This window comes from Acinetobacter sp. 18QD2AZ41W (assembly GCF_009829025.1).
GTDB lineage: Bacteria > Pseudomonadota > Gammaproteobacteria > Pseudomonadales > Moraxellaceae > Acinetobacter > Acinetobacter pseudolwoffii.
Genome location: NZ_WURP01000001.1, coordinates 514,205 through 625,912, shown reverse-complemented (window position 1 = coordinate 625,912; position 111,708 = coordinate 514,205). Strand labels below are relative to the sequence as shown.

The window sequence follows — 111,708 nt, the reverse complement described above, 5'->3', positions numbered from 1 at the left end:
TGGCGTCCCTACGGGGATTCGAACCCCGGTTACCGCCGTGAAAGGGCGATGTCCTAGGCCTCTAGACGATAGGGACGTTGCGAGGTGATGCGTATATTAAGGGCTCAATTGGTTTTTGTCAAAAGGCTTTTATATAAAAAAGCGCTAAAAGTTCAAACATTAAACAGGAGTAATGCATTAATTTTATTGAGGGCTTAAATAAGTCGAATGATTGGGCTTATTTGCTCGTCATTTAGGCGGAAAATGAAACTCCCGCGGCTGGCAGGAGTTTAAAACAGCCAGATTTTAATGATCGGGTGTTTGGTATTCTGTCGAGTTATGCGCAGGAGCAGTCTGCTCGACAGGTGTTTCTACTTTCTCTTCACGGTTCACGATATAAAGATAAAGCAGTGAAGGAGCTAAAATCAGTAAAACCAGTAAGATCTTTTTTAACATGGCACATAGACAAAGTACGAAATTGCATTAATTATAGCCTAAGCAAATTAAAAAGAGCACCGGAGTGCTCTCTATAAAACTTAGAATTTGAAAGTGACATCGGCGATAAACTGGCGGCCGATTTCAGAGTACAGTTTGCTTCCATTCACATATAAATTATTGCGGTTAGTAATATTATTTACCGTTAAGCCAAAAATCGCTGAATAATCTTTTGAAACTTTCCAATCATAGGTGGTGCGCACATCCCATGTAAAACGAGGTTTTACATCTTGTAGCGTATAAGTATCGATTTTAACGCCATCATGCACCACTTTGTCAGCAGAGCTCGCTTCTAGCACTTGCTCATAGGTGTCTTTATAGCTAAAGAAGTTGGAAATTTTTAAAGGAAGAGAATCAAAGCCAATATTCCACATGACACGTGCAGTAATCGGTTGGTTATAGTTTGATGCAGGGCGGTCACCATAAGGCATAATTTTGCCATCAAAGGAAATCAGCTTCTGAAGATCTTCTTCGGTAAAGTTTTCCGTATAATCTGGTGCGCTACGGTACACATCCGAGTAATTGACTGCTAAGCCTAAATCATGTTGAGTGCCTTTAAATTTAAGTGGCTCAATCGTATTAAGTTCTAGCGTTACGGTATCATTTTCGCCATAACCGCTGTTATCAAACTCATAAGAATAAGTAAAATAGTCGTTTGGAATATCAGTTCTATTACGGGTGATTTTATCATCATACTGACGATTTACCCATTTTAAGCTGAGATTGGTGTTTTTAAATTGGCTATTAAACCCAAGGACAAATTCATCTGCAAATGGGGTTTTAAGATCCTTGCGGCGTGTATCATTGGCTGAAACTTTTACTTCTTCAACCCATTCAGAATTTTGATCAGCACGGCTGATGTCAAAATCTAATGAGGTCAGATGTTGACGCAAGTCCGTCATATATGTTGGGGCATTATAGTAGCGGTTCCAACCTGAAGTCAGGGTTAATAATTTATTGGAAAAAGGCTGATAACTAATGCTGCTACGTGGTGCAAAGTTAAGATTATTATTTGATTCATCATAATCAGCACGCACACCTAAACGGGCATTGAGGTTGTTCCAGCGAATATTATCTTCTAGATACAAGGCTGCTTGATGATATTGACCAGCAAAGCTGCCTGCTTTGTATATATTGCCCTTTTTAAAGTATTGACCATCAAAGACCGTAGGGACTTTATTGTTCAGGAATACAGCTGTGGTATTTTCATCGCAGAGGGGATCATTGATTTGACATTGTTGACCTTTAAGATCAAACAAGTTTTGGGTTTTCCCTGATGTTACGCCATAGAAAGTTGAAAAATCTTTGGTACGTTCCCATTGCACATCATCATAATGATAGGCAAAACCGGCGCTGATTTGATGGTCGGTGTCTGCAAATTTAAAGTTATTAAATAGCGCATCTAACCCATAACTCACAGAAGATTGTTTTAAATCAATATCTGCAGAGGTTGCACCTTCCCATACTTTTTCAGTATTTGCCCAGTCTTTGCTCCCTGCTGCATACATCCAGTTCACACCGCGATCAGATGATGATTCACGTGCATTGTCAATTTGCTGGTAATTGAGCTGGTGTATTAATTGTCCCCAATCTTGTTTTTGTTGCATCTCTGCGAAAATCAAAGCTGATTGATTATTGGTGCTGCTGTGAGAGTTACGACGTTTGTCTGCGTAAGTATTGTCTTCCAAATCACCTAAAGCGAAACCGAATTTCATACTGGTGTCTGCATTTGGATCGACATACAAGGTTCCACCGACATTGGTATTACGTTTTTCTTGATCAATTTGTTTTGGTGCAGGTAAGCCACTTTCAACAGGAATTGTTGATTTACGTTGTGAAGCATAGAGATCTAAGCCATAAACCTTTGAAAGTTTAGCAAAAATATTGGCACTAACACCTTGGCGAACATACTCTTTTTGGTTTGACTGGGTTGATGCACCTTCAAAGAGTCCTTTGTCTGCATCAGTTTTTAAGTGGTAGCGGTTCCAGTCACTTTCTGTATAGTCATAAGTGATGCTACCATGGACTTTGCCAATTTCAGATTTAGGCGCACAGGTTTCTGCCTGAACCACACCACCGGTGAAGCCACCGTGTTTTGCACTAATGTTGCTGTCTAATACTTCTAAATTACACAATAAATCGGTGTTGATTGCCACACCTTGTGAACCGCCAGACACTGCACCGTAGTTGGTTGTTCCTGAACCAGCAGGGTCGAGGTTATTGCTGTTGCTGACGCCATTAATCACAAATTTATTATTAAATGATTGTGCACCATGAATCGAAATTTCAGCCGGTTTTAAATCAGCTTGTGAGTTGGCTGCAATATGTTCATTGCTAAACTGCACATTCGGATTCACCTTTAAAAAATCAGTTATATTCTTTGAGCTATTCGGTATTTTTGCTAAATCTTCTTTGCTATAAACCGTTTTCCCAACTTCATTCGCTTGCTGAGCTTTGACAATAATCGTGTTGAACTTAAGCGTTGCCTCATTGGGGGCAGATTCTTGATAACTGGATTCTTCTGCGAAACTAGAGGTTGATAAAGCTGCCAATATAGCAAGTGAAAGTGAAGAGTAGGCAAAACGCATGAGAAGGTTAAATCTTTGAAAGATAATGAAAGCGATTATCATTAACTTGATTGCTACAATCAATAGTAATGAGAATTATTTGCATTAATTGGGCTTTAAATGTGTAAGATTTAAGCAGATTAAGTCGCTGAAAAATAAAAATATGAAAAGAGAGGAAAATAGATGGCGTCCCTACGGGGATTCGAACCCCGGTTACCGCCGTGAAAGGGCGATGTCCTAGGCCTCTAGACGATAGGGACGTTTAGAAGATGGCGGTATCTTATTGATCCGCCACCAGAGTGTCAAGCAGGTGAGGCGCGAGTTTGTTTAAAATATAGCAAAACAGTTCAGCCGTCTTCTGTGTGTCATATAACGCAGAGTGAGCTTCTTTTCCATCAAAATCGATCCCGGCCTGAATACAGGATTTCGCCAGTACGGTTTGACCAAACATCACCGCACTCAAGGTCACCGTGTCAAACACAGAAAAACTATGGAACGGGTTCTGGTTTTTGGTGCCGGTACGGGCAATTGCTGCCTGAACAAAACCTAAATCGAAATGTGCATTGTGACCCACCAAAACCGCATGGGTACAGTTTTGCTGACGGCGCACGTCATTGACCGATTTGAAAATACGCTTTAATGCGGTTTTTTCATCTTCAGCCATGGCAATTCGCATCGGATTTGACGGATCAATGCCGATGAATTCCAGTGACCTACGATCGAGGTTGGCCCCTTCAAAAGGATTGATATGTGCATGGTAAGCTTGACCCGGCACAAACTGGCCATCCTCATTATAAACAATCGGAATGGCCGCAATTTCCAGCAATGCATCAGTCTGTGCATTAAAACCTGCCGTCTCGACATCGACAACTACAGGTAAGAATCCACGAAAACGTTGACCAATGATTGGGAGGGTTTCATTTGTCACACTTTTCTCCATTGAATGGTTTTACCCGCATAGAGCGGAATAATCTGTTCACCATCCAAATAGTCTAAACTTTCAGGGATTACTTGATCTTCTTTAACCAGTGTAATGGTGCTGGTATTACGTGGCAGGCCATAGAAGTCTGCACCAAAGTGGCTGGCAAAACCTTCCAGACGTTCAATTTTACCCACTTGATCAAATGCCTGAGCATACAGCTCAATGGCAGTCGGCGCACTATAACATCCTGCACAGCCACACGCATTTTCTTTTGCATTTTTTGAATGTGGTGCGCTGTCGGTGCCTAGGAAAAATTTAGGATTGCCACTAGTCGCCACTTCCAGCAAGGTTTGCTGATGGGTTTGACGTTTTAATATTGGCAAGCAGTAGAAATGCGGCTTGATGCCACCCACCAGCATGTCATTGCGGTTGAACAATAAATGTTGCGGCGTAATGGTTGCAGCGACATTACGGTCTTGCTCAAGCACAAAGTTTGCTGCTTCGCTGGTAGTAATGTGTTCTAACACCAGTTTCAGCTTAGGGAACTGTCTGAGCAAGGGTGCGAGGACTTCGTCCAGGAAGCGCTTTTCACGGTCAAAAATATCGACATGATTATGTGTCACTTCACCGTGCAGCAATAAAGGTACCTGATGCTCTTCAAGCTGCTCAATTACGCCATACACTTTGCTCATGTCGCTGACACCACTATCAGAATTGGTGGTTGCACCCGCAGGATAGAGCTTGATGGCATTGACATGCGCAGATTCTTTGATCTTTTTAACTTCACTTGCCGGGGTGTTGTCTGTGAAATACAGCACCATACGCGGGTCGAAATTTATCCCTTCAGGTACGTGCGCCATGATGCGTTCACGATAGGCATTGGCCTCTTCAACGGTTTTAACGGGTGGTACCAGATTCGGCATACAGATTGCGCGAGAAAACTGTCTGGCTAAATCGGGAACAGTACGTTGAAGTGCTAAACCATCACGCAGGTGAACGTGCCAATCATCTGGCTGGAGAATCGTAATCGTATTCAAGGCAAATTCAGTCGAACAAATAAAACAAATGATAATCCATCTATAGCAAAAATGGTAATGAGAAAGGGCTACAAAATAAGGGATATCTATAAATTAATTTGAAAAAGTATGTTATTTTAAAATTACTAAAAAAATTACATAAATACTTGCAATGGAATACAAGTACAGTTTAGCGAAATTACAAGATGACAAGGAAAACATAGAAGAATTAATTACACGGCAAAGTCAGCGTGTAGGCCCGGTCTTCCCTCAACATCTGGAACAGGAATTCTGGACAAAAAATCTGGAACGTGCCCGCAAACATGTCGAAAAATATGTTTGGGGTGGGGTATTGGCTTATTTTATTTTTCTGGTGGTGATGATCCCCACAGATTACTGGATTATCAGTAAAGAATATTTCGTGCATGATTTTGTGCTGTCTATGTTCGGGCTACTGAATGGCGGTATGTCATTAATTCTCTTTTATATGTTTTCCTGTTTACCCAAGATCAAGCGCTTTTTTCCGCAAGCTTCAATGCTGCTGGTATTCTGGATGCTGGTGTCGATTTCCTGTATCACGATGTTGGTTAAAACCCCAGCGTTACAACATCAGTCGATGGCAATCGTCACCATTATTTATATTCTGGGTTATATCCTGACCGGTATTAAGCCTGTACAGATGCTGGTCACCGGACTGGTCGCTGCAGCAACGACCATTATTGTATTATCAATCATGGCCATAGACTTTAATCCGCTGGTTTTTGGGCGAATTCTGATTGGGAGTTGCTTACTGGGTTATGTAATTAGTCATATGATTTTCGCGCGTGAGCGTGTGATTTTTTTATACAGTATCCGGGCCAGAATCAGTGAGCAGATCCAGCGTATTCATACCACCGAATTGTTACATTTAAGCCAGTATGATGAACTGACCAAGATTTCCAATCGGAGAACTTTCGATGAAACGCTTGAAGTGTATTTTGAACGGGCCCGTCGTGAAGACACTGCCTTGGCGATCCTGTTTATCGATGTGGACTTTTTTAAAAACTATAATGATTTTTATGGGCATCAGAAAGGCGATGATGTTATTTCAACCATTGCCAGAACCATCAAGAATGCGATCCGTCATATGGACTTTGTGGCGCGTTATGGCGGGGAAGAGTTTGTTGTGTTATTGCCAGAAACAGATGCACATGGTGCTTATGCCGTAGCTTCAAATATTTTCAAGGCGATTGACCGTCTGGAAATTCCCCATGAAAAATCTTTGGTTGCGAGACATATTACCATCAGTTTAGGCATTACCGTCTATCGTGGTGAAACAGATACTGATAAAGATATATTATTGGGAATTGCAGATCAGGCGCTGTATCGTGCCAAGCAGCTTGGGCGCAATCAGATTTATTATCAATCACTTCGTTCCGTCAATTCAGATACCGCCAATGGTTCGATGCTTTAAACATCAAGAACAACTATCCATAAAAAACCGCTCATCAAGAGCGGTTTTTTAACAAAAACAAAACTTAGTTTTTGTCTTTCAGTTGTGGAACAGCAGATGCTGTACCCACTGCAAGCAAACCAGTTTCTGTATAGATGCCAAGTTTTGCGCGGGTATCGGTAATGTCCAGATTACGCATGGTCAACTGACCAATACGATCCATTGGAGAGAACATAGAATCACCTTTCTCCATGGTCAAGCGCTCAGCTTCATAGGTCAGGTTAGGCGACTCAGTGTTCATGATGGTGTAATCATTACCACGACGCAGTTCTAAAGTCACAGTACCGGTCACGGCTTTAGCCACCCAACGCTGTGAAGTTTCACGCAACATCAGCGCTTGAGAATCGAACCAGCGGCCTTGGTATAACAAACGGCCTAAACGTAAACCGTTGATGCGGTATTGTTCGATGGTATCTTCGTTATGAATACCGGTCACAAGACGCTCGTAAGCAATATGAAGCAGCGCCATACCCGGAGCTTCATAAATACCGCGAGATTTTGCTTCGATAATACGGTTTTCGATTTGATCCGACATACCTAGACCATGACGGCCACCGATACGGTTTGCTTCAAGAATGAATTCAACTGGATCTTCGATACGTTGACCGTTGATCGCAACAGGGAAACCTTCTTCAAAAGTAATCGATACTTCTTCAGCTTTAACTTCTACGTCATCTTTCCAGAAGGCAACGCCCATGATTGGATCCACGATTTTGATGCCCGCATTCAGGTATTCAAGATCTTTGGCTTCATGGGTCGCACCCAACATGTTTGAATCTGTTGAGTAGGCTTTTTCTTTTGACATTTTATAGTCAAAACCGTTGTCGATCAGGAACTGCGACATTTCTGCACGGCCGCCAAGCTCATCGATAAAGGTTTGGTCTAGCCAAGGCTTGTAAATTTTAAGCGCAGGGTTGGTCAACAAACCATAACGGTAAAAACGTTCAATGTCGTTACCTTTGTAAGTAGAACCGTCACCCCAAATATTGACGTCATCTTCTTTCATGGCAGTGACAAGCATGGTACCTGTAACAGCACGACCAAGAGGAGTCGTATTAAAGTAAGGAACACCGCCAGTTGAAATGTGGAACGCGCCACATTGAATTGCAGCAATACCTTCTAATGCAAGCTGTAAACGGCAGTCGATTAAGCGTGCTTTTACTGCGCCATAAGCTTCAGCTTTTTTTGGAATCGCATCGTAATCGTCTTCGTCTGGCTGACCCAAGTTCGCTGTGTAAGCATAAGGTTCAGCGCCTTTTTGTTTCATCCACAAAAGAGCAGCAGAAGTATCTAGACCACCAGAGAAGGCAATACCAACTTTTTTACCTACTGGGACATTCTGCAAGATAGTTGCATTATCAGACATTGTTCATCCTAATGATATGAAATAGGCACGCCAGAATTGGTGGCCTGAAAAAATACATATTGTCTCAATTGTATCATTAATTTATTTAGGTTTGCTTTAGAAAAGAAAAACTCGTTTTAAAATCTATATTCAATAGGCTTAAATAATCATAAATTGCACGATTTTGAGCAGAATCCTGCTAAAAAATTAAAAATTCGCTATATTCAGCCGAATAAAGTTAAAAACTCAGATAAAACAGGAATAAATGCATGGCGACTCATATCCCACCCTTACCTAATTTAAATCCTAAAACCAAGAATGAAACGCTGGCACTGTTGCATGGGATTTATGCCGGTCTGATTGGTTTTAGTACACTGGTATTTTTATATCTGGAATATCAGCAAGCCAGTATTTCTACGCTGAGTTTAGGTATGGTGCTGCTGCTTTTAGGCGGCCTGGTATTTTTTAATATACAGGCCAGCATCAAAGTCAAACAGGGCAATGGTTCAGGACGGACTTTATCCAGAATTATGGCCATCCTGATGCTCCTGAGTTTTCCGATTGGTACAGTATTGGGCGTGATTGCATTATGGAAATCTAGCGCGCGACAATGGCAGGATTAATCCGCCAAATAGAAAGTGATCCTCTTCTAAAGATTGATATTTGTGCCTGAAAATGCTGAACTCCGGGTCATAAAAAGCCACTGAAAATCAGTTAAAGTAAGGGAATGACTTGCTCAGCCAAATATAATCAGGGATTTGTTATGACTACGACGCGCTATGCCAACATTTTAAAGCCACTGCATTTGGGTTTTACCACCATTAAGAACCGGGTGGTGATGGGGTCGATGCATACTGGCCTAGAAGATCGTTTTTATAATTATCCCAAACTGGCTGCGTATTTTGGTGAGCGTGCAAAGGGTGGCGCAGGTCTGCTGATTACGGGTGGAATATCGCCCAACCGTCAAGGCTGGTTGTTACCGGCGGGCGGTACCATGAATACTTTGGGGGACATTGCGCCGCATCGTTTGGTGACGCATGCAGTGCATAAGCATGGTGCCAAAATTCTGTTGCAGATTCTGCATGCCGGACGTTATGGCTATCAGCCTTTTGTGGTCTCGGCCAGCCCGATCAAGTCGCCGATTTCTCCCTTTAAACCACGTGAAATGTCAGATAAACAGATTCTGAATACCATTCAGGATTATGTCAGAACGGCCAGTATTGCCAAAAAAGCCGGCTATGATGGCGTAGAAATCATGGGTTCTGAAGGCTATTTGCTGAATCAGTTTTTAAGCCGGCATGTCAATCAGCGTGCTGACCGTTGGGGTGGCCCGATCGAAAACCGGATGCGTTTTGCCGTAGAAATTGTCAAAGCGATTCGTGAGGAAATTGGCGAAAAATTTATTATCTGTTTCCGTTTGTCGCTTCTGGATCTGGTACATGATGGCAATACCATGCAAGATGTGATTACCGTGGCTAAAGCTTTGGAAAAGGCGGGGATTACTTTACTCAATACCGGTATTGGCTGGCATGAAGCACGTATTCCCACCATTGTGACTTCTGTACCGCGTGCAGCTTTTGTCGATTATACCGCTGAAGTGAAAAAGCACGTGGCGGTGCCGGTCATTGCATCGAACCGGATCAATATGCCAGATACTGCTGAAGAAATTCTGGCTTCCGGCCAGGCAGACATGGTGCAGATGGCACGTCCATTCTTGGCAGATGCCTTCTGGGTCAATAAAACCGCGACCAATCGTGTTGATGAAATCAATACCTGTATTGCCTGTAATCAGGCCTGTCTGGATCATACCTTTAAAAACCAGCGCGCAACCTGTCTGGTCAATCCACGTGCCGGCTATGAAACCGAACTGGTCTATGTCAAAACCAAAAAAGCCAAAAGTATTGCAGTGGTCGGTGGTGGTGTTGCAGGGCTGTCTGCGGCCACAGTCGCAGCCAGTCGCGGGCATGATGTGACGCTGTTTGAGGCCAGTCATGAAGTGGGTGGACAGTTTAATCTGGCTAAAGTCATTCCGGGGAAAGAAGAGTTTCACGAAACGATTCGTTATTTTAAAGTCCAATTGGAAAAAACCGGCGTTGATGTGCGATTAAATACCCAAGTGAACCGTGAACAGCTGGAACGTGAAGGTTTTGATGAAGTCATTGTCGCGACTGGTGTCGTGCCGCGAGCGCTTAAGATCGAAGGCAGTCAGGCACCGCAAGTCTTGTCTTATGCAGAAGTACTACGCGGTGCGCCAGTCGGAGATCGTGTTGCAGTCATTGGTGCAGGCGGTATTGGTTTTGATGTGTCCGAGTTCTTGTTAAAGCCGCCGCATCAGGTACAGCCGCAAGCTGTGAATGAATGGAAACGTGAATGGGGTGTAGACCCGAATCCAAATTATGTCAGTGAAGGCGGCATGCAAGGTGCAGAAATTGAAGCACCTATTCGTGAAATTTATTTATTACAACGTAAAAAGACACCGCTTGGCACAGGCCTAGGCAAGACTTCAGGCTGGGTACATCGTGCCCAATTAAAAAAACACGCGGTGCGCATGTTGCGCGGTGTGCAATATAAATCTGTTACCGATGAAGGCTTATGGATTGAGGTGGATGGCCACGCTCAATTATTGCGTGTGGATAGTATTGTGGTGTGTGCAGGACAGGAGTCGGTAAAAGATTTGATGCCACTTGCCGGGGAAAATACCTTGGCACAATATCATATTATTGGTGGGGCTAAACTGGCTGCCGAGCTGGATGCCAAGCGTGCCATTCGTGAAGGAGCCGAATTGGCCGCCAAATTGTAGGGATTTGATGAAACTATATGCAGTTAATCAGATTCACTGTAACTTTCACTTGTCAGTTACATAAAAGCGCCGTATTATTGCGCCCATGGAAGCGTGGCAGAGCGGTTTAATGCACCGGTCTTGAAAACCGACGAGGGTGTGAGTCCTCCGTGAGTTCGAATCTCACCGCTTCCGCCAAATTTTAAAAACCCCAATCGAAAGATTGGGGTTTTTTATTGCTGATGAATTTTACAGAATGATTTAAAATAAACGGATCTTAAAGAGGTTCGATATTTAAAAAGTCGATAATTTATAAACAGATATTCTTCAATCGCATACTTCAATCTTAATCAGAGCCAGAGCAATTCTTTCCACATGCTGATAAGCAGGTTGCTCTAATTCTTCACCAAAAATATCCGGATCAATTTCCTCATAAGACCAGTGAATATTTTGATGCTGCTGCATCAGGTCTTGCAGATACTGTAAAAATCGATTGCCATTTCGTGTGATGGTAGCGCCGGTATATAAAAATAAACGGCCGCCTGAATTTAGCCTTTGCAGGCCTTGTTTTATAATTTTAAAAGCTAATTCATTGCCATCGAGCTCATTACCTCCGTGTCGATATTGCCGTTGCTCAGGATCAATTAAATAAGGTGGATTGGCAAAAATCAGGTCAAACTGACCTTCAAGATTGGAAAATAAATTGCTTTGCACCGGAGAGATTGAAGTAAAACCCGAAAAATCAATATTGAGTTGACTATAGAGCAAGGCTTTGGGGTTTAGATCTGCTACAAAGATTTCCTCATGATCTGGAAAGTATTTGGCGATACTGATGGCAGCAGCAGAGGTGCCACAGCATATTTCAGCAGCCCGTTTGAAAGGGCGAGGTTCGGTGGCTAGATATTGCTTGAGATGATAGACAAAGCGATAAGTATCGGGACCAAAAAAAACAGCATCTTGTTGTGTGGTTGGAAAGGAAGAGTGAATAAAGAGTTCACCTTCCAGTGAGGCGACCCTGACCAGACTGGTGTATTGCTCATCCTGAACCTGTAGAAGTTGCTGTTTTGCCAGCAAGGAAAAAAGAACCGGATCAAGATTGGTTTTGCTAAATTCCAGATTCCAGCCAAATATATCCTGCAGGGTTATTTCCTGATTTTTCTCGTTTCTTTTACGATCCAAAATCCGTTGATGCGACAACGGAGTAATAGCTGTGAACTGATAGTTTTGTTGTTTTAAAAACGCTAGTAAAAAATGCAGAGCATGTTGCTGGTGATTCTGAATTTCTAAAATCTGGTTCATAAGCGTTGCTCTTTGGTTTACGTAAAATCAATACAAAGCTGGATAGACGTTGAATCCCATATAAGACCATGACCAGATCAGCCATTCGCGATGCGTTCATTCAATAGAAATGAATCAGCTTCATCTTCGCCTGAAATGCCAGAATTTTAAGTAAAAAACTGATGTGAATTGGTGTGATTTTTATAGCTGTTTTTAAAAAATTATCTTCTGATAAAGCTTCTGTCTACTTTTATTCTCGATTCATAAAAAATGGCTATTCATCAAAGTGATTAATAGCCATGATGGGTGAGAGCCTTAAAACTTAGTGAGGCACTTCTGGTAAATCAAACCAGATCACTTGCGCATCATCGATGGCTTGAATCGCTGAGTCATCCAGAAAAGCAATTGCACCACCCGCCTCAACTCTATGTTCTGCAATCTGCACAGTGCCAGAAACTACATGAATATAATTGATCTGCTGGGTGGCCTGCACTTGCAAACTTTGACCTTGCTGAATTACCGCAGTTTTGACTTCAGCCTTCTGACGAATATGCATTGGCGCATTGCCATTCGGTCCACAAATCAAATGCCACTGGTTGGGCTGCTCATGCGGATCCAGACGAATTTGCTGATAATTCGGTTTGGCATCCTGTTCATTGGGAATAATCCAGATTTGCAGTAAATGTACCTGCTCATCGCCCTGATTCATTTCACTATGGCGAATACCTGTTCCGGCACTCATGAGCTGCCATTCACCCGCAGCAATGCCGCCATGATTGCCCATGCTGTCCTGATGAGTAATGGTGCCTTTCAGTACGCAGGTCAGGATTTCCATATTGTCATGGGGATGGGTTCCAAAACCCTGATGCCCATCGATTAAATCATCATTAATAACACGTAAGGCACTGATCCCCATATACTTGGGATCATACCAGTTACCAAATGAGAAGCTGTGCTTAGACTCCAGCCAGCCCATTTTTACATGACCACGATTTTCGCTAGGATGTAGAAAAGCCTTCATGATTTCATCTCGATCTTATTTTCAACTTGAGATCATCATACTGTTGTTTTAAGCTCAAAAAAATCTCAAATAGGCGACATATCATTGCATTTTTGCAACGATATATCAGCTTAAAATCAAGTCATAAAAAAGCCCACTGAAAAGCGGGCCATTTTATTCAAAGCATTTTACGGATCATTATTCTAAGAAACGAACAGTTACGCCAGATTTGACTTTACGGCCAAGATCATTGGCATCCCAGTTGGTCAGACGGATACAACCGTGTGAATAGGATTTAGAAATCATGGACGGATTCGGTGTGCCGTGAATACCAAATGATTTTTTGTTGAGACCAATCCAGACATTACCGACCGGGCCGTTTGGACCTGGTGGTAGAGACAGTGGTTTGGTGTTTTTACCTTGAACAAAGTTACTTGGCGAGTAGCTATACCAAGGATTTGGTGCAACGCCGGTGATTTTATAAGTACCCGTTGGTGAAGGCGTACTGGTATTGCCGATACTGGCAGGGAATGAGCCGATCATTTGATTTTTACTGTTAAATAAGTACAGTTGTTTGGCACCTTTATGTGCAACAATCAAGTGAATCCCTTCTGGTAGCTCATTACGAACATTGGTCACCAGAATCTTTTGGCCGACTTTGTTAAAATTAGCACCTGGATTCAACTTCTTCAGGAAGTTTTCATCCATATGGAACTTTTCACTGAGCATTTCAGATGCGCTAGTGTAGTACAAACCTTTCATTTTAGCCTGTAGCGCATAATCTGAAGGAATCGATTTGGCAAATGGTCCTGCCAGATCTTTTTCAGTAATGGTGTACTCTACAAAGGTCGGCTTGGAACCCTGACGTGCCACCAGTTTGTCCCAGGTTTCTTGCGTCAGTACGCCATTTGGCTTGATGCCATTCATTTGCTGGAAAGAGGCAATTGCTTTCAGTGTGTTCTTGCCGCTGGTACCATCAATCGCACCCGGTGAAGCGTGGGCATTGTTGAGCATGACATGTGCACGTGCGTAGACCGGAAATTGACCTGCACCAATGTTTTCATACCACTGGGCATTGTTTAAGCCGTCTAAAGTCCACGAAGCTTTGGTCGCAGCAGAGTTCGTCGGGGCCTTGGTATTTGGCGCTGCACCAATATCAGCAGATTGGTCTTCGGTATCTTGTAGCTCATTCAGTGCTTCAGAGGCCTGATTTAAGTCTTGTTGTTCTTGCGCCGTAATTTTGGCTTCAGCCGGTGCTTGGGCGGCTGAAGCTTCAGTCGCGAGTGGATCAATTGGATCCTGGACTGAAACATCGGTAACAACTTGCGGGTTCAATGGTTGTTCAGCAGTAGACGCAGCAAAAACAGTACCTGCGAAAATGCAACCTAAACTCACAGCGAGCATTGTGCGAACGAACATGTAAATCAACCTTAAAATTATTTCTTTAAAAATGTGAAAAAACACTATAAGTATTACAGAAAAAATGTGGAGATGCAGTAGTTGTTTTGTGTAAAATATCACATTTGGCCGCTTAAGCTGATCGGTTTTTAAAGTCAGCAGAAGTTATTAAAAATACAACCTTTTTGTTATGATATGGCGAATATCAAAGATAGATAGGAAAGTAAATGACGACCTTAAAAAATGATCGTTTTCTGCGCGCCTTGTTGCGTGAACCTGTAGATGCCACTCCGGTATGGATGATGCGTCAGGCGGGCCGTTATTTACCAGAATATCGCGCAACGCGTGCTCAGGCAGGAGATTTCCTTTCTCTTTGCAAAAATACTGAACTGGCCTGTGAAGTGACCTTACAGCCTTTACGCCGTTATGATCTGGACGCCGCGATTTTGTTCTCTGACATTTTGACAGTGCCTGATGCTTTAGGTTTAGGATTGTATTTTGAAGTGGGTGAAGGGCCTAAATTTCATAAAACAGTCCGTACCGAGCAGGATGTCGCAAATCTGCCAGCCTTTAATGCAAAATCGGATCTGGATTATGTGATGAATGCAGTGTCGACCATTCGTTCAGCCTTGGGTGGCCAGGTTCCTCTGATCGGTTTCTCTGGCAGTCCGTGGACCTTGGCGACTTATATGGTAGAAGGCGGTTCAAGCAAAGATTTCCGCTTCACCAAAAATATGATGTATGCACAGCCTGAAGTGCTGCATGCTTTGCTGGAACGTCTAGCCGATGCCGTGATTGATTATCTGAATGCGCAGATTGATGCAGGTGCACAAGCGGTACAGATTTTTGATAGTTGGGGCGGCGCACTGGCACATCGTGAATATATTGAATTCTCGCTCAACTATATGAAGAAGATTGTTGCTGGCTTGCACCGTGAAAAAGATGGCCGCAAGATTCCAGTAATTCTGTTTACCAAAGGTGGCGGTCAGTGGTTGGAACCGATGATCGCTACAGGCGCAGATGCCTTTGGTCTGGACTGGACCACACCACTGGATGTAGCACGTCAAACCGTTGCGGGTCGTGCTGCGCTTCAGGGTAACCTGGATCCTGCGACTTTATATGGTTCATCGGAAACTATTATTAAGGCGACCAAAGCCATGCTGGATGATGCTTATGCCAATGGTGAAAAAACCGGTTATGTAGCAAACCTCGGCCACGGCATTACCCAGTGGGTCGATCCAGCCAATCCAAAAGCCTTTATTGATACCGTACATGAGTATAGTGCTAAATATCTTTAGGATTTAAACCTTGATCGATCTATTCAAATCAGGGTTTGAATTTACCTATAAGGCAGCTTCGGCTGCCTTATTCGGGATTCTGCTCCTGCTGGCGTTTGCACTCACTGCTGCCATGGGCAGTGATCTGTTTTACGGTTTTTACCGTTATGACTATCTGTTATTTTTTGCCCTGCTCATTCAGGTGCTGCTGCTTTATACCAAACTGGAATCCTGGGCCGAAGCCAAAGTGATTGCGCTGTTTCATCTCATGGCCATGGTGATGGAAATCTTTCTGACCCATCCTGCGATTGCCTCCTGGTATTATCCACAACCGGCAATCTTTAAAATTATGACCGTGCCTTTATTTGCCGGTTTTATGTATTCTGCGGTCGGCAGTTTTTTTGCGCGTTCCTTGCGTTTATATCAGGTCTCATTTGAAAAGTTGCCAGGCTTTCGCCATATGTTGCTGCTGGCGGTGTTGTCTTATATCAACTTTATGAGCAAGTTTTTTATTCCTGACTATCGCATGCTTTTATTTGTCTGGAGCGTGCTGATGTTCTGGAAAACTAAAATTCGTTTTCAGTTGAATCAGCACGCTTTTCAGTTGCCAATGTTACCGATCTTGCTGCTGCTGGCCTTTATCATCTGGATTGCCGAGAACATCAGTACCTTTTATCAGATCTGGCTCTATCCAAGTCAGATTGAACAATGGCATATGGTGGGCTGGGGCAAACTCGGGTCCTGGTATTTGTTGTTATTGCTGAGTCTGGTCTTGGTACTGAAGATTTTAGGGCAGCGCAATTTACATGGCGACTGGACGCTGAAAGAGTAATGAAATTATTCAGGTTATGTTTATGTAAAGCATGCATTTTTTCGATTGCGCCAAACCTGACTTATCGCTACTCTGCTGAGTGTGTAAGTCAAATTACATAATGAGAGTAATAACAAAGATTGCATGAGAATAACTGGAGAATAAGTATGTTGAAAAAAATTATGCTGGCGGCAGTATTAGCGACTGGTTCAAGTATGGCGATGGCTGACCGAGATGTCGGCTGTGGTATCGGAAGTCAGGTGTGGGCCGGTCAGACTGGTATTATTCCTAAACTTTTAGCAGGTACCACCAACGTTCTTTTCACGAATCAATGGCTCGGGATCACGTTTGGTACTTTGGGTTGTAGCCAGGGTGGAACAGTCACCGCTCAAGTGGTGACTTTTACCAATGAAAATGCTGAAGCACTGGCGCGTGATATGGCAGTGGGCGAAGGTGAAAGCCTGAATGTTCTGGCCGAACTTCTGAATATCAAATCTGAAGACAAAGGCCATTTCTTTAACATTTCCAAGCAGAATTTTTCTGAAATCTATTCCGAACAAAACCAGAATACCCTTCAAGTTCTGAGTTCATTACAAACAGTAATGGCCAAAGATGAAGTATTGAAATCTTACATCTGATCCGCACTTTGAAAACCCTGCTGCTCTGGCAGGGTTTTTCTTATGACTCAAAGAAATTGACGAGAATAAGTTAACTGAATGAAATATGCGTTCTTCATGTTGGGTCTGGCCTTCAGTCCCTTAAGTTTTGCAAACGAAATTAATCCAGATATCCAGCATTATCTCGATCAGGCCAAAAGCAAACGTCTGGATCAGAGCACCACCTGGCAGCGTCTGATGTATGCCAATTCTAAAGGCCACAGCGAGGTCGATTATTCAGGCTATTTTCTGGCAGAGCAGGGAAAGACTGATCTCAAAAAAGAAATACAGCATAATATTCAGGCCTTATTTGGCAGTGCGGAACCGAATCAGTCCATCCGTTGCAAGTTTCCGGCCCGAAGCAGCTGGTTAATGCAGCAGCTGGATATTTCCGAACAGCAATTGCCTGAAGTGAGTTGTCCGGATTTTGATCAATGGATTGCTGAGGTCAAGCCCTATCAGGCCACGCTGATTTATGCCACAGATTTTATGGGTAATCCCAGTTCGATGTTCGGGCATACCTTGTTGCGTCTAGATCCCAAAGATCAACAGCAGCTCAACCTGATTTCCTATGCCGTCAACTATGCCGCAACCGTCGATAGCAATGACAATTGGTCATTTGCCTGGAAAGGGCTGACCGGACAATATCCGGGTGAATATTCCCTGATGCCATATTATCGCAAGGTCAAAGAATATGGCGACTTTGAAAGCCGGGATTTATGGGAATATGAATTAAATTTAACGCCGCAAGAGACCCGGTTTCTGGTGCAGCATCTTTGGGAAATGCAAAAGGTGAGTTTCCCTTATTATTTTATCAATGATAATTGTGCTTATCGCCTGCTGGGGCTATTCGATCTGGTGCGTCCTGAGTTAAATTTACAAAAACAGTTTAATTCGACTGCCATTCCGATCGAAACCTTGAAAGTGGTAGAACAGCAGGGCTTGATCAAACAGAAAGTTTATCGTCCCGCCCTAGAAACGCAATTGCTGGCTCAGTCCAGACAGCATGGCAAAGCTTTGGCAAAAAAGGCTCATCAGCTGGCTTATGCAGAAACAGGTACCATGCCTTCAATGTTGCAAACTTATCCGGTAGAGGATCAGGCCAAAGTGCTGGAAATGGCCTATGATCATCTATATCTGGATTTTCTCAGACAGAAAGTAGATGAGTCCTTTGCCCAGCCACGTTTTCGCAAGTTATTGGGCTTAAGAAGTCAGCTGGCTATCGAGAAACAGCGTCAAGCACCTGAGCGTCCGAAAACAGATCCAGTACAAAGTCATCATGCACGAAATATCAGTTTTGAGGCCGGACAGGTTCAGGGTGAATCCTTTGTTCAGCTTGGGCATCGTCAGGCCTATCATGATTTAATCGATCCACAGGGTGGTTTGCGTACCGGCACACAACTGCTGTTTCTGGATGGGGCATTACAATATCGTAATAGTGAACTCAAACTGGAACATCTGGATTTACTGGCCGTCAATTCCTATAACCCGATTAATCCATTTAATACGCCCTTATCTTGGGGTTTTAATCTGGGCTGGACACAGGAAGCCTTAGACCGTCATGGCCAGTTTAGCGAAGAGCAACAGCATGGCGTCGTCGGTTTTAAGACCCAAGCGGGCTATAGTTGGGCAAATGCGAGCCGCGAACATTTGTGCTATGCACAAATGCAAACTCACGTTCAGGCGGGCAAGGCGCTCGATCAGGGTTGGCGCGTAGGAGCAGGGCCAACTTTGGGCTGCCAGAATATCTGGACTGATCCGATCAACAGTCTGGTGCAAGTGGAACTGCCTTATTGGGAAGATTCGCATCGCTGGCATCTGAAGCTAAATACCCAATTGCAATATGCCTTTACTGCACAGAATGCGGTTCGATTGTCTTGGGAATATCAGCAACAACAGGCGAAAGACTGGGATCAATGGAGTTTGGGCCTGATCCGTTATTTTTAAACGGCTTATATATTTTAAGGGCTAGTTTACGAAACTTTTCCTGTGAATCATCGATCAGTATAATTGGAATAATCTTGTCGATATTTTAGTTAATGCACCCGAATTTTGTTATATTTGTCACATAATGTTAGTGCAAATTGCAGTGTTTTGGGGAATGGGGCGTATGAATAATGAATGCATGGCAATGCTGGCCGAACAATGGAAGCAGATCTGTCAGAATTATTCAGCAGATGATCTATTGCATGCATTTCATTTTGTTCAGGAACATTCGGTTATTCTGGTCGAAGAATTCTATAAGAATATGCTCTTAGAAAAAGAATCGGCCCAGTTCCTGACCGACCAGATGGTTCAGCAGCGTTTGCGTAATACCCTGATTCAATGGCTGTCAGAAAGTTTTAGCGTACCGATCAACAAGAGTTATGTGCAAGCCGTACAAAAGCAGGCGATGGTTGGACATGTACATGCCCGGGTCGGTATACCTTCTTGGTTAATCATACGTGGTGTTCGCGAAATTGAACGCAAGGTTTTTGAACTGTTGCAAGCATCTTCTCAAAACAGCATGTTGACCGCCTGCAGTTATATTGTGCAAATCATGGGCTTTGCCACAGAAATCATGTGCCGTTCTTATGAAGCCAAAACAGCTATGAATCAGGAAATCAAACACAGTTACCGTGTTTTTTCAGCCATGCAGGATGTAGCGGTACAAAAAGACAAACAGCGCAGCTCATTGCTGGACTGGGAAAATGAACTGATGTTTAAGGTCTTTTCGAGCCCTGACAATTTAAAGCATCCGATGTTGTCCAAATCCGAGTTCGGTTTATGGTTTATCCATAAAGCCTCTTATGCTTTTACCGGTTCGGACCAGGTCGATTTAATCATTGAGCGGATTTATCAGATTGATGCAATTAATCAGACCATCATGGATTGTACGGATAAAAATAATGTCTTGGGGCTGATTCAACAAATCCGTGACTTAAACCGTGAAATTCAACTGCTGGTCGATCAGTTATTTCAGGTTGCGGAATATATTGAATCAGGCAATGATTCATTGACCCAGTTGTTAAATCGCCGTTATTTAAATACGGTGATTTCCCGTGAAATCACTTTTTCCCGTAAAAATCATACACCTTTGTCTTTACTTGCGATGGATGCCGATTTCTTTAAAAGTATCAATGATAAATTTGGACATGCCGCAGGTGATCTGGCACTTAAATTTATTGCCGAAGCGCTGCAAAAATACAGTCAGGGCAGTGATTATGCCTTCCGGGTCGGTGGGGAAGAATTCTTATTGTTGCTGGTCGACACAGATAAACAACGTGCCTTAAGTATTGCCGAAAGTATTCGTAAATATGTTGAAAATGGCATGATTAAAACCGCGCAAGGACAACAGTTTAAAATCACGATCAGTATTGGATGTACGCTCTATGACGGGCATCCGGATTATCAGCGATTTTTAGATGCTGCGGATGCCGCACTGTATATGGCGAAAAATACCGGTCGTAACCGGGTCTATATGGCACAGCCACCCTCAAATCCAGTGGGGCAGCAATGATCCAGCTAGCTTAAAAGTTTTATTCCTCTGCCGTATGTTGCTGGATAAATTCCTGAAATTTTCGCTTTTGCTGAATATAGTCTGGATGGTTTTTCGCATCATTCCATTTTTGTTTAAAAATGTTGGCGGCCGCTGCTTTGACCGGATCTTCGTGGCTGCGTGGCAATTCTGAACGGCCATGTGCGCCGCTTAAGCCTTTCTTATCTTCCGGAACCGGCCCATCATATTTTTTACCACCTTTATGGTTGGCGTAACGGCGGGCACGGGTATAACCCATCTGTAAAAACTTGCGTGCCATGTCCGCACCGATAAAATCATCTTGTTTTAAATAAGCTAGGAATAGCTGATAAATTTTGTCACTGCTGGCTTGGGCTTTTTCTTCATCCGCAAAGCGCCAGTGCGGCAGAATTTCAGATTTATAAGGCTCCACCAATAATACGCCTTGTTCTCCTCGGCCAATTCGGTACAACTCGGGCCGTTTGCGAAAATTAATCTTTTCGAAGTCCAGAGAATAATCAAAACTATTCGACACCACCCGTGACTGACGTTTTGGCGGCGGATTTTTGGCTGCTGGACTCATATCTTTGCCTTATATTTAGAAGGGTCGGTATCACTCAATAAAGAACACACTAAAAAATATAAAATAATTCTACTGATCTACTCACCCGAGATCAGGATCAAGAAAAGCCCCAGTCATGAGGCTTGGATTTTACTTTGACTTTTTCGAACTGGTCTTCGATGTTTTGGCTTTGTCAGACTTGCTCTTGGACGAAGTGCTTGACTGCTTTTTGGCCGGTGCTGATTTTTTTGAAGAAGATTTTTTCGTCTTGCTGTCTTCATCTTTGCTCTTATTGCTGCTTTTCGCTTTAGCCGGTTTTTTCGCTGAAGATGTTTTCAGGTCTTTGGCTTTATCGCTGCCTTTAGAACTCGCACTTTTCTTCGCCTTTACTTTTTCATCTTTACTGGCATTCTCTTTTTTAGAAGATGCTGCTTTAGATTTAGCACTTTCAGCTTTTTTGCTGACTTTGCGATCGCTGTCCTTGTCACTGCTTTTGTTCGACTTCTTCAGTTTTTCATCTTGCGTCTTTTTAGCAGTTTTTGCAGATTTCTTGCTGTCTTTGTCCTGATTGTTTTTGCTATTCGCCATGGTCATTTTCCTTGTCATTAAAAATCAAGCAGAAAGATATAAAGCTGTTTGCTGTATATCAACGTCAATTTACTTTAAGCGAGGACTAACTGGATTAAAACTTTATCATGTATCTAAATGTAGGCTTGTTGCAAAGATAAGCAGCAATTGTTTAGCTGCAAGTATAACGAATGCAAATTTGGTCAACAGCAGCTGTGATATCGATATTCTCTGACCAGAGCAGTTTATAAGAAATTAAAAAAACCCCGAATGATCGAGGCTTTAAATAACTGGCTTTTAAGGCTTAGTAGCTTTCTGGCACTGCACTTAAAAACTCACGGCGGGTTTCTTTATCAGTTTTAAAATCACCAATAAAAGAGACTGTACGTGTGGTCGATTCCTGTTTGCCCACACCACGCATCATCATGCACATATGTGCAGAATCAATCATCACGGCGACACCACGTGCTTTGGTGATTTCCGCCACTGCTTCTGCAATTTGCTGGGTCAAGTTTTCCTGGATTTGCAAACGACGCGCAAACATTTCAGTAATACGGGCAAATTTGGACAGGCCCAAGACATGACCTTCTGGTAAATAGGCGATATGGACACGGCCATAAAATGGTAATAAATGATGTTCACATAAGGAATAGAATTCGATGTTTTTGACCAGCACCATTTCACGGTTGTCGGAAGGAAAGACCGCTTTGTTGGTAACTTCTTCAAGTGTCTGACTATAACCCGAGGTTAAATATGAAAATGCTTTGGCAGCACGCACAGGCGTATCTTTGAGACCAGGGCGATTGAGATCTTCGCCAACGGCAGTAAGAATGTTTGCGTAGGATTGCTGCATAGTCATATGACGTATTCACTTAAACTGAGAATGAACAAGGACGGCATTGTAGCAGAAAACTTTTACAATGCCTTGTTTTGAGGCGAAAACCGGTTACTGTTTAAACTTTGGATTCTTTTCTGCACGTTTTAGCAGAACCAGAACTGCACCAGTACCGCCTTGTTTTTCAGGCGCACTGACAAAAGCCAAAACATCGCGATGCTGACGCAGCCAACCATTCACATAGGTTTTTAAAATCGCTTCCGGGCCTTTACCGTGTACGATCTTAATCACGTTCTGGTTTTCATCTTTGGCGATCTGGATAATTTGTAGCACCGCCTGACGCGCTTCTTCCACGGTACAGCCATGCAGATCCACAGCTTCAAACCAGCGTAAATTGCCGGCTTTTAAGTCTTCAAACACTTTATGCTGCAAGGTGGCAATGCGATAGCTCAAGTTGGCCTGACTCCCGACAGGATTGAGCATGGCCTGCGTGTCCGATAATGCCATGGCATCTGTTTCCATCGGGCCAGTCGCCGCTGCACGCTTTGCCAGAACTTGTGCATCCGGTTTTTTCTTGCGTGGTTTGTCCAATTGAACGGTATTTCCCGATTCAATTTTTTGCACGCCCTGCATTTGCTTGCGGAATAATTCCAGTTCTTCTAAAGCTTCTTGCTCGACAGTCTTTTCAACGGGTGCAGCAACAACCGCAGGGGTATGTGGCTGTGTAATTTGCTTCTTAAAAGATTTCAGCAGGTTGTACTGATCTTTAGATAATGAAGAATCGTGTTTACTCATAATGTAAAAACAAGGGAGATGCGGAATTTAACAGAATTATAGTCTGAAAATAGATAAAGGAGAAATGAATTGCTTGCATGGCATGTCTCGGTATTTGTGAATTCACATGATGCTATTTCTTTTCTTATCAATCCTGAAAATAAAAAAGCCCAATCCTGAGATTGGGCTTGGTCTAAGTATTAAACTAGTCAATAGTTAAACCGATTCAGGCTCACCAAACAGGTTACGGAATGCATGATCAGGTCGAGGCTGTTTCATAAAACTTTCACCGACCAGAAAGGCATGAATATCATGCTGTTGCATCATCGCCACATCGGCAGGAGTAGCAATACCACTTTCAGTGACTAACAGGCGAGAGGGATCGAGTAAGTTCTTTAAACGAATCGAGGTATCTAAATCGACATCGAAGGTTTTTAAATTACGGTTATTCACACCCAGCAAGCAGCGATCTGAAAGTTTCAGCGCACGTTCCAGTTCAGCTTCATCATGTACTTCAACTAAAACATCTAAATTATGCTCAAAAGCAGTCTTCGACATTTCTTCCAGTTGCTGATCTGACAGACATGCCACAATCAGTAAAATACAATCTGCATCTAAGGCACGTGCTTCAATGACTCCATAAGGATCGATCAGGAAATCTTTGCGCAGCGCCGGCAGGTCACAATGCGAACGGGCAATCTGAATATTTTCATCTGCACCCTGAAAAAAGTCCACATCGGTCAGGACAGATAAACATGCGGCACCCGCATCTTGATACTGTGCTGCAATTTCCGCAGGATTAAAATTCTCACGAATAATCCCCTTAGATGGCGAGGCTTTCTTGATTTCAGCAATTACACCCGGACGTTTTGACATTAAAGACTGGGCAAAACCACGCACAGCTGATGCACCTTGAGCAAGCTCTTCCAGATCTTTATAGCTTTTCTGCTTTAAACGTAGAGCAAATTCTTCCGTTTTACGGTCAACAATCTTGCCTAAAATTGTATTTGCGATATCCACCATGATCAAAATTCCTGACCGAATTAAGCTTCGTATTGTTTAATGGTTTTGGTAAATTCAGACAGCACACTCATTTTCTCCAGAGCCTGGCCGCCATAAATAATGTCATGTGCCAATGCAACACCATGTTTATAGCTGCTGGTCAAACCGGAAACATAAATACCTGCACCGGCATTCAGGGCAATCATATTGGCCGCTTTATCACCGATCTCTGATTTTTTCTTGCCCAATGCATCCTTGATTAATGCCAGACTCTGTGCAGAATCTTCTACAATTAAACCAGTCAAGGTTTGAGATTCGATATTAACCAATTCAGGGGTAATTTCCCATTCAGTCACTTCGCCATTTTTTAGCTCAGCCACATACGTTGCAGATGCAAGACTGATCTCATCCAGCCCGTCGCGAGAATGCACCACCATCACATGTTCAGCACCGAGCTGTTTCATCACTTCTGCAATCGGACGGCACAGTTCATTGGAAAACACGCCAATGACTAAGCGATTGACGCCGGCTGGATTGGTCAGCGGGCCAAGTAAATTGAAAATGCTGCGAATCCCCAATTCTTTACGCGGGCCGATTGCATATTTCATGGCTGTATGATGATTCGGTGCGAACAGAAACCCGACCCCCACATCACGGATACAACGCTCGGTTTGCTGCATATTCAGGTCAAGATTAATCCCAGCCTGTTCCAGTAAATCTGACGAGCCTGATTTGGTTGAAACGCCACGGTTGCCATGTTTAGCAATGGTTGCGCCTGCTGCTGCAATCACAAATGCAGACGCGGTAGAGACGTTAAACAGGTTTTGACCATCACCGCCTGTACCGACAATATCGACTAAATAGGGAATATCGCTGACATCAATTTTGGTAGCCAGTTCACGCATGACCCGTGCGGCTGCGGTAATTTCATCAATGCTTTCACCTTTAAGGCGTAAACCCATCAGCAGGGCACCAATCTGGGCATCAGTGGTTTCACCTGACATGATGGCACGCATCACGTCTTGCATTTGATCCTGAGTCAGGTGAATGTTTTTGGTAATATTGTTTAAAGCTTGTTGAATATTCATAAGATGTTCTTAGGCATAAATTTCGAGAAAGTTTTTAAAGATTTGATGGCCATGCTGGCTCAGGATCGATTCAGGATGGAACTGCACGCCTTCGACCGGCAATGTCTTATGTTTTACCCCCATAATTTCTTCCATAGAGCCATCGGCTTCATTGGTCCAGCAGGTCACTTCCAGACATTCAGGCAAGGTGGCTTGATCAATCACCAGGGAATGATAGCGCGTTGCAGGAAATGGCGACGGAAGATTGCTGAAAATCCCGGTATCGCTGTGGTACATATCCGACAGACGGCCGTGCATGACACGTTTGGCACGTATGATGTCACCGCCAAATGCCTGACCAATACTCTGATGGCCGAGACAAACGCCCAATAACGGAATTTTTCCAGCAAAATGCTGAATCGCAGGAATCGAAATGCCTGCTTCACTCGGCGAGCATGGGCCGGGGCCAATCACTAAATACTTGGGTTGCCATCGCTCTATATCTTCCAATGTCACGGCATCATTACGGACTACTTTTACTTCTTGATTCAATTCGCCAAAATATTGAACGATGTTGTAAGTAAAGGAGTCATAGTTGTCGACCATTAAAAGCATGAGCTTAACCTATTGAAATTAATGCACTTAACTGTGCTAAAGTTGTCCAGATCGTACTTTATTTGCGCTTATTGCAAGCACGGGTGTGACACGACTAAATCATTGATTTCATTGTGTGGAAATAAAGCACTATTCATCATAGCAAAAAATAGCCGTATTCGGCGCAACAATTTTGCTCAATTTATTTGCTTTAAAAGCATCTGTATCAACTGAAATAAAATTTTAATCATGATTTAAAGTAATAGACTTACTTAAAGAAACTTTAGGCTGTGTATTTTTTAGGGAAAAATTGATAAGTTAAAAATAATCAGCAATATTGATCTAAAGTTTGTTGAAAAAAGCATCACTTGAATAATAGAAATTTATATAGACTATGGTGTAGAAAGTATATTTAAAGAAAATGCCTCAAAATATTCACTGAGCAACTGCATGTTGCAGATCTCTGTTTGTCTCAGACCATAAGAAAACAGTCAATTTTTTAGCAACATATGGGTGTTTTTTAAACAAATACACGAAAAAGTAGCAAATTTTATATAAAAAACTATGTTTTTAATACACTTCTATAGGTGATTGCACTATTTAGGTGCGCTAAAAAATAAAGCAGAAATAAAATAAATGAAGAATGCCTGAATATAGTGCATTTAGTTTCTCAACTAGTATAATAGTCGCAAAGTATTTTTGTCACTTCATGATTTCTTATATAGATTTCAAGATTTTATCTATACTTTGAATAGTTGGTACGGTAATTGCTTAATGACTACCAACTACTAACACGCACGTAACGAGTGCAACAAAAATTCATCGGAGCAAAATGAGCATGGCGAACAAAGTCCTTCAACTCATCCAAGAAAGTGGCGCGAAATGGGTCGATTTCCGTTTTACGGATACTAAAGGTAAAGAGCAACATGTGACTTACCCAGCAGATACAATCGACGAAGATACTTTTGAAGACGGTAAAATGTTCGACGGTTCTTCAATTGCTGGTTGGAAGGGCATCGAAGCATCTGACATGATTTTACGCCCAGATGCAGAAACCGGTTTCATCGACCCGTTCTTTGCCGAGCCTACAGTTGTTGTGACTTGTGATGTGATTGAGCCTTCTACAGGTCAGGGTTATGACCGTGACCCACGTTCGATTGCTCGCCGTGCTGAAGAATACCTAAAATCGACAGGTATTGGTGATACAGCATTCTTTGGCCCAGAACCAGAATTCTTCGTATTTGACGAAGTAAAATGGGAAATCGATATGTCTGGCGCGCGCCATACATTGATCGCTGAAGAAGCGGCCTGGTCAACCAACAATGACTACGAAGGTGGTAACTCTGGTCACCGTCCACGCGTAAAAGGTGGTTACTTCCCGGTTCCTCCAGTTGATTCTTCACATGATATGCGTGCAGATATGTGTGCCAAAATTGAAGACATCATGGGCCCAGGTCGTGTAGAAGTACATCACCATGAAGTTGCATCTTGCCAGTTGGAAATTGGTGTAAGCTTCAACACCATGGTTCGTAAAGCGGACGAAGTTCAACAGTTTAAATATGCGGTTTGGAACGTTGCGCATCAATATGCGAAAACAGCAACCTTTATGCCTAAACCAATGGTTGGCGATAACGGTTCTGGTATGCACGTTCACATGTCGATCTCTAAAGATGGCAAGAACTTGTTTGCTGGTGATGAATATGCAGGCCTTTCAGAAATGGCATTGTACTTCATTGGCGGTATTATCAAACATGCGCGTTCATTGAATGCATTAACCAACCCTTCTACAAACTCGTACAAGCGTCTGGTTCCGCATTTCGAAGCACCGATTATGCTGGCTTACTCAGCGCGTAACCGTTCTGCATCTATCCGTATTCCTTACGTGTCAAGCCCGAAAGGCAAGCGTATTGAAGCTCGCTTCCCAGATCCAATGATGAACCCGTACCTCGGTTTCGCGGCATTGTTGATGGCAGGTATCGACGGTATCCAAAACAAGATTCATCCAGGTGAAGCGGCTGACAAAAACCTGTACGATCTTCCTCCTGAAGAAGAAGCGAAAATCCCGACTGTGGCGCATAGTCTGGATATGGCGCTTGAAGCACTTGAAGCAGATCATGATTACCTGCTGAAAGGTGGCGTGTTCACGAAAGACATGCTTGATGCCTATATCGAACTTAAAACTGAAGAAGTGCGTCGTTTAAACACGACCACTCACCCAGTTGAATTCGAGATGTACTACAGCCTGTAATTCTTTCAAGAATTTCACTGTAAAAAACCCGCGCATGTCGCGGGTTTTTTCTATACTGGGTTAATATAAAGCAAAGAATGTTGAATTAGATTGTTATGACTAAACCACGTAAAAAACATACCGGATTTTTTCCTTGGAATGATCCTAAAGACCATGCGCAAGGTTTTAAGTTAAATTTTTCTGAAGTTACGTATTTGGAAGTAGGGCGTACCATTGAAGGTTATAAACAAGCACAGTTTGTTGAACTGAAAAATCCTGAACTGGCACTTACATTTGACTATCCAAAAGAGTTTTATTTAAGCGCTGAAGGCTTAATTTTAATTAAAACACCCCAAGGCAAATTTGAAGTGATTGCTAAAGCAGATAACTGTTAAACATGACGTATTTTTCTAAAAATCAGCATGCCTTGATGCCCACTATGTCTGCTGAGCTAAAACCATGGCTGTATGCATCAGGTTCTCTGACACAGCAATTGACCGGCTTGGCGCAGGGACAATTTCATGTTGAGCCTATTCAAGAGCATTTTCAGCGTTTAAGCTTCGCCAATGCCAAATGGATGCACATGTCACATCAGCATACTTCCTGGGTGCGGGAAAGCTATCTCTATGGTTCAGAACAGTCGCCCTGGGTGAAAGCAAAGAGTATTTTTCCAATTTTAAGCCTGCAAAAAAAAGCCCGAATCTTTCAGCATATTGGGACTAAGCCAATTGGCTGGTTCCTGTTTCAACGGACGAATCCACTCTGCCAGCGTCGGGTCATTCTTTTAGAAGAGGGTTGGACGCGTCAGAGCTGCTATACTTGGCACGGCTGTAAATTTATCGTACAAGAAACATTTTTACCGGCATTTGAACACTTTATACAAAATTCAAGGGCTTGACTTTATATGGCAACTGCACAAGCAATAACCTGGCGTGAGCGTCTTGGCGCCTATTATTATCTTTGTCGTTTTGATAAACCGATTGGTACTGAACTGGTCTTTTGGCCAACCTTGTGGGCGTTATGGATCGCGGCTCAGGGGATGCCACGCATTGAAATTTTAATTCCCATGATTTTGGGTGTGATTTTTATGCGGGCGGCGGGTTGTGCCATCAATGATTTTGCTGACCGTAAAGTCGATGCGCATGTGGAGCGTACTAAAAACCGACCACTAGCGACCGGAGTCATCAGCGCCAAAGAAGCGGTGATGGTATTTCTGGTTTTGGTGGCTGCCAGCGCCTGTCTGCTATTTTTCTTGCCGATCGAAACTTTTTACTGGTCATTTGGGGCTTTGCTGTTAGCGTTTATTTATCCTTTTATGAAACGTTATACCCATTTGCCTCAGGTATTTTTGGGTGCAGCATTTTCCTGGGCCATACCCATGGCCTATACCGCTGTTGGGCAAACACCTGATCTGACTTGCTGGTTATTGTATTTTGGTAATCTGGCCTGGACTGTGGCCTACGATACTCAATATGCGATTGCAGACCGTGAATATGATTTAAAGATAGGGGTGAAGTCGACTGCAATCTTGTTTGGCCAGCATGATATTTCAATTATTAGCACCCTGCAGGCGAGCAGTATTTTATTGATAGGTGCTGCACTTTGGCTGGAAAATTTATTGATTCCATTTGGCTTGTTAGCACTTTTGCTGGTTGCTGCTGATTTTATTTACCAATGGTTTAAAACTCGCGATAAAAATCCACAGCTATGTTTTTGGGCATTCCGTCATAACCGTTGGATTGGCCTCATTATTTTTGTGGGAATATTGTTTGCTCTAAGATAATTACCGTATGTCGGATAACAACAAAAGCATCCTATAAAGGATGCTTTTTTTATGATTAATTTTGAGTGATCTCGATTAAGAGATAGGGAATAACAATAAAAGGATAGAAATATGCAGAACAGTTATAAGAAATTGATGTTAGGTGTGCTGTGTTCCTCGGTACTATTTTTATCTGCGTGTAACGATGATGATAATGATTTCTTTGTCCCGCAGCCTCAGGTTTTTCTCGGTGAACAAACGTATACCCAAGATGTTATGTCTCAAGCATCAAGTATCCGGGTTATGCGCTATAACATGCCAAATGTACAGAATAGGACTGCAGAAGCTACTGCCTTGGTAATTTATCCGCGAACACAACAACCACGAGATGGTTGGCGTGTTGTTGTCTGGGAGCACGGTACAGTAGGGAGCGGTGATAGTTGTGCGCCAAGTCGAAATACTTTTAACCCACGCTTTAAAGCCATGGCTGAGAGTCTGCTTGCCAAAGGCTATGTGATTGTTGCTCCTGATTATGAAGGATTGGGTACACAGGGCATTCATCCTTATTTACATTTAGAGAGTGCGGCACAATCTGCAATTTATGCAGTGAAAGGATTTAAGCAACAGCAAGGGAATAGATTTAATGGAGCTTGGGTTTCTGTGGGTCAATCACAAGGGGGGCATGCTTCGCTTGCAACGGCAGAATTTGCAGGAAATGATCCAAACTATAAGGCAGCGGTTGCTGCGGCACCAGCCTCCAGCCTAGGTTATATTATTGGTACAGTTGCCCCACAAGCTTTAAATCGATTAGTTTTGGGCGAGGGTGCTGGTGTTGTTCCGGCAGGAACTGCCAAAGCTGTGTATTCAGAATTACTTGCTTATGCAGCATATGTGGCAGTTGGAATTAAAGCTTATGAGCCAAATTTTGTATATCAGAATATTTTTGAATCCAGTGCAAAACTGGTTGCTGAGCGTGCAGAAGGAACCACTGGTGAAAATGGCTTGTGTCTAGGCGATTTAATGACAGAGTTTAGTGCAGATATCGATCAATGGTTGCGGCAGAATCCTGGAAGAACAGTAGCCGAATATCCGGGGTTGATAGATGCTTTTGATCAAAACAGATCTGTGAAAGAATTTTTGGTGGAGAACCAACCCGCGACTAAAAAAATCAGTGTACCAGTCATGATTATTCAGGGTAAGGAAGATATGGCAGTACCTTATGATGTTACAGATGTTTTGCAAAAGAATTTGGCAGCTTTGGGTACAGACGTGACTTTCCTAGGGGTTGAGGGCGCAGGACATACTCAAGCAATTGTAGAAAAGAATGCTGAACTGGTTGCATTTATTGAAGAGCATATGCCAGCTAAGTAAAGAATAGAGTTATTAAGATCTACAAAGGAGCTTCGGCTCCTTTTTTACAGTAAAACTTTTCAAAGACTTGAGCTATGACTTTATTTTGTTATATTGAGCAGTGCAATTAAGTGAAGAAATTAAAGTAGGTTTGTTATGTCTGAGCAGCCGCAGCCCCGCAGTGTTAAAAAGCTGGTAATTTTAGGTGCGCTGGTATTATGTATACCGATATTTTTGGTGAGTATGGCTTTTCTTGCGGTAAATAGTGATGCTAAAAATCAGGAAAAATATAAACAGCAGCAGGCAGAAATGATTGCGCGCATCGAAGCGCGAGAAGCTGCGGAAAAGCTCAAAGCAGAGCAAGATACAAATTCAACCCAAGCTGCATCCGAAAGCGCAGTAACCTTACCTTAAATTATCTCAAATCTCTTTGCAGTTGTCTGATGCTTGGAATCTGAGTGTATCGAATCACGGTATAGCCTGCTGCAATCAGCATAGCATCCCGTGCAGCATCTTCCTGCTCTTTGCCAATGTGGCTGGGATCATCCAGTTCAATAATGGCCAGTACATTATAGTCACGATCAAGCACCACAAAATCTGTAACTTTACGATTGAACTGATTACGCATGTTCATCTGGTCATGCGTAATCAAGGCGCTAAAGGCAACCTGAGCCAGAATATGATGATGAGGAAAGGCTTCTTTTAGGCGTGTAAACATCCTGCTTTCAAAAGCAGTAATCACACGCTTCGGATAGAATTTTTTTTGACGGGTGAACAGATGTGGGAAGAGCAGGCAAACTAACGCAAAAGTTGCCAGGCAGCCAATCACAAAAAATATAAACTGACTCAAATTAAACACAGATCACAAATAGGGACGAATAAAAAAACCCACTTCGCAATGAGTGGGTTTTTTCAGAATCTTGGCTCTCCCACCTGGGCTCGAACCAGGGACCTGCGGATTAACAGTCCGTCGCTCTACCGACTGAGCTATGGGAGAATAGATTGGCTCTCCAACCTGGGCTCGAACCAGGGACCTGCGGATTAACAGTCCGTCGCTCTACCGACTGAGCTATTGGAGAATCTGACAGCGATTATAGAGAGATTTGAAAAGGGGTCAAGGCACTTTTAGAAAAAAGCCGAAGAAATTGAATCAAGTGTTTTAAAAATAGTCGAAAAGGCTTGGAGTTCAAACTGTTATGTTTATGTAAACAGTCGGAGCAGTCAGATTGTTATCAGCCTTAATTTTTGTAAGTGATCTGGATCAGAGAATATAAGGTAGCTGATTGTACATACAGATATCACTACCGATCTCAATTTAAAAAAAGCAGATATAAAAAAACCCACTTCGCAATGAGTGGGTTTTTTAGAATCTTGGCTCTTCCACCTGGGTTCGAACCAGGGACCTGCGGATTAACAGTCCGTCGCTCTACCGACTGAGCTATGGAAGAATAGATGGCTCTCCAACCTGGGCTCGAACCAGGGACCTGCGGATTAACAGTCCGTCGCTCTACCGACTGAGCTATTGGAGAATCTGATCGGCATTTTAGGCAGGAAACCCAAGGTCGTCAATCAATTAATGTAAAGAAATGAATTGTTTGCTTTATAAATATTCATTTGGGGCTTAAAAATAAAAAAATCACCCGAAATGGGTGATTTTTTAGCAAAGAAATAAAGAATTATTTCTCAACACCTGCAGGCTGACCTGCATATTTCGCATTTGCATAATCCCAGTTTACTAGGCTTTCCAGGAAAGTAGAGATGTATTTAGGACGTGCATTACGGAAATCGATGTAATAAGCGTGTTCCCAAACGTCAATCGTTAACACAGCAATTTTACCGTGTGCCATTGGTGTGTCAGCATTAGACGTTTTAAGGATAGAAAGGTTGCCGTTTACTTCGTCAGCAACTAACCAAGCCCAACCTGAACCGAACTGAGTGGTTGCAGCAGCAGCAAATTCTTCAGCAAATTTTTCGTAAGAACCGAAAGCTTCATCAATTTTTGCAGCCAAAGTACCCGTTGCTTTACCGCCACCGTTTTTAGCCATACAGTTCCAGTAGAATGTGTGGTTCCAAACTTGAGCCGCGTTATTGAAGATACCTGCTTTAGACGCATCACCAGCAGTTGCTGTAATGATTTCTTCTAGAGTTTTGCCTTCAAGCTCAGTACCAGCGATCAGGTTGTTCAGGTTAACCACATAAGTATTGTGGTGTTTGTCGTGATGGTATTCTAAAGTTTCTTTGCTGATGTGTGGAGCAAGATCTTCGTAGCCATAAGGTAATGCTGGTAAAGTAATGGTTGTCATGTTCTCAATTCCTTGCATTTAGCTGGGTTTTAACAATAAGTGGCTTTATTGTAATAGATAATCGGACCAAATGGGCATTGCGTATAAATAACAATACACAATAAATCCTGAAAATATATAAATAAAGCTCGTGGAAAATGCTGTCAGCGAGCATTAAATCGGATTGTTTAATTCGTAATAAGCATACTCAATATTAAACTGTTCTGAAATCGCTTTGGCCAGGCGCTGTACACCATATTTTTCAGTGGCATGATGGCCACAGGCATAATAGTGCACATTCAGTTCCTGAGCTTCATAGAAGGTGCGTTCGCTCACTTCACCAGAAATATAAGCATCACACTCTTGTAGCGCTGCTTTATGAATATAATCCTGCGCACCACCGGTACAGAAACCGACTTTATGGATTTGAGTTTTGTCCGCAGGAAGATGAATTGCATCAAAGCCAAGTTTTTCTGAAATATGGTTTTTAAAATATTCAGGACGCATCGGTTGTTTTAAATAGCCAATATTGCCAATCGGGTGTTTTTCACTCGGATCGAGCTGTTCGATATTTTCCAGTTCCAGTAAATCCGCAATGGCAGCATTATTTCCCAAAGTCGGATGACTGTCTAAAGGCAGGTGATAGCCAACCAGTGAGATATCATGTTGGATCAAGGTTTTAATTCGTTTACCACGCATCCCGGTAATTGGATAAGCTTCACCTTTCCAGAAATAGCCATGATGAACCAGCAATAAATCGGCGCCTTGCTCAATTGCCGCTTCGATCGCACTTTGCGAAGCACTCACGGCACACAGGATTTTATTGACCTCAGATTTACCTTCAATCTGCAAGCCATTCGGTGCATAGTCCTTAAATTCACGTGCTGCCAAAGTCTGTTCACACCACTGAATAATATCGTTTAAATTCGCCATAAAATTCCTGTTCGTTTAAAAATTTGCCAATATTTATCTTTATATTTAATTGTAACTAAAGCTGCACAAAACTCTGTGGAATTTTTTGTGTTTAGTTATGTATTTCGCATTACAATAGAACACAAATTACTTAGTCATCAACGAATTAAAATATTTTAGAGGATAGTAACGTGCGTCGCACCTTTACATGGTTACCCTGGGTGTTACTGATTTTGGTCATTATCGGTTTTTTGGGGTGGCAACAACTACAAAAACCAAAAGCACCAGTTGCGCCGGACGGCGTCAAAATGCCTGCTGAAAAAGTAGAGCCGTTGATTGATACGTCGCGCTCAGGAGGCGTGGTCTCCTATAGTGCTGCGGTGAGAGTAGCAGCGCCGGCTGTAGTCAATATCTTTACCACTCAAAAAGTCAAACAGCAGGCTCATCCTTTGCTGACCGATCCGGTCTTTCGTGAGTTTTTTGGCGATCAGTTGCCTGACCAGTATGGACAAAGTCCGAATGAAAACAGTTTAGGTTCCGGGGTGATTGTACGTCCGGATGGTTATATCCTGACCAATAATCACGTAATTGCGCAGGCTGATCAGATTGTCGTGGCGTTGCAGGATGGGCGACGTGCTGAAGCTACGGTGGTCGGAACTGATCCGGATACCGATCTGGCCGTGATCAAGATTGAACTGACACAACTGCCAGTGCTGCCATTTAAACTCAGTGGCAATGAAGTCGGTGATGTGGTGCTGGCGATTGGTAATCCTTTTGGTGTGGGACAAACGGTCACGCAGGGGATTATCTCGGCAACCGGCCGTTCAGACCTGGGGATTAATACCTATGAAGACTTTGTGCAGACTGATGCTGCGATTAACCCGGGTAACTCGGGCGGTGCACTGATTGATGTCGCCGGTAATTTAATTGGTGTGAATACTGCAATCTTCTCGCAGTCTGGTGGCTCGTTGGGGATTGGTTTTGCGATTCCGGCCAGAATCTGTCAGCAGGTGATGAATGCCATTCTGGAAGATGGCCGTGTCGTTCGTGGCTGGTTAGGCATCAGTTTATTACCTGCAGAACGTGATGATGTCCTGCAACCCAAAGAAAAAGGCGTGACGGTCGCAGAAGTACTGGCAGATGGACCGGCAGCGAAAGCGGGCATCCAGCGTGGCGACAAAATTATGAAAGTGAATGAGGAAGAGATTAGTTCGGCTTCGCATTTGATTAATTTTGTTGCCCTGCAAAAGCCGAATAGTACCATTCAGATTGAAGTAGAGCGTGCTGGAAAAACCATGATGCTGGATGTAGTAGTGACTGAGCGTAAAGCACAAAACAGTTCTTCTCAATATATTCCACTGCCCGGTCAGTAAGTTTTTATTTAAAAAAATCCCTCTGCAGAGGGATTTTTTTGCTTGTTATTTTTTAGTTACCTGATACAAAAATGAAATACGGCTTTTGGTTTAAATCATTTAACTTGATGAAATTACATCAAAAGAGAAAATAAAAAATGACTTTTATGACGGCGGATCAGGCCAAGGTTTTATCAGATGTGGCCAATTTAAATATTGAGGTCTATAAGCCGCGTCTAGCCAAGTTAATTGAAGAAAATGCGAAACAGGGCAATACCGCAGTCATTACTGTATTTCCCAAACATTTGCCTTTGGAAGATATTCGGGCTTTATCAGCCGAGTTGACTGAACTGGGCTATAACGTACGTTTTGAAGTGCTGGAGTTTTATTATAGCTTTAATGTGTACTGGCTCTAGTGTGAATCTTCATTGAACTAAGGCTTATTTTGAGCCACTATTTTATTGGATCGGTCTGATTTGATCTTATGAGTGATCGGGCTGTATGTGATCAAAGATGCGAGTTTTTATAAGTAGGTGCTCAACTCTAAAAAATCCATCAGTTTTATTTTAGAATCATTATTGTAATGTACCGAGAATCTACAATTTCTCGGTACATATTCATTTGACGGATAGGCTGAGATCAGGGTAAGCAACTAAAATCAGCTGAGCTTTATTTAGCCTAAGTAACTTATGAATCATCTGCAAAATTAAATTTTGAGCTCATTTCTAAAACGGCTCAATTTCATCTGCAACCAAATTATTCCTGATTCACCTGATATTCCTGGATCACTTCAAGTGCCGCCCGAAATGCTTCCTGAGTTGCTGGTGCACCGCAATATGGCAGGCTATGGAGTAACACTTCCTGAATTTCCTCAACCGTCGCACCGTTGTTAAGAGCGCCCCGAACATGGCCTTTTAGTTCAGTGGGGCTTTTTTGAGCCGTAAGGAAAGCAATGGTAATTAAAGAACGATATTTACGTGGCAATACACCTTCACGTTGCCAGGTTGAACCCCAGGCATGTTCATTAATCCAGTCTTGTAGAGGCTGGGTAAAAGGCACGGTATTTTCCTGTGCACGTTTGACAAAGCTTTCGCCCATGACATCAGTACGCACTTTCAGGCCATTTTCATAATCTTGTTGTGACATGGTTTACCCTCAATTTTCTTATAGCTCTAGCTTAGTGCTTTTTATGCGAAATACCATCGTGCCATAGTCGTAAAAAAGTGGCTAAAAAGCCACTTGGAAAGGTTCTAAAGTGAAATATTCAACTACGATCCCACTTTGGAATTTATGACACCTTTGGTCAAAGTTTGATTTAAGGCGAAGTTGAGTGTAAAGGATCGGTTTGAACAGAAGTATCGGTTCCTGTCGCATCTGCTTTACGAATATGGGGGTTCTCCAACTCCAATACTTCCTGTAAATGCAGATCAAAGACATCTGTGAGCATGCTGTCATAACGACGTGCATTATAGTGAAGCAGTTTTTCTGCTTCTCCATCATTAATAAAGCCATGTTGCTGTGCATCTGTCACATGCTCGGCAAAGCTTAAACCTTTAAACTGACCTTTGTTTTCAGCTTTTTTAAAGCGATCCCAAAGCTGTTCAATATCCAGTAGCAAAGCGAAAGTCGATTCCATGCGTCCAGTGACATCAGTTTTATGGGTATTATAATAGACATGCTTTTTCAATACCTGACGGAATGCGTTATCTTCCATCATGCTATTTGCAACCTGCTGTTTAAGCTGGTCTGAGGGTTTGTGTACGGGACGGCCAAATGGGAAACATAACAGTTTGATCATGCCTGCTGCTGCACCGGCCGGGAAGTTAGCAAACAGATCATAAAATGCTTCCTGCGCTGTATAGAGTGACTTTTCTATTGCAAGCTGTGCATGCAAACGTTCAGCTTCAGTCTTTTTGCTATGCTCAAAATACTTCAGAATAGAGGAGGCAATAAACAGGTGAGCATGAATATCGGCGAGACGTCCGGACAGCATTTCTTTGCGTTTGATATCGCCTGCCAGTAAACCCAGACACATGTCTGCAGTTAAGGCAAAGTTGGCGCTCAGCCGGTTAATGACCTTGTAATAAGGTCGGGTAAACTCAACCGCACTTTGAGGTGCTGTACTTGAACCACCCGTAAATGCGTAGGCAAAGGAACGGGCGGTACGGTTAAAGGTATATCCCAGATGTTTAAACAATAAATGATCAAAAGGCTTGAGTGCGGCTGCCGGGTCTTCAGCCTGTAAGAGTTGTAATTCTTCATAGAGATAAGGATGGCAACGCATTGAACCCTGACCGAAAATCATCAGGGAACGACTGAGAATATTTGCACCTTCAACGGTAATGGAGACTGGAATCGCCTGATAATAAGGTGCCAGAAAATTACGTGGCCCCATCTGAATGGCGCGGCCACCGACCACATCCATCCCGTGATTTACCACCTTACGCATTCCCTCCGTGGCATAGTATTTGGCAATCGCTGTCATTACAGCAGGCTTGCCGCCCTGATTAAGGCCACAAGTCACCAGATAACGGAAAGCTTCCAGCATATAGGTATCACTGGCAATTTCACTATTGGCTTCCTGAACACCTTCAAACTTGCCGACTGAAATTTTAAATTGTTGACGGATTCGGGAAAAAGCCCCGACATTTAAATAAGTCATTTCTGCCGCAGAAGTAGACAGTGCCGGTAGGGAAATGCCACGACCCACAGCCAGACATTCCATCAGCATGCGCCAGCCCTTACCGGCATTTTTTACGCCACCAATAATCCAGTCCAGAGGAATAAATACATCTTTACCTTCAACTGTACCATTCATGAATGGTGGGCCGGGATTATGACGAGGACCTACTTGGACCCCTTCGTGACTGGCAGGCAGCAGGGCACAGGTAATACCATATTCAGTCTGTTCGCCCAAAAGATGATCCGGGTCATACATTTTAAAGGCCAGACCTACCACTGTTGCAATGGGTGCCAGCGTAATCCAGCGTTTGGAAAAATTCATTCGCAAGCCTAGGACTTCCTGACCTTCAAACTGGCCGTAGCAGACCACGCCAGTATCGGGAATAGCGCCTGCATCAGAGCCCGCTTCCGGACTGGTCAGGCCGAAACAGGGAATTTCTTCACCTCGCGCCAGGCCCGGCAGGTAACGGTTTTTCTGTTCCTCAGTACCATAATGCAGCAATAGTTCACCCGGGCCGAGAGAGTTCGGTACCATGCAACTCACGGCCGTGGTGAGGGAGCGAGAGGAAATCTTGCTCATCACCCGGCTTTGAGCAAAAGAACTAAATGCGCGACCACCATATTCTTTGGGAATAATCAGGCCCAAAAAACCATGCTCCTTAATATATTGCCAGACATGATCAGGCAGCGCTTTCTGCTCGTGAATTTCCCATTCATCCAGCATGCTGCACAAGGTTTCAACTTCATTGTCCAGAAAAGCCTGTTCTTCTAGCGAGAGTTTTGGATAAGGATAGCTATTAAAGGTTTCCCAGTTCGGCGCACCCATAAACAGTTCTTTTTCCCACCAGCTGGTTCCGGAGTCCAGTGCTTCACGCTCTGTCGGACTGATGCTCGGCATGGCATTGGCCAGTGCTTTATAGGCCGGTCTGGAAATAAACGACATGCGCAGAGGGTCGATTATCACCACGAGGCTGATCAGGATGAGTGGGATACCAAGAATCAGTGACCACGGACTAAGAAAGGCACAGACCACTGACACGACCATCAGCACGATTGCACCTGCACTACGCGAGAGCTGAAAATAGAAAACTGCCCATAAACTCAGTAATAGCAGTAGCACAGCGAAAATAAATGACATTGTTATATTTCTCCAGATTTATACAAGGCTGCCTGTGCCGGGATCTCATAGAATTTTTGTCACAGTTCATTCATTTTTTTGTCGCTTGAGGATCGGACAGGTTCAGCATTGCACGTGTGAGAATGATCGTTTTCAAGTCTTGCAACGATATTTTTAAATCTTTCATCTATTTCTGAGATTGTTTGAAAAATGCTCAGTCTTCAAGTGAGAACGCGCAAAGAAATGTGAAGATAAGTAATGACTTAATCTTATCTAAAATAAAAAATGGGGTTTAATGCTGAGTAGAATTTTAATTATGGATGTTAAAAAGCCCTCTACTTGAGAGGGCTTTTATTTTATTTATTTAAACAGGACTAAGCTTCAATGGCCTGAACAGCAATTTTCTTGGCAGGGTCAGTTTTACGACGCACTGCTGGAACCGGTTCGCCGTAGTATTGACGATCGGCAAAGTAGCTTGAACGAACCATGGGTGCTGCCCAGATATTGCGGAAGCCCAGTTTTTGGCCATGTTCGGTATAACGTTCGAATTCTTCAGGGGTCACAAAGCGATCAATCGCTGCATGTTCTTTAGAAGGCTGTAGATACTGACCAATCGTCACATAGTCCACGCCGTGTGCATGCAAATCGTCAAGTAAGGCAAGCACTTCTTCTTCAGTCTCACCAATACCGACCATCAGGCCACATTTGGTTGGAATATCCGGGCAATATTCTTTAAACATTTTTAACAGGTTTAAAGAGTGCTGATAATCAGAACCTGGACGCATCGCCTTATATAAACGCGGTACTGTTTCAATATTATGATTAAACACATCGGGTGGACATTCGGTCATGATGCGCAGTGCAATATCCATACGGCCACGGAAGTCCGGTACCAGAATTTCAAGCAAAGTTTTTGGACTTAAAGCACGTGCTTCTTTAATACAATCGACAAAATGCTGCGCACCACCATCGAGTAAGTCATCACGGTCTACAGAGGTAATCACGGCATATTTCAACCCAAGATTAGCAATGGTTTCGGCCATGTGGCGCGGTTCATCTGCATCCAATGCATTTGGTCGACCATGTGCTACATCGCAAAATGGACAGCGACGGGTACAGATATCACCCATAATCATAAAGGTTGCGGTACCGCCACCAAAACATTCAGGCAGGTTTGGACAGGCTGCTTCTTCACAGACAGTATGTAGTTTTTGCTCGCGAAGCGTTGTTTTAATCCGTTGTACTTCTTCCGGCGCTGCCATCTTTACGCGAATCCAGTCCGGCTTACGTGGTGTTTCAACCGTAGGGATCACTTTTACAGGAATACGAGCGACTTTCTCTGCGCCACGAAGTTTGACACCCTGTTCAGGTTTACGGTTTTCAGACATATTCAACTTTTCCACTGTTTTTGAAGGGGGAGATGATCAAAGATAGCGCGTTTATTATAACGAACTTAGCTATAAATAGGGCAAAAAGGGGTATTCATTTAAAAAATGTTCTCATCAACCAATATATGTGAGTTAAATACACAAAATCAACAGGATTTACGTCATAATAAGCAGGTAGATTAAAGTGAATTTTTTAATTTTGAGGAGCGTTGAATGCCACGTAAAAAAGAGGTCGTTAGTGGGACTTTCGTTAAATATGATGCGGTAGTTCTAGGTTCGGGCCCTGCGGGCGAAGGCGCGGCAATGAAACTTGCCAAATCTGGTAAGCGTGTTGCAATCGTTGAGATGCGTGAACAGCTAGGTGGTAACTGTACCCATGTAGGTACTATTCCAAGTAAAGCATTGCGTCAAACGGTATCCAGTATTATCCGTTATCAACGTGATCCACTGTTTCAGAAAGTTGGGGACTGGAAACAGTTCACCATGAAGCAAGTATTGCGTCATGCGCATAAAGTGATTCAACAACAAGTAGATACACATTCACGGTTCTATGACCGTAATAAGATCGATATCTATCATGGTCGAGCCTATGTTCAGGATCAAAATACTATTTTTGTATTTAGTCCAGACGGCATTAAAGAAACCTTGATGTTTAAGCAACTGGTCATTGCCAGCGGTTCACGTCCGTATCGCCCAGAAATTCTTGATTTTAATCATCCACGTGTATTTGATTCAGATAAAATTCTGGATCTGGACTTTTCTATCCAGAAAATCATCATTTATGGCGCAGGTGTAATTGGCTGTGAATATGCATCGATTTTCATTGGTCTTGGGCATAAAGTTGATTTAATCAATACCCAGCACAAACTGTTAAGCTATCTGGATGATGAAATTTCCGATGCGCTGTCTTATCACTTGCGTGAGCAAGGTGTGCTGATTCGTCACAATGAACAGATCGACTTTTTAGAAACATTTGATGATCATGTGGTGATGCACACGCAAAGCGGCAAAAAAATTAAAGCCGATGCAATTTTGTGGTGTAACGGCCGTTCAGGCAATACCGATGGTTTAGGGCTGGAAAATGTTGGCCTGAAACCAAACAGCCGTGGTCAGTTGACGGTAAATGATCAATACCAGACTGAAGTTGAAAATATCTATGCTGCCGGTGATGTAATCGGTTGGCCGTCGCTTGCATCTGCTGCTTATGACCAAGGTCGTTGCGCGGGTGCCAATATGAGCGGTGAGCCAGACGTTGCCCCCGTTACTGATATTCCAACCGGAATTTATACCATTCCCGAGATTTCTTCGATTGGTAAAACTGAACAGCAGTTGACTGAAGAAAAAATTCCGTATGAAGTCGGTCAGGCCTCGTTCCGTCATTTGGCGCGTGCGCAAATTACCGGTGACACTATGGGCGAATTAAAGATTTTGTTCCATCGTGAAACGCTGGAAGTTTTGGGTGTACATTGCTTCGGTAATAATGCATCTGAAATTATCCACATTGGTCAGGCGGTGATGAACAGTCCAAACAACACGATCAAGTATTTTGTAGAAACTACGTTTAACTATCCGACCATGGCGGAAGCCTACCGTGTAGCGACACTCAATGGTATGAATCGTTTATTCTAAGCGAGATGTTTGCCTTGGATTTAAAAAACCCGTAAGTGAAGGCTTGCGGGTTTTTTATTGGAATTGATTAGATCAGTCAAGTTGATGAAATTGAATTTTTAAGCCGCCATTTTTCGGCATTCTTCAGCACAGCGACGACAGGCTTCGGCACATTGCTGACAATGTTCATGTTGGTGCTGACCACATTCTTCTGCGCAATAATCACAAGCCTTGGCACATAGCTCGCAGATTTCCTGCATAAAAGGCGATTGCTTCTGCTCCATACGGGCGCAGAGCTGGCAGATATCGGCACAATCCAGACAACGCTGGATGCATTCACGCATCATTTCTACATGTTCTTCTTTTAAGCAGGAAGCTGCACAAGCGGTACAGGTGAGGGAGCAGCTCATACAGGTTTGAACACAATCTGACAAATGATGGGTATTCATCTTTTTCTCCTTAAGGCGATAAACATATTTATGACTGAATACGCTAAGCAGAAAAAGGAAAACACACTAGGTTAATTAGGTGAGAAAAAGTAAAGAATAACTTGGTTATGTAAAGGATATACGAAAGAATCTTATATTGATTAAGCTTGAAAATAAAATTCACTCGAGCAGAACTGGCAATATTCCAAAAATAAAACACCGTTGAGGTGGTTAGTTCCTCAATGGGGAAAGTGTATACCTCGCTGATCTAATTATTCTGGAAGGCTGGATCGTCCTTTTTTTATTATGATGTTTCTCATTAATACAGGCGACTACCGGCAAGACTGATCCGTTTGAGTAAATGGTGCTGATCGGCTGGAAAAGGACGACTGGAATGTAAAGTCTCGGAATTTTCTTGTTCATGAGCATCTAAGAAAATTGCCGATTGAAACAAAATTAAAAAAGTAATGATCGAAAGTTTATAAATAACCTTGTATTTTTACTATTCTATTGATTATGAATCATTTAAGGTATTGTGCTGTGAATTGTGTTTATTTAGCTGAGTAAATTTCAGCAGTTTAATGCGCACAAAAGGCCTGATTAAAGTATTCAAACAGCTGCGGTGTCTGGATCCATAATGCCACCGACAGAGCAAATAAAAGCAAGAGCGCCACAGCAATCGAGATTTTGAGTATGAGCATAGAATCAGTCATGCACAATTTGCTCCTCATTGACCCAGAAATGTACCAATACGCCAAAAATGCTTAAGGCAATCGACAGCATCCAGACAGCATTATAATTACCACTCAAGTCATGATTGACTCCACCAAGATAACCACCGAAAAACGAGCCGACCTGATGGGTAAAAAACACGATACCGCTGAGCATGGTCAGGTATTTCACCCCGAACATATTCGCCACAATGCCGTTGGTGAGCGGAACGGTCGATAGCCAGAGTAATCCCATAATGACACCAAAGGCATAGACTGTCCATGTGCTCAGTGGCAGCATGAGAAAGGCAGTAATTGCGATCCCGCGTAAGCCATAGAGACCCATCAACAAATGCGGTTTGGAATATTTACCCCCGAGCCAGCCTGCAGTATAGGTGCCGACCACATTAAATAGACCCACCAATGCCAGAAAAATAGTCCCTGTGGTGGCATTAAAACCGTGATCAATCAGATAACCCGGCAGGTGAATGCCAATAAATACCACCTGGAAACCGCAGACAAAAAAGCCCATAGACAGAAACCAGAAGGGTTTATGATTTTTCACTACCAGCAGAATCTGTTTAAAACTGAGGGACACTTTATTGGGTGTAGATGCTGCATTTGGATGAATATACATTGGTGCTTTCAGCATCCAGGCCAGTGGTACAATCAGGGCAATCAAAATCGCACTGACCACCAATGCTCCTGACCAACCGACATTCTGTAACAGCAACAGGGTCGAAGGCAGCATGATAAACTGGCCAAAAGATCCGGCCGCACTGGCAATACCCATCGCCAGACTGCGTTTTTCTGGTGGTGCAGCACGTCCTACAGCAGACAGTAAAACCGGGAAAGATGTTGCAGACAGGGCCAGACCTAAAATCAGGCCCACACTCAGATTTAACAGCAGTCCAGTAGAACTGATCGCCATGAGTAGCAAGCCCACGGCATAGAGTGCCCCACCTACGGCAACGACAATCTTGCTGCCATATTTATCTGCGAAGGCTCCAGTAATGGGTTGTACTGCTCCCCAGATCAGGTTTTGCATGGCAATCGCCAAGCTAAAAACATTATGTCCCCAACCAAATTCATCACTCATCGGCACCAGATAAAGACCAAATGCATGACGTACGCCCAATGACAATGCCAGAATGATAGCGGAGCCAATCAGCATAAAAATAAGCGCTTTGGAAAATGGAGTATCGGACATAGGGCAGGCAGGCAGATAAAGTCAGCGCTTATAGTATTCGATTCAGGTAAAGGAGGCGATAAAATAAAAATTGATCGAAAGATAAATTTTTTTTATCAATATTTTAAGCCTAAAAAAACGGCCGAAGCCGTTTTTCTGAAACCTGATATTGAACTTAGAAACGCATGCCAATACCGGCATAGGCCAGAATCGGATTAATCTCAATATCTGCCTTGGAACGAATCAGTTCACCTAAATTTGCATCTGTCACCGTAATTGTCGTGTCATTTTTTAGATGTGCATAAGATACTGAACCGACTGCAAACCAAGTGTCATTAAAGTCATAGCTAAAGCCGACCGTGGCCACGGGCGCAAATGCATCAGAGGCTTCAAGCTTTACTTTTGGATCGGCTTCACTTAGCTTACCTTCAAGGGAAGCACCAGCATTGCCTTGTTTAATATTGGCAATCATATGTCCAGCAGCAATCAGGTCCTGCTCGGTACGTGAGTTAATTTCCAGTTCATTGAAATAGGCATACATCACACCTAAGCCGACATAAGGCCGGAATTTATTCACTCCGGTTTTACCAAAGTGATACTGGAATTCAACGGCAGGTGTCCAGGCACGGGCCGAGGCAGCAGGGCCATAGGCTTCCAAGTCTGTAATCAGAAGATCATTGGCCAATTCAAGGTTGCCTAAGGCACCCCCCAGGGGGGTTGCGATGGCCGAAAATGGGGCATAGATTTTACCACTGCCTTGTAAATCCACTTTGGGTGGAATACCAGCTTTCACTTCAAAGGAAATATGATCAGTAAAATAGTAATTGGTCATGATGCCTAAAGTCGTGACATCATCGGCTTCCAGACCAGTCCCTGGATTATTCCATTGTTCTAAACCTTGAATGGTGGCTTGCCCACTGAGGGGAGCCGAGATTTCGGGTAGGTTTAAAGCTAAATCGAGTAAAGGCGGGATTTTATAACCTTCACGAATATTGTCGCGTACAGTACTTGACTTGACTGCCCCGACATCACTTACTTCACCATTTTTGACCGCAGTATTGACTGCAAAAGCTTGGGCCTTACCTTGTGGCATCACATGTAGTGCACCCACAGACACAGAAAAGCGTTTAAAGCCATCTCCATCCTGTAGGCTAAAATAAGGCGAATCTGCGTGGGCGACCATAGGTAAAGTGACAAGGCCTGCCATACATGCCAGCATTGTTTTCATTGATTTGGAACTCCATGTCCAGTGTATTTATTCGTTTTTCTAGTTCACTAATTATGTGAACTTCATTAAAAAATTCAGTTATAGAACAATAGATCAAAGGTTAACCATCGGTTAAGATTGGTAGCTTTTGTGTGTTTTTTGTATTCAAGGTTTGAGCTGTTAACAAAGAAACATCTGTAAAATAAGTCTTTTAAAATGTAGACAGTTAGTTTAAGTAGAGAAAAATCTGGTTTTTATCTCAGCAAAATTTTGATTTTTTAAGTCCTCAATATAGGTTTTTGTTCCTGAATGAGGCCGATTTTTGCAGCAAGTCGTTTAGGAATGAATTGATTTTTTGCTTTCCGTGCTTGAGCTCCAAATAGCACTAACAGAATTTATCCAAGATCCTGCTACCCAGTTGCTTGAGTTTTTTTGTACAATAGGCGCATATATTATTGAGTGAATCATATGAGCACCCAAACACCTCCCAAAAAAAAGCCTCTGGTTAATTTACCTTTCCCGATCAAACAAGCGGAGCAAAATGCTGCGGAAGAAGTTCTGGAAGATTTAAGACCAAGACCGCAGCGTTATGCTGACCGTACCTGGATGCCGCCACGCGGTACGCGTCGTTCAATGGGTAAACGTTAATTGGTCGAACTCAAAAAGCTATGATGAGTCATGGCTTTTTTTGTGTAAATTTTTAGATATTCAGCAATTAATATTTCATCTATTTCCTTATTTCTCGAGCAGATAAAACCCTGGCCAGATTTTTCTCATTTCTCATTTCTCATTTCTCATTTCTCATTTCTCATTTCTCATTTGCATGATCTTGATCGAATACATGCAGCATCTCAAAAAGCTCATCGCTAAGCAGAATAAAATAATTAGTTGATCTATTGACCTTGCACATCTTATACCCATAAAAAAAGCCAATTCAGAAATTGGCTTTTAGAGAGATAAGTTATTAGCGAATGCTTTTACGTGCTTTATTTTCCGGTTTTGGTGGGGCAATTTCTCGCTGTTCTTGCCAGACATCAATAAAGTCTTTTTCATTAATATTATACAGCTCAAGTAGCGCTAAAATTACACCCCCAAACAGCATGGCACCTTCCGAATGACTCTGAAAATCGACCAGTTTGGTATTTAGATTATGCAGGATATCTTCAATTTCGAAGACCCGTTCCCGCCCATTGCTGTCGGTCGGATAGATCTGGGTATTTAAAATAATCCTCGCCAGACTTTTTTCATTTTCGGTCAATGGCAATTCTTCAATCAGCTCATCAGTCGCAGGATTTAAAATGACTGAATCGCGAAAAATCGTATGTAAGAAGTTTGCGCTTAATTTGGGTAGAGGCTTTTCCACAAAAGGGCGAAAAGATTGCGGGAAAATGACATTGCGTGAAATACCTTTAAACATCGGTGCAATTTCTTCGACTTTATAACCTGCGATCCCGCATCCTAAAGACGTAATAAAATATTTATTTTTAGAATGGTTTTTGGTGTAAATCTTGAAGTCATCAATATAGTGCTGGATTTGTGACAGCGGCATTTGTTGCAAATGCTCGTTCATGGTAGGAATCGCATAGCTTTGACCCGACCAGCCACGACCGACGCCCATGACTGCACCAAAATGCTCAAGCGCTGTTCTTGCTGCACCTGCGCCATGCTGCCCCGCCAGATTGCTGCCAAAAACAAACACGGTATTTTCCGGAAGGGATTTAACAATACTTTCATCGTGATAGTGGTAAGTCATAATTGTCTATTCGAGGCCATCCTGATCTTCATGTTGCCTTTGATCGGGGTTGGGGTCAAGTAAAAAGCAGGGATGGCCTGAATGTTGAAAGACTGACTAAATATGAGAATTCTCAACATATTTCTCGACTGTCATCATCTGTTGGATTTCGGTATTTTGGCTATGGAATCTGCTCCGGCAAGTCTGAAATCTGCTAAAATTCCTGATCCGCATTCGAGTTGAGACATGTAGCTGTGACTGATAAGCAACCCTTTGAATTAGTAACCAGTTATCAACCCGCAGGTGATCAGCCACAGGCCATTGAAAAGCTGGTCAAGGGTATTGAACAGGGCTTTCATGATCAGCTTTTACTGGGCGTTACCGGGTCGGGTAAGACTTATACCATGGCCAATGTAATTGCACAGACCCAGCGTCCGACCATTGTCATGGCACATAACAAAACGCTGGCTGCACAGCTTTATGGCGAATTTAAAGCATTTTTCCCGAATAACGCCGTCGAGTATTTTGTCAGTTATTATGATTATTATCAGCCGGAAGCTTATGTGCCATCTTCAGATACTTTTATCGAGAAAGATGCCGCAATTAATGACCATATTGACCAGATGCGTCTTTCCGCGACCCGATCATTATTAGAACGTCGTGATGCAATTATTGTCGCATCAGTTTCTGCAATTTATGGTTTGGGTGATCCGAATGCTTACATGAGCATGTTGCTGCATGTGGTGGAAGGCGATCGCATTGGTCGTGATGACATTATTCGCCGTCTGGTCGAAATGCAGTATTCGCGCAATGAACTGGAATTCCTGCGCGGTACTTATCGTATTCGTGGCGAAATTATCGATATTTTCCCGGCAGAATCGGATCAGGATGCCATCCGGATTGAACTGTTTGATGATGAGGTCGACTCCATCCGCTGGTTTGATCCACTGACCGGAAAAATGGTGCGCAAAGTCCCGCGGGTGACGATTTATCCCAAAAGTCACTATGTCACGCCAAAAGACAATTTATCCCGCGCGATTGAAACCATTCGGGAAGAACTCAAAGAACGACTGGTGTTCTTTCGTGAAAATGACAAATTGCTGGAAGCGCAGCGGATTGAACAGCGTACCCGTTATGATCTGGAAATGATGCAGCAGTTGGGCTATACCAATGGCATCGAAAACTACTCGCGTCATTTGTCTGGACGTCCTTCAGGCGAGGCGCCGCCAACCTTGTTCGATTATATTCCCGATGATGCCTTGCTGATTATTGATGAATCGCATGTGACTGTGCCACAAATTGGTGCCATGTATAAAGGCGACCGTTCGCGCAAAGAAAATCTGGTGAATTACGGCTTCCGTTTGCCAAGCGCGCTAGATAACCGCCCGATGAAATTTGAAGAATGGGAACGCATTGTCCCGACCACCGTTTATGTCAGCGCAACGCCAGCACGTTATGAACTGGAAAAATCGCAGCAGATTGTCGAGCAGGTGGTACGTCCGACCGGTCTGATCGATCCTGAAATTGAAATTCGTCCGGTACTGACGCAAGTCGATGATGTACTTTCAGAAATTAATCTGCGCAAAGATATCAATGAGCGGGTACTGGTCACCACCTTGACCAAGCGCATGGCAGAAGACCTGACCTCTTATTTAAAAGAGTACGGGATTAAGGTCGCTTATTTACACTCGGATATCGACACCGTTGAGCGCGTCAAGATTATTCATGAGCTGCGTACTGGCGTACACGATGTGCTGGTCGGGATTAACCTGCTGCGTGAAGGTCTGGATATGCCGGAAGTGTCACTGGTTGCGATTCTGGATGCCGATAAAGAAGGTTTCCTGCGTTCTGAGCGTTCTCTCATTCAGACTATCGGGCGTGCTGCGCGTAACCTGAAAGGGAGGGCGATTTTGTATGCAGATCGAATAACTGACTCAATGCAAAAAGCCATTGATGAGACAGATCGACGTCGTGCCAAGCAGATTCAGTTTAATGAAGAGCATGGTATTACTCCGCGTAGCGCAGTCCGTCAGGTAATCAAGGAAATCGATACCGGTGAAATATTGGATGATGATTCAATTGAATTGAAAGCTTCTGATCAGGCGCGCGCGATCAGTGCAGATGAACGACATATCATGGCAGACCCGAAAATGTTTGCGAAGCATATTAACAAGCTTGAAAAGGAAATGCTGAAAGCCTCTAAAGAGTTACAGTTTGAGCAGGCTGCACGTCTGCGTGATGAAATTTTGCGCTTAAAAGCCCAGATGTTTGATTGATTTTTTTTACATGAAGTTTTATTTCGATGACCTAAAGTCAATCATAAACCAAACATAATGTAACAAATCAAGTGCTTGGATAAGGCTATTGTAAGAACAGAAAATTTTTAAATAAATATTTTGTGAACATATAATAGGTATTTTTATGACAACTCAAAATTCTTCAGGTAATGGATTGAAGCTGGTAAAAATTGCTGTGGGTAGTGCGGTTCTTCTTGGTTTGGGCGCGGCGACGATGGCCTATGCGCAAAATGAGCCATTAGCCACTGTTGAAAAAGTAGAACTGGACCGTTATTTGGGGACTTGGTATGAAGTGGCGCGCAAGCCTTTGTCTTTTCAAAATAAATGCGATCGTGATGTCACTGCAACCTATACCTTAAATGAAAATGGCAATATTGTGGTCGATAACCGCTGTATGAAAAAAGATGGTCAGCCCACCCAATCCTTGGGTGAGGCATTTGTGCAAGATCCACCGCAAAATACCAAATTAAAAGTCAGTTTCCTGCCCGAATTTATTCGCTGGATTCCGGTCGGGCGTGGCGATTATTGGGTCTTAAAACTGGATGAGAATTATCAAACCGTTCTGGTCGGTGAGCCTAAACGTAAATACATGTGGATACTGTCACGTAATCCGCAATTAGATAAAAATGTTGTAAACGAATATTTGCAATATGCACAGTCTGTGGGTTATGACCTGAGTGATGTGATTCATACCAAACAAACGCAAAGATAGAAATATCTTCTTAATCGAAACCATGCTTAGGCATGGTTTTTTATTTTTATGAGCAAAAATATATTTCAAAGTAGGGTAGTGATTTCACTTTAAATAGATGAAGCATCAAGCTTTCTAGTGTACTAATCGTTATAATGCCGGCGAATGAAAGTAGAGTTTGACTATGTATAAAGGCATTGCGTTATCTGTATTGGCCTCGGTGGTTTTCGGGGTGCTCTATGTATTTACGCCTTTCTTACAGCCTTTAGATAGTGAACAGACCTTTGCCTGGCGCATGCTGGCCACGATTCCGTTTTTAACTGCCTTTATGTGGTGGTCGGGTGATCTGCAACATATCAGCAGTATCTTTAAGCGGGTTTTGCTGCAACCTGCCTTGTTGATCTGGCTGCTGATCAGCTCCCTGTTATGTACCACACAATTATGGCTGTTCTTGTGGGGCCCTATCAATGGTCGTGGCCTAGAAGTCTCACTCGGCTATTTTTTGTTGCCTCTGGTGATGGTGCTGGTCGGCTGTATGCTCTATAAAGAGAAATTATCATCATTCCAGATGGTCGCTGTCGCTTTGGCGGTATTGGGTGTGGGGCATGAGATCTGGCGAATTGGTTCAATTGCATGGGAAACGGTCTATGTGGCTTTGGCCTATCCTTTGTATTTCTTCATGCGGCGTAAATTTGCTACGGATCATCTGGGGGGCTTCTGGTGGGATCTATGTCTGATTTTGCCCGCTGCATTTTATCTGGGTTTTATTTATAGCGACTCGATGCAGCTCATGTTAAATCATTCTCATTTGATCTGGGCAGTATTGGTACTGGGTTTTTTGAGCGCACTGGGACTCGGTAGCTATATTCTCGCCAGCCGATATTTACCCTTTGTTATTTTTGGGTTGTTGAGTTATCTGGAACCTGTGCTGTTGGCCTTTGCCTCGATGGCTTTGGGGGAGCGTGTGGAAGCTGGCGAGTGGCTGACTTATATTCCAATTTGGCTCGCCGTATTGGTGCTGGTGATTGAAGGGATTCTGCATCTATTTAAGCAGCGTAAACAGCAATTAGCGCTTAAGAAAAATCTGGCAAACTATCAGGATCGACTAGACTCTTAAAATTAAAAAGAGATCGAATGAATAAACAACATTTAACAAATTTCTGCTCCGTACGGGAAAACGCATGCTTTTAAAATTTTTGAATGCAAAATCATTTAGCTAATTGCAACTATTTCCCAGATTTATAGTGAATATACGTTAAAAACCACTCGTCTCGGTGAGCTTTTGATTCAAAGTTGCCTCCAATTCCATTACAATTATGGGGTTTTGAAATTTATGCCTAGATTTACAATTAATTAGAGGACGTATCTGTGAGCAAAGACACTATCGTTGCCCTACATGCAGAGCACCAAGGTCGCTGGAAAAACCGTGAAGAACTTGCGGAACGCATGATTGCCCTTGTTGGTCAGTTATATCGTGAAAAAAATATTGTAGCTACAGTTTATGGTCGCTCTTTAATTAACCGTTCTGTGATTCAGATCTTGAAAGCACACCGCCGTACTCGCGTACTCGATGTTGAACTTTCGGTTGTAAATACATTCCCAATTCTTGAAGCGTTGGCGAAAGTTGAGAACATCGGTTCTGCTGAAGTTGATCTAGGTAAACTTGCTGTTGAATTTAAAGAAAAAGGCGGCGACATCGATGCATTTGTTGCAGACGTTGTTAAATCTCTAGAAGGCAATGCTGCTGCTGTAGAACATAAAGACGTAGTTCTTTATGGCTTCGGTCGTATCGGTCGTATCCTGGCACGTTTGATGATTGGTCAATCAGGTCTGGGTCGCGGTCTTAGCCTGAAAGCGATCGTGGTTCGTAAATCATCTGATGGTGATTTGGAAAAACGTGCATCTCTACTGCGTCGTGACTCTATTCATGGCCCATTTGCAGGCACGATTTCTGTAGATGAAGAAAACGAAGCAATTATTGCAAACGGTAACTTCATTAAAGTGATCTATGCGTCTAATCCTTCTGAAGTGGATTACACAGCATATGGTATTAACAATGCACTTGTGATCGACAACACTGGTAAATGGCGTGATGCTGAAGGTCTTGCTCAACACCTGAAATGCCCGGGCGCTGCTCGTGTTATTTTGACTGCACCTGGTAAAGGTGACATGAAGAATGTGGTTTACGGTGTGAACCAGGCGGACATCCTTGCTGAAGATAGCATCATCTCTGCTGCAAGCTGTACGACTAACGCAATTACTCCAACACTGAAAGTATTGCATGATAAATACACCGTGTTAAATGGTCATGTTGAAACAGTTCACTCGTTCACAAACGACCAGAACTTGATCGATAACTACCATAAAGCGGACCGTCGTGGCCGTGCTGCAACATTGAACATGGTTATTACTGAAACTGGCGCAGCGAAAGCAGTTGCTAAAGCGCTGCCAGCACTTCAAGGTAAATTGACAGGTAATTCTGTACGTGTTCCTACGCCAAATGTATCACTTGCAATTCTTAACCTGACTTTAGGTCAAGACGTTGATCGTGATGAAGTAAACGAATATATTCGTCAGATTTCAATCGGTTCGATCCTTCAAGGTCAAATCGGTTATACCAACTCGACTGAAGTGGTCTCTTCTGACTTTATTGGTTCACGCACTGCAGGTGTATTTGACGCGCAAGCAACAATCACTTCAGGCAACCGTTTAACTGCTTATGTTTGGTACGATAACGAAGTGGGTTATAGCTGCCAGGTATTACGTATTGCTGAACAAATGGGCGGCGTAAGCTATCCTAAAGTTCCTGCAGAAACAAATGCATAATTTGTTGATGTAGTTTAAAAAAGAGTCTCTATGGAGGCTCTTTTTTTATACTTATTTTTTATTGAAGTCGGGTGGATTCGATTCAATCACGAAATGTAAATCAGCTTGCTGACGAAATATTAATCTGTTAGCTTACAAAGAGTAAGTATATTAAAATCAGTAAGTAATAAAATCCCGAGATAGATTTATGACAAATTATGCAATTAGTCCGTTACTAGGGCAGGTTTTATCAACTGAATGTCCATCACGTGAAATATTGGAACATCTTGCCAATAAATGGTCGGTCTTGGTGTTGCGTTGCCTGAGTGAAGGTGTGCATCGTTTTAGTGAACTGAAACAACGGATTGAAGGGGTGAGTGAAAAGATGCTCTCCCAGACTTTAAAAGTGCTGGAACAAGATGGTTTTGTGCTCAGAACGGTTTATCCGGTTGTGCCACCAAAAGTGGAATATCAGTTGACCATTACCGGTTCACAAGCTGCAGATAAAGTGATGCAAATGATTCACTGGATTGAACATGGTTTACCAGAAATTTTAGAAAATAAACAACGTGTTGCCAAATAGAAGCTAAATTGCTTTTGGGGTAGCAAGAGATGAAAAAGTCAGAAAATCTGTTGGCTACTTTACTGGCAGTGTATGCAATCATTTTAGTTTTATGCATTGCGATTTATGCAATCTTCAAACTTTTAGATGTTGATATTGCTTTAGCGACCAATCTCTTGCTTTGGTCAGCAACGATCTTTGCACCGCTTGCAATATTAATGACCTATACCAGTTGGCGAGAGCAGAAAGGGATAGAAGTAATTGCTAATTATTGTAAAGGACTAGTTATTCAACTTGTTGAGCTTGAGCATCTTAGTAATCAAATATGTAATTATTTAATTTATAAACCTGATCGAAATGAAAGTATAAAAATATTGAATAAAAAATTTATATCTATATTTAATGAGCAAGAAGATGCTTTTAAATTTTTAGGTAAAGCAATATCTGATGGAGAATTAAAAGACCAAATTAGGAGATTTCAAAATCAATGTTTGCTTAACTATGTAAGATATAACGCACTGGTTGGTAGTGAAAATTTGGAACATATCGCGAATATTACACCTCAATTAGGTAGTATTCATCGAGAACAAAATTCTAATCTTAGAACAGAGTTAATGAAGTATGTACTTTACCAAAAGGAATAAACCGATCGATTTATTCCTTTGTGAATCAAGCATTTTGCATTTTCTTAAAATCCAAGCGATCAATCAGTAAAATTCCAATCGAGAAAATAAAGCCAAGGATCACGCAACCGATCCATTCAAACTGCTCCCAGGCATAGACTGCACCAAGCGAACCTAAAGCGGCACCACTAAAGTAAATCGTCATATAGACTGCATTAATACGTGAACGCGATTTAAGATCAATCCGATAAACCAGATTCTGATTCAAAACATGGAAGGCTGTCAGACCAAAGTAGGCCATCAGCACACCAATCGCATAGATTACAATATTGTGCTGGGCAAAATATAAGGGCAGTGTAGAGCCGAACATCAGGACAATGCATAGCTTGGCGACCAGATTTTCTCTACCTTGTCCTACGGTTTTGCCTGACCAGCTTGATGAATAAATCCCGATCACGCCCAGTAAGCCAAATAACCCAATTTCGAAATCGGTGAAATAATAAGGTGCATTGCCTAATACAAAAGTCATCGAGGTAAAGATCATCGATAAAATTCCAAAACCCAAGGCACCCGCACAGGCACGCCGGATTAAATGTGGATTCTGACCTGCAAGGCTAAACAAAGAGCGGTAAATGTCACCAATAGTTAAGCCTGCCTGAGCTTGAGTATCGGGTAGTTTTTTCCACATGAGTGCTGCAAAGAGCAAGGTGATCACACCGCTGGATAAATACACACCTTCCCAAGACCAGTAAGTGGAAACAAAGCCGGCAAAGGTACGTGATAGAATAATTCCCATCACCAACCCACTCATCAGCTTACCCACTGTAGCAGCGCTGGATTCAGGTGGGCTAATGGTCGATGCAAAAGGAATTAAGACCTGCGCCGAGATTGCGCCAAAGGTGGCACACAAGGTAAACAGATACAGCATTGATAAAGTTGTACTGAATGAAAGCAATATCTGCGAAATGGCTGCAAAGACCATCAAGCTAACGATCAGTTTGCGTTTATTCAGAAAGTCTCCCAAAGGAACCAAAAGCATTAAGCCGAGGACATAACCAATCTGTGCAATCACCACGGCAAAACCGGCCTGACTGGTACTAATGCCCAGACTTTTCTCGATTGAATAGATCAGAGGCTGGTTAAAATAGGCAGAGCCTGCACATAAGCCACATGCCATTGCCATCAATAATACAAATTGTGATGACAATGGACTGACAGATTTCCTTTCTGAATTGCTCATAGGCCCGACTCTTTTAACATTGCCTACACTATAGGCAGTTGCACGACAAAGCAGAAATAATTAAAAACAATCAAGTGATCATTAAAAAGTATATTAAAACAAAAGCATAGAGCTTAGTTTTGAAACTTATCAAAAATTAATGGCTGTTCAATAACATGACAGGATTAAATAAGCGATCTTCATGGAATAGCATATAAATATAGTCGAGAAATTCTTTAAAATATGGCAGAATATGGGGTTTTAAAGTTTTTAGAGGATTGGCAATATGCGCTTTGTTGATGAAGCAGTCATTACCGTAGAGGCTGGCGACGGTGGCAATGGCGTAGCCAGTTTTCGCCGTGAAAAATTCGTGCCATTTGGTGGTCCAGATGGTGGTGATGGTGGTCGTGGTGGCAGTATTTATATACAGGCTGACGACAACACCAGTACGCTAGTTGATTATCGTTATACACGTAAATTCCGTGCAGAACGAGCAAAAAATGGCCGTGGGGCGAACTGTGCTGGTCGTGGCGGTGAAGACACCGTATTAAAAGTTCCAGTTGGAACAACAATTGTAGACGTCGAGTCTGGCGACATTATTGGTGACTTGATCGAAGATGGTCAACGCGTGAAAGTGGCAGCAGGCGGTGACGGTGGTTTAGGAAATACGCACTTTAAATCATCGACCAACCGTTCACCACGTAAGTGTACGCATGGTCAAAAAGGCGAATTCCGTGAAATCCGTCTGGAGCTTAAAGTTCTGGCAGATGTGGGCTTGCTGGGTATGCCAAATGCGGGGAAATCAACCTTCATTCGTGCAGTATCGGCGGCAAAACCAAAAGTGGCAGATTATCCATTTACCACCATGGTGCCAAACCTGGGTGTGGTCGATGCCGATAGTCACCGTTCATTCGTGATGGCCGATATTCCGGGTCTGATTGAAGGCGCATCTGAAGGTGCAGGTCTGGGGATTCGCTTCCTGAAGCATCTGGCACGTACCCGTATCTTGTTACACATCGTTGATGTACAACCGATTGATGGCTCAGATCCGGCACATAATGCTAAAGCAATTATGAAAGAGTTAGAAAATTTCTCCCCAACACTTTCAAAACTGCCGATCGTATTGGTGCTGAATAAAGTCGACCAATTGGCTGAAGAAACACGTGAAGAATGGTGTACTCATATTCTTGAAGAATTGCAGTGGGAAGGCCCGGTTTTTGAAACTTCTGGCTTAACCGCTGAAGGTACCAAAGACGTGGTTTACTACCTGATGGATCAGATCGAAGAGCAGCGTGAACGCGAAGCTGAAGATCAAGAATATGCAGCAGAAATGAAAGCATTCCGTGATCAGCTTGAAGCTGAAACACGTGAACAAACCATCGCTGCAAAAGAAGCGTATCGTGAGATGCGTCGTCAGCAACGTCTTGCCGGTATTCTGGGCGACGATGAAGATGATGAAGATGGCGATGATGATAGTGATGTGGAAGTGTACTACGTACGCTAATCTCTGAGAGAAGAGTCTGAGGACAAGATGATAGAAGTGGTAGATGGGCAGCGTCAGCTCAAGGGTTGTAAACGAATCGTTGTTAAAATCGGATCATCTTTACTCACAGCAAACGGACAAGGTTTAGATTTAGATGCCATCTCGCACTGGGCGGGACAAATCGCAGATCTACACAATGCAGGACACGAGATTATTCTGGTGTCTTCCGGTGCTGTGGCTGAAGGTATGGTGCGAATGAAACTTGAGAATCGACCCACCGATCTACCCAGTCTTCAGGCTTGTGCTGCCATCGGTCAGATGGGCCTGATTCATACCTGGTCAAGCGTACTTGAGAAACACCAGATTCGAACGGCGCAGGTACTATTGACTCATGATGATCTGGCAGACCGTCGCCGCTATCTCAATTCATGTGATGCTTTGCAGAACCTGATTGACTGGCGCGTGATTCCAGTGATTAATGAAAATGATACCGTTTCTACCGATGAAATCCGCTTTGGTGATAACGACACGCTGGCTGCCATGGTGGCAGGTCAGGTGCATGCAGATCTTCTGATTATCTTAACCGATCAGGAAGGTATGTTTGACTCAGATCCACGCTCGAATCCAGATGCCAAACTGTTCCATACGGTACGTGCGATGGATGAGAGCCTGTTTGATATGGCCGGTGGTGGTGGTAAATTTGGTCGCGGCGGCATGCTGACCAAAGTTCGTGCTGCACGACTGGCGGCAAAGTCCGGTTGTCCGACCTTAATTGCAAGCGGTGATAGTGATGCTGTGCTATCTCGTCTGATGTCTGGTGAATTGTTAGGAACCTTGTTTGTGACTGACAAAGATCGGATGACCGCGCATCAGCAATGGTTGGCAGCACACCTGCAAACGGCAGGTCGTTTGGTGATTGATGATGGTGCGGTAAAGGCCATTAAAGACAATCATCGTAGCTTGTTGCCTGTCGGCGTCAAAGCGGTTGAAGGACATTTTGAGCGCGGTGATGTGGTGGAATGTGTGGATACACAAGGTCACCGAATTGCAGTCGGTCGTGTTAACTTTAGTTCGCGTTCGGCAGATATTGTACGTGGTCTGGCTTCTGATAAAGTGCATCAGGTTTTAGGTGAAGCGCGTTCACTCGAGATGATTCACCGCAATCATATGGCGATCTACTAAGTCATTCAGATTTAAATTTCAATCATAAAAAATCCCGCTTTCGAGCGGGATTTTTTATGACATCTTAATGCGATTTATTTAATCCAGCCCATCCGGATTAATGGCGCAAACAGTGACTGATGAATAGTTAAAATAAACTGCATGAGTTTATCCTGATATTTCCACCACAATGGTAATCCAGCTAAATTCACTGTTATTGCAATCAGGAATGCACCCAGCATATCCATCGGAAAATGCACACCGACATAAACACGTGACCAAGCTACTAGCCAAGCTGTCCAGATTAGAATTCTTCCCAAATCACGTTGTGATGAAAAATAACAAGATAGGGCAATCCCACTAAAAATACTCATATGATTGCTGGGAAAAGAACCTGTAGGTGCATGTTCGATCAGGGTGCGACCAATATCTATTACAAACGGACGTGGGGTATTCAGGATCGCGGACAATACCTCGCTGATCGACAAGGTAATTGCTGTAAAAATAAATGCCTTGATAATGCCAGTTTTTACTTCATAACTGCCACGGAACCAGGCAATAGCAAAAATCAGCAGAAAGAGATAAACCAGATCATGCGCAATCAGGGAGGCATATTGGATCATCCAGATCGAGGCGTGTTCAGGTACATTTAGGATATGAAACAGGTAAAGATTCAGTTGGTCAAGAGACATGAGCAGAGAGGATTGGTACAAATGTCCGTTACTCTAAACCGGTCAAACCTCAATTCCTACCTGAGTTTGTATGAATTTGTAGCCTTGATTATTAAAGAATATTCAAATGATAGAAAACCACCCAAAAGGGTGGTTCTTAAAAATCCGAATAATATGATGAAATCTTATTTAAACTGAATCGCACCATTGGCACTCACCGTCATTTGCGATTCACCCGCAGCAACTTCCTGCTCTGGAACAGCCATATCCGCCGATGCAGCTTTCATCATGGCCATACGCGGTACAGGTTGTGGTGAATAGTTATTGGTATTCAGATTTAAGTTTACCAGTTGATAACTCGGTTTGTTCCAGGCTTGAGTCAGTGCCTGTGCGCGTTGCTGGAAGTTTTTAGAGGCTTCAATCATCAGCTCATTTTCGACTTTTTTGCGCTTTTCGTCTGAAACTTTGAAGTTAATCGACTGGGTCTGGAAGTGCTGTTGTAATTCAGCAATCAGTTGAGACGCTGCTTTAAAATCTTTCGATTCCAGACGAATCTGGGCACGTCCACGCCATTCTTTCAATTTGCGGTTATCATTGTCATAAATAGGGTAAGTGCTTTGTGCGCCCGTCTCGATTTTCACAGTTGGATATTTGCGCGCTGTGGCAATGGCCTGATTCATTAGCTGGTTAATTTGTGTAGCCAATTCAGCTGGCTGTTTGTTGGATTTTTCAATATAAAGCACGGCATGCATTTCATCATTCGAGATTTCACGACTGGCCTCTGCTGAAAGATTCACAACATTGTAATTCAGCGATTCGGCCGGAGCTGCAAATGCGCCTGTGGCCAAGGTAGATGCAAGGATAAAACTGGTAAGTGCTAAGAGACGCATGAAATTGTCCTGTTTTTCTTAAAATTGGCCATCTAAGCCGTTGTTAAAATATTAAATCTCAATTGTGATCTTTTTACGAAATATTTGTGGTAAGAGTGTTAAATTTTCTTTCATTTTACACTCTTACTTGATTTATGTTTATCGTTAATAATTAAGTGCTTAATGGTGGATTTTAAGCTTTTTTGCCTGAATGTTAGCTGTGCTACAAAAAAGCATAAAAGAACCCGCTTTTCTTTCTGCTGTCACACTGTAAGATGATCATTCAGGTTATAGGTTGGTGTGATGTTTTTTTTCGATAAAGATTAGGACAAAATGCGACTGAAAGTTGTTTATTTTCCTGAAAAATTCGGTATCATCCGCCTCCTAGTTATTTAAATACAAACTGCTAGCTAGAACCTCTTTATAAAGCGCCGAGTCAAAGGACCAAACGTCACCAGACTTATTTCTTTCACCCATATCAGAGATGGTAATTCGATATGAGCGTTACTTCTGTAAACCCTGCCACCAATTCCACAAACGAATACTACTTGACTCGCCAAAGTCAGATGGAATCGAATGTGCGTAGTTATCCACGTAAATTACCGTTAGCGATAGCGAAAGCACAAGGTTGCTGGGTTACCGATGTTGAAGGTACTGAGTACCTTGATTGTTTAGCTGGGGCAGGGACGTTGGCATTGGGCCATAATCATCCTGCAGTCATTCAAAGTATCCAGGATACAATTGCAAGCGGCTTGCCATTGCATACTCTGGATTTAACTACGCCTTTAAAAGATGCTTTTACTGAAGCACTTCTTTCTTATCTTCCAGGTGGTCAAGAAGAATACTGCTTGCAGTTCTGTGGCCCATCCGGTGCAGATGCAACAGAAGCCGCGATTAAACTTGCGAAAACCTTTACCGGTCGTAGCTCGGTGATCAGCTTCTCTGGTGGCTATCATGGTATGACGCATGGTGCATTGGCCATGACCGGTAACCTGTCTGCGAAAAACGCAGTTAACGGTTTGATGCCAGGCGTTCAATTCATGCCGTATCCGCATGAATACCGTTGCCCATTGGGTCTTGGTGGTGAAGCGGGTGTTGATGCTTTAACGTATTTCTTTGAAAACTTCATTGAAGATGTAGAAAGCGGTGTGACTAAACCGGCAGCTGTAATTCTTGAAGCGATTCAAGGAGAAGGCGGTGTGGTAACTGCACCTGTGAAATGGTTGAAGAAAATCCGTGAAGTGACTGAAAAGCACAACATCGTGTTGATTCTTGATGAAGTTCAAGCGGGCTTTGCACGTTCAGGCAAAATGTTTGCCTTTGAACATGCGGGCATCGAACCTGATGTGGTGGTGATGTCTAAAGCTGTTGGTGGTAGCTTGCCGCTCGCAGTCCTCGGTATTAAACGTAAGTTTGATGCTTGGCAGCCAGCAGGTCATACCGGTACGTTCCGTGGTAACCAGTTGGCAATGGGTACAGGTCTTGCAACGATCAATACCATTAAAGAACAAAACCTGGCGCAAAATGCCCAAGAACGCGGTGATTTCCTGCAAGCTGAGATTAAAAAATTAGCTGTCGAATTCCCATGTATTGGTAACGTGCGCGGTCGCGGTTTGATGATTGGTGTTGAAATTGTGGACGAGCGCCAAAAGGCAGATCACATGGGTTCTTTACCTGCTGATGGTCAATTGGCAGCAGCGATCCAGACGGCGTGTTTCAACAATAAATTATTGCTTGAGAAAGGTGGTCGTAACGGTACAGTGATTCGTTTACTTTGCCCATTGATCATCACGCATGACGAATGTGTTGAAGTGATTGCTCGCTTTAAGAAAGCAGTTGCTGAAGCTCTTGTTGCAGTTCGAGGCGCATAATTCATGGTAGATTTTGCAGAACATCGTAAAGCTTTACTTTGTAATGATGCTGCATCCATCGCTGACTACCAGTCAGCCATGGATCAAGCGACCAAAGCGGTTGCAGCATGGTTGCAAAATGACAAAATGTACACGGGTGGCAGCATTAACGAGCTGCGCAGCGCGATTACGTTTAATCCTTCTAAACAGGGGTTGGGTGTAGAGAAATCTTTAGAGCGTATGGTTGAGTTATTCCTCAACAAGAGCTTAAAAGTACATCATCCGCATTCACTTGCGCATTTGCATTGTCCAACCATGGTGACCAGCCAGATTGCGGAAGTACTGATTAATGCAACCAACCAGTCAATGGACTCATGGGATCAAAGCCCGGCCGGTTCACTGATGGAAGTTCAGTTAATCGATTGGTTACGTCAAAAAGTAGGCTATGGCGCAGGCCAGGCAGGCGTATTCACCTCTGGTGGTACACAGTCTAACCTGATGGGCGTACTGCTGGCACGTGATGCTTGCATCGCGAAAAACTGGAAAGACGAAAACGGTAAGCCGTGGTCGGTTCAGCGTGATGGTATTCCTGCGGATGCGATGCGTAATGTCAAAGTCATCTGTTCTGAAAATGCACATTTCTCTGTGCAAAAGAACATGGCGATGATGGGCATGGGTTTCCAGTCTGTAGTGACTGTTCCTGTGGACGAAAATGCGCGCATGGACATGGACGCACTTGAGAAAACCATGGCGCACCTTCAAAACGAAGGCAAAATCGTGGCATGTGTGGTGGCAACTGCAGGTACAACCGATGCAGGTGCAATCGATCCACTGAAGAAAGTCCGTGAAATCACCAACCAATATGGCGCGTGGATGCACATCGATGCAGCTTGGGGTGGTGCTTTAATTCTGTCTAACGATCATCGCGATATGTTAGATGGTATCGAGCTGTCTGATTCGATTACGCTCGATTTCCATAAGCATTATTTCCAGACCATTTCGTGTGGCGCGTTCTTGCTGAAAGACGAAGCAAACTACCGTTTCATGCATTATGAAGCGGAGTACCTAAACTCTGCCTATGATGAAGAACATGGTGTGCCGAACCTGGTATCGAAGTCACTGCAAACCACGCGTCGTTTTGATGCGTTGAAATTGTGGATGACGGTGGAAGCATTAGGCGAAGAGCTTTATGGTTCAATGATCGATCACGGTGTTGGTTTGACGCGTGATGTGGCAGATTATATTAAAGTGACTGACGGTCTGGAGCTTCTGCTTGAGCCGCAATTTGCCTCTGTGCTGTTCCGTGTGGTTCCAGCGGGCTATCCGGTTGAACTGTTAGATACACTAAACCAGAACGTGGCAGATGAGCTGTTTGCACGTGGTGAAGCGAATATTGGTGTGACGAAAGTCGGTCAGGTTCAGTCTCTGAAAATGACCACTTTAAGCCCGGTTGCAACGCTGGATAACGTGAAGAACTTGCTGGCACTGGTGCTTGCAGAAGCGGATCGTATCAAAGATTCAATCGCTGATGGTACTTATACGCCACCTATTGCATAAGTGATGGTGGTGTGAAAAAAAGGAGATCGAAATGATCTCCTTTTTTTATTTTTGAGTCATAGAATGATCAATTCTATAGGTAGATTCATCAGAAAAATACCGAATATCTGTACTTATTTTAAGCTGTTATAAAATCGTCATCTAATTATGTAAGGCTAGGGAGCAAGATTTTTCTTCAATTGGGTTTTATAAAAATTGTTACATGTTAATGATCAGATTTTTTCTTCAGTTGAATGATAAAAAGAATTTAATAGTTGAAATTTATAAGTATTTTATGGATAGAAAGTGTACAAATTAAAAATCATTAAATCGTAATAAAGCTGTAACTTATTTGTCATATTCTAAAATCAAAATGCATGTATCGAAATAAGTACAAAACTGAATAAAAAGTGGCGTACTCCAAATTGTATAAATGAGAGAGATACTAGAATGCGCTTTACAAATATAGCTTTAGCATTAGCAGTAACCGGGGCAGCTGCTGTAACGACTGCACACGCAGCTCGTGACACCATTCAAATTGCAGGTTCTTCAACTGTACTTCCATATGCCAGTATCGTGGCGGAAGAATTCGGTAATACCTTCCCACAATTCAAAACACCAGTGGTCGGTTCTGGCGGTTCGTCAGGTGGTTTAAAGCAGTTCTGTAATGGCGTGGGTGATAACACCATTGATATCGCGAACTCTTCGCGTCAAATCAAATCTACCGAGCTGGCTGAATGTAAAAAGAACGGCGTTAACCAAGTATTAGAAATCAAAATCGGTTATGACGGTATCGTATTTGCTTCAAATGCTAACAAGGCTGCTTATAAGTTGCGTCCACAGCATGTCTTCGCTGCACTTGCTGCACAACTTCCATCAAATGGCAAAATGGTCGCCAATCCGTATACACGCTGGAACCAAATTGACAAAGCACTTCCGAATGAGCCGATCACGCTGGTGATTCCTGCTTCGAATCATGGTACGCGCGAAGTGTTCCAGGAGAAAATGGTGGATGCAGGTTGTGAATCGTATGCTGCAATTAAGTCTCTAGACAAAGATGCCAAGAAAAAAGCATGTACCACATTCCGTAAAGATGGCCGTGTAGTTGAAATTGCAGGCGACTATACCGAGACACTGGCACGTTTGAAAACTTCTCCAAGTGCAGTCGGTGTGTTTGGCCTGGGCTTTTATGACCAGAACCGTGACCGCTTACGTGTTGCAACTGTGAACAATGTAGCACCTTCTGAAAAAACGATTTTGAATGGTGCTTATCCGGTATCACGTCCATTGTTCTTCTACGTGAAAGGCGAACACTTGAAATCGATCAAAGGCTTACCACAGTTCACTGAATACTTCCTGAACAAGAAGGTATCAGGTAAGGGCTCTAAGCTGGAAAAAGCAGGTCTGATTTCAATGTCTGATAAAGAACGCGCAGCAGTCCTTGCAAATTTCAAGGCTGGTAAAGCGGTCATTGTAAAATAATCGATGATTTTGAAATCGCTGGTGGTAGGGTCAACCTACCATCGGCTTTTTGCGATAAACAAGTTTTTTCAAACCATGAAAATTGAGAAAACAGTGGAGAATACATGAATCTGCTACTTATAGGTGTGTTATTGGCCATTATGGCCATAGCCTATCAAATCGGATTAAGTAAAAGCCGTAACTTAGCAGGTAAGGGAAGCAATTCTGCAAACTTACACTCGCGTCCCGGATATTATGGTGCACTGGTGGCACTGTGGTGTGGTATCCCTGCGTTTTTAATTTTGATTGTTTGGAATATGGTTGAGCCAAGTTTTCTGGAGCAAGTGGTACTCAACCATTTGCCGCAGGATATTTCGGCCAATCTGGATCCGGCGAGTCTGGGCGTTGTTGTTGATCGTGTTCAGGCACTTGCCTCAGGTTTCGGTGTCAGTGATACACCTGCAGCCTATGAACTGGCCGCAGCAGAACAGTTAGCTAAATTTTCGACCATTGGGACTTTTGCCAAATTGGCAGTGGTGATTTCGGCTGCACTGGCAGGTCTGGTCTGGGCCAAAAAACGTATTAGCCAGGAATTCCGCGCACGTAACCAAGTCGAGAAAATGATGAATATCGGCTTGGCATTGTGTTCGGGCGTGGCAATTCTGACCACGCTCGGGATTGTCATGTCGATGTTTGGTGAGGCGATGCGCTTCTTCAGCTTCGTCAGTCCACTGGATTTCTTCTTTGGTACCGAATGGAACCCGGGGTTTAGCACTTCTGGCAGTGCCGAGGGCAGTTACGGTTTATTGCCACTGCTGTGGGGTACGCTCATGGTCAGTGCGATCGCACTTTTGGTCGCGGTACCGGTCGGTCTGATGATTGCGATCTATCTGGCAGAATATGCATCACCGCGCTTCCGCTCTTGGGCAAAACCGACCATTGAAGTGTTGGCGGGTATTCCTACGATTGTTTATGGTGTCTTTGCCTTGATGATCATCGGTCCATTTCTTAAAGCCATGGGTGCCATGGTCGGACTCGAAATTAATGCCACCAGTGCGCTGACCGCGGGTCTGGTGATGGGCATCATGATTATTCCATTCGTATCTTCTCTATCCGATGACATTATTACCCAGGTGCCACGTGCCTTACGTGATGGTTCTCTGGGGCTAGGTGCAACCAAATCTGAAACGATCCGTCAGGTGGTTTTACCTGCAGCTTTGCCGGGTATTATTGGTGCTTTCCTGTTGGCAGCATCCCGTGCGATTGGTGAAACCATGATCGTGGTACTTGCAGCGGGGAACAGTCCGCAGCTGCATGCCAATCCACTTGAAGCCGTATCTACGGTCACCATTACCATCGTCAATCAATTAACAGGTGATACCGACTTTGCCAGTCCGCAAGCACTGGTGGCCTTTGCCCTGGGACTGACCTTATTTGTGATTACCCTAGGTTTGAACATTGTTGCACTGATCATCGTGCGTAAATATCGTGAGCAATACGACTAATGAGTACTTCAAATACAACGCCTGTGGATCAGCGTGTTGATCCATCCGTCGCTGCCGAGCTGCGTGAAAAGCGTAAGAAGACCATTCAAAGCTCTTTGGGGCGACGTCATCGTAAAGAAAAAACATTCCGTCTATTTGGTTTCTCTGCGGTATTGGCCGGTCTGTTCTTTGTGGTATTGCTCTTCGGCAGTATTTTATCCAAAGGTTTGCCTGCCTTCTGGCAAAGCAGCATGAGTTTGCCGATTCATTTCGATCCGGCCATTGTAGAGATTGGTCCAAAACCCAAGCCAGCTGCGGGAGAGTCTCCGGCGCAGTTTGAAGAGCGTATGATTGCCTGGCAAATGGATGTCGGCATGGTGGACTGGGATGCACTGATCATCAACGGCATGATCGCCAGAGACAGCAAGCTGGAAAGTCAGCGTGATGAACTGGGTTATTTATATACCAGTTCTGAGGCTTATCGCTTACGTGACATGGTCATGAATGATCCAAGTCTGGTCGGTCAAAGCACAGAGGTTAAAATTCTGGCAGATGCCAATGTCGATGTCTGGCTGGCGGGTAATATTGATCGTTCGTTACCAGCAGAACAGCAACAACTCAGTCCTGAAGTACGCCAGGTGGCGGACGAGATGAAAGCCTCAGGTGTAATCGAAAACAGTTTCAATACTAATATTTTTACCAGCCCTGACTCGCGTAGTTCACCGGCAACATCAGGTCTGGCAGGCGCTTTCATGGGCTCACTGTTCATGATGATGATCGTGATCTTTATCTCGATTCCAATTGGGGTGGCATCTGCGATCTATCTGGAAGAGTTTGCGCCGAAAAACTGGATTACCGATATTGTCGAAGTCAACATCAACAACCTGGCAGCAGTGCCATCGATTGTGTTTGGTTTGCTGGGTGCCGCGATCTTTATTGGCTGGATGCATTTACCGCTATCGGCCCCTCTGGTCGGTGGTCTGGTGCTGAGTCTGATGACTTTGCCAACTGTCATCATCACCACACGTGCATCGCTTAAAGCGGTTCCACCTTCGATTCGTCAGGCAGCGTTGGGCTTGGGTGCTTCACGACTGCAAACGGTTTTTCATCATGTCTTGCCATTGGCTTTGCCGGGTATTTTAACTGGTGCCATTATCGGGGTCGCGCAGGCATTAGGTGAAACCGCACCATTGTTATTAATCGGGATGAGTGCTTTTGTTGCCAGCGTTCCAGCCACACCATTTGATCAGTCTACAGCGTTACCTGTGCAGATTTTCTTATGGCAGGGCAATGAGTTACGTAACTTCTTTGAAGGGCGTACCGCAGCAGCAATTATTGTACTTCTGGCCATGATGATCAGCTTGAACAGTCTGGCCATCTGGTTACGTAAAAAGTTTGAAGTCCGTTGGTAATAGGGGCAGAATCATGAACACAACTGTTATTCAAAACTCCTTAAAAAAGGATCAATCCGTGAATCCACAACAGACACAATTCACTAATGATGAGGCTACACCAAAGCCAGCAACATCGTTTGTCTCCCAATTCGATACGCAAAGTAGCAGCAAAAAAGATGAAAAGTCGACAAATGTGAAACTGAGTACATCTGATGTGCATGTGTACTATGGTGAAGCGGAAGCGATTAAAGGCATTGACCTGAACATTTATGAAAATGAAGTGATTGCTTTTATTGGGCCATCAGGCTGTGGTAAGTCAACCTTTCTGCGTACCCTAAACCGCATGAATGACACCATTGACAGTTGTCGTGTGACCGGTAAAGTCATGCTGGACAATCAGGATATTTATGATCCAAACCTGGATGTGGTCTTGCTACGTGCTCAAGTCGGTATGGTATTCCAGAAGCCCAACCCGTTTCCAAAGTCTATTTTTGACAACGTTTCTTACGGCCCGAAATTACATGGTCTTGCACGTGATAAATACGATCTTGAAGAAATTGTCGAAGGCAGTTTGCGTAAAGCCGGTTTGTGGGAAGAAGTAAAAGACCGTTTGAATCAGCCGGGAACAGGTTTGTCAGGTGGTCAGCAGCAACGTTTATGTATCGCGCGTACCATCGCAGTTTCGCCTGAAGTGATTCTGATGGATGAACCATGTTCTGCGCTGGATCCAATTGCAACAGCAAAAGTAGAAGAGCTGATTTCTGAGCTTTCAACTCAATATACCATTGCGATTGTAACCCACTCCATGCAACAGGCAGCGCGTGTATCTGACCGTACTGCGTATTTCCATCTGGGTGATTTAATTGAGGTGAATGCGACCGAAAAAGTCTTTACCCAACCAGACCATCAATTGACTGAAGCTTATATTACAGGGCGTTTTGGTTAATACGATTTTAAAAATAAATCTCTTAAAACAGAATCTTAGGATTCTGTTTTTTTTTGTTATGTTCTATAAGTTTTTTAAAATTTATAATGACAATGCAACAGACCCCTGAATTTAAAGAAAAAGCTAAACTGACGCAAATCGCGATGAAAGATATGTTCCATGTGCTTTTTGGAACGGCTTATATGCATCAATATTTTGATTTAGTGATGGTACTGTTCAGTATCATATTAGCCTTGATTGTCCCTTATGAAGGCTTGTTCATTACTTCACAAAGTCAGGGAATGACCAACTATCATCGTTGGCTCTATGACGTGTTTGTGATCGTGAATACTTTCTTGGGCTTTGTGATTTTTTATATGTTAAAGCGTCAAAAATATAATATTGAGTTTAGAAAGCAATGGCGTGTTTATATTACAGCACATGCTCAATTTAAATTTCATCGTTATCTAAAAGCACAAGAGAAGGGCAAGAAACCATTAATGCATACGCGTTTTGGTGAATACTTCTTTGTGCTTATTACGATCATTTTTTTTATTGCGGTATATTCATTGATGACCCCTTCGGGGACAAGTCATCGAGGTTTTATTATATTAACCTGGTGGCCAATGAATGCTTCGATTATAGCTGTAATCTATACACTTTTATTTATTTTGTATTTTCGTTTGTTCGCGATCCATGAAATTATGAATCAATATAAATTATTGATCCGTCGTGGACATGCTTGGCAACAAGATCAATAAATGCTGTTGAAAAAATCAGAATTGACCTAATCTAAGGATATAAGCCGAATTAAATAGAGAATAGATTTTTTATGTTATTTCATAGTCCGAAACTGCCCGCTGAAATCCGTGTCAGTCATTTAAATGCGCGTATCAATGAACAACGAAAAAAAATAGCGCAAACGACTGGCTCTAAACTGGAGCTTTTGCAGTTGTCACAACAGCTGTCAAAAGAAGCACGTGCACGCAAGAAAACCAATCAAAAAATCTATGTCTTGGACTTTAAAGGCGATATGGCCGCTTCTGCGGTCGAAAGTTTACGTGAAGAAATTACCCTGATTTTATCCACGGCTAAAGCGGGCCGTGACCGTGTTGTGGTGCGTTTAGAAAGCCCGGGTGGTATGGTGCATGGCTATGGTCTGGCCGCTGCTCAACTGGTACGTTTACGTGATGCCGGTTTTCACTTGACCATCTGTGTCGATAAAGTAGCGGCCAGTGGCGGTTATATGATGGCGTGTATCGCAAATGAAGTTGTGTCTGCACCATTTGCGATTGTCGGTTCGATTGGGGTGGTGGCTCAAGTGCCTAACTTTAACCGTCTGCTGAAAGACAATAAAATCGACTTTGAACTCTATACCGCAGGTCAGTACAAACGTACCGTGACCATGTTTGGTGAAAACACCGAAGAAGGGAAGGCCAAGTTTGAAGAAGAGTTACAGCAAACGCATGCCTTGTTCAAACATTTTGTAGAAAAATACCGTCCGCAGCTGAATGTGGAAAAAGTGGCAACCGGTGAGCATTGGTATGGTCGTGATGCACTGGATTTAAATCTGGTAGATAAACTGCAAACTTCAGATGAATATTTACTGCACTTGCTGACGCAACATGATGTTTATTCGATCCAGACCCGCAAGAAACCAACCTTGGGTGAAAAGCTGGGTTTACAGGCAGCGCAAATTGCGGATTCATTGATTCCAACCGTAATGAATAAGGTCATGGAAAGCTTAAGCAAAGCCAATGCAAATCTGGTACAGATGCGCGATCCTAAACTCTAATTCAGTTAAAATTGAATATATATTAAAGCTCACTGCGGTGAGCTTTTTTATGCCTTAGGTTATTGTTAGTATGCTATAAAAGATCTAATTCAATGCGGCTTTTACAGGCATGCTCACCCTTATTCTTGTTTTAGGTTTTCTGACTATCGCGATCTGTCCGATAGCATGTGCATTGTACGCTGAAGCCAAGTTACAAAATGAAGATCAAAAAAAACTTTTATTTTGGCTGGGTTTTATCCCAGGGACATGTCTCTTTATTCTATATGCTGTGTTAAAGCCAGATGACCCGCCTGTTATTCCATCGAAGGCATGTGGTGTGGTGCAGTCTTATCAGGTGCATAAAACTCGAGGTGGTAAGGAGTTTGAAGGTGTGATTATTCGCTTTGATGGTGCTCAATATAGTCGCCATTTACTCTTCGATCAGCATCTAGAGAAAATGCCGAAAGCTCAAAAGGTCTGCTTTGAATATTTAGATAAGTTCAAATATCCACATTTGTCAGAATCTAAGTTTGTTCAATGGATTGAACCGACTGAAATGCAAAACATCCCTACAGCTAATCGGATAAAATAAAGCATATTTTATTGTTAGAGCAGAAACATGGCTATAGCTGAAGCATATCTTGCAACACAAAACTGTTATTTTAATTACGAGTTTGAAGAATTGAACTTGGATGATTTCCCAGAAGAATTTTCTATTTCTCTACGTGGAATGATGTATAGACATGAAATTCAATATCCTGATGCAAGCTATTTTATTTATTACAGCGAAATGTTGACGGGTAATGAATTGCAAAAAATGAAAGATGACTGGATGCAATATTGCCCACTTTCATAAGTGAAAAATATGAATGTAATGAAATAGTTGATCACAAACCTTAATTCAATAAGATTTTGATTTTAAAAGCTCATTTCGGTGGGCTTTTTTGTAAGAGCATGAGACTACCCGTAAATATCGCACCTAATGTGGCAAGCAAGATGTCTTTATGCGCATCCCAGCTATCACCTTGCTGTCCATTATAGTTCTCCGCTTCTTCGGGAGATAAGCCAATCGCGATCAACCATTCCAGCCATTCATAGAGCATGCTACTGGCCACCACAAACTGAATCACCAGCAGGAAAATGACCACAGGTTTTTGCTGCGGCAACCAGACGTGAAACAGGCGATAGAAAATGGGGTAAAGGAGTAATCCGTAGGCCAGATGAACAAAACGGTCAAACATATTGCGTGACCAATGCATGACTTCATTCAGATGAAAGCCAAAAATCTGCTCAATCCACTGGTTATAAGGCACATAGGAATACAGATAGTGTGCAGCAATCACATGAACAAACAGGAAAAGGATATATAAATTAAAACTTAAAAAATTCAGCCCAATTTTATACAGACAGACCAGCAGCATGCTGATCATGAAAACCGTGCCGGCCTGATGCAAGAGATACGCTTCCAGTTCTAAAGGACGAATACTGGCAAGCAGAATCGCCAGAATTAAAATACCCATGCTCGCATAATGCTTGGCGGAAAGTCGCTGCTCAATCATGTCGTTATGATGAAATATCGTTTTTAGAATAAAACACATTATAAATAAAAAGGCGAAGCCTGAGCTTCGCCTTTTGGTCTTATTTTAAATTAGATTTTAGCAATCAGCTCAGCCACTTGTTTGGCCTGTTCAGCAGCATTACCTGTATAAGAAGCAGGTGTCATTTCAGCTAGACGCGCACGATCAGCAGCAGGAACCGCTTCTAACTCGTTACCGTTTACGAAATCAACCATCATGTCGCGAGTCATGGCCTGACCACGAGTCAGAGCTTTTAATTTTTCGTATGGTTTTTCAACGTTGTAACGACGCATTACAGTTTGAATCGGTTCAGCCAACACTTCTTGCGCATTGTCTAAGTCTTCGTTAATGCGCGCAGCATTGAGTTCAAGTTTGCCGATCCCTTTAGCACATGCTTCGAAAGCAATTAAGCTTTGTGCAAAACCAACACCCATGTTACGCAGCACAGTAGAGTCAGTCAGGTCACGCTGCCAGCGAGAAATTGGCAGTTTTTCCCCAAGGTGTGCAAGTACAGCATTGGCAAGACCCAAGTTACCTTCAGAGTTTTCGAAGTCAATCGGGTTTACTTTATGCGGCATGGTTGAAGAACCGACTTCGCCATCTTTTAGCTTTTGCTTGAAGAAACCAAGCGAGATATAACCCCAAACATCACGGTTAAAATCGATCAGAATAGTGTTGAAACGACGCAGGGCATCAAACAGTTCAGCCATGTAGTCATGTGGCTCGATTTGCGTGGTGTACGGGTTGAAATCTAGACCCAAAGATTCTACAAATGCTTGTGAATGTGCCGGCCAGTTGATGTCTGGGTAAGCAGAATAGTGCGCATTGTAGTTACCTACTGCACCATTGATTTTGCCTAGAAGTTCAACATTTTTGAACTGTTTGATTTGACGTGCAAGGCGGTAAGCCACGTTCGCCATTTCTTTACCCAACGTCGTTGGGCTTGCAGTTTGACCATGCGTACGAGACAACATTGGCTGGTCAGCATGCTTTTCAGAAAGTGCAACAACTGAATCAATGATTTGCTGCATAGATGCAACCAGTACATCACGACCGCTTTTCAGCATCAAGGCATGTGACAGGTTGTTAATATCTTCAGAAGTACATGCAAAGTGAATGAATTCACCGGCATTTTTCAATTCATCGATATTGGCAATTTTTTCTTTCAGGAAATATTCAACCGCTTTAACGTCGTGGTTGGTGGTGCGTTCGATCTCTTTGATGCGATTGGCATCATCTTCAGAGAAATTGCTTACAATCGCATCAAGCGCTGCATTAGTTTCGCCTGAAAACGCCGGAACTTCAGTAATTTCCGGGTGGTTCGCAAGCGCCTGTAACCAACGCACTTCAACAGTCACACGAGCATGGATTAAACCAAACTCAGAAAGAAAGGGACGTAGAGCATCACATTTGCTCGCGTAACGTCCATCTAGTGGAGAAAGTGCAGTTAAAGCGTTCATATCGATTCCTTAGATTTTGGAATTAAACGTAAAACGAAACACGTGCAGTATCAGTTAAACCACCTGAAACTGTAAACGCGCCAGATTCTGAATATCTTTTAGCAACTTGCGTTTGCCAAATACCATGCCCCAGGAGCTGCCACCAAGCTGACGCCACAGGTGCGCCATTTGCAAACCGGTAAAGAGGGAAGCACGGATGCGGTTGGTATGTCCGGCATCTTTAAAGGCTTCGGCATTGCCACGAACCATGATGCGCGGATTGATTGATCCCGCAGTATCGACATAGGTTTGAGCCAGATTGGCAATGATGCTGGGGTGCAGGTAATTGTTATCGAAAAAGGAAAGCTGTCTGAGAATTTTCTGTTGAGACTGTTCAATAATTTCAACAAATTGGGGATTGCTATAGACCTTCTTTTCTAATTGAAGAAGTGCCATGGCATAGCTCATTGGAAGTTTTGTACTGGAAAGTTTTGGAATTCTGGATTTTGGTGAAGTATTGAAGGGTTGAATAATGCTGCTTTCTAATGTTTTTAAGCCTAAGGAAATATCGGCCAGTTGATTAAAAAAGTCTAGGGTCTGGGCATTTTCGTTATTGCCGGGACGAATATTGAGACTGGCTTTAATCAACTGTTCAAAATAAAAGTTACCGTTTTCACCAATACTTTGCTGACCACTCAATGCGGTCATATGGGTCAGCTGGGTGGCCTGAAACACACCCGCTAACGCCAAAGCGCGATTTTGACGAGTATTCAACGTTGTGGCTGGTTGAAATGGTAACTCCGTCATGCCGAATTCATCCTTTTATAAAATCAGGTTTAGGTGCATTGGTATGATGAATCACACCACCGCCTAAACAAACTTCACCTGAATAAAACACCACACTTTGACCTGGGGTCACTGCACGTTGTGGTTCATCAAACTCCACACGTACACCATTGGGTGATTCTGAATCTTGGTACACCGTACATGCTTGATCAGTCTGACGGTAACGGGTTTTGGCCGTGCAACGGAAACCTGTTTCAGGAATATCCTGCTCGCCGGCCACCCAGTCAATCGCTTCACTCCAAAGCATGGTGCTTTGCATCAGTGGGTGCTCATGGCCTTGACCCACCACCAGACGATTGCCTTCGATATCTTTATGTAATACGAACCAGGCACCTTCCGCGACGCCTTTCATTCCGCCAATACCGATGCCGCCGCGTTGACCGAGCGTATAGTACATTAAGCCGTGATGATCACCAACCTCTTTACCGTCTTCCAGCACGATTTTTCCGGGTTGTGCCGGTAAATATTGCTTCAAGAAGTCATTAAATCGGCGCTCACCAATAAAGCAGATCCCGGTCGAGTCTTTTTTCTTCGCCGTAGCAAGATCTAATTCTTCAGCGATTTTGCGGACTTGCGGCTTTTCAATTTCACCGACAGGGAATAATGTCTTGTTAATTTCACGACCATGTACGGCATGCAGGAAATAGGTTTGATCCTTATTCTGATCAACACCACGTAAGAGTGGTGCGTATTCTTCACCGCGTGAATTGGTCATGGTTGCACCGCGACGACAGTAATGACCTGTGGCAATAAAGTCTGCACCCAAGTTCACCGCATGATCTAGAAAAGCGCGGAATTTAATTTCTTTATTACATAAAATGTCTGGGTTTGGGGTACGGCCAGCCGCATATTCTGCTAAAAAATGTTCGAATACACGATCCCAATATTCCATGGCAAAGTTTGCGGTATGCAGTTTAATCCCGATTTTGTCACAAACGGCCTGAGCATCGGCAAGATCATCCATAGCGGTACAGTATTCTGTGCCGTCATCTTCTTCCCAGTTCTTCATGAAAAGACCTTCAACCTGATAACCCTGTTGAAGTAAAAGCGCAGCAGAAACAGATGAATCTACACCACCCGACATTCCGACGATGACACGTTGTTGCATAGGATTAGGCATCCAAATTTGAAATTAAGGGAGAGTTTTGGTGCTCGTAAATGAGCGATAAAGGGTATTTTTGACCTGACAGGGCATCTTGCACGGCTTTAATCACCAGGGGACTACGCGCACGCGCCGATTCTTTCAGTTCGTCCAATGTCATCCAGACTGCACCGACAATATCCGTATCTAAAGCGGCATTTGGGTCGTAGTCAGTGGATTTGGCTAAAAAGCAGAAACGAAAATAAGTACGATCCGGAAACATGGGCGGGGTATAGGTATACATCCCTAAAAGATGGGTCACTTCAACCGTATGTCCGGTCTCTTCCATGGTTTCACGAATTGCGGCTTCGATAATGGTTTCACCGCATTCCACATGACCTGCTGGCTGATTAAATACTGGGTGTGTCACAGCTTCTGTATGTTCTTCGACAAACAGGAATTTTCCGTCTTTTTCGATGACGGTTGCGACAGTGACGTGAGCAGTCCAAGCGGTCATAGAACAGCACCATGGATAAAGATGCACTATTGTATAAAATTTTGGGGTGTGTGGCTATGATGATCAGTTTTTTCTTTAAGGTGTTATCTCCTTTACATGTGAGAAATGGGAAATAAACCAAATATAATCAGTATCCCGCTCAATCAGATTATGAGTCATACATTTAATTAATCTGATTTTCTGCAGTCATTTTCAATCAATGTATCACGATAAGATTCATTCAAGTCGTGTTGCCAATGCTTAACATAAGCATCAACCCAGATGTAGCTCTCATTTTTGTCAATTTTAGTGGGTAAATATTGCTTATATTTTTGCAGAAAAACACCCATCCAACAGATTTGATTGATTTGAGCAATGTTTAAGTCTTCATCAAAACGATAAGACTTACCAATCGTTTGCTCATAGCCTCGAATCACAGCGATTTTTTCCAGTGTCGAAAATAGTAACTGTTGCGTTAATGGAGATAATTCAGATGAGGAGGCAATTTGGTACACTTTGGCATCGGACAACAATGTACCTACTATTCCTCGATTGGCATTTTTTAGTGCTTCACTATTTATGTCGGTTTGAGAGGCGAGTGAACAACTTGCCAAAAATATGAAACATAATGAACTAAGGGTTATTAATTTTTTTATACATGACATTGACTGGATCACCTAAGTATAGGCCTTGAGATTTTAATATTTGAATCATATTTGGATTAAAATCCTGTTTAAAAACATCAATAAACATATTTTTATTAATTAGACTTCCTTCATAAATCATTTTTCAACCAATTTAATTGTTTATCTTTCACCCAATCTAAATTGTATATGCCAGCAAGTAAATTAAACCGCAGGTTTAATCTTTTACGACGATTTCTATATACACAAGATAAAATCTTAAAACATTTCATCCTTCCAAATACATGCTCTACTTGAATTCGTCTACGACCAATCTCTCTATTTAACTTTTTTAATTCAGAATCTAGTTTTTCAGTTTTCTTTGCTTTAGATGGCATGAGGCATCCAAAACCCAATTTCTTTATCCCTAAATAACCCTTATCAACGATAAAAAAGGGCTTAAATTTTAATTTCCTCATGCTTTTTTTAAATATTTTAAAATCATGCATGCTTCCATGACTTCCACATACACTCAGTATTTCACCTGTTGTATAGTGCATAGATAACTGAAATTTAAAGGTATGTCACTTTTTTTTACCGCTATACCATTTCTTCTGTTTTTTTTGGACGTTGAACTAATATTTCAGTGGCATCAATCACAACAACTTCCCAATCCACTTCATCTCGATTAGGAAGTTGTTTTGGCAAGTTGAATTTTCCAGAACGGATTAAGGTATCTTCAATAACACGTGTGATACGAATTGCACTCGTTTCAGATACACCGTAACTCATACCAAGATGGAAAAATGTTCGATATTCTCTCCAATATTCTATACATAAGAGCAAACGATCTTCTAACGGTAATTTATGCGGTCGTCCTTTACCAATATGACGAGGTAACTGCTTATTTAGCTCGGCCAACATCAGGTTAAATGTAGCCCAACTAACACCGGTAAGCCTACGAAACTTAACGTCTGATAATTTTTGAATATCTTTGAATTTCATCCAAGGATTATCCATTGAATTAAATAATTTTGCTGATTAATTTAAGATCAAATAAATTGTACATTTTTTGATTTATGACGGAAGTCTATTGTAATCGGCCCTTTGTTATTTTGGATTAAAAACATATCTCTTGTAGCATCAACAATATTAATTTTATCAATCTGATTTTGTAGTTTCTTAGCTTTAATTAGAGCAGACTTTAATTGATCTTGGGTGTTTAAATAAGGAATATCTTTTACTTCATCAATGGTAAAAGTCGTAAGAAACCGAGCCTTAAACACAGCTTTTTGAAATTCAGCTACAATTTTAGGAGCTTCGCGCATCACATTTTTCATTAGATAGTTATGAAACTTTATATACATTTGAGTATGAAATGCAGGATCTGATAAATACCCTTCAGGCAAATTATTAGTATCCCATTCCATCCCAAACCTGATAGCTGTAAGTAACTCTATCTTATTTGTGATACTCGACCATTGATCTAAGCTCATCAAAAAGTTGTAAGGACGAGCAATATAGTAATTTCGTACTTTAATAACACTGTTGCATAATGGTTCTGAAAATTCACAGACTTTTTTTTCCTCTGGAAAGGCTTCCCAAATATTAGAATTTCCAGAAATGATGCGACTATAGGCAGAGGCTAATTTTGTGGTTTCCATCATTATTCCCATTTATTCATGGGTTGGGAAAAGTCAAAAACATGTAGATCGACTTGTTCGGATTTAATTCCTGTATGCAAGATTTTAGTAAAACCATCATGATCTGTAAAGCCGCTCTTTTCTTTCCCATCATTTGTTGTTAATAGATAAAAATATCCATTTACAGGTATATTGAATTTTTTATTTATGAGCTGGAACTTTAGTCCATGTTCTTCTACAGGAATAGGATTCTCTACGAAATTTTGGGTACTTGAATATAGGTTTCTTTTTTGTTGCAGAAAGGCATGTACAGTATGCTGAGGAGCTCCAACCACATGAACTTGCTTTGGCATTAAGATTGCCCCACAGCTAAAGTGATCACCTACATAAGCCACTGCTTTCCCATCCATAATGACATGATCATGGCTTTTAATTAGTGTTGACCACATATTACATTTGGGACAAGCAAAACCATCACCAACTCTTAAGAAGGAGATCCCCATTTGGGTAATCTTGGACTGGCTTGCCATAACTATTCCACCGTGTGAAGTCGTGGAACCTTGAATGCCGAAAGGACGTGTCATAATTTAAATTCTTATTGGTATATTGTTAACATGAATAAAGATACTTTTAATAACAACGATATATTCAAAATATGAGAAATTAACTCGCTTTTATAGAAGAATTATTCATACTTTTATATTGGGTTTTTGTTGTAAGTATATATTTTTATTAAAATTGCTATAATGATAATTTATTATGTTTTAAGCATATCAGAAGCATGATGAACTTGGAATCATCATGCTGAAAATTTTGCTTTAGAGGATCTGCTTTAAATAATTTTTTTACTTGTAATTCCCCGACACCTTCACATAATTCTGCGCTGAATACGGTAAAAATGCTTTTTCTTTATCTGTCAGCGGACGCACTTTTTTCACAGGGCTGCCCACATACAAATAACCGCTTTCCAAAACCTTATTCGGTGGAACAAGCGAACCTGCACCAATCATGACATCATCTTCAACAATCACATCATCCAGAATAATCGTACCAATACCGACCAAAACACGATTGCCAATGGTACAACCATGTAGTTTGACATGATGACCAATGGTGACATCTTCACCAATAATTAAAGGCGAACCTTCAGGCTTATCGGCTTTCTTATGGCTGACATGCAACATCGAGTGATCTTGTACATTTGAGTTTTTACCAATCCGAATATGATTCACATCACCCCGAATTACAGCAAAAGGCCATACCGAAACATTTTCAGCCAAGATCACATCGCCGACCACAATTCCCATCGGATCGACATAACAGGAAGCATCAATCTGTGGGGTCGTATCTAAATAAGAACGAATATTTTGGCTCATAACGATCTGTCCGATAAATGATGAAGGATCATGTGCATAGTATAAAATAAAAAGCACCCATCTGAATGAGTGCTTTGGTCTTAGTCCAAGACTGAAATGGTCTGTTTAGACTTAGAACAAGTTGCTAAAGAACTGTTTGATATGGTCGAGCATACGCGCGAAGAAACCCGCTTCTTCCACTGCATTCAAAGCCACAAGAGGTTTTTCTGAAATGACTTTACCATCCAGAGTTGCAACATATTTACCGACAACTTGCCCCGGTTGTAATGGTGCAGTCAGTTTCGGTTGAACCACCAGCTGGGTTTTAATCGCATTGGCCTGACCTTTCGGCATGGTCACGTTAAAGTTTTCAGCAAGTCCGATTTGAACTTCATCTTCCTTACCGAACCAGACTTTGGCTTTAGCAAGTACCTGTTTAGCTGGTTGAACATTTTTGGTTTCGAAGTTTGCATAACCCCAAGCCAGCAATTCACGTGTCTGCGTTGCACGTTCCTGCATGGTGGGTGCACCAAAAATAACTGAAATCAAGCGAGTAGGGCCGCGTTTAGACGAGGTGGTCAAGCAGTACCCTGCTTCATTGGTATGACCAGTTTTTAAGCCATCTACACTTGGGTCGGTATACAGCAGGGCATTACGGTTACCTTGCTTGATGCCATTAAAGGTAAATTCTTTTTCAGCATAAATCGGATAATACTTGGAACTGTCTTTAATGATGTGCTGTGCCAGCGTTGCCATATCTTTGGCAGTCGAATAATGACCTTCAGCAGGCATACCGGTTGAATTGATAAAGCTGGTATTGGTCATACCAATACGTTTGGCTTCCTGATTCATCATATGTGCAAAGGTACCCTCGTTCCCTGCAATATGTTCAGCCATAGCCTTAGATGCATCATTACCCGATTGAATAATAATTCCGCGCAGCATTTCAAGTGCAGTGGCCGTACCGTTTAAAGGCACATACATACATGATTCCGCGCTACTACCGCGACACCATGCTGACTCATTCATGCGAACCTGTTCATCTTCAGTGAGTTCACCGCTCAATAGTTTTTGTTCGATGATGTAGCTGGTCATCATCTTGGTCATTGAAGCAGGGGCTAATTTTTCATTTTCATTTTTTGAAGCGAGAAGTTGCCCTGTCTCATAGTCCATTAGCACGTAGGATTTATTATTCAATTCTGGTGGTGCAGATAGGACAGTTGCTGCAAAGCTAAAACTAGGAACTAATAATAATGCAGCAAGGGCAGTTTTTTGGGTCATTTCTAGTGGGTTCCTATATCTTGATGTAAGCACGAAGAGCCTAGCATTTTAGGATAAAGCTAGGCGGACTTCTATGGGAAACCCGGTCTTATTTCAAAAGTATTGTAAGTAATCGGCAGAAAAGCAGGTTAATTGTTATAGGTGGTTAATTCATTACAAATCACCTGATTTTTTTTCTTGCCAGCTTTCTTGGCATCAGATTGTGCTTCAGCCAGAATACTGCGGAAATCGTTCTGTTGAACCATCTGGTTTAAGCTTGCAACCGGATTGCGCTGACCTGGCATATATTCAGTCACCAGCTTGGTATAGCCCTGATTGAACTGTGACTTGTCCTTAACCATGCTCGGGCAGATTTCTGAAAGAACATAAATCGCAGCCAGTTCCTGCTTGGTCACTTGCTGGGTTGGCGTGACATTGATATTTTCATTGGCTGCAAATGCAGATGTTCCTAAAAGAGTCACGGCAGAAGCTACACAAAGTGTCATGGCTTGAAGTAATGGATATTTCATTAAAAAACTCAAAAAATAGATTTAGAACAATAATTTGCCTAGCTTAAACTTATTTTTGAAATTGAAAAGTGGGAAAATGTAGCGAAGCTGTAGAATTATGAAGAAATCTGTAAGAGAAAATAAGACGATGTTTACACCGTCTTATTTGAAGATTTATCTAGCTTAGCCCTGGTAATCCAGAATCTCTTCGCATACGGTTTTTTGTTCGTCAGTACTGGTTTGTTTTGCACCCTGACGCGCTTCTTCCAGTAAAGATTTATATTCGCTATCTGCCTGTAGTTTTTGATAGCTCATGCCTTTATCTGAGTAGTCTGCAAGATAAGACTGGATGAGAGTCTGAATAATGCTGTCTAATTTTGCATTTTGGCCAATCATAGCCGGGCAAACCTCAGCCATGACTTGTGCCGATGCGATGTCTTCTTTCACAATGGTATTGTTTTCGTCAACAGTCAGCTCGCTCGCCATAACTGAAGGAGAAACAGATACTGCCAGGCTTAAAGCGAAAGCACTAAATAAAGAGAATTTTTTAATCATCTTGAGCCACATATTTTAAAGATGGATGTCGAGCAGTAAATATATATAATTCCAGCACTAATACAATTAAATGTCCTAACCAGTCATTTTTTAGCGCGACGAGATTTTTCAGTGAATATTTTAGTTTCAAATGATGATGGTGTGTTTGCACCGGGTATTCAAGCATTGGCACAGGCTCTAAAACCTTTGGAGAGGATTGTTATTGTAGCGCCAGAAAGTGAGCGCAGTGGTTACTCCAGTGCTTTGACTCTGGACCGACCTTTACGCCCGATTCAGATTTCTCCCGATGTCTGGGCTGTCAATGGTACTCCGGCAGATTGTGTTTATCTGGCTATGAACGGCCTGTTTGACTTTGAATTTGATCTGGTGGTCAGCGGTATTAATAGTGGTGCCAATCTGGGGGATGATGTCTTGTATTCCGGTACAGTCGGGGCAGCCTTTGAAGGTCGCTTAAGTAAACATCCTGCTATTGCGGTGTCATTGAGTGGGCCGAATGTACGCAGCTATCAACACCCTCAGGATTATCAGCTGGCTGCCAACTGGGTACATGATTTTATTGCACGCGGTTTGCCGGTTCTTCCTGAGCGTCATATTTTTAATATCAATATTCCGGATATGGCTGAATTACAGGGTGAAAAAGTGACTTATCAAGGCCGCCGCCGTCAGTCGAAGCCCATCACCAGTCATGTTGACCCACGTGGTCGTCAGGTGTACTGGATTGGACTGTCTGGAGAAGCAGTAGCAGAACCCAAGCAAGGGTTGAGCGAGATTGACTCGGACTTCTTTGCTGTGGCCAATGGCTATGTCAGCATTACTCCGATTCAGATGGATGCCACCAACTATGAGGTTTTGCGGAATCTTCAAACACAATTGGCAGAAAATGCGTTCTCAGTGTTATAACTTTGTGAAAAACTCGCGATTGCAAGTATATTGCAGTAAAACTTTGCTAATCTTAACGGGATTTTGCAACCGTATAGATCTTAGAGAGGAAGATAATGTTCTTGGTGTTACCGAAATGTGTTGTTGCTTCGCCTGCAGCCCTGATTAAAACCCTAGTTTTATCAACCGTTGTTATTTCTACAGGAGTAATCACCGGTTGTGCCACCAAACCTCAAGTAAATAATGCGACGCGTTATGCGACAGCTCCTGATTTCTATACGGTACGTTCAGGAGATACATTGAGTGGGATCGCAGCACGTTATGGACTGAACTATATCAGTGTTGCCGAGATGAATGATATTGCTGCACCTTACCGGATTTATGTGGGACAGTCGATCCGCCTGAAAAATAATACCGTACGTCGCAGTACCAGCACGCAGGCAGTGACTCAGGCAGCCCCTATCCAGCGTCAAACGATTGCAGTACCAACACCGGCACCAGTTACACCAGCGACCACCGTGCAGACTACACCGCGTGTGAGCACGCCGGCGCCAATGACACCCGTCTCTACTGCCGCGGGTTTAGGTTGGGTAAAACCGTCTAATGGCCCAGTTTTGCAGCAGTATAATCTGGCATCTAATATCAAGGGCACACGCTATAGCGGCAATGTCGGTGATCCGGTGTTTGCAGCAGCAGACGGGCAGGTGGTTTATGCCGCAGATGGCCTGAAAGAATATGGCAATCTGGTGTTGGTGAAGCATATTAATGGCTATATTACGGCTTATGCCCATAACAGCAAACTGGATGTAAAAAGCGGACAGAATGTAAAAGCGGGGCAAAAAATTGCAGAAATGGGTTCAACTGGTACAACGCGAACCATGCTTGAATTTCAGGTGCGCTTAGACGGCAAACCGATTAATCCAACTACAGTTTTACCAAACAATTAAATAAATAATGCAAAACGTGAATTTCGCCGTATAATACAATAAGTTGCTTTTATCAAATGATGAGGCATCTCATAAGTTTAGAGGGAAATTTATGTTAGATCAACTTCGAGCAATGGGTGTTTTTGCTTGTGTTGTAGAAAAAAACTCGTTTAGCGGTGCTGCCCGTGAATTAGGGATTACGACCAGCGCCGTGAGTCAACAAATTCGCTCATTAGAACATGATATGGAAGTGGTACTTTTAAATCGTTCAACGAGAAAGTTAAGTTTGACGGAAGCGGGACAAGCTTTTTTCTACAGTTGCCAGGAAATGCTATCTGCTGCAGAGCGCGGTAAAGTCCGAATCAATGAATTACGCGATGATCTTGTGGGTGAACTGCGCATTGTCGCTTTGCCAGAATTGTGCGCGAATCATGTGATTCCTGCACTTTCTCACTGGATGTCCGCACATCGTGGCCTGGCAGTACATCTGGAAACCAATAATCATGAGGTTGATTTGTTCGATGGGCGTATCGATATCGCCTTAAGATTTGAACAGAAAAATGATGAGCACAATCTTCAGGTGGTGCCATTGATGCAGATTGAGCAAATTCTGGTGGCGACACCGAGTTATATTAATCAGAGCACCATTATTTCACGTCCTGATGATCTTAAAAATCATGATGTGCTGCCTTTGACCCATATCAAAAATCATCAGTATTTCCAGTTTCAAAATGTCAATACTGCAGAAAAAGCCGATTTTGAATTGAAATCCCGTTTCAGTACCAATAATGGTCTGGTGGCAAAATCGATGTGCTTGCAGGGCAATGGGATTGCCAAGATTTTATATCTCGATGCGAAAAAAGACTTACTGAATGGCACTTTGGTTGAAGTTTTGCCTGAATGGCGACTTCCACCGATTACACTATATGCAGTCATGCCGAAACGTGAGCAACAACCGACAAAAATTCTTCGTTGCCTAGATACATTGAAACAATATTTTGACCAGATTTCTGGTGGGCGTATTTTACAAGCCGCATCATAAGATACAGAATATAAAAAAGCCGCTTTCAAGCGGCTTTTTTGTTTTTAAGCGCAGGGTTTAGGCCAAAAAAGCGTTGATCATTTTCACTAAACGCTCAATCAGCTGATCAGCCTGTTCCTGAGTAATGTTCAGGGTAGGCAACAGGCGAACCACATTACCGGCAGTCACATTGATGATGGTTTTGTATTCATCACGTGCAATTGCGACCAGCTCAGTACATTCTTTCGGTAATTCAATTCCGATCATCAGACCGAAACCACGCACGCTCACATTTTGATCGGCCAGTTTGTTGCGTAGCTGATCCACGATATAAGCGCCTTTTTCCGCAGCATTGGCGACGATATTTTCTTTTTGCATAATATCGAGAATGGTGTAGACCACACGTGAACCCAAAGCTGTACCACTATAAGTCGAACCATGATTACCGGCAGTTAATACACCTACACCACGACCTTGAGTCATGACGGCGCCAATCGGGAAACCATTACCCAAGCCTTTGGCTGTGGTCAGTACATCAGGAATAATGCTGGTGTGCTGATAAGCAAAATATTTGCCCGTACGGCCATTCCCGGTTTGCACTTCGTCTAGCATCATCAACCAGTTGTGCTGGTTACAGATTTGACGAATTTCTTCGAGATAGCTGAAACCTTGAGGTGCGGTATTTACACCACCTTCACCCTGAATGGGCTCAACTAAAATGGCTACAATATCCGGATGATGAAGCGCTGCCTCTTCAATCGCTTCGAGATCACCAAAAGGTACACGAATAAAACCTTCGACCAGCGGGCCAAAGCCTTCCTGAACTTTTTTATTGCCTGTTGCAGAAAGGGTGGCCATGGTACGGCCATGGAAAGAACGATCCGCCACAATAATTTTGGGTGAAGCAATGCCTTGCATATGACCGAATTTACGTGCAATTTTGATTGCACCTTCATTTGATTCTGCGCCACTGTTGGAGAAGAATACTTCTTCCATACCCGCGACTTCGGCCAGTTTTTGTGCTGCCGCAGTTTGCCAAGGCACTTCAAACAGGTTGCTGGTATGAATCAAGGTCGCAGCCTGATCAGCAATTGCTTCGGCAATGACTGGATGCGCATGACCCAGACCACATACTGCAATTCCGGTTAATGCATCTAAATACTCTGTACCATCTTCGGTATAAAGATATGCACCTCGTCCTCGGACAAAGCTGATCGGTTGACGGCCAAATACAGGCATCAAGTGAGAAGGTTGATCAGTTTGTACCGGTGCGAGGGTAATATTATTCATGACTAACTCTTAACTGTTAGGTGGAAAGAAAAACTTATATAAGCAAAAACCCGCTCAGATTTAAAGGGTAATTGTAAATAAAATTGGAATTATTGCTTTAGACATACTGTTTTGTCTGGATTTGGGTATAATGCCAGACAGATGAGTTGAGGATTTATCAATGACTGAACAAGCACGCGATACCGAAGCGTTAATTCGTGACCAAATTGCTAAACATGCAGTACTTCTTTATATGAAAGGCACACCGCAATTTCCACAATGTGGTTTTTCTGCACGTGCAGTAGAAGCACTCAGTCAGATTGGTCGTCCGTTTGCTTATGTAAACATTCTGGAAAATCAGGACATTCGTGCGATGTTACCACAAATCGCCAACTGGCCGACATTTCCACAGCTTTGGATCAATGGTGAATTGATCGGTGGGAGCGATATCATGCTCGACATGTTCCAAAAAGGCGAATTAAAGCCTTTGGTTGAACAGTACAGCCCGGCGGCTGATGCTTAATTAAATTAAGATTTAAATCAAGCCAGATGTTAAAAAAGCGCTTCATTGAGAAGCGCTTTTTTATTGCTATTTTAAAGATAGAGCAACGACCGGATTAATCTTCTGTTGCTGCATTTGGCTTTTGGGCTATTGCATGACCTGCTTCAAGTTCAATTTGTGGCTCAACAATTTGCTTCTTGTCTTTTTTCTTCTTCTTTTTTTTCTTTTTCTTCGGTAATTCGACCAGCTCACCACCATCTTCAATCGCTTGCCAGTAATCCAGCTGTGCCATCACCGCGGCATAGATTGAATTTTTGCTATAGCGACCTTTTTTATCCAAGGTGCCGACCGGACGCGCCATCAGGATTTCCAGCGCCTGATCAATGGTATCAATCGCATGAATATGGAACTGACCTTCTTCGACAGCAATGGTGACATCTTTACGCAGCATCAGATGCTGCATATTCTGACGTGGAATAATCACGCCCTGTTTGCCGGTCAGACCTTGCAGCTTGCAGGCATCAAAGAAACCTTCAATTTTGGCATTGACACCGCCCACTGGCTGTACTTGTCCCAACTGGTTCATGGAGCCGGTAATGGCCCAGGATTGATCAATCGGTAACTGGCTAATCGCAGAGAGCAGGGCAGACAGTTCCGCGACTGTGGCACTGTCACCATCGACCTGACCATAGCTTTGTTCAAAGGCCAGCGCCGCAGAGAAGTGCAGGGTCTGTTCACGACCAAAATGTGCTTTCAGGAAAGACGACATCAATAACACGCCTTTGGCATGCAAGGAGCCACCGAGTTCCACACTGCGCTCAATGTCGAGAATGTCACCACCTCCTTGATACACCGAAGCAGTCAGACGTGAAGGAAGGCCAAATTCGACATCAGCATAATGAATTACTGACAAAGCATTAATCTGTCCCAAACGATGGCCACGGGTTTCGATCAGCTGTGTACCACGGGTCAGATCCTGCCAGTACAACTCACGTAAATAGCCTAAGCGATATTTACGATGATCGAGTGCAGTATTGATATGCTTTTCCGAGACCATCTTGTCACCGGCCTGAAAGGCATGATGATGCGCTTCACGAATCAGGTCACCCAAGGTCAGGGCATGTAATGATAGTGAGCTTTGGTCTTCGGCCTGACGGCTGGAATCTGTGAGCAGTGCAGCCAAAGCAGAACGGTCAAAAGGCAATAATTTATCCGATTGCACATAGTCGGCAATCAGCTGCATATAGGCCTGCTCGTTGTCGTCATTACGTTGTAATGTATCGGTAAAATCAGCACGGATTTTAAAGATGCTGCCTAGCTCCGGTTCAAGCTCTAGAATTTCATAATAAATTTCAGGCTCGGCCAGCAAGATCACTTTAATGTTCAATGGAATCGATGCCGGTTCAATTGAAATACTGCCGGTTAGCGTGATCATATGCTCAAGTGAAGACAGTTTTAAATGTCCGGATTTAAGCGCACGCTTCAAGCCTTGCCATGCATAAGGCTGTTCCAGCAATTGTTCCGCTTCCAGCATCAGAAAGCCGCCATTGGCTTTATGCAACGTTCCGGGACGAATCAGGGTGAAGTCCGTGGTGATCGTGCCATTTTGGGTTAGCTGTTCCACATGACCGAGTAAATTGTAATGTGTTGGAAAATCTTCAAAGATGACTGGCGCACCGCTATTCGGCTTGTGGGTAATAATCACGTTGGCCTGATAACGTGCCGGTACGCGGCTGAATAGTGCCGGGGTGAAATCATCCTCTTCCTGTTCCAGCACGATTTCGACATTATTGATAATATCTTCGGCATAATATTTTAGATAATGTTCCAAGCCTTGCACATGTTTGAACTTGGAGAGAATCTGTTCTACACGTGGCACCACCACCTGTTTGGCAATATCACGATTCAGAATCTGAACACGGTCGCGTGCATCATCTTCCAGATCACCCAGATGCAAACCCAGACGCTCCAGTTTTTTGTCCATATAGCGCATATTGGTTGCCAATTCGGCCCGATCCTGATTGCTCAGCGCATTCAGATCTTCCTGAGTCATTTCCTGTAATTTGTCATCAATCAGATGTACGGGAACAAAGCAGTGTTCATCGTGTCGCGAGATCAGTTTCAGATCGAGTTCTGCACCTTCTTTGGTGAGTTCGATCAGCGCCTGTTGCTGTTCATCGCCAGTTTCCTGGCGAATCATTTCAATGCGGTTGTGATAGGTTTCCGCGGTAAAACGGCGTTCAAGCTGTTTCAGAATGGTTTGCCAGCTTTGGTTTAACATGGCCTGAAATTTTGGACCCTGACCGGCAGGCAGCTCCAAAGCTATTGGTTGGCGCTGGTTTTGAAAGTTGTTGACATAAACCCAATCATTGGGTGTTTCCATGGTTTTGGCATGCTGTTGCAGCAGGCGCTTCACCATGGTGCGCTTGCCCAGGCCAGCCGTACCCACGGCAAAAATATTATAGCCTGAATAAGGTAAGGCAATCCCGGCCTCTACCGAAGCCCGTGCGCGGTCTTGCCCCAAGAAATTATTCAGGGGCTTGATCCGTTTGGTCGACGCCGGAATTTTTTCTAGGTTTGGAATGTGCGTCAGTTGGGTGGATTTTAAGCGGGTATGCTCAAGGGTGTTGTGAATTTCGCTTTGTTCAAATGCCGAGATAAGTAAATCTGAGCGGATATTTTCTGGTGTTGTCGTATTGTTGCTGGCGATAGAAGAATTAATTTGATCGAGTCTCTGGGTCACTGTTGAAATCCAAAACGAAATATTACGTTGATAAACGTTAAGGTATACAGATTTGCTTGGAAAATTCAAGCGAACATGTGGCTTTTGCCAGAAAATAAAAAACCGGAAATGTGATAAATATATAAATCTTGTTGAAAGATGCGCTATTACAGGATTGAATAGCAGCAATTGGTTTTTCCGCGGAAAATAATAAAGCAATGACAACACAAACGACGGGTTGGAAATCCGCATTTACAGCATTTTTAGATCGACGTGCCTTGATCATGCTGTTCTTGGGATTTTCGGCCGGTGTCCCGATTCTTCTGATTTTTTCCAGTCTGTCTTTATGGTTAGGTGAGGCCGGAATCAGCAAAAGTGCAGTCACTTTTTTTAGCTGGGCAGCATTGGGCTACTCGTTTAAATTCGTCTGGGCGCCGCTCATTGATGAACTGCCAGTGCCTTTTCTGACCAAGGCTCTGGGACGCCGTCGAGCCTGGTTGCTGATTGCACAGATTCTGATTGTCTGCGCCATTTCCATTATGGCTTTTTCTGATCCGGCTTTGGGCGTAACTCATTTACAGCAAATGGCGCTGGGTGCAGTCCTGCTTGGCTTTTCTGCTGCAACGCAGGATATTGTGATTGATGCCTACCGGATTGAACTGGCGGAAACCCAGATGCAGACCGTCTTGGCCGCGACCTATAATGCCGGTTACCGGATCGGAATGATCGTGGCGGGTGCTGGCGCCTTGTTTCTGGCCGCTTATTTGGGCACAGCCAAAGGCAACTATATCTACGATGCCTGGAAATGGACCTATCTGGCCATGGCCGCGGTAATGCTGGTCGGAATTGTCACCACGCTTTGCATTCGGGAACCGCAGGTTGACCGTGTGCCTAAACATTATCTGCGCAGTGATTATTTCCGTTTAGTCGCAGTGTTTTTTGTCGCAGTGATCAGCTTTGTACTGAGCTATATCTATTCAGGTAATCTGGTCGCCAGTATTACCGGACAGTTCACCATTCAAGATACTTTTGCCTTGTTCTGCTTTGAAGCCTTACGCTTTATTGGTTCTGGTGCGATTGCCTTTGCCATTGGTGCAAGCTTGGTTAAAATGGGTGCAGTCAACAAGCAGATGGCCTATGAAACCTGGGTTAATCCGGTTGCAGACTTCTTTAGGCGCTATGGCTTAAAACTGGCATTGGTGCTGTTGTTATTGATCGGTTTTTATCGGGTTTCCGATATCATCGCCGGGGTCATTTCCAACGTCTTCTATCAGGACCTGAATTTCAGTAAAGAGCAGATTGCCGAAGCGGTCAAAGTCTATGGGGTGATTTTCTCTTTAATTGGTGGTTTTCTCGGTGGTTTACTGGCCCAGAAAATGAACATCATGAAACTGATGTTTGTCGGTGCCGTGCTGGCCTGTTCCACCAACCTGATTTTTATTGGACTGGTCAAATCTGGTGAAAAACTGGCAGCTGTCGAAGTTAGGGTCGCTAATCAGGTTTATCAGGCCGATACCGATGAAGTCGGTTACTGGAAGCTGAATGTACCCAGTGATGTTTTAGCGCAGAGTAAGCAACTGCAAGTGACAGCCAGCTATCTAAATTCAGATCATGCTACTCAGCCTGTACAGGTCAGCATGCCGTATTTGACTGCACAACAGGGCAGCACCCAGTTACAGATTCTGCCGATCACCAGTGACAATACCCTCAATGTCGCTGAACAGGACAAGACCATTGTGGTACGTGGTCAATATGTCGGTGCAGCGCTGCAACCGATTCAAAAGATTGTTTTACAAATCAATGATCAGAATCTTGAGGCAAAATTAGAAAGTGAAGGCGTATTTACTGCCGCGATTCCTGCGCAGCAACTGATTCAGTCACCCGCACATATTGTCAGTGCAGTCTTGATGCAAGATGGCCAGGCGCTTCAGCAAACCACACATGTTTATCAGGTCAATGATCAGCTCATCCCTGGCCAGAATCTGGATGTTGATATTCAGCCTTTGGCGGTGATAGATGGTAGTAGTTCCGACATGATCGAAGTCAGTGGCAAGGTGATTAAACCTTATAGCGACAAGTGGCTTTATTTTGCCATTATTGTCGATAATCTGGCTGCCGGACTTGCGGGTGCTGCGTTTATTGCATTCTTGTCGAGCCTGACCAGTGTGTCATTTACCGCGGTTCAATATGCGATTTTTAGCTCACTCATGACCCTGACTCCCAAGATTTTAGGCGGATATTCGGGTACTATAGTGACCAATATTGGTTATCCGAAATTCTTCCTGATGACCACGTTAATTGGGATTCCGATCCTGATTCTGGTGGTTTGGGTCGCAAAACTGCTCGGTGAACACCAACAACAATCTGTACAGAAGGATGATTAATATGCGCATGCTGCATACCATGTTACGTGTAGGCAATTTAGAACAATCGCTCAAGTTCTATACTGAAGTACTTGGCATGACTTTGCTTCGTAAACGTGATTACGAAGAGGGCCGTTTTACCCTGGCTTTTGTCGGTTATGGCGATGAAGAAAATCACACCGTACTTGAATTGACGCATAACTGGGATACAGACAGCTATGAGCTGGGCAATGCCTATGGTCATATCGCGATTGCAGTCGATGATGCTTATAAGGCATGTGAAGAGATCAAGGCACGTGGTGGTAATGTCGTGCGTGAAGCTGGTCCAATGAAAGGCGGTGTGACTGTCATTGCATTTGTAGAAGACCCAGATGGCTATAAAATCGAGCTGATCCAGCAAGATCAGGATGCACGTAATAACTAAGTGGGATGTAGCGTGATAGATGAAATGTATTCACGTATAGATGAAAATATTACATCAACCTGAGTGCATAGCATGGGCCCGGCATCTGTTAAGATAGCCGGGCATTTTTTTATCGAACAATAAAACTTTAAGGGAAGAACAGCAGATGCTTAAATTGTTGGCATTGGACCGCTTTACGATATTGCTATTTGTCATGGTGCTGTTGGCCAGTGTAGTGCCTGTCTCCGGACAGGCCGCTGAAGTTTTTGGCTGGATCACGACAGGCGCGATTGCCATTCTATTTTTCCTGCACGGTGCCAAGCTGTCCCGCGAAGCGGTGGTGGAGGGGATCATGCACTGGAAATTACATACTTTGGTCTTTGCACTGACTTTTGCCTTGTTTCCTATTCTAGGTTTGCTGGCCAAGCCGATTTTATTGCCAATGCTCGGGCAGGAGCTGTACTGGGGCTTCCTGTTTATGTGCTTCCTGCCATCTACCGTTCAGTCTTCGATTGCTTTTACTTCCGTCGCACATGGGAATGTGGCCGGTGCTGTCTGTAGTGCATCTTTTTCCAATATTATCGGCATGTTTATCACCCCGGTATTGGTCGCATTTTTCATTTTAGGTCAATCTGAGCACGGGTTTGACCCAACCGCTTCGATTATCCAGATTACGCTGTTGTTATTGGTACCTTTTATCTTGGGGCAAATTTTACGTCCCTGGATTTATCCAAAAATGATGAAAATGCCAAAAATCGTCAAGGTCTTCGATCAAGGCTCAATTTTACTGGTGGTCTATGGTGCTTTTAGTAGCGCCGTAGTAGCGGGACTTTGGAATGAAGTCAGTCTCAGTACATTATTGCTGTTATTGCTAGCCTGTTCGGTGCTTTTGACCCTGGTGATGCTGTTGTCGCTGTATATCCCACGCTGGCTGGGTTTTAGTCGCGCTGACCAGAAGACGGTATTTTTCTGCGGTTCTAAAAAAACCCTGGCCAGTGGCGTGCCGATGGCACAAATTCTATTCATTGGCCAGCCACTGGGCATGATTGTTTTGCCAATCATGATTTTTCATCAGATTCAATTGATGGTTTGCGGGATTATTGCCAATGTGTGGGCCAAAGAGGCTGAGTCAGAAGCAGAAGAATAATTCGCATATTGAATTTGTTTCACGTATAATAGTGCCCACTTGTTGTGCTTAGCTCTGACGGTATCCGTCTCGGTGGGCCAAAAGAATGGTCTGTTGTGGTGTTGATCTGCATGAACTTTGTTCCTGCTTCCTCATTTGAGAGTGATCAATAGCGATGACAGCTAAACCTTCTTGAATCTAATGGAGTAATCGACCATGCGCGCCGATATTCACCCAAAATATGAAACTTTAGTTGCGACTTGTTCATGTGGTAACGTAATCGAAACTCGTTCAGCTGCTGGTAAAGAAACACTTTACCTAGACGTATGTTCAGCTTGCCACCCATTCTACACTGGTAAGCAAAAGAACGTTGACACTGGCGGTCGTATCGACAAGTTCAAACAACGTTTTGCTGGTATGTCACGTTCTGTTAAACGTTAATACCCAAAATAAAAGAAACGGGTCTCAAGCCCGTTTTTTTGTGCCTGCCATTTGGAAAGTAACCGCATGGCAGGCATATAACTATTTAATGCTCTTGTACATCAATCAGGTGATCGAGTTTTTTCTGGAAATAATCCCCTTGAATAAAGCGGGCATCAACATTCCAGGCATTGGCGAACAGGGTCATATCATTTAATTCGCGGACCAGAATATTCAGCGGTTTGATATCATTATAGCTGGTGATTTTTTCCTGCAGCTGCTCGACTTCAGTCTCGTTATTCAGCATCTGGGTCAAGCTGGAATGCAAGCTGACACCATCTATTTCCAGCTCACGCAGCAAATTCGGACTATACATCGATTGACCAAAATCACGCAGCGCAATCAGCGCGCCATGTTCATGCAGAACACGTAGATATTTCTGTGCATCCTGTTGATTCAGCAGAATATCTTCTTCTGAGAATTGCAGGATCAGCGGATGTCGGACTTTGCTACGAATAATCGTAATCAGCTTGGAAATAAATTCCGGGAAGCTACGGTCTTTAAACAGTACCGCACGGTTCAAATTCACGATTAAGGTCGCATCCGGATACTGGGTAATAAAATTGTGCAACTGTTTACTGGCTTCAACCAGAATCCAGCGATCCAGTTTAATTGACAGCTCATCATCTTCATGCAGTTCAAGCAGTGTAGAAATATCCTGCCATTTATTCTCATAAATGAAGCCGCTGGTCACTTCATAAGTATAAAGACGGGTATCTTCTTTATCATACAACTGCTGATATTTTAAATGGATTTCACCACGATCCAGACATTCACTCAAAGCTTTCAGGATATGAGGTGTCGCCGCAGGAATAGAGCTGACTGCTGGACTGATCGCCGTAGCTGTTGGGCTTTCGATTGGTGTCTCGGCCACACTAAAATCGATCTGCGGCATTTCTAGAGATGGCTGGTTGCTCAGTGAAGCAGGAATATCTAGTACAAATTCAGGTGCTACTTCTGCTTGAGGTAAAGACGTAGAGAAGGCTCGTGCAATCAGTTCATTGCAGTGCGCTTCATCATTTAAACCCTGTTCCAGAACCACATAACCCATGCGTAAATTGAGCGGGAACGAATTTTGTCCCACTGTCACTAATTGTGGCTTGCTGAGTGCATTTAATCCGATCAGTTTGGATTCAAGAATTGCTTTGGAATCTGCCTGGAACAGACCGACAAGGACGTCATATTCCAGCTTGAATAATGGAACATGGGTTTGTTCTTTGAGGAATTCTTTAACAGCTTTGAAATATCCACTAAACGTCGTCCACTCAGACTGTAGAACTTCTGGTTCATAGGAACTTAAAGAGAAAGTTACCATGGCATTTACAGGTGCGGACTGTTTGGTTATTTCACGTTTAAGGAGCTGGAAAGTACTCGGTTTTCCGGCTGGCTTCTCGGTATTGCCTGCTTGAGCCTGAGTATCAATAGTAATTTGTAGTGCATCTTCTTCAGCGCTGGATGGCAAGAATTCCAGTTTTAATGGCTTAGATGCGGCGACACGCGGATTAAGAGAGTGGATTTCAACCCGGCCTAAATCCACCTGGCCTTGAGAAATCTTTTTGAAACGTGTTTTAAAGTCGTTTAGATCAGAAGGTTGTAATAGATCTAGCAGCGGCAGGCCAATAATCTCGTCTTCACTTTGTAAGCCAAACAGTTTCAGATAGTCTGCATTGGCCTGAATATGAATCCCTTCTTGAATGGTTGCGATGGCACGATTACTATCTTCGACTAAGGATTGTGTCTGACTTTGTGCTGCTTCCAGTTCATTGAGCAAATGTTGCTGGGTCTGCGATACACGGCTAAATGACAATGCCCGAACCAGTCCCACATAAAAGCGTTCCAGGTAGTCAAAATTGAGAATGTCATAAATTCCTTTATGAATATACTGGGCATAGTGTTCAGCCTGATAGTCATCCGGTTTAAGCAAAATCATCGGCAGATGAGACTGCTGGGAAAGACGCACCAGACTTAAGGCCTGTTCATATTTCAGATCATAAGCACGGCCAAAGATAATCAGATCCCAGTTAAAATTTAACTGTTTTTCAAAAGATTGCAAATCATCAAGCAGGACAGCATCAACCTGATAGTCATTGCTGGTCAGAAGATCACGGATTTGGTTATATCTAATTTGATTATCATCAATAATCAGTAAACGTGTTTCGGTACGTTTTAACTTTTTAGACAATAATGGATTTCTCACTTCAATGCTTCCCATAAATCATGATTTCTGCTTTCATTCATGTGCTGACCGATAAAGTTTTCTATCATTTCTTCTTCTTGATCATTCAATAATTCATAATCAAAACGGATAAAACTCTGCGTAATCAGTTGTGCTTTGGTCAGATAGATTTTTAATTCTTTCTGACCGAGGCGTAAATGAATGGTTTGTTTTTCCCTAAACATCTGTGAACCAGAGACAATCACACTGGTCGTGACCTGATCCAGTTGCGTCATTTTTACCAGCAGTGCAGGCTGATAATTGACATGATGGCGTTCGGTACGGCTATAAGCCGCGCAAGGGAATAATTCCTGAGCCAGAACTTCCAGACCAATTTCCAGACTCTTGTCGGTCGATTGCTTGATCCAGCGAATCACACCACCACGCCACTGACGCTGTGATTTTTCCTGAACCAGAATAAATTCACCGGTTTTCAGATTGGCAGGGGTAATACCAGTCCATTTAATCCGGTAACCATTGACACTAATATCCAGAACTTCAGCGCTATGAATCTGTTTGGTTTCGCGATCGAGGGCCTTGATGCTGCTAAAACCACTTGGAATGGCATTTTCCATTGAGCTGACAAAACTGCTTTCACTCTGGAAATTATAATTGGCCTCAAGTTCCAGGGTCTCGTTAAAGTTTTTACCTTTGGATAGATAAAAATGTGCCACCGTCAAGCCAAAGCAGATATTGATCTGGGCTGAATATTCATAACGTTCATGACGGCGTTCGATATTATTCGAGAGCAGATTATAGATATGAAAATGTAGTGCAGGGGTCAGGAACAGTTTTTCATTACGCGACAGATACTGGGCATTTTTGCTTTGAGTATGGGTCAAATGTTCCATCAGATTCTGGGTGGAAATATAGAAGCTTGGCTGAAAATGTTCACCCTGATGCGAATTAAAGATCGGGGGGTGATCTTTGCTGGCATCCACCACATAGCGGGACAGTGTGGTTTCTTTCGGTAGAATCTGCACCAGTTTGGCCCAGTCAAAACTGCATAGGTACAGCCCCTGAATTTCTGCAGGGCGAATCTGATGGGTATTAAAAATATCCAGTAAAATCAGTTGAGCATAAGCATGTGCAATATTCTGGATCTCGTGCTGGGTGCCTAAAACCTGATTGATATTGCTTTGGTAGAAATTATTTTCGATTGCACATTCAAGCAGTTGATGTGCAGCCAACCATTGCCCCATATCCGGTGTGCTGTATAACATATGCTGTTGATATAACAGCAGGCTGAGCTGTTGCAAAGCATAATAAATCGACACCATACGCGCGGTTTGAATGCTTTTCTTTTTACCCAGAGAAAACAGGGAAAATTTTTGATGGGTCAGTTGATGATTACAGCGTTTGACGATATCAATATAAATTTTGGCAAAATGGCTACGCAGCAGCATGGCCAGTTCAATGATTTGATCGTTACGATCCGAAGTAATCAGCCCCTGATTGACAAAATGCTTTTCCAGACTGGTCAGAACATTTTCAAGGGTCGGATGCAAGACCTGAATCAGGTCAAAGCGCAGGGTTTCTGTGCATTTCAGCTCAGAAATTTCTAATAAGGCATTAAACAGGGATTTGGATGAATTTCCCAGTTGCAAAATTGAAATACCGGAAACCCACTCTTGCAAAGCTTTGGCAGTCGTCGGGCAAAAGCTCAGCTGATCCCGTGTGAGTTCCGTCGGTGTCTGAAAAATGTCGGACGTATGCTTGCTCATCTTTATTATTTAACTCAAAAATGTTGAAACCCCAAAAAGCGGTGTCTTATTGTTCTCGCCCGCTATTTCTCGAACCAGTTTAGGAACCAAATACCCCGGAAGGTTCGCTAAAACTTCAGTATAAATCTCATAAATGTCATCAGGTGGTAAATCAAAATGATGTGCACCTTTTACTTTATCAAGTACATGTAAATAATACGGCATCACCCCGGCATCAAACAAGCGATAGCTTAAATCTGTCAAAACCTGAGCAGAATCATTCACACCTTTTAATAAAACTGTCTGATTCAGCACAGTAATCTGTTGTTGAACCAACTGGTTCAAACGCTTGCAGGTGAAGTCATCCAGCTCCGATGCATGGTTGGAGTGTACCACCAGAATAATACGTAGCCTACTGTTTTTTAACATGCTAAGTAGCTCTTCGTCCACCCGGTTAGGGATCACAATGGGAACTCGTGAATGTATTCTTAAAAATTTGAGCTGTGGTAGAGATTCTAGCCGCTCGATCCAGAGTTGCAATTTCCGGTTGGATAAGGTCAGTGGATCACCACCGCTCAGAATCACTTCATTAATATCAGGCTGGCTTTCCAGATATTGCTTGATATTGATCCAGTCTTCATTTTTAGGCAGGTTGTCCTGATAAGGAAAATGCCGGCGGAAACAGTAACGACAATGCACGGCACAGGCACCGGTCAGCGTCAGCAAGAAACGTGATTTATATTTATGTAATACGCCGGGCTGCTGATTGGCCTGCTCTTCGCCCAAGGGATCGGTAACAAATCCCGGATGATCTTCCAGCTCCAGATGATGCGGCAGGACTTGTAACAGTAGCGGGTCTAAAGGATTGCCTGACTGTATTTTGCCGACAAAAGCACGTGGCACGCGTAATTTGAACTGTTCACTGGCCAAAATGGCACCTGAGAGCAGCTGCGCCGGTGCGAGTTGCAGCAGTTCAAGCAGTTCGTGCGGATCAGTAATCAGGTCGCTAAGCTGTGATTGCCAGTTTTGTTCTTGATATAAATAATTCGTCATGCTGGAAGATTAACAGTAGAAGTGGGAGGGCAAGGCCAGAGGGTTGCAGTTTAACAGTTTGTCGAGAACCAGAATAATCTGCTGTGCGATAAAATTTGTCGTCATGACTATATGTCAAAAATGATGACAGCCGGATGGCATTTTAGCGTCCAGCAAGACATGAATAAACAAAGGATTTTCATGCCTGATGCTAACTTAGGCAGTGTGAAGGGCTGAAAGCGGAATTTTTCATTGCGGCGAGCGCCATTGCTCATTTAGAATACGTAACATTAAATGAATGTGCATGTGGCAACTTAATGTTCGTGTCAGACTTGCTAAATGACATTGCAACAGCCCTTAGCATCGATAGATTAAAGTTAGTAAGTTTGGAGTGCGCCAGTCATGGCCTATTATTCTACGAATGATTTCAAATCAGGCCTTAAGGTTATGCTTGATGGTAACCCATGTTCAATCATGGAAAACGAATACGTAAAACCAGGTAAAGGCCAAGCCTTCAACCGCGTAAAATTACGTAACCTTAAATCAGGTAAAGTTCTGGAAAAAACATTCAAATCAGGCGAGAACCTAGAAGCGGCTGATATCGTTGAAGTAGAAATGGAATACTTGTACAACGATGGCGAAATGTGGAACTTTATGGATCCTGTATCGTTTGAACAGATCGCAGCTGATAAAACAGCGATGAGCGATGCTGCAAAATGGTTAAAAGACGATTCAAATGAAAAATGTACCATTATGCTGTTCAATGGCGTGCCGTTAAACGTGACTCCACCGAACTTCGTGGTACTTAAAATCGTTGAAACTGATCCAGGCGTTCGTGGTGATACTTCTGGCGGTGGCGGTAAGCCGGCGAAACTTGAAACAGGTGCTGTGGTACGTGTTCCATTATTCGTACAGCAAGAAGAAAGCGTTCGTGTAGATACCCGTACTGGTGATTATTTAGAACGTGCATAATGGTTTTAAAATAGACTATTATCGAGAGGGATGATCTAGATCATCCCTTTTTTTATGCCAAAGTCTTAGAGGAAAGTGAAAAGAACAGGCGTAAAGTCGCAAGGGAAAACAGCAGTACTTCGAACAACAACAACCGCGCTGATTTGTATGCATCACAATATGAGGGATTGAATGGAAACTTTACAAAAGAAGTCCACGCTGACTTCGAAAATAATTTGGCTTTTGGTAGCCATAGTGGGTGCAGTCTCCTTTGGAGTGCTGGCCCTGAGTCGGGGTGAGCATGTCAATGCAGTCTGGCTGGTACTGGCAGCTGCCTGTGTCTATAGCATTGCTTACCGTTTCTATAGCCTGTTTATTGCCACCAAAGTATTTGAGCTGAATGAACGCCGTTTAACCCCTGCGCATCGTCTGGCCGATGGTCTGGACTATGTGCCAACCAATAAAAGTGTTTTGTTTGGCCATCACTTTGCTGCAATTGCCGGTGCAGGCCCGCTGGTCGGTCCGATCCTGGCCGCGCAAATGGGTTATTTGCCCGGAACCATCTGGCTCTTGGTCGGTGTAGTACTGGCCGGTGCGGTACAGGATTTTCTGGTGCTGTTTATTTCGACCCGTCGTGACGGTCGTTCACTCGGTGAAATGGCCAAGCAGGAACTCGGCACCTTTGCCGGTATTATCGTCATGCTGGGTGCTTTAGGCGTGATGATCATCATCCTGGCGGTGTTGGCACTGGTGGTCGTCAAAGCCTTGACCAATAGTCCGTGGGGCGTGTTCAGTATTGCTGCCACGATTCCGATTGCGATCTTTATGGGCGTGTATATGCGTTTTATCCGTCCGGGTAAAATTGCAGAAGTGTCGATTATTGGTTTTGTATTGATGATGCTCGGGATCATCTACGGTGAAAACATCGCGCAACATCCGTACTGGGGGCCGTTCTTCACACTATCGGGAACTGAGCTGACCTGGGCATTGATTATCTATGGATTTATTGCATCAGTATTGCCGGTGTGGCTGTTGCTTGCGCCACGTGATTATCTATCCACTTTCTTGAAAATTGGTGTAATTGCCGGTCTGGCGATTGGTATTCTGTTTGCCATGCCTGAAATGAAACTGCCAGCGGTGACCAAGTTTATTGATGGTACTGGCCCAGTATTTGCAGGCTCCATGTTCCCATTCCTGTTCATTACCATTGCCTGTGGTGCGATTTCCGGTTTCCATGCCCTGGTCTCTTCGGGAACGACACCGAAACTGGTCAATAACGAACGCGATATCCGTGTGATCGGTTATGGCGGTATGTTGATGGAATCTTTTGTGGCGATCATGGCTTTGATCTGTGCCGCAGTTCTGGATCCGGGAATTTATTTTGCGATTAACTCGCCAGCCGCCTTACTCGGGACTACCGCAGAAAGTGCGGCAGAAGCAGTGCGTACCCTTGGTTTTGTGGTAACCCCTGAAGCCTTGACTTTATTGGCTCAAGAAGTCGGTGAAAACTCGATTCTGTCACGTACAGGTGGTGCACCGACTTTTGCGATTGGTATGGCGCATATCATCACGGAAATTTTTAATAGCCGTGAAATGATGGCGTTCTGGTATCACTTTGCGATTCTGTTTGAAGCTCTATTCATTCTGACAGCGGTAGATGCCGGTACGCGTGCCTGTCGCTTTATGGTGCAGGATACAGTCGGCATCGTGATTCCTGCGGTGAAAAACTCGCATAATTTCTTTGGTAACTTGCTGGGTACTGCGGTTGCAGTCGCAGGTTGGGGCTTCTTCGTCTATCAGGGCGTGGTCGATCCACTCGGCGGCATTAACAGCTTATGGCCGCTATTTGGTATTGGTAACCAGATTCTGGCTGCGATGGCGCTCATTCTCGGTACAGTCATTCTGTTCAAAATGAAAAAACAGAAATATGTCTGGGTCACCATTATCCCGACCGTTTTCCTGTTCATTACTTCCATGACTGCCGGCTGGCAGAAGATTTTCCACGAAAATCCGAAGATTGGTTTCCTGGCACAAGCTGATCGTTTCAATACGGCCATTGCCAATAATGAAATCCTGGCGCCGGCTAAAAGTATTGCAGAAATGCAGACTGTGGCCATGTCGAATCAGATTAATGCCGCACTTTGTGCCTTTTTTATGATCGTTGCTTTTGTGATGCTGTTCGCCGCGATTCGCGTGATTCGTCGTGCTTTAGCAGATCCGAATCCTTCTGTGCATGAAGCGGAAGCCATCTATCGCGATCCTGAAGACATTCAGCCAGCGAAAGGTCATTAAGGAGAGTCTTATGAATCTGAAATTTGCCAAAAGCGGAAAAACCATGATTTATAAAATCATCAAAATGACCGTGATGTCACAAAAGGATTTGATTCTGAATCCGAAAAACTGGTCACGTATTGCGACCTTGTGGCAACGCTTGCAGCAAAGTTTCCGCCTGATGGTTGGGGTGCCAGATTACCAGACCTATGTGGAGCATATGCGCAAGCATCATCCAGACCTGGAAGCGATGGACCCGAAAACATTTTATCGTCACTGTGTGGATTCGCGTTATCCATCGGCAGGCGGCGGGATGAAAAAGTGTCCGTGTTAATCATTGAGTAAAACAAGCGCCTTTCGGGGCGCTTTTTTATGCCTAAATATCGGTCTTAAAAATGGCCGAGCGAATGACCTCTCATTTCATTCACTCAGTTGTTTCAGAATATTCTTGATTCAAATCCAGGATAAAAATAAATCTGCATACCTTTTAAGTATGGTGTTTTAACTATCATAAATAAAATGTATACGAGGTATTAATACTCGCACTCGAAGAAAAAATGATTTCTTCTTGAACCGGTTTTTTTGCCTGTTTTCTATGTTGCCATTTTCTCCGTACTTGATAAAACCCACCTATTTTTATTTGAATTTTCGCCATTTTGTCGCGGGTATTCTCATTCAGTTACACAGATAGAGAATTGATCTTTTGGGGAAATTAAAATTTCAGTGTATGTTAATCCTAGACCGTGTTTTATTAGGAAAATTAGTGTGATCTGGGGCATGAAACAAAAGGAAAATAACGATACTGCACATCTCAATACTGTGCTTGAACAAAAGATTGCAAGTTATGCGCCCAAGATCCAGCATTTTTTTGAAGAGGTCAATGCCATCGTACTGGACAAGCAGGCCCAGACCAAGTTGGCGCTGTGCTGTCTGATTGCAGGTGGTCATGTTCTATTTGAGGATTTACCGGGTCTGGGGAAAACCACATTGGCGAGTAGTCTGGCACATCTGGCAGGGTTGAAGTTCCAGCGGATTCAATTTACCAACGATATGCTGGCCAGCGATGTCATCGGTATTAATATGTTTAACCAGAAAGAACATCAGTTCGAGTTTAAACAAGGCCCGATTTTCACCCAGATTTTACTGGCAGATGAAATTAACCGTTGTAGCCCCAAAACCCAGAGTGCCTTACTTGAAGCCATGGAAGAGGGTTATGCCACCATTGATGGCGTACGCTATGCCTTGCCAAAACCATTCTGGGTGATTGCCACACAGAACCCGCTGTTTCAAAGCGGCACTTATGCCTTGCCGGAATCGCAGCTGGATCGTTTTCTGATGCGTTTGTCTTTGGGTTATCCATCGCGTCATGCCGAGAAGCTGTTATTACAGCAGGAATCCCGTTTTGCCCTGATTGCCAGTCTGGCGCATATTTTTACTGAAGATGAAATTCTGGATCTGCAAAGTCTGGCGCATCAGGTCTTTATGAGTGAAGCGATTCAGGAATATCTGCTCGATCTGGCGGAAGAAACCCGCAAGAACCGTCATGGCCTGTCCACCCGTGGTTTATTGGCACTCAAGCGTGCAGCACAAGCGCATGCGCTGATTCAGCAACGTGCCTTTGTCACAGCGGATGACGTACAGGCCGTATTTGTGGCGGTGACTTCACATCGTCTGGGTTTGAGTGAAGCTGAAACTTTGAATGTCATGCAACAGGTTGCGGTCAGCTAAAGGAGTCCTCTCTTGGATAAAACCTGGCAAAAATGGCTGGCCAAACGCTTTCAATTTTCACAGCAGAAACAGCTCTCGCAGAAAGACGTCTTGGTATTTATTTATCAGCAGGGCTATCTGTATCTGGTGTTGATCTTGATCACCTTTGTGGCAGGGGTGAATTATGCCAACAATCTGATTTTAGGTTTCTGCTTTTTAATCAGTGCTGTGCTGTGTATCAGTTTTTATCTGACGTTTAAGCAGCTGCATGGCTTGAAGATTGAATTAATCGCGGATGAAGTGGGGCAGGTCGGACACAGTCTGAATCTGCAAATGTATTTTCAGCAGCAGCAAGTTCGACCACATTATTTGTATATTAAAGCTGGAAATCAGCTACACAAAGTTTATCTGAATGCACAGAAGCAGCAGTTTATCCTGCCATTTTATGCAGAGCAACGCGGTAAATTTGATTATCCCGTCATTCAAATATATTCGGTTTATCCTTTTGGATTGGTTCGGGCCTGGACTTATCTTTATCATCAGCATACTGCCTGGGTTGCGCCCAAAGCAGAAGTTTTTAGCGCAGAAAATAGATACCATCTGAACCGCTTTGAACCAGATATGGATGAATTTCGCGAACTGCGAAATTACCAGACTGGCGATTCCTTGCAGTCGGTATCCTGGAAGCAGTTTGCCCGAGGACAGGGCTTATATGTCAAGGTTTTTGAGCAGTATCAGGATGAACACAGTATCGAGATTCATTATGAACATATGCCGACGCAATCACATGAAGAAAAACTTGAATTTATGATGGGACTGATCGAGCAATGCGAGCAACAACAATGTGCTTATGCACTGCATTTGCCCCAAGCCGAATTGCCACAGGGTGCAGGTGAAGCGCAACTGCGTAAAGCCAAACAGTTATTGGCACAGGCCTAAGGCAGATAAAGCAATGATCAATGCAAAAATCCATACTTCGATTGTACTGACCTTGAGCCTGATTCTCATCGCCCAAATGGCATTTATTCCGGTTTTACTCAGCATTATTTTCGCCATCAGTATTCTGTGTATCTGGATTTATCTGAAACGTCAGCAGCCATTTCCTAAAATTGGCACCTTCTTGCTCACAGTTTTGGCACTGGGCAGTATTTATTTAAGTTATCAGAGCTTTATTGGTGTTGAAGCTGGAGTGGCAGTTTTATCGACATTTTTATTTGCCAAATCACTGGAAAGTAAAAACAGGCGTGACTTAATTATTTTGTTTAATTTTGCCCTATTTGTCGCTGCCAGTTCATTTTTATACAGTCAGTCATTTGGCATGGCGATCGTGATTGTGCTGTGTTTAATCAGCTGTCTGATTGGCCTGTACCGGATTCAGACCAGCGAGTTTGAGCAGGAGCCGACCACCCAGCGTGCCGCCTTACAACAGGATGCCAAGCATGTAGCGAAGTTTATCCTGTACGCCATTCCATTTTTTATCCTGCTGTTTATTTTCTTCCCGCGTTTGCCACCACTTTGGCATATTCCCATCCCAGAAAATAAAGGTGTGACCGGTATTAGCGACAGCATGTCGCCCGGTGATATTGCTGAATTATCGCAGTCTAGTGCATTGGCTTTCCGGATTATCGGTGATGTCAGTAAACTCCCACCGCGTTCAGAGCTGTATTGGCGCGCCTTGGTACTGGATGAATATGATGGTCAACGCTGGACCAGCAGTTTCGTCAATCAGCAACCTTTAATGCGACAGCCCATGGATAGCTCGCCAGTGCCGGTTGGATGGAACTATCAATATCTGGCTGCGGATCCTTCGGTGTTCTGGATCATGGGGCTGGAAAAATCAATACCTGTGGAGCGCCGTTATTATAACCGTCAGGACTGGAGTATTGTGCCGCGACGACTCACGCAACGTGTTGAACCGATTCCGCTGCAGTGGATTGGGACACAATATGATCCTCAGGCTGTAGGTCAATATCTTGCGCGAATCAATACCCAGGTACAGCGCAGATTGGATCCTCAAGCGCAGCAGCTGGCACAACGCCTATATATGCAAAGTGCTGAAGATCCACGCCGTTATGTGCAGAACGTTCTGAACTGGTATCAGCAGAATAACTTTGTTTATACCCTGAAACCGGGCCAGTTGGGACAAAACCGGATTGATGAATTTCTATTTAACTCCCGGCAAGGGTTTTGTGAGCATTATGCATCGAGTTTCGTCATGCTGATGCGTTATGTCGGGATTCCTGCACGTGTGGTGACTGGTTATCAGGGTGGGGAACTGGCACCGGATCGTAAGAGTTGGGAAGTCCGGCAACTGGATGCTCATGCCTGGACAGAAGTCTGGTTAGATCAGAAATGGCAGCGCTTTGATCCGACCGCCATGATTGCGCCGCAACGTATAGATGGCGGAATGCAAAACCTGCTGTCTCAAGATGAAAGAGTCTGGTCAAATAATTCGACCTGGACATCGCAGAATAATCAGTGGATGACCAAGATGCGGGTCTGGAGCGATTATGCCAGCTACCAGTGGCAAAGCAAGGTGGTGGGTTATAATGCAGAATCGCAACAGAACTGGCTATCAAAATTAGGTCTGAGTTCGGTTTATTCGAGTATTGTGGTTTTGCTCGGCAGTATTGCATTACTGATTCTAGCTTATATATTAAGAATTTATCTAAAAGCCCGACAGGCTCAATCCCCATTTGATCGTGCTATCCAACAGTTGAATCAATCTTTAGCTGACGATCTCAAAAAACAGCCTGCTGAAACTTTTCATCACTGGATGCAGCGTTTATCCCAACAGGTTAAGGTCGAAAATCAGTCTGCATTTATAGAGGCAATCCGGATTTTTGAAAAGTATCTTTATTCAGGAGCAGAACTTACTGATCAAGAATTGAAAAAATTCAAGGATTTGCTTAAAACTTGTGCTGACAGTTTGAAAATCAAATGAAAAGACTTGTCTTCAGTCAGAAAAATTTATAATATGCCATACATTCTAGGTGTATAGCTCAGTTGGTTAGAGCGCTACGTTGACATCGTAGAGGTCTCCAGTTCGAGTCTGGATATACCTACCAAAATTATGAATTAGTATAAAGTAATATGACTGTATACTAAAAAAAAGCCTCAAAATTCAATGTTTTGAGGCTTTTTTATTGCGTTTAATAAAGATATATAACGCTATATACCGCTGGTATTTTTGTATCACAGTACGTATCATTAAAATAAATCGAACTCGTGATACAAAATTATATGAAAAGAAGTGAAATAAAAAAGATACCTTTATCGGATACCGCATTGGCTAATCTAGAACCTGAGAGTGTTGATTACAGGATTAGAGATAGTGGCAAGTTATATTTTTTTGTGAAGAAAGATGGAAGTAAGTCTTGGCAATATCGCTCTAAAAATGAATTGGGAAAGGACGGTTATCAGGGGTTAGGTAGCTACCCAAACGTAAGTGGACAATATGCTAGAAAAAAAGCTAGTGAATTAGCACTTAAAGAATCAAATGGTGAGATTGTTAGATTTAGCAAACATTATAAAAAACATATTGATAGTAAAAAAAACTTAACATTTGAAGTCATTATCAATGATTGGCTTGAAACTAAAAAAAATACTTGGGATGAAGAAACGTTTTATAAAGCTAAAAAATCAATCCAAAAACATGTGATAAAGGAATTTGGTTATAGAGAATGTATATCAATTAAAAAGAAAGAATGGTTTGATTTCTTTCAAAGATTAAGAACAGTTAATAAAATTAATAATCAAGTTGATAAACTAATCTCATATTGTACAAATGCCTATGATTTAGCAAATATCAAAGGACTAATTGAGGAGAATCCACTAGTAAGAATGTCTAGGCATATTACTCGGTTTACACAGGGGAATATGAGTCATGTTGAATTACATGAATTGCCTGAGTTAATAAATAAAGTAAGAAATTATCCAAGTAGGAGAATGGTTATCGGAATTGAATTAGCTATTTTACTCTCTCCAAGACCTTCTGAATTACGTTGTGCCACTTGGGAGCAGTTCGATTTTAAAAAGAAATTATGGAATAGACCAGCTGAGGTTATGAAAGGGGGTATAGCACATACAATCCCTTTACCTAAACAAGCAATTACACTTTTGAAAGAGTTAGAGACATATAAAACTGAATCACCATATCTATTTCCTAGTCGTACGACTTATCAAAAGCCTATATCAGATGGGACGTTTAATGCCGTGCTAAACCGATGTGGTTACAAAGGAAAGCAAACTATGCATGGATTTAGGCATATAGCGAGTACGGCGCTAAATAACCAATTCAGCGATAAAGAACAAGTGATTGAGGTATGTTTAGCACATAAGAAAAAAGGTGTTAAAGCTGTATATGACAAAAGTAATCATCTAGAGGAAAGAAAGTTAATCATGCAATGGTGGGCAGATCACATAGAGCATATATCAAAATGAAATTACTATCATATTATAAAGATAAGGACTCGAATGAATTTGGATTAAGGGTCTTAAGTCTTGAATATAGCGTTGAATTTGAAGATCAGATGAATGAGTTTGAACCACAAGTGTTAGTTGCAGAACTAGAATCTGAAAATTTACGAGTTATTAAATTAGCAGAAAAAAATTGGTATGGATTTGGATTGTACCAACCAAAGGATGAAATTATAGGTGATCTGGAAAAGTTAAAAGATATACCAAAGGTTATTTTTCTAAGTACAAATAGTGACTTAAAATCCAAGTGGAAAGAGAATGGATGTTTAGTTTGTACTGATGAAGAATATTATAAAGAATGTAGAAATATGCTATTTAACTCATTACTATGAATTTGATTTTTTGGTAATAAAGTGTTATAATAAGATATATTATATGTTAAGACCACATTTGTATAAAAAATATAATTTATAAATTAAAAATATAATTTATAAATTAAAAATAATATTTAAATTTTTTTCATCTAACTATTTTGATGAATTTATTTTTTTCATAAGTCTAAAAGATCATTTTATTTTCTATTTTTTGAAAAAATTTTTTTTTAAAATTTTTATGTATTTTATTTTACCTTTTTTATTTCTTTTATATAAATGTTTTCTTAGATATTTTTTTATTAAAAATTTAAAAAAGGGGAAATTATGTTAGAGAAAAATTTTGAAATTGATATGCTTGAGGTGAATTTATATGTAGATCATGATGCAGAAAAACTTTCAAATGGAACTTATATTTATTCAAAAAATTATTTAAAAAATTTGAATGAATTAAAAAATATTTCAGATAATGATGTTGTGCTTAAAAATAAGCCAAAATGGTTAAGCTCTGAAGATGGAAAAAATATTAAAATCACATCATTAAGTAGTAGTTGTATTAATGTAAGTGGTAATATTTATAAGTGGTTGAAAAATGAGAATATTCTTGGTGAAACAGACTTAATTAAATTGGTTTATGAGTTTGTACAAGTTTTACAAACTATGAATTTAGTTCATCCTACATCAGCACAAATTCAGAGAATTATTGAAGGTGATTATAGAGTTTATAAAGCTGATGTTAAAAGGGATTTGATATTTGAAAACAAGGATCGTTCATTAAGATATTTAGACCACATTCAACGTATTGGTTATTTTCCCAATAAGGCTAAAGAGAAGTATCCAAATGGCGTATATTTCGGTAAAAAAAGTAAAACAAGATGGTCGATTTGCTACTATCATAAATCTACTGAATTAAAAGCCAAATTACAAAGGTTTAACACAGAACCAAAGCTCTTTGAATTAGCAGAAAGAATGATCAGAGCAGAGGCTAGTGTTTATAATGATCAACTTAAAGAATGGAAGTTATCATATGGATATCAATGGAGAAACAAATCGTATGTAAATAATTTGTTTAAGGAAAAATTTTCAAGACTACGCTTACCTGATCAAGATAAAAGAGACAAAGTTCTTGATATTATAGATAAAAATGACAGAAAATTTTATACATTATTAAAAGAGGGGTGTATAGAAGATTATTATAGTAGATCAACAATACATAATAAAAGAATGAAATTTTATACAGAGTATGGTGTAGATATTGATTTAATTAAGAAGTATAAAAATGTATAAAAAAATCAATAATAAAAACAAATTTGAAAATAAAAATAATTCGACACATGCAGTAATAAAGGAAATGCATTTTATGAAAAATTTAGATATTGGGGGGAATAATAAGAATGAAAAAATTAAGATTAACAAAAAAAGAAGTATGCCATATTTTGTCTATAAAGAGTGATAAACTAGATAAGTTGATTAAAACTGATATTTTATTTCCTAAGCCATATAAAGAGGGAAATCAAAGGCAGTCACCAGTATATTTTGACGCTGTTGCAATAGAAACATGGTGGAATCAAAAAATAAATTTTAATTAGATATGACATTCAAAGCGATACTTTATGTATCGCTTTTTTTTATCTATTTTTTAACACTCTATAGACTGTTGCAATTCCACACCCAACAGCTTTAGCAATTTCTTCTTTTGTTAATCCTTTAATATTTAGTTCTTTTATTCTTTGGTGTTTAGTTAAGTCTGCTTTTTTGCCTGTTGGGATATATCCACTTCTTTCTAAACCTTGTTTGATACGTTCTCTACGTTTGTCATTGTCTAGTCGTGCCATAGTAGCAAGAAGATCAATCAACATGTTATTAATCAAATTTAAAATAGAGCTAGTTATGCTTTGATCTTCATCAAATTTCATATGTGTTGTGGGTAAATCAGCCACAACTAATCTTAAACCTTTTTCTTTAATACGATTTTTCAGAATTTCAAAATCATTTTGTGATAAGCGTGACAAACGATCTACACTTTCAACAAGCAAGGTGTCTCCGTTCTCAGATTCTTCTAATAGTTTGTTTAGGATAGGGCGATTTAGTTTTGTACCTGATTCATTCTCTATGTATTCCACATGTTCATGATCATTGTAATTTTTTGAGAACAATTTTAAGTCATCTAATGCACGCTCGGCATCCTGATCTTTAGTACTAGCTCTTACATAAATTCGAATAGTCATTATCGTATACCTATATACTTTTAAGTCTTATGATAAATCTATCTTTTAGTTATTACCAGAGCTTAAATGAGAGAAAATTCAGGATGATAAGAAATTATTTTGTAGGTATAGTCTAATAAGAGAACATTATAAATTTTACTTATCACTATTAAGGCAGTAAAAAATGGAATTAGAAGATAAATTAAAACTTAATCCAGGGGAAAAGCTTGTACTAGTAGACCATAAGATGAAAGGCTCCTTACAAGAAATGGATATTAATAAATACAATATCTTAAATCAGAAAGAAGCTATAGTCGGCTATGTTGATCACACAGATCATACTGCTCCTAAAGGATTCAAGAGAACGCAGACTGCTAAGCATTATGATGCAGATAAAAAGCTAATAATGAATATTACTTGGTAACCTACTTCAATCTAGAATTTATATCTTTGATAATATTATATTTTCTCATTTTAAGAATGACATACTATCTCAGATATTTTTCCACCTATTGAGTTGGGAACTATATCTTCCATCTTAACAAAGGGATGGGATGCACTTTTGGCGTCTCGGATACCATTTTTAAGGTTGTAATAAACGGTGGCTGATTTAGTTCCCATAGTATTATTTTCACAATGAATTAAGACTAAATTCATCCTATAGTCACCAACTTTTAATTTATCTTTTTCTACATCTTCTACAACCAAATATCTAATCCAAACTTGATGAGTTGCTGAATTCAAATTATCACTAAATTTTCTAATACTATTTTTATCTACAGAAATTTCAGTGCCTTTAATTGTGTCTATATGTTCCCATAAAGATGCAGAAAAAACCTGAGAAGAAATTAAAGCTAGAAAAGTGGATACTAGTGTTTTGTTTAAGATCATTTTCTCCCCCTAATAATAAAATCTATTCATTTTTAAAAAATATAAGTTTGCAAAATTAGACATTCACTTTAGTTTATATCATAAATCCAATAGTTTAAATGATAGATATGCCTCGGTTCGAATGATTTGTATGTGGAGGTAATAAGTGTCATGGCGTACGTAGATAGTCGCAAGGCTAAACCGCCACAGGGGAACTTCACATA

At 42.6% G+C, this 111,708-nt stretch carries 105 protein-coding genes, 8 tRNA genes and 1 pseudogene; 57 read left to right on the top strand and 57 right to left on the bottom strand.

Annotation, left to right across the window (positions count from 1 at the left end; translation table 11 throughout):
- The 6 genes from GVV58_RS02950 to pyrC form a co-directional block, all read right to left on the bottom strand.
- Window positions 1-76: transfer RNA gene (locus tag GVV58_RS02950), tRNA-Glu, on the bottom strand.
- A 209-nt stretch (window positions 77-285) separates the two neighbouring features.
- Window positions 286-435 carry a hypothetical protein gene (locus GVV58_RS15420; RefSeq protein ID WP_167381251.1) on the bottom strand — a complete coding sequence of 50 codons (150 nt, stop codon included), beginning with the start codon at window positions 433-435 and terminating at the stop codon, window positions 286-288.
- A gap of 80 nt (window positions 436-515) precedes the next feature.
- Window positions 516-3,062 carry a TonB-dependent receptor plug domain-containing protein gene (locus GVV58_RS02945; RefSeq protein WP_159515962.1) on the bottom strand — a complete coding sequence of 849 codons (2,547 nt, stop codon included), beginning with the start codon at window positions 3,060-3,062 and terminating at the stop codon, window positions 516-518.
- Window positions 3,063-3,225: 163 nt separating this feature from the next.
- Window positions 3,226-3,301: transfer RNA gene (locus tag GVV58_RS02940), tRNA-Glu, on the bottom strand.
- Window positions 3,302-3,321: 20 nt separating this feature from the next.
- Complete coding sequence (rnt, locus tag GVV58_RS02935; protein ID WP_034608604.1) at window positions 3,322-3,981, bottom strand: ribonuclease T; 660 nt, start codon at window positions 3,979-3,981, stop codon at window positions 3,322-3,324.
- Window positions 3,966-5,000 (bottom strand): dihydroorotase, encoded by a 1,035-nt coding sequence (gene pyrC, locus GVV58_RS02930; RefSeq protein WP_034608601.1) that lies wholly within the window; start codon window positions 4,998-5,000, stop codon window positions 3,966-3,968. Before pyrC ends, rnt begins: the two co-directional genes overlap by 16 nt.
- Window positions 5,001-5,151: 151 nt before the next feature.
- Here pyrC and GVV58_RS02925 point away from each other — a divergent pair, with 151 nt between their 5' ends.
- Entirely contained in the window at window positions 5,152-6,432 is a 1,281-nt protein-coding gene (locus tag GVV58_RS02925) for a diguanylate cyclase (RefSeq protein WP_159515961.1), read from the top strand.
- A gap of 64 nt (window positions 6,433-6,496) precedes the next feature.
- On the opposite strand, the gene argG is transcribed toward GVV58_RS02925, so the two are convergent.
- Window positions 6,497-7,837 (bottom strand): argininosuccinate synthase, encoded by a 1,341-nt coding sequence (gene argG, locus GVV58_RS02920; protein WP_100328771.1) that lies wholly within the window; start codon window positions 7,835-7,837, stop codon window positions 6,497-6,499.
- A gap of 248 nt (window positions 7,838-8,085) precedes the next feature.
- On the opposite strand from argG, the gene GVV58_RS02915 reads away from it, so the two are divergent.
- The 3 genes from GVV58_RS02915 (at window position 8,086) to GVV58_RS02905 (ending at window position 10,793) form a co-directional block, all read left to right on the top strand.
- Window positions 8,086-8,439, top strand: coding sequence for a hypothetical protein (locus GVV58_RS02915; protein ID WP_100534377.1), 354 nt, complete (start codon window positions 8,086-8,088; stop codon window positions 8,437-8,439).
- Window positions 8,440-8,579: 140 nt separating this feature from the next.
- Complete coding sequence (locus GVV58_RS02910; RefSeq protein ID WP_159515960.1) at window positions 8,580-10,616, top strand: NADPH-dependent 2,4-dienoyl-CoA reductase; 2,037 nt, start codon at window positions 8,580-8,582, stop codon at window positions 10,614-10,616.
- 87 nt (window positions 10,617-10,703) lie between these two features.
- Window positions 10,704-10,793 (top strand) — tRNA-Ser (locus GVV58_RS02905).
- Window positions 10,794-10,922: 129 nt separating this feature from the next.
- Here the strand turns inward: GVV58_RS02905 and GVV58_RS02900 are convergent.
- The 3 genes from GVV58_RS02900 to GVV58_RS02890 all read right to left on the bottom strand — a co-directional run bounded on the left by GVV58_RS02900 (window position 10,923) and on the right by GVV58_RS02890 (window position 14,292).
- Window positions 10,923-11,894 (bottom strand): class I SAM-dependent methyltransferase, encoded by a 972-nt coding sequence (locus GVV58_RS02900; RefSeq protein ID WP_159515959.1) that lies wholly within the window; start codon window positions 11,892-11,894, stop codon window positions 10,923-10,925.
- Between the two features lie 301 nt (window positions 11,895-12,195).
- Entirely contained in the window at window positions 12,196-12,894 is a 699-nt protein-coding gene (locus GVV58_RS02895) for a pirin-like bicupin family protein (RefSeq protein WP_159515958.1), read from the bottom strand.
- Between the two features lie 177 nt (window positions 12,895-13,071).
- A complete protein-coding gene (locus GVV58_RS02890) occupies window positions 13,072-14,292 on the bottom strand; it encodes a L,D-transpeptidase family protein (protein ID WP_005171817.1) in 1,221 nt (406 codons plus the stop codon).
- 206 nt (window positions 14,293-14,498) lie between these two features.
- On the opposite strand from GVV58_RS02890, the gene hemE reads away from it, so the two are divergent.
- The 5 genes from hemE (at window position 14,499) to GVV58_RS02865 (ending at window position 20,514) form a co-directional block, all read left to right on the top strand.
- Window positions 14,499-15,569: a uroporphyrinogen decarboxylase gene (gene hemE, locus GVV58_RS02885; protein WP_074383035.1), complete on the top strand. Its 1,071-nt coding sequence runs from the start codon at window positions 14,499-14,501 to the stop codon at window positions 15,567-15,569.
- A 10-nt stretch (window positions 15,570-15,579) separates the two neighbouring features.
- A complete protein-coding gene (locus GVV58_RS02880; protein WP_005096399.1) occupies window positions 15,580-16,380 on the top strand; it encodes a DUF817 family protein in 801 nt (266 codons plus the stop codon).
- Between the two features lie 146 nt (window positions 16,381-16,526).
- Entirely contained in the window at window positions 16,527-16,997 is a 471-nt protein-coding gene (locus tag GVV58_RS02875; RefSeq protein WP_005096400.1) for a DUF3015 family protein, read from the top strand.
- 78 nt (window positions 16,998-17,075) lie between these two features.
- A complete protein-coding gene (locus GVV58_RS02870; RefSeq protein ID WP_159515957.1) occupies window positions 17,076-18,962 on the top strand; it encodes a DUF4105 domain-containing protein in 1,887 nt (628 codons plus the stop codon).
- A gap of 163 nt (window positions 18,963-19,125) precedes the next feature.
- On the top strand, window positions 19,126-20,514 hold the full coding sequence (locus tag GVV58_RS02865) for a diguanylate cyclase (RefSeq protein ID WP_159515956.1): 1,389 nt from the start codon (window positions 19,126-19,128) through the stop codon (window positions 20,512-20,514).
- A gap of 19 nt (window positions 20,515-20,533) precedes the next feature.
- Here GVV58_RS02865 and GVV58_RS02860 read toward each other — a convergent pair whose 3' ends face one another.
- The 7 genes from GVV58_RS02860 to GVV58_RS02830 form a co-directional block, all read right to left on the bottom strand.
- Window positions 20,534-21,094 (bottom strand): DUF4385 domain-containing protein, encoded by a 561-nt coding sequence (locus GVV58_RS02860; RefSeq protein ID WP_100357216.1) that lies wholly within the window; start codon window positions 21,092-21,094, stop codon window positions 20,534-20,536.
- A 129-nt stretch (window positions 21,095-21,223) separates the two neighbouring features.
- Window positions 21,224-21,661 carry a hypothetical protein gene (locus tag GVV58_RS02855; protein WP_005096405.1) on the bottom strand — a complete coding sequence of 146 codons (438 nt, stop codon included), beginning with the start codon at window positions 21,659-21,661 and terminating at the stop codon, window positions 21,224-21,226.
- A 283-nt stretch (window positions 21,662-21,944) separates the two neighbouring features.
- Window positions 21,945-22,493 (bottom strand): GTP cyclohydrolase I FolE, encoded by a 549-nt coding sequence (folE, locus tag GVV58_RS02850; protein WP_005096407.1) that lies wholly within the window; start codon window positions 22,491-22,493, stop codon window positions 21,945-21,947.
- A gap of 93 nt (window positions 22,494-22,586) precedes the next feature.
- Window positions 22,587-23,270: a Smr/MutS family protein gene (locus GVV58_RS02845; protein ID WP_074383030.1), complete on the bottom strand. Its 684-nt coding sequence runs from the start codon at window positions 23,268-23,270 to the stop codon at window positions 22,587-22,589.
- A gap of 195 nt (window positions 23,271-23,465) precedes the next feature.
- Window positions 23,466-24,272 (bottom strand): indole-3-glycerol phosphate synthase TrpC, encoded by an 807-nt coding sequence (gene trpC / locus GVV58_RS02840; protein ID WP_005096409.1) that lies wholly within the window; start codon window positions 24,270-24,272, stop codon window positions 23,466-23,468.
- Window positions 24,273-24,292: 20 nt separating this feature from the next.
- Window positions 24,293-25,339, bottom strand: coding sequence for an anthranilate phosphoribosyltransferase (trpD, locus tag GVV58_RS02835; RefSeq protein ID WP_005096410.1), 1,047 nt, complete (start codon window positions 25,337-25,339; stop codon window positions 24,293-24,295).
- Window positions 25,340-25,348: 9 nt separating this feature from the next.
- A complete protein-coding gene (locus GVV58_RS02830) occupies window positions 25,349-25,933 on the bottom strand; it encodes an aminodeoxychorismate/anthranilate synthase component II (protein ID WP_005096412.1) in 585 nt (194 codons plus the stop codon).
- Between the two features lie 811 nt (window positions 25,934-26,744).
- On the opposite strand from GVV58_RS02830, the gene glnA reads away from it, so the two are divergent.
- From glnA to GVV58_RS02800, 6 genes are all read left to right on the top strand, one after another.
- Window positions 26,745-28,160, top strand: coding sequence for a type I glutamate--ammonia ligase (gene glnA / locus GVV58_RS02825; RefSeq protein WP_171063330.1), 1,416 nt, complete (start codon window positions 26,745-26,747; stop codon window positions 28,158-28,160).
- Window positions 28,161-28,255: 95 nt separating this feature from the next.
- A complete protein-coding gene (locus GVV58_RS02820; RefSeq protein WP_074383029.1) occupies window positions 28,256-28,534 on the top strand; it encodes a hypothetical protein in 279 nt (92 codons plus the stop codon).
- A gap of 35 nt (window positions 28,535-28,569) precedes the next feature.
- Complete coding sequence (locus GVV58_RS02815) at window positions 28,570-29,037, top strand: chorismate lyase (protein WP_159515955.1); 468 nt, start codon at window positions 28,570-28,572, stop codon at window positions 29,035-29,037.
- A 6-nt stretch (window positions 29,038-29,043) separates the two neighbouring features.
- Window positions 29,044-29,922, top strand: a complete 879-nt coding sequence (gene ubiA, locus GVV58_RS02810) for a 4-hydroxybenzoate octaprenyltransferase (RefSeq protein WP_100357214.1) — start codon at window positions 29,044-29,046, stop codon at window positions 29,920-29,922.
- 111 nt (window positions 29,923-30,033) lie between these two features.
- Complete coding sequence (locus GVV58_RS02805) at window positions 30,034-31,272, top strand: alpha/beta hydrolase (protein WP_159515954.1); 1,239 nt, start codon at window positions 30,034-30,036, stop codon at window positions 31,270-31,272.
- Window positions 31,273-31,407: 135 nt separating this feature from the next.
- Window positions 31,408-31,665, top strand: coding sequence for a hypothetical protein (locus GVV58_RS02800; RefSeq protein ID WP_005096421.1), 258 nt, complete (start codon window positions 31,408-31,410; stop codon window positions 31,663-31,665).
- A 1-nt stretch (window position 31,666) separates the two neighbouring features.
- Here the strand turns inward: GVV58_RS02800 and GVV58_RS02795 are convergent, their stop codons facing one another.
- The 7 genes from GVV58_RS02795 to GVV58_RS02765 all read right to left on the bottom strand — a co-directional run bounded on the left by GVV58_RS02795 (window position 31,667) and on the right by GVV58_RS02765 (window position 34,466).
- A complete protein-coding gene (locus GVV58_RS02795) occupies window positions 31,667-32,110 on the bottom strand; it encodes a DUF2726 domain-containing protein (RefSeq protein WP_159515953.1) in 444 nt (147 codons plus the stop codon).
- Between the two features lie 62 nt (window positions 32,111-32,172).
- Window positions 32,173-32,248 (bottom strand) — tRNA-Asn (locus GVV58_RS02790).
- A 6-nt stretch (window positions 32,249-32,254) separates the two neighbouring features.
- Window positions 32,255-32,330 (bottom strand) — tRNA-Asn (locus GVV58_RS02785).
- A gap of 293 nt (window positions 32,331-32,623) precedes the next feature.
- A tRNA-Asn gene (locus tag GVV58_RS02780) sits at window positions 32,624-32,699 on the bottom strand.
- A gap of 5 nt (window positions 32,700-32,704) precedes the next feature.
- Window positions 32,705-32,780: transfer RNA gene (locus GVV58_RS02775), tRNA-Asn, on the bottom strand.
- A 147-nt stretch (window positions 32,781-32,927) separates the two neighbouring features.
- Window positions 32,928-33,554 (bottom strand): superoxide dismutase, encoded by a 627-nt coding sequence (locus tag GVV58_RS02770; protein WP_159515952.1) that lies wholly within the window; start codon window positions 33,552-33,554, stop codon window positions 32,928-32,930.
- A 153-nt stretch (window positions 33,555-33,707) separates the two neighbouring features.
- Window positions 33,708-34,466 carry a Nif3-like dinuclear metal center hexameric protein gene (locus GVV58_RS02765; protein WP_159515951.1) on the bottom strand — a complete coding sequence of 253 codons (759 nt, stop codon included), beginning with the start codon at window positions 34,464-34,466 and terminating at the stop codon, window positions 33,708-33,710.
- A 170-nt stretch (window positions 34,467-34,636) separates the two neighbouring features.
- Here GVV58_RS02765 and GVV58_RS02760 point away from each other — a divergent pair, with 170 nt between their 5' ends.
- On the top strand, window positions 34,637-35,818 hold the full coding sequence (locus GVV58_RS02760; protein ID WP_159515950.1) for a trypsin-like peptidase domain-containing protein: 1,182 nt from the start codon (window positions 34,637-34,639) through the stop codon (window positions 35,816-35,818).
- Window positions 35,819-35,955: 137 nt separating this feature from the next.
- Window positions 35,956-36,213, top strand: a complete 258-nt coding sequence (locus GVV58_RS02755; RefSeq protein ID WP_005096427.1) for a hypothetical protein — start codon at window positions 35,956-35,958, stop codon at window positions 36,211-36,213.
- Window positions 36,214-36,553: 340 nt separating this feature from the next.
- Here GVV58_RS02755 and GVV58_RS02750 read toward each other — a convergent pair whose 3' ends face one another.
- The 3 genes from GVV58_RS02750 to lipA all read right to left on the bottom strand — a co-directional run bounded on the left by GVV58_RS02750 (window position 36,554) and on the right by lipA (window position 40,984).
- Entirely contained in the window at window positions 36,554-36,943 is a 390-nt protein-coding gene (locus GVV58_RS02750) for a carboxymuconolactone decarboxylase family protein (RefSeq protein WP_100357211.1), read from the bottom strand.
- 169 nt (window positions 36,944-37,112) lie between these two features.
- On the bottom strand, window positions 37,113-39,617 hold the full coding sequence (locus GVV58_RS02745; RefSeq protein ID WP_159515949.1) for an acyl-CoA dehydrogenase: 2,505 nt from the start codon (window positions 39,615-39,617) through the stop codon (window positions 37,113-37,115).
- 353 nt (window positions 39,618-39,970) lie between these two features.
- Window positions 39,971-40,984 (bottom strand): lipoyl synthase, encoded by a 1,014-nt coding sequence (gene lipA / locus GVV58_RS02740; protein WP_005096430.1) that lies wholly within the window; start codon window positions 40,982-40,984, stop codon window positions 39,971-39,973.
- A 213-nt stretch (window positions 40,985-41,197) separates the two neighbouring features.
- Here lipA and sthA point away from each other — a divergent pair, with 213 nt between their 5' ends.
- On the top strand, window positions 41,198-42,613 hold the full coding sequence (sthA, locus tag GVV58_RS02735) for a Si-specific NAD(P)(+) transhydrogenase (protein WP_005096431.1): 1,416 nt from the start codon (window positions 41,198-41,200) through the stop codon (window positions 42,611-42,613).
- A gap of 98 nt (window positions 42,614-42,711) precedes the next feature.
- Here sthA and GVV58_RS02730 read toward each other — a convergent pair whose 3' ends face one another.
- From GVV58_RS02730 to GVV58_RS02715, 5 genes and pseudogenes are all read right to left on the bottom strand, one after another.
- Window positions 42,712-43,041, bottom strand: a complete 330-nt coding sequence (locus GVV58_RS02730) for a four-helix bundle copper-binding protein (protein ID WP_159515948.1) — start codon at window positions 43,039-43,041, stop codon at window positions 42,712-42,714.
- A 298-nt stretch (window positions 43,042-43,339) separates the two neighbouring features.
- Window positions 43,340-43,435, bottom strand: a pseudogene (locus GVV58_RS15590) (TauD/TfdA family dioxygenase); the annotation flags it as partial.
- A 163-nt stretch (window positions 43,436-43,598) separates the two neighbouring features.
- Complete coding sequence (locus GVV58_RS15725) at window positions 43,599-43,733, bottom strand: hypothetical protein (RefSeq protein WP_005096435.1); 135 nt, start codon at window positions 43,731-43,733, stop codon at window positions 43,599-43,601.
- Window positions 43,726-44,940 (bottom strand): MFS transporter, encoded by a 1,215-nt coding sequence (locus tag GVV58_RS02720; protein WP_159515947.1) that lies wholly within the window; start codon window positions 44,938-44,940, stop codon window positions 43,726-43,728. Before GVV58_RS02720 ends, GVV58_RS15725 begins: the two co-directional genes overlap by 8 nt.
- Window positions 44,941-45,094: 154 nt before the next feature.
- The gene (locus GVV58_RS02715; RefSeq protein WP_159515946.1) at window positions 45,095-46,147 is read right to left on the bottom strand and encodes an OmpW family outer membrane protein; all 1,053 of its coding nucleotides are present in this window, start codon (window positions 46,145-46,147) and stop codon (window positions 45,095-45,097) included.
- 447 nt (window positions 46,148-46,594) lie between these two features.
- Here GVV58_RS02715 and GVV58_RS02710 point away from each other — a divergent pair, with 447 nt between their 5' ends.
- The gene (locus GVV58_RS02710; protein WP_004646507.1) at window positions 46,595-46,774 is read left to right on the top strand and encodes a hypothetical protein; all 180 of its coding nucleotides are present in this window, start codon (window positions 46,595-46,597) and stop codon (window positions 46,772-46,774) included.
- Window positions 46,775-47,090: 316 nt separating this feature from the next.
- Here GVV58_RS02710 and GVV58_RS02705 read toward each other — a convergent pair whose 3' ends face one another.
- Window positions 47,091-47,879, bottom strand: coding sequence for a hypothetical protein (locus GVV58_RS02705; protein ID WP_005171774.1), 789 nt, complete (start codon window positions 47,877-47,879; stop codon window positions 47,091-47,093).
- A 233-nt stretch (window positions 47,880-48,112) separates the two neighbouring features.
- Here GVV58_RS02705 and uvrB point away from each other — a divergent pair, with 233 nt between their 5' ends.
- The 6 genes from uvrB (at window position 48,113) to GVV58_RS15585 (ending at window position 54,857) form a co-directional block, all read left to right on the top strand.
- The gene (gene uvrB, locus GVV58_RS02700) at window positions 48,113-50,134 is read left to right on the top strand and encodes an excinuclease ABC subunit UvrB (protein WP_005096439.1); all 2,022 of its coding nucleotides are present in this window, start codon (window positions 48,113-48,115) and stop codon (window positions 50,132-50,134) included.
- Window positions 50,135-50,279: 145 nt separating this feature from the next.
- Window positions 50,280-50,867, top strand: coding sequence for a lipocalin family protein (locus GVV58_RS02695; RefSeq protein WP_159515945.1), 588 nt, complete (start codon window positions 50,280-50,282; stop codon window positions 50,865-50,867).
- A 163-nt stretch (window positions 50,868-51,030) separates the two neighbouring features.
- A complete protein-coding gene (gene rarD / locus GVV58_RS02690; RefSeq protein WP_159515973.1) occupies window positions 51,031-51,963 on the top strand; it encodes an EamA family transporter RarD in 933 nt (310 codons plus the stop codon).
- A gap of 251 nt (window positions 51,964-52,214) precedes the next feature.
- Window positions 52,215-53,672 carry a glyceraldehyde-3-phosphate dehydrogenase gene (locus GVV58_RS02685; RefSeq protein WP_159515944.1) on the top strand — a complete coding sequence of 486 codons (1,458 nt, stop codon included), beginning with the start codon at window positions 52,215-52,217 and terminating at the stop codon, window positions 53,670-53,672.
- A 187-nt stretch (window positions 53,673-53,859) separates the two neighbouring features.
- Entirely contained in the window at window positions 53,860-54,234 is a 375-nt protein-coding gene (locus tag GVV58_RS02680; protein WP_074383017.1) for a helix-turn-helix domain-containing protein, read from the top strand.
- A 29-nt stretch (window positions 54,235-54,263) separates the two neighbouring features.
- Complete coding sequence (locus tag GVV58_RS15585; protein WP_252721249.1) at window positions 54,264-54,857, top strand: hypothetical protein; 594 nt, start codon at window positions 54,264-54,266, stop codon at window positions 54,855-54,857.
- 25 nt (window positions 54,858-54,882) lie between these two features.
- Here the strand turns inward: GVV58_RS15585 and GVV58_RS02670 are convergent, their stop codons facing one another.
- Window positions 54,883-56,076, bottom strand: coding sequence for an MFS transporter (locus GVV58_RS02670; protein WP_159515943.1), 1,194 nt, complete (start codon window positions 56,074-56,076; stop codon window positions 54,883-54,885).
- A 265-nt stretch (window positions 56,077-56,341) separates the two neighbouring features.
- Here GVV58_RS02670 and cgtA point away from each other — a divergent pair, with 265 nt between their 5' ends.
- Both cgtA and proB read left to right on the top strand, forming a co-directional pair.
- Window positions 56,342-57,559 (top strand): Obg family GTPase CgtA, encoded by a 1,218-nt coding sequence (cgtA, locus tag GVV58_RS02665; protein ID WP_005096448.1) that lies wholly within the window; start codon window positions 56,342-56,344, stop codon window positions 57,557-57,559.
- Window positions 57,560-57,586: 27 nt separating this feature from the next.
- Window positions 57,587-58,720 (top strand): glutamate 5-kinase, encoded by a 1,134-nt coding sequence (gene proB / locus GVV58_RS02660; RefSeq protein ID WP_074383013.1) that lies wholly within the window; start codon window positions 57,587-57,589, stop codon window positions 58,718-58,720.
- 74 nt (window positions 58,721-58,794) lie between these two features.
- Here proB and GVV58_RS02655 read toward each other — a convergent pair whose 3' ends face one another.
- Together GVV58_RS02655 and GVV58_RS02650 are read right to left on the bottom strand one after the other, a co-directional pair.
- Window positions 58,795-59,391, bottom strand: a complete 597-nt coding sequence (locus GVV58_RS02655) for a phosphatase PAP2 family protein (RefSeq protein ID WP_005096450.1) — start codon at window positions 59,389-59,391, stop codon at window positions 58,795-58,797.
- Window positions 59,392-59,555: 164 nt separating this feature from the next.
- Complete coding sequence (locus GVV58_RS02650) at window positions 59,556-60,260, bottom strand: SIMPL domain-containing protein (protein ID WP_159515942.1); 705 nt, start codon at window positions 60,258-60,260, stop codon at window positions 59,556-59,558.
- A 476-nt stretch (window positions 60,261-60,736) separates the two neighbouring features.
- Here GVV58_RS02650 and GVV58_RS02645 point away from each other — a divergent pair, with 476 nt between their 5' ends.
- The 10 genes from GVV58_RS02645 to GVV58_RS02600 all read left to right on the top strand — a co-directional run bounded on the left by GVV58_RS02645 (window position 60,737) and on the right by GVV58_RS02600 (window position 71,519).
- Complete coding sequence (locus GVV58_RS02645) at window positions 60,737-62,110, top strand: diaminobutyrate--2-oxoglutarate transaminase (RefSeq protein ID WP_159515941.1); 1,374 nt, start codon at window positions 60,737-60,739, stop codon at window positions 62,108-62,110.
- Window positions 62,111-62,113: 3 nt separating this feature from the next.
- Window positions 62,114-63,646 carry an aspartate aminotransferase family protein gene (locus GVV58_RS02640; RefSeq protein WP_159515940.1) on the top strand — a complete coding sequence of 511 codons (1,533 nt, stop codon included), beginning with the start codon at window positions 62,114-62,116 and terminating at the stop codon, window positions 63,644-63,646.
- Window positions 63,647-64,075: 429 nt separating this feature from the next.
- Window positions 64,076-65,107: a substrate-binding domain-containing protein gene (locus GVV58_RS02635; RefSeq protein WP_159515939.1), complete on the top strand. Its 1,032-nt coding sequence runs from the start codon at window positions 64,076-64,078 to the stop codon at window positions 65,105-65,107.
- Window positions 65,108-65,211: 104 nt separating this feature from the next.
- Window positions 65,212-66,591, top strand: coding sequence for a phosphate ABC transporter permease subunit PstC (gene pstC / locus GVV58_RS02630; protein ID WP_074383000.1), 1,380 nt, complete (start codon window positions 65,212-65,214; stop codon window positions 66,589-66,591).
- Window positions 66,591-67,982, top strand: coding sequence for a phosphate ABC transporter permease PstA (pstA, locus tag GVV58_RS02625; protein ID WP_005096458.1), 1,392 nt, complete (start codon window positions 66,591-66,593; stop codon window positions 67,980-67,982). The genes pstC and pstA overlap by 1 nt, the downstream gene beginning before the upstream one ends.
- A gap of 13 nt (window positions 67,983-67,995) precedes the next feature.
- Entirely contained in the window at window positions 67,996-68,910 is a 915-nt protein-coding gene (pstB, locus tag GVV58_RS02620; protein WP_159515938.1) for a phosphate ABC transporter ATP-binding protein PstB, read from the top strand.
- 53 nt (window positions 68,911-68,963) lie between these two features.
- On the top strand, window positions 68,964-69,650 hold the full coding sequence (locus tag GVV58_RS02615; RefSeq protein WP_252721248.1) for a hypothetical protein: 687 nt from the start codon (window positions 68,964-68,966) through the stop codon (window positions 69,648-69,650).
- A 71-nt stretch (window positions 69,651-69,721) separates the two neighbouring features.
- The gene (sohB, locus tag GVV58_RS02610; protein WP_159138008.1) at window positions 69,722-70,684 is read left to right on the top strand and encodes a protease SohB; all 963 of its coding nucleotides are present in this window, start codon (window positions 69,722-69,724) and stop codon (window positions 70,682-70,684) included.
- Window positions 70,685-70,793: 109 nt separating this feature from the next.
- Window positions 70,794-71,255 (top strand): hypothetical protein, encoded by a 462-nt coding sequence (locus GVV58_RS02605; protein WP_005096462.1) that lies wholly within the window; start codon window positions 70,794-70,796, stop codon window positions 71,253-71,255.
- Window positions 71,256-71,282: 27 nt separating this feature from the next.
- Window positions 71,283-71,519, top strand: a complete 237-nt coding sequence (locus GVV58_RS02600) for a hypothetical protein (protein ID WP_005096465.1) — start codon at window positions 71,283-71,285, stop codon at window positions 71,517-71,519.
- A 70-nt stretch (window positions 71,520-71,589) separates the two neighbouring features.
- Here the strand turns inward: GVV58_RS02600 and GVV58_RS02595 are convergent, their stop codons facing one another.
- The 14 genes from GVV58_RS02595 to GVV58_RS02530 all read right to left on the bottom strand — a co-directional run bounded on the left by GVV58_RS02595 (window position 71,590) and on the right by GVV58_RS02530 (window position 82,047).
- Window positions 71,590-72,222, bottom strand: coding sequence for a DUF2238 domain-containing protein (locus GVV58_RS02595; protein WP_159515937.1), 633 nt, complete (start codon window positions 72,220-72,222; stop codon window positions 71,590-71,592).
- 89 nt (window positions 72,223-72,311) lie between these two features.
- Complete coding sequence (gene purB / locus GVV58_RS02590) at window positions 72,312-73,700, bottom strand: adenylosuccinate lyase (protein WP_004730090.1); 1,389 nt, start codon at window positions 73,698-73,700, stop codon at window positions 72,312-72,314.
- Window positions 73,701-73,754: 54 nt separating this feature from the next.
- Entirely contained in the window at window positions 73,755-74,486 is a 732-nt protein-coding gene (gene hflD, locus GVV58_RS02585; RefSeq protein WP_100328735.1) for a high frequency lysogenization protein HflD, read from the bottom strand.
- A gap of 7 nt (window positions 74,487-74,493) precedes the next feature.
- Window positions 74,494-75,633: a tRNA 2-thiouridine(34) synthase MnmA gene (gene mnmA, locus GVV58_RS02580; RefSeq protein WP_005096469.1), complete on the bottom strand. Its 1,140-nt coding sequence runs from the start codon at window positions 75,631-75,633 to the stop codon at window positions 74,494-74,496.
- Between the two features lie 4 nt (window positions 75,634-75,637).
- Entirely contained in the window at window positions 75,638-76,123 is a 486-nt protein-coding gene (locus GVV58_RS02575) for an NUDIX hydrolase (protein WP_100328733.1), read from the bottom strand.
- 167 nt (window positions 76,124-76,290) lie between these two features.
- Entirely contained in the window at window positions 76,291-76,767 is a 477-nt protein-coding gene (locus GVV58_RS02570) for a hypothetical protein (protein ID WP_159515936.1), read from the bottom strand.
- Window positions 76,768-76,877: 110 nt separating this feature from the next.
- Entirely contained in the window at window positions 76,878-77,285 is a 408-nt protein-coding gene (locus GVV58_RS02565; protein ID WP_081400837.1) for a transposase family protein, read from the bottom strand.
- 40 nt (window positions 77,286-77,325) lie between these two features.
- On the bottom strand, window positions 77,326-77,730 hold the full coding sequence (locus GVV58_RS02560; protein WP_159515935.1) for a transposase family protein: 405 nt from the start codon (window positions 77,728-77,730) through the stop codon (window positions 77,326-77,328).
- Between the two features lie 47 nt (window positions 77,731-77,777).
- Complete coding sequence (locus tag GVV58_RS02555; protein WP_252721247.1) at window positions 77,778-78,389, bottom strand: hypothetical protein; 612 nt, start codon at window positions 78,387-78,389, stop codon at window positions 77,778-77,780.
- Between the two features lie 2 nt (window positions 78,390-78,391).
- A complete protein-coding gene (locus GVV58_RS02550; RefSeq protein WP_159515934.1) occupies window positions 78,392-78,952 on the bottom strand; it encodes a PAAR domain-containing protein in 561 nt (186 codons plus the stop codon).
- Window positions 78,953-79,213: 261 nt separating this feature from the next.
- Window positions 79,214-79,744, bottom strand: coding sequence for a gamma carbonic anhydrase family protein (locus GVV58_RS02545; RefSeq protein ID WP_159515933.1), 531 nt, complete (start codon window positions 79,742-79,744; stop codon window positions 79,214-79,216).
- Between the two features lie 111 nt (window positions 79,745-79,855).
- Window positions 79,856-81,004: a D-alanyl-D-alanine carboxypeptidase PBP5/6 gene (gene dacC / locus GVV58_RS02540; protein WP_005096478.1), complete on the bottom strand. Its 1,149-nt coding sequence runs from the start codon at window positions 81,002-81,004 to the stop codon at window positions 79,856-79,858.
- Between the two features lie 128 nt (window positions 81,005-81,132).
- A complete protein-coding gene (locus GVV58_RS02535; protein WP_159515932.1) occupies window positions 81,133-81,513 on the bottom strand; it encodes a hypothetical protein in 381 nt (126 codons plus the stop codon).
- 162 nt (window positions 81,514-81,675) lie between these two features.
- Window positions 81,676-82,047: a hypothetical protein gene (locus tag GVV58_RS02530; RefSeq protein ID WP_005096482.1), complete on the bottom strand. Its 372-nt coding sequence runs from the start codon at window positions 82,045-82,047 to the stop codon at window positions 81,676-81,678.
- A gap of 111 nt (window positions 82,048-82,158) precedes the next feature.
- On the opposite strand from GVV58_RS02530, the gene surE reads away from it, so the two are divergent.
- The 3 genes from surE to GVV58_RS02515 all read left to right on the top strand — a co-directional run bounded on the left by surE (window position 82,159) and on the right by GVV58_RS02515 (window position 84,894).
- Window positions 82,159-82,947, top strand: coding sequence for a 5'/3'-nucleotidase SurE (surE, locus tag GVV58_RS02525; protein WP_159515931.1), 789 nt, complete (start codon window positions 82,159-82,161; stop codon window positions 82,945-82,947).
- Window positions 82,948-83,042: 95 nt separating this feature from the next.
- Entirely contained in the window at window positions 83,043-83,873 is an 831-nt protein-coding gene (locus GVV58_RS02520) for a peptidoglycan DD-metalloendopeptidase family protein (protein ID WP_005096485.1), read from the top strand.
- Window positions 83,874-83,964: 91 nt separating this feature from the next.
- On the top strand, window positions 83,965-84,894 hold the full coding sequence (locus GVV58_RS02515) for a LysR family transcriptional regulator (RefSeq protein ID WP_005096486.1): 930 nt from the start codon (window positions 83,965-83,967) through the stop codon (window positions 84,892-84,894).
- Window positions 84,895-84,951: 57 nt separating this feature from the next.
- On the opposite strand, the gene GVV58_RS02510 is transcribed toward GVV58_RS02515, so the two are convergent.
- Window positions 84,952-86,163 (bottom strand): aspartate aminotransferase family protein, encoded by a 1,212-nt coding sequence (locus tag GVV58_RS02510; protein ID WP_005171669.1) that lies wholly within the window; start codon window positions 86,161-86,163, stop codon window positions 84,952-84,954.
- 160 nt (window positions 86,164-86,323) lie between these two features.
- Between GVV58_RS02510 and grxD the strand changes: the two genes are divergently transcribed.
- Entirely contained in the window at window positions 86,324-86,665 is a 342-nt protein-coding gene (gene grxD / locus GVV58_RS02505) for a Grx4 family monothiol glutaredoxin (RefSeq protein ID WP_004279738.1), read from the top strand.
- Window positions 86,666-86,759: 94 nt separating this feature from the next.
- On the opposite strand, the gene GVV58_RS02500 is transcribed toward grxD, so the two are convergent.
- Entirely contained in the window at window positions 86,760-89,354 is a 2,595-nt protein-coding gene (locus GVV58_RS02500; protein WP_252721250.1) for an ATP-binding protein, read from the bottom strand.
- A gap of 230 nt (window positions 89,355-89,584) precedes the next feature.
- On the opposite strand from GVV58_RS02500, the gene GVV58_RS02495 reads away from it, so the two are divergent.
- The 4 genes from GVV58_RS02495 (at window position 89,585) to rpmE (ending at window position 93,699) form a co-directional block, all read left to right on the top strand.
- Complete coding sequence (locus GVV58_RS02495; protein WP_159515929.1) at window positions 89,585-91,750, top strand: MFS transporter; 2,166 nt, start codon at window positions 89,585-89,587, stop codon at window positions 91,748-91,750.
- A gap of 1 nt (window position 91,751) precedes the next feature.
- The gene (gloA, locus tag GVV58_RS02490) at window positions 91,752-92,153 is read left to right on the top strand and encodes a lactoylglutathione lyase (RefSeq protein WP_005096493.1); all 402 of its coding nucleotides are present in this window, start codon (window positions 91,752-91,754) and stop codon (window positions 92,151-92,153) included.
- 145 nt (window positions 92,154-92,298) lie between these two features.
- A complete protein-coding gene (locus GVV58_RS02485) occupies window positions 92,299-93,279 on the top strand; it encodes a bile acid:sodium symporter family protein (RefSeq protein WP_005171651.1) in 981 nt (326 codons plus the stop codon).
- Between the two features lie 195 nt (window positions 93,280-93,474).
- Entirely contained in the window at window positions 93,475-93,699 is a 225-nt protein-coding gene (rpmE, locus tag GVV58_RS02480; protein ID WP_005096496.1) for a 50S ribosomal protein L31, read from the top strand.
- 85 nt (window positions 93,700-93,784) lie between these two features.
- On the opposite strand, the gene GVV58_RS02475 is transcribed toward rpmE, so the two are convergent.
- The 3 genes from GVV58_RS02475 to epmB are packed head-to-tail and all read right to left on the bottom strand — an operon-like array spanning window position 93,785 to window position 98,709.
- On the bottom strand, window positions 93,785-95,950 hold the full coding sequence (locus GVV58_RS02475; protein WP_159515928.1) for an EAL domain-containing protein: 2,166 nt from the start codon (window positions 95,948-95,950) through the stop codon (window positions 93,785-93,787).
- Window positions 95,932-97,677, bottom strand: a complete 1,746-nt coding sequence (locus GVV58_RS02470; RefSeq protein WP_159515927.1) for a GTPase — start codon at window positions 97,675-97,677, stop codon at window positions 95,932-95,934. Before GVV58_RS02470 ends, GVV58_RS02475 begins: the two co-directional genes overlap by 19 nt.
- Before the next feature lie 9 nt (window positions 97,678-97,686).
- Window positions 97,687-98,709: an EF-P beta-lysylation protein EpmB gene (gene epmB, locus GVV58_RS02465; protein ID WP_074382988.1), complete on the bottom strand. Its 1,023-nt coding sequence runs from the start codon at window positions 98,707-98,709 to the stop codon at window positions 97,687-97,689.
- A 381-nt stretch (window positions 98,710-99,090) separates the two neighbouring features.
- On the opposite strand from epmB, the gene efp reads away from it, so the two are divergent.
- From efp to GVV58_RS02410, 11 genes are all read left to right on the top strand, one after another.
- Window positions 99,091-99,660: an elongation factor P gene (gene efp, locus GVV58_RS02460; protein ID WP_005171644.1), complete on the top strand. Its 570-nt coding sequence runs from the start codon at window positions 99,091-99,093 to the stop codon at window positions 99,658-99,660.
- Window positions 99,661-99,831: 171 nt separating this feature from the next.
- Entirely contained in the window at window positions 99,832-101,931 is a 2,100-nt protein-coding gene (locus tag GVV58_RS02455; RefSeq protein ID WP_005171642.1) for a carbon starvation CstA family protein, read from the top strand.
- A 10-nt stretch (window positions 101,932-101,941) separates the two neighbouring features.
- A complete protein-coding gene (locus GVV58_RS02450; protein WP_005096505.1) occupies window positions 101,942-102,244 on the top strand; it encodes a YbdD/YjiX family protein in 303 nt (100 codons plus the stop codon).
- Window positions 102,245-102,675: 431 nt separating this feature from the next.
- On the top strand, window positions 102,676-103,638 hold the full coding sequence (locus GVV58_RS02445) for an AAA family ATPase (RefSeq protein WP_005096506.1): 963 nt from the start codon (window positions 102,676-102,678) through the stop codon (window positions 103,636-103,638).
- Between the two features lie 12 nt (window positions 103,639-103,650).
- A complete protein-coding gene (locus GVV58_RS02440) occupies window positions 103,651-104,556 on the top strand; it encodes a DUF58 domain-containing protein (protein ID WP_100355099.1) in 906 nt (301 codons plus the stop codon).
- A gap of 13 nt (window positions 104,557-104,569) precedes the next feature.
- Window positions 104,570-106,561 carry a DUF3488 and transglutaminase-like domain-containing protein gene (locus tag GVV58_RS02435; protein ID WP_159515926.1) on the top strand — a complete coding sequence of 664 codons (1,992 nt, stop codon included), beginning with the start codon at window positions 104,570-104,572 and terminating at the stop codon, window positions 106,559-106,561.
- Between the two features lie 47 nt (window positions 106,562-106,608).
- Window positions 106,609-106,685 (top strand) — tRNA-Val (locus GVV58_RS02430).
- 175 nt (window positions 106,686-106,860) lie between these two features.
- Complete coding sequence (locus GVV58_RS02425; RefSeq protein ID WP_159515925.1) at window positions 106,861-108,060, top strand: tyrosine-type recombinase/integrase; 1,200 nt, start codon at window positions 106,861-106,863, stop codon at window positions 108,058-108,060.
- Window positions 108,057-108,428: a hypothetical protein gene (locus GVV58_RS02420; RefSeq protein ID WP_159515924.1), complete on the top strand. Its 372-nt coding sequence runs from the start codon at window positions 108,057-108,059 to the stop codon at window positions 108,426-108,428. The genes GVV58_RS02425 and GVV58_RS02420 overlap by 4 nt, the downstream gene beginning before the upstream one ends.
- A gap of 306 nt (window positions 108,429-108,734) precedes the next feature.
- A complete protein-coding gene (locus GVV58_RS02415) occupies window positions 108,735-109,694 on the top strand; it encodes a phage/plasmid replication protein, II/X family (RefSeq protein ID WP_159515923.1) in 960 nt (319 codons plus the stop codon).
- Between the two features lie 107 nt (window positions 109,695-109,801).
- On the top strand, window positions 109,802-109,996 hold the full coding sequence (locus GVV58_RS02410) for a transcriptional regulator, AlpA family (RefSeq protein WP_009386867.1): 195 nt from the start codon (window positions 109,802-109,804) through the stop codon (window positions 109,994-109,996).
- A 39-nt stretch (window positions 109,997-110,035) separates the two neighbouring features.
- Here the strand turns inward: GVV58_RS02410 and GVV58_RS02405 are convergent, their stop codons facing one another.
- The gene (locus tag GVV58_RS02405) at window positions 110,036-110,635 is read right to left on the bottom strand and encodes a recombinase family protein (protein WP_159515922.1); all 600 of its coding nucleotides are present in this window, start codon (window positions 110,633-110,635) and stop codon (window positions 110,036-110,038) included.
- A 163-nt stretch (window positions 110,636-110,798) separates the two neighbouring features.
- On the opposite strand from GVV58_RS02405, the gene GVV58_RS02400 reads away from it, so the two are divergent.
- Window positions 110,799-111,038 (top strand): hypothetical protein, encoded by a 240-nt coding sequence (locus tag GVV58_RS02400; RefSeq protein WP_159515921.1) that lies wholly within the window; start codon window positions 110,799-110,801, stop codon window positions 111,036-111,038.
- 50 nt (window positions 111,039-111,088) lie between these two features.
- Here the strand turns inward: GVV58_RS02400 and GVV58_RS02395 are convergent, their stop codons facing one another.
- Complete coding sequence (locus tag GVV58_RS02395) at window positions 111,089-111,505, bottom strand: surface-adhesin E family protein (protein WP_159515920.1); 417 nt, start codon at window positions 111,503-111,505, stop codon at window positions 111,089-111,091.
- Window positions 111,506-111,708: the final 203 nt, after the last annotated feature.

What these genes read in the sequence shown, in the direction of transcription:
- GVV58_RS02705 (WP_005171774.1), bottom strand. Translation starts at nt 47,879, where the DNA reads ATGACTTACCACTATCACGATGAAAGTATTGTTAAATCCCTTCCGGAA.
- sohB (WP_159138008.1), top strand. Translation starts at nt 69,722, where the DNA reads ATGTTATTTCATAGTCCGAAACTGCCCGCTGAAATCCGTGTCAGTCAT.
- GVV58_RS02645 (WP_159515941.1), top strand. Translation starts at nt 60,737, where the DNA reads ATGAGCGTTACTTCTGTAAACCCTGCCACCAATTCCACAAACGAATAC.
- GVV58_RS02715 (WP_159515946.1), bottom strand. Translation starts at nt 46,147, where the DNA reads ATGAAAACAATGCTGGCATGTATGGCAGGCCTTGTCACTTTACCTATG.
- purB (WP_004730090.1), bottom strand. Translation starts at nt 73,700, where the DNA reads ATGAACGCTTTAACTGCACTTTCTCCACTAGATGGACGTTACGCGAGC.
- proB (WP_074383013.1), top strand. Translation starts at nt 57,587, where the DNA reads ATGATAGAAGTGGTAGATGGGCAGCGTCAGCTCAAGGGTTGTAAACGA.
- GVV58_RS02895 (WP_159515958.1), bottom strand. Translation starts at nt 12,894, where the DNA reads ATGAAGGCTTTTCTACATCCTAGCGAAAATCGTGGTCATGTAAAAATG.
- GVV58_RS02530 (WP_005096482.1), bottom strand. Translation starts at nt 82,047, where the DNA reads ATGATTAAAAAATTCTCTTTATTTAGTGCTTTCGCTTTAAGCCTGGCA.
- GVV58_RS02420 (WP_159515924.1), top strand. Translation starts at nt 108,057, where the DNA reads ATGAAATTACTATCATATTATAAAGATAAGGACTCGAATGAATTTGGA.
- argG (WP_100328771.1), bottom strand. Translation starts at nt 7,837, where the DNA reads ATGTCTGATAATGCAACTATCTTGCAGAATGTCCCAGTAGGTAAAAAA.
- glnA (WP_171063330.1), top strand. Translation starts at nt 26,745, where the DNA reads ATGAGCATGGCGAACAAAGTCCTTCAACTCATCCAAGAAAGTGGCGCG.
- GVV58_RS02650 (WP_159515942.1), bottom strand. Translation starts at nt 60,260, where the DNA reads ATGCGTCTCTTAGCACTTACCAGTTTTATCCTTGCATCTACCTTGGCC.
- GVV58_RS15585 (WP_252721249.1), top strand. Translation starts at nt 54,264, where the DNA reads ATGAAAAAGTCAGAAAATCTGTTGGCTACTTTACTGGCAGTGTATGCA.
- GVV58_RS02870 (WP_159515957.1), top strand. Translation starts at nt 17,076, where the DNA reads ATGAAATATGCGTTCTTCATGTTGGGTCTGGCCTTCAGTCCCTTAAGT.
- GVV58_RS02425 (WP_159515925.1), top strand. Translation starts at nt 106,861, where the DNA reads ATGAAAAGAAGTGAAATAAAAAAGATACCTTTATCGGATACCGCATTG.
- GVV58_RS02485 (WP_005171651.1), top strand. Translation starts at nt 92,299, where the DNA reads ATGCTTAAATTGTTGGCATTGGACCGCTTTACGATATTGCTATTTGTC.
- mnmA (WP_005096469.1), bottom strand. Translation starts at nt 75,633, where the DNA reads ATGCAACAACGTGTCATCGTCGGAATGTCGGGTGGTGTAGATTCATCT.
- GVV58_RS02680 (WP_074383017.1), top strand. Translation starts at nt 53,860, where the DNA reads ATGACAAATTATGCAATTAGTCCGTTACTAGGGCAGGTTTTATCAACT.
- GVV58_RS02405 (WP_159515922.1), bottom strand. Translation starts at nt 110,635, where the DNA reads ATGACTATTCGAATTTATGTAAGAGCTAGTACTAAAGATCAGGATGCC.
- GVV58_RS02565 (WP_081400837.1), bottom strand. Translation starts at nt 77,285, where the DNA reads ATGCACTATACAACAGGTGAAATACTGAGTGTATGTGGAAGTCATGGA.
- dacC (WP_005096478.1), bottom strand. Translation starts at nt 81,004, where the DNA reads ATGACCCAAAAAACTGCCCTTGCTGCATTATTATTAGTTCCTAGTTTT.
- GVV58_RS02475 (WP_159515928.1), bottom strand. Translation starts at nt 95,950, where the DNA reads ATGGGAAGCATTGAAGTGAGAAATCCATTATTGTCTAAAAAGTTAAAA.
- GVV58_RS02900 (WP_159515959.1), bottom strand. Translation starts at nt 11,894, where the DNA reads ATGAACCAGATTTTAGAAATTCAGAATCACCAGCAACATGCTCTGCAT.
- GVV58_RS02865 (WP_159515956.1), top strand. Translation starts at nt 19,126, where the DNA reads ATGAATAATGAATGCATGGCAATGCTGGCCGAACAATGGAAGCAGATC.
- rpmE (WP_005096496.1), top strand. Translation starts at nt 93,475, where the DNA reads ATGCGCGCCGATATTCACCCAAAATATGAAACTTTAGTTGCGACTTGT.
- pstA (WP_005096458.1), top strand. Translation starts at nt 66,591, where the DNA reads ATGAGTACTTCAAATACAACGCCTGTGGATCAGCGTGTTGATCCATCC.
- GVV58_RS02575 (WP_100328733.1), bottom strand. Translation starts at nt 76,123, where the DNA reads ATGACCGCTTGGACTGCTCACGTCACTGTCGCAACCGTCATCGAAAAA.
- GVV58_RS02745 (WP_159515949.1), bottom strand. Translation starts at nt 39,617, where the DNA reads ATGTCATTTATTTTCGCTGTGCTACTGCTATTACTGAGTTTATGGGCA.
- GVV58_RS02845 (WP_074383030.1), bottom strand. Translation starts at nt 23,270, where the DNA reads ATGAGTAAACACGATTCTTCATTATCTAAAGATCAGTACAACCTGCTG.
- GVV58_RS02750 (WP_100357211.1), bottom strand. Translation starts at nt 36,943, where the DNA reads ATGTCACAACAAGATTATGAAAATGGCCTGAAAGTGCGTACTGATGTC.
- GVV58_RS02765 (WP_159515951.1), bottom strand. Translation starts at nt 34,466, where the DNA reads ATGGCGAATTTAAACGATATTATTCAGTGGTGTGAACAGACTTTGGCA.
- rnt (WP_034608604.1), bottom strand. Translation starts at nt 3,981, where the DNA reads ATGGAGAAAAGTGTGACAAATGAAACCCTCCCAATCATTGGTCAACGT.
- GVV58_RS02635 (WP_159515939.1), top strand. Translation starts at nt 64,076, where the DNA reads ATGCGCTTTACAAATATAGCTTTAGCATTAGCAGTAACCGGGGCAGCT.
- GVV58_RS02910 (WP_159515960.1), top strand. Translation starts at nt 8,580, where the DNA reads ATGACTACGACGCGCTATGCCAACATTTTAAAGCCACTGCATTTGGGT.
- pstB (WP_159515938.1), top strand. Translation starts at nt 67,996, where the DNA reads ATGAACACAACTGTTATTCAAAACTCCTTAAAAAAGGATCAATCCGTG.
- GVV58_RS02670 (WP_159515943.1), bottom strand. Translation starts at nt 56,076, where the DNA reads ATGAGCAATTCAGAAAGGAAATCTGTCAGTCCATTGTCATCACAATTT.
- GVV58_RS02730 (WP_159515948.1), bottom strand. Translation starts at nt 43,041, where the DNA reads ATGAATACCCATCATTTGTCAGATTGTGTTCAAACCTGTATGAGCTGC.
- GVV58_RS15420 (WP_167381251.1), bottom strand. Translation starts at nt 435, where the DNA reads ATGTTAAAAAAGATCTTACTGGTTTTACTGATTTTAGCTCCTTCACTG.
- GVV58_RS02570 (WP_159515936.1), bottom strand. Translation starts at nt 76,767, where the DNA reads ATGTCATGTATAAAAAAATTAATAACCCTTAGTTCATTATGTTTCATA.
- lipA (WP_005096430.1), bottom strand. Translation starts at nt 40,984, where the DNA reads ATGTCTGAAAACCGTAAACCTGAACAGGGTGTCAAACTTCGTGGCGCA.
- GVV58_RS02640 (WP_159515940.1), top strand. Translation starts at nt 62,114, where the DNA reads ATGGTAGATTTTGCAGAACATCGTAAAGCTTTACTTTGTAATGATGCT.
- GVV58_RS02450 (WP_005096505.1), top strand. Translation starts at nt 101,942, where the DNA reads ATGAATCTGAAATTTGCCAAAAGCGGAAAAACCATGATTTATAAAATC.
- GVV58_RS02395 (WP_159515920.1), bottom strand. Translation starts at nt 111,505, where the DNA reads ATGATCTTAAACAAAACACTAGTATCCACTTTTCTAGCTTTAATTTCT.
- GVV58_RS02495 (WP_159515929.1), top strand. Translation starts at nt 89,585, where the DNA reads ATGACAACACAAACGACGGGTTGGAAATCCGCATTTACAGCATTTTTA.
- GVV58_RS02415 (WP_159515923.1), top strand. Translation starts at nt 108,735, where the DNA reads ATGTTAGAGAAAAATTTTGAAATTGATATGCTTGAGGTGAATTTATAT.
- GVV58_RS02550 (WP_159515934.1), bottom strand. Translation starts at nt 78,952, where the DNA reads ATGACACGTCCTTTCGGCATTCAAGGTTCCACGACTTCACACGGTGGA.
- GVV58_RS02815 (WP_159515955.1), top strand. Translation starts at nt 28,570, where the DNA reads ATGCCCACTATGTCTGCTGAGCTAAAACCATGGCTGTATGCATCAGGT.
- GVV58_RS02515 (WP_005096486.1), top strand. Translation starts at nt 83,965, where the DNA reads ATGTTAGATCAACTTCGAGCAATGGGTGTTTTTGCTTGTGTTGTAGAA.
- sthA (WP_005096431.1), top strand. Translation starts at nt 41,198, where the DNA reads ATGCCACGTAAAAAAGAGGTCGTTAGTGGGACTTTCGTTAAATATGAT.
- GVV58_RS02435 (WP_159515926.1), top strand. Translation starts at nt 104,570, where the DNA reads ATGATCAATGCAAAAATCCATACTTCGATTGTACTGACCTTGAGCCTG.
- GVV58_RS02800 (WP_005096421.1), top strand. Translation starts at nt 31,408, where the DNA reads ATGTCTGAGCAGCCGCAGCCCCGCAGTGTTAAAAAGCTGGTAATTTTA.
- GVV58_RS02830 (WP_005096412.1), bottom strand. Translation starts at nt 25,933, where the DNA reads ATGCTTTTAATGGTCGACAACTATGACTCCTTTACTTACAACATCGTT.
- folE (WP_005096407.1), bottom strand. Translation starts at nt 22,493, where the DNA reads ATGCAGCAATCCTACGCAAACATTCTTACTGCCGTTGGCGAAGATCTC.
- GVV58_RS02875 (WP_005096400.1), top strand. Translation starts at nt 16,527, where the DNA reads ATGTTGAAAAAAATTATGCTGGCGGCAGTATTAGCGACTGGTTCAAGT.
- GVV58_RS02455 (WP_005171642.1), top strand. Translation starts at nt 99,832, where the DNA reads ATGGAAACTTTACAAAAGAAGTCCACGCTGACTTCGAAAATAATTTGG.
- GVV58_RS02605 (WP_005096462.1), top strand. Translation starts at nt 70,794, where the DNA reads ATGCTCACCCTTATTCTTGTTTTAGGTTTTCTGACTATCGCGATCTGT.
- GVV58_RS02720 (WP_159515947.1), bottom strand. Translation starts at nt 44,940, where the DNA reads ATGTCCGATACTCCATTTTCCAAAGCGCTTATTTTTATGCTGATTGGC.
- trpD (WP_005096410.1), bottom strand. Translation starts at nt 25,339, where the DNA reads ATGAATATTCAACAAGCTTTAAACAATATTACCAAAAACATTCACCTG.
- gloA (WP_005096493.1), top strand. Translation starts at nt 91,752, where the DNA reads ATGCGCATGCTGCATACCATGTTACGTGTAGGCAATTTAGAACAATCG.
- GVV58_RS02860 (WP_100357216.1), bottom strand. Translation starts at nt 21,094, where the DNA reads ATGAGTCCAGCAGCCAAAAATCCGCCGCCAAAACGTCAGTCACGGGTG.
- GVV58_RS02560 (WP_159515935.1), bottom strand. Translation starts at nt 77,730, where the DNA reads ATGAAATTCAAAGATATTCAAAAATTATCAGACGTTAAGTTTCGTAGG.
- ubiA (WP_100357214.1), top strand. Translation starts at nt 29,044, where the DNA reads ATGGCAACTGCACAAGCAATAACCTGGCGTGAGCGTCTTGGCGCCTAT.
- GVV58_RS02855 (WP_005096405.1), bottom strand. Translation starts at nt 21,661, where the DNA reads ATGGCGAATAGCAAAAACAATCAGGACAAAGACAGCAAGAAATCTGCA.
- GVV58_RS02400 (WP_159515921.1), top strand. Translation starts at nt 110,799, where the DNA reads ATGGAATTAGAAGATAAATTAAAACTTAATCCAGGGGAAAAGCTTGTA.
- rarD (WP_159515973.1), top strand. Translation starts at nt 51,031, where the DNA reads ATGTATAAAGGCATTGCGTTATCTGTATTGGCCTCGGTGGTTTTCGGG.
- GVV58_RS02655 (WP_005096450.1), bottom strand. Translation starts at nt 59,391, where the DNA reads ATGTCTCTTGACCAACTGAATCTTTACCTGTTTCATATCCTAAATGTA.
- GVV58_RS02555 (WP_252721247.1), bottom strand. Translation starts at nt 78,389, where the DNA reads ATGGAAACCACAAAATTAGCCTCTGCCTATAGTCGCATCATTTCTGGA.
- hemE (WP_074383035.1), top strand. Translation starts at nt 14,499, where the DNA reads ATGACGACCTTAAAAAATGATCGTTTTCTGCGCGCCTTGTTGCGTGAA.
- GVV58_RS02805 (WP_159515954.1), top strand. Translation starts at nt 30,034, where the DNA reads ATGCAGAACAGTTATAAGAAATTGATGTTAGGTGTGCTGTGTTCCTCG.
- GVV58_RS02820 (WP_074383029.1), top strand. Translation starts at nt 28,256, where the DNA reads ATGACTAAACCACGTAAAAAACATACCGGATTTTTTCCTTGGAATGAT.
- GVV58_RS02890 (WP_005171817.1), bottom strand. Translation starts at nt 14,292, where the DNA reads ATGTTCGTTCGCACAATGCTCGCTGTGAGTTTAGGTTGCATTTTCGCA.
- epmB (WP_074382988.1), bottom strand. Translation starts at nt 98,709, where the DNA reads ATGACGAATTATTTATATCAAGAACAAAACTGGCAATCACAGCTTAGC.
- efp (WP_005171644.1), top strand. Translation starts at nt 99,091, where the DNA reads ATGGCCTATTATTCTACGAATGATTTCAAATCAGGCCTTAAGGTTATG.
- hflD (WP_100328735.1), bottom strand. Translation starts at nt 74,486, where the DNA reads ATGACGGAGTTACCATTTCAACCAGCCACAACGTTGAATACTCGTCAA.
- GVV58_RS02410 (WP_009386867.1), top strand. Translation starts at nt 109,802, where the DNA reads ATGAAAAAATTAAGATTAACAAAAAAAGAAGTATGCCATATTTTGTCT.
- trpC (WP_005096409.1), bottom strand. Translation starts at nt 24,272, where the DNA reads ATGGTGGATATCGCAAATACAATTTTAGGCAAGATTGTTGACCGTAAA.
- GVV58_RS02695 (WP_159515945.1), top strand. Translation starts at nt 50,280, where the DNA reads ATGACAACTCAAAATTCTTCAGGTAATGGATTGAAGCTGGTAAAAATT.
- GVV58_RS02520 (WP_005096485.1), top strand. Translation starts at nt 83,043, where the DNA reads ATGTTCTTGGTGTTACCGAAATGTGTTGTTGCTTCGCCTGCAGCCCTG.
- GVV58_RS15725 (WP_005096435.1), bottom strand. Translation starts at nt 43,733, where the DNA reads ATGACTGATTCTATGCTCATACTCAAAATCTCGATTGCTGTGGCGCTC.
- GVV58_RS02600 (WP_005096465.1), top strand. Translation starts at nt 71,283, where the DNA reads ATGGCTATAGCTGAAGCATATCTTGCAACACAAAACTGTTATTTTAAT.
- GVV58_RS02535 (WP_159515932.1), bottom strand. Translation starts at nt 81,513, where the DNA reads ATGAAATATCCATTACTTCAAGCCATGACACTTTGTGTAGCTTCTGCC.
- GVV58_RS02770 (WP_159515952.1), bottom strand. Translation starts at nt 33,554, where the DNA reads ATGACAACCATTACTTTACCAGCATTACCTTATGGCTACGAAGATCTT.
- GVV58_RS02510 (WP_005171669.1), bottom strand. Translation starts at nt 86,163, where the DNA reads ATGAATAATATTACCCTCGCACCGGTACAAACTGATCAACCTTCTCAC.
- GVV58_RS02915 (WP_100534377.1), top strand. Translation starts at nt 8,086, where the DNA reads ATGGCGACTCATATCCCACCCTTACCTAATTTAAATCCTAAAACCAAG.
- GVV58_RS02470 (WP_159515927.1), bottom strand. Translation starts at nt 97,677, where the DNA reads ATGAGCAAGCATACGTCCGACATTTTTCAGACACCGACGGAACTCACA.
- grxD (WP_004279738.1), top strand. Translation starts at nt 86,324, where the DNA reads ATGACTGAACAAGCACGCGATACCGAAGCGTTAATTCGTGACCAAATT.
- pstC (WP_074383000.1), top strand. Translation starts at nt 65,212, where the DNA reads ATGAATCTGCTACTTATAGGTGTGTTATTGGCCATTATGGCCATAGCC.
- GVV58_RS02925 (WP_159515961.1), top strand. Translation starts at nt 5,152, where the DNA reads ATGGAATACAAGTACAGTTTAGCGAAATTACAAGATGACAAGGAAAAC.
- GVV58_RS02710 (WP_004646507.1), top strand. Translation starts at nt 46,595, where the DNA reads ATGAGCACCCAAACACCTCCCAAAAAAAAGCCTCTGGTTAATTTACCT.
- cgtA (WP_005096448.1), top strand. Translation starts at nt 56,342, where the DNA reads ATGCGCTTTGTTGATGAAGCAGTCATTACCGTAGAGGCTGGCGACGGT.
- GVV58_RS02595 (WP_159515937.1), bottom strand. Translation starts at nt 72,222, where the DNA reads ATGATTGAGCAGCGACTTTCCGCCAAGCATTATGCGAGCATGGGTATT.
- GVV58_RS02545 (WP_159515933.1), bottom strand. Translation starts at nt 79,744, where the DNA reads ATGAGCCAAAATATTCGTTCTTATTTAGATACGACCCCACAGATTGAT.
- GVV58_RS02755 (WP_005096427.1), top strand. Translation starts at nt 35,956, where the DNA reads ATGACTTTTATGACGGCGGATCAGGCCAAGGTTTTATCAGATGTGGCC.
- GVV58_RS02945 (WP_159515962.1), bottom strand. Translation starts at nt 3,062, where the DNA reads ATGCGTTTTGCCTACTCTTCACTTTCACTTGCTATATTGGCAGCTTTA.